The sequence below is a fragment of the Sorangium sp. So ce204 genome, assembly GCF_051526795.1.
Lineage (GTDB): Bacteria > Myxococcota_A > Polyangia > Polyangiales > Polyangiaceae > Sorangium > Sorangium cellulosum_B.
This window is the reverse complement of sequence record NZ_CP150317.1, coordinates 9,291,017-9,406,359: the sequence shown is the minus strand read 5'-3', so window position 1 is coordinate 9,406,359 and position 115,343 is coordinate 9,291,017. Positions and strand designations below refer to the sequence as shown.

Annotated in this window: 88 protein-coding genes (2 of these 88 running past the window's edge); 41 read left to right on the top strand and 47 right to left on the bottom strand. The window is 72.4% G+C overall.

Annotated features, from left to right (window positions below; translation table 11 throughout):
* Nucleotides 1–127 carry the 3' portion of a DUF3160 domain-containing protein gene (locus WMF22_RS35220; protein WP_438032610.1) on the top strand. Its footprint begins 2,168 nt before the window's first position, so the window shows 127 of its 2,295 coding nt (coding positions 2,169–2,295); its start codon lies off the left edge, out of view; it ends in the stop codon at nucleotides 125–127.
* Nucleotides 128–713: 586 nt separating this feature from the next.
* On the opposite strand, the gene WMF22_RS35215 is transcribed toward WMF22_RS35220, so the two are convergent.
* The 4 genes from WMF22_RS35215 to WMF22_RS35200 all read right to left on the bottom strand — a co-directional run bounded on the left by WMF22_RS35215 (nucleotide 714) and on the right by WMF22_RS35200 (nucleotide 6,644).
* The gene (locus WMF22_RS35215; RefSeq protein WP_438032609.1) at nucleotides 714–2,987 is read right to left on the bottom strand and encodes an ATP-binding protein; all 2,274 of its coding nucleotides are present in this window, start codon (nucleotides 2,985–2,987) and stop codon (nucleotides 714–716) included.
* Nucleotides 2,984–4,861, bottom strand: a complete 1,878-nt coding sequence (locus WMF22_RS35210) for an ATP-binding protein (RefSeq protein ID WP_438032608.1) — start codon at nucleotides 4,859–4,861, stop codon at nucleotides 2,984–2,986. The genes WMF22_RS35215 and WMF22_RS35210 overlap by 4 nt, the downstream gene beginning before the upstream one ends.
* Before the next feature lie 205 nt (nucleotides 4,862–5,066).
* Nucleotides 5,067–6,173 carry a YihY/virulence factor BrkB family protein gene (locus WMF22_RS35205; RefSeq protein ID WP_438032607.1) on the bottom strand — a complete coding sequence of 369 codons (1,107 nt, stop codon included), beginning with the start codon at nucleotides 6,171–6,173 and terminating at the stop codon, nucleotides 5,067–5,069.
* 129 nt (nucleotides 6,174–6,302) lie between these two features.
* On the bottom strand, nucleotides 6,303–6,644 hold the full coding sequence (locus WMF22_RS35200; RefSeq protein ID WP_437294339.1) for a hypothetical protein: 342 nt from the start codon (nucleotides 6,642–6,644) through the stop codon (nucleotides 6,303–6,305).
* 125 nt (nucleotides 6,645–6,769) lie between these two features.
* On the opposite strand from WMF22_RS35200, the gene WMF22_RS35195 reads away from it, so the two are divergent.
* The 3 genes from WMF22_RS35195 (at nucleotide 6,770) to WMF22_RS35185 (ending at nucleotide 11,384) form a co-directional block, all read left to right on the top strand.
* A complete protein-coding gene (locus tag WMF22_RS35195) occupies nucleotides 6,770–9,652 on the top strand; it encodes a TIGR03960 family B12-binding radical SAM protein (protein ID WP_437294338.1) in 2,883 nt (960 codons plus the stop codon).
* 120 nt (nucleotides 9,653–9,772) lie between these two features.
* Entirely contained in the window at nucleotides 9,773–10,462 is a 690-nt protein-coding gene (locus WMF22_RS35190; RefSeq protein ID WP_437294337.1) for a sensor histidine kinase, read from the top strand.
* Nucleotides 10,463–10,520: 58 nt separating this feature from the next.
* The gene (locus tag WMF22_RS35185) at nucleotides 10,521–11,384 is read left to right on the top strand and encodes a Uma2 family endonuclease (RefSeq protein WP_438032606.1); all 864 of its coding nucleotides are present in this window, start codon (nucleotides 10,521–10,523) and stop codon (nucleotides 11,382–11,384) included.
* Between the two features lie 23 nt (nucleotides 11,385–11,407).
* On the opposite strand, the gene WMF22_RS35180 is transcribed toward WMF22_RS35185, so the two are convergent.
* The 4 genes from WMF22_RS35180 to WMF22_RS35165 all read right to left on the bottom strand — a co-directional run bounded on the left by WMF22_RS35180 (nucleotide 11,408) and on the right by WMF22_RS35165 (nucleotide 15,612).
* Entirely contained in the window at nucleotides 11,408–12,610 is a 1,203-nt protein-coding gene (locus WMF22_RS35180) for a vWA domain-containing protein (RefSeq protein ID WP_438032605.1), read from the bottom strand.
* A 2-nt stretch (nucleotides 12,611–12,612) separates the two neighbouring features.
* Complete coding sequence (locus WMF22_RS35175) at nucleotides 12,613–13,452, bottom strand: AAA family ATPase (protein WP_437294334.1); 840 nt, start codon at nucleotides 13,450–13,452, stop codon at nucleotides 12,613–12,615.
* A 46-nt stretch (nucleotides 13,453–13,498) separates the two neighbouring features.
* A complete protein-coding gene (gene clsB / locus WMF22_RS35170; protein WP_438032604.1) occupies nucleotides 13,499–14,638 on the bottom strand; it encodes a cardiolipin synthase ClsB in 1,140 nt (379 codons plus the stop codon).
* 110 nt (nucleotides 14,639–14,748) lie between these two features.
* Nucleotides 14,749–15,612, bottom strand: a complete 864-nt coding sequence (locus tag WMF22_RS35165) for a helix-turn-helix domain-containing protein (protein ID WP_438032603.1) — start codon at nucleotides 15,610–15,612, stop codon at nucleotides 14,749–14,751.
* A gap of 686 nt (nucleotides 15,613–16,298) precedes the next feature.
* On the opposite strand from WMF22_RS35165, the gene WMF22_RS35160 reads away from it, so the two are divergent.
* Nucleotides 16,299–16,862, top strand: a complete 564-nt coding sequence (locus WMF22_RS35160; RefSeq protein WP_437294330.1) for an ExbD/TolR family protein — start codon at nucleotides 16,299–16,301, stop codon at nucleotides 16,860–16,862.
* 30 nt (nucleotides 16,863–16,892) lie between these two features.
* On the opposite strand, the gene WMF22_RS35155 is transcribed toward WMF22_RS35160, so the two are convergent.
* From WMF22_RS35155 to WMF22_RS35110, 10 genes are all read right to left on the bottom strand, one after another.
* Nucleotides 16,893–17,474: a hypothetical protein gene (locus WMF22_RS35155; RefSeq protein WP_012239127.1), complete on the bottom strand. Its 582-nt coding sequence runs from the start codon at nucleotides 17,472–17,474 to the stop codon at nucleotides 16,893–16,895.
* Between the two features lie 29 nt (nucleotides 17,475–17,503).
* Nucleotides 17,504–18,340, bottom strand: a complete 837-nt coding sequence (locus tag WMF22_RS35150; RefSeq protein WP_438032602.1) for a hypothetical protein — start codon at nucleotides 18,338–18,340, stop codon at nucleotides 17,504–17,506.
* Complete coding sequence (locus WMF22_RS35145; protein WP_438032601.1) at nucleotides 18,337–20,280, bottom strand: BatD family protein; 1,944 nt, start codon at nucleotides 20,278–20,280, stop codon at nucleotides 18,337–18,339. The genes WMF22_RS35150 and WMF22_RS35145 overlap by 4 nt, the downstream gene beginning before the upstream one ends.
* A complete protein-coding gene (locus WMF22_RS35140) occupies nucleotides 20,277–21,377 on the bottom strand; it encodes a tetratricopeptide repeat protein (protein WP_437294327.1) in 1,101 nt (366 codons plus the stop codon). The genes WMF22_RS35145 and WMF22_RS35140 overlap by 4 nt, the downstream gene beginning before the upstream one ends.
* Nucleotides 21,364–22,518, bottom strand: a complete 1,155-nt coding sequence (locus WMF22_RS35135) for a vWA domain-containing protein (RefSeq protein ID WP_437294326.1) — start codon at nucleotides 22,516–22,518, stop codon at nucleotides 21,364–21,366. Before WMF22_RS35135 ends, WMF22_RS35140 begins: the two co-directional genes overlap by 14 nt.
* Nucleotides 22,515–23,660: a VWA domain-containing protein gene (locus tag WMF22_RS35130; protein ID WP_438032600.1), complete on the bottom strand. Its 1,146-nt coding sequence runs from the start codon at nucleotides 23,658–23,660 to the stop codon at nucleotides 22,515–22,517. The genes WMF22_RS35135 and WMF22_RS35130 overlap by 4 nt, the downstream gene beginning before the upstream one ends.
* Nucleotides 23,657–24,910 carry a hypothetical protein gene (locus WMF22_RS35125; protein ID WP_437294324.1) on the bottom strand — a complete coding sequence of 418 codons (1,254 nt, stop codon included), beginning with the start codon at nucleotides 24,908–24,910 and terminating at the stop codon, nucleotides 23,657–23,659. The genes WMF22_RS35130 and WMF22_RS35125 overlap by 4 nt, the downstream gene beginning before the upstream one ends.
* Nucleotides 24,907–25,815, bottom strand: a complete 909-nt coding sequence (locus tag WMF22_RS35120; RefSeq protein ID WP_012239120.1) for a DUF58 domain-containing protein — start codon at nucleotides 25,813–25,815, stop codon at nucleotides 24,907–24,909. The genes WMF22_RS35125 and WMF22_RS35120 overlap by 4 nt, the downstream gene beginning before the upstream one ends.
* Nucleotides 25,812–26,798 (bottom strand): AAA family ATPase, encoded by a 987-nt coding sequence (locus tag WMF22_RS35115; RefSeq protein ID WP_437294323.1) that lies wholly within the window; start codon nucleotides 26,796–26,798, stop codon nucleotides 25,812–25,814. Before WMF22_RS35115 ends, WMF22_RS35120 begins: the two co-directional genes overlap by 4 nt.
* Before the next feature lie 110 nt (nucleotides 26,799–26,908).
* A complete protein-coding gene (locus tag WMF22_RS35110; RefSeq protein ID WP_437294322.1) occupies nucleotides 26,909–28,255 on the bottom strand; it encodes a serine/threonine-protein kinase in 1,347 nt (448 codons plus the stop codon).
* 223 nt (nucleotides 28,256–28,478) lie between these two features.
* Here WMF22_RS35110 and WMF22_RS35105 point away from each other — a divergent pair, with 223 nt between their 5' ends.
* Both WMF22_RS35105 and WMF22_RS35100 read left to right on the top strand, forming a co-directional pair.
* Nucleotides 28,479–29,588 carry a hypothetical protein gene (locus WMF22_RS35105; RefSeq protein ID WP_438032599.1) on the top strand — a complete coding sequence of 370 codons (1,110 nt, stop codon included), beginning with the start codon at nucleotides 28,479–28,481 and terminating at the stop codon, nucleotides 29,586–29,588.
* Nucleotides 29,585–31,279, top strand: a complete 1,695-nt coding sequence (locus WMF22_RS35100) for a hypothetical protein (protein ID WP_438032598.1) — start codon at nucleotides 29,585–29,587, stop codon at nucleotides 31,277–31,279. Before WMF22_RS35105 ends, WMF22_RS35100 begins: the two co-directional genes overlap by 4 nt.
* Nucleotides 31,280–31,326: 47 nt before the next feature.
* Here WMF22_RS35100 and WMF22_RS35095 read toward each other — a convergent pair whose 3' ends face one another.
* From WMF22_RS35095 to WMF22_RS35085, 3 genes are read right to left on the bottom strand one after another with little or no spacing between them, the layout of a single operon-like run.
* Complete coding sequence (locus WMF22_RS35095) at nucleotides 31,327–32,892, bottom strand: dipeptidyl-peptidase 3 family protein (RefSeq protein WP_438032597.1); 1,566 nt, start codon at nucleotides 32,890–32,892, stop codon at nucleotides 31,327–31,329.
* A gap of 36 nt (nucleotides 32,893–32,928) precedes the next feature.
* Nucleotides 32,929–33,864: an SDR family oxidoreductase gene (locus tag WMF22_RS35090; RefSeq protein ID WP_437294318.1), complete on the bottom strand. Its 936-nt coding sequence runs from the start codon at nucleotides 33,862–33,864 to the stop codon at nucleotides 32,929–32,931.
* On the bottom strand, nucleotides 33,861–34,724 hold the full coding sequence (locus WMF22_RS35085) for a lysophospholipid acyltransferase family protein (protein ID WP_437294317.1): 864 nt from the start codon (nucleotides 34,722–34,724) through the stop codon (nucleotides 33,861–33,863). Before WMF22_RS35085 ends, WMF22_RS35090 begins: the two co-directional genes overlap by 4 nt.
* A 407-nt stretch (nucleotides 34,725–35,131) precedes the next feature.
* On the opposite strand from WMF22_RS35085, the gene WMF22_RS35080 reads away from it, so the two are divergent.
* Nucleotides 35,132–35,602, top strand: coding sequence for a GNAT family N-acetyltransferase (locus WMF22_RS35080; RefSeq protein WP_012239112.1), 471 nt, complete (start codon nucleotides 35,132–35,134; stop codon nucleotides 35,600–35,602).
* Here WMF22_RS35080 and WMF22_RS35075 read toward each other — a convergent pair.
* From WMF22_RS35075 to WMF22_RS35065, 3 genes are all read right to left on the bottom strand, one after another.
* Nucleotides 35,569–35,889, bottom strand: coding sequence for a hypothetical protein (locus tag WMF22_RS35075; RefSeq protein ID WP_437294315.1), 321 nt, complete (start codon nucleotides 35,887–35,889; stop codon nucleotides 35,569–35,571). The two genes, WMF22_RS35080 and WMF22_RS35075, sit on opposite strands and share 34 nt — an antisense overlap.
* Nucleotides 35,890–36,269: 380 nt before the next feature.
* The gene (locus WMF22_RS35070) at nucleotides 36,270–37,982 is read right to left on the bottom strand and encodes a protein kinase domain-containing protein (protein WP_438032596.1); all 1,713 of its coding nucleotides are present in this window, start codon (nucleotides 37,980–37,982) and stop codon (nucleotides 36,270–36,272) included.
* A gap of 206 nt (nucleotides 37,983–38,188) precedes the next feature.
* Entirely contained in the window at nucleotides 38,189–40,087 is a 1,899-nt protein-coding gene (locus tag WMF22_RS35065; protein WP_437294313.1) for a radical SAM protein, read from the bottom strand.
* Between the two features lie 153 nt (nucleotides 40,088–40,240).
* On the opposite strand from WMF22_RS35065, the gene WMF22_RS35060 reads away from it, so the two are divergent.
* The 12 genes from WMF22_RS35060 to radC all read left to right on the top strand — a co-directional run bounded on the left by WMF22_RS35060 (nucleotide 40,241) and on the right by radC (nucleotide 57,200).
* Entirely contained in the window at nucleotides 40,241–42,466 is a 2,226-nt protein-coding gene (locus tag WMF22_RS35060; RefSeq protein WP_438032595.1) for a HEAT repeat domain-containing protein, read from the top strand.
* Nucleotides 42,463–42,861 carry an exodeoxyribonuclease VII small subunit gene (xseB, locus tag WMF22_RS35055; protein WP_438032594.1) on the top strand — a complete coding sequence of 133 codons (399 nt, stop codon included), beginning with the start codon at nucleotides 42,463–42,465 and terminating at the stop codon, nucleotides 42,859–42,861. The genes WMF22_RS35060 and xseB overlap by 4 nt, the downstream gene beginning before the upstream one ends.
* A 16-nt stretch (nucleotides 42,862–42,877) precedes the next feature.
* Nucleotides 42,878–43,606, top strand: coding sequence for a competence/damage-inducible protein A (locus tag WMF22_RS35050; RefSeq protein WP_437294310.1), 729 nt, complete (start codon nucleotides 42,878–42,880; stop codon nucleotides 43,604–43,606).
* Between the two features lie 247 nt (nucleotides 43,607–43,853).
* Nucleotides 43,854–45,467: a hypothetical protein gene (locus WMF22_RS35045; RefSeq protein WP_438032593.1), complete on the top strand. Its 1,614-nt coding sequence runs from the start codon at nucleotides 43,854–43,856 to the stop codon at nucleotides 45,465–45,467.
* A gap of 45 nt (nucleotides 45,468–45,512) precedes the next feature.
* Nucleotides 45,513–47,060, top strand: coding sequence for a hypothetical protein (locus WMF22_RS35040; protein WP_438032592.1), 1,548 nt, complete (start codon nucleotides 45,513–45,515; stop codon nucleotides 47,058–47,060).
* Nucleotides 47,061–47,595: 535 nt separating this feature from the next.
* Nucleotides 47,596–48,573: a hypothetical protein gene (locus tag WMF22_RS35035; RefSeq protein ID WP_438032591.1), complete on the top strand. Its 978-nt coding sequence runs from the start codon at nucleotides 47,596–47,598 to the stop codon at nucleotides 48,571–48,573.
* A 289-nt stretch (nucleotides 48,574–48,862) separates the two neighbouring features.
* On the top strand, nucleotides 48,863–50,308 hold the full coding sequence (locus WMF22_RS35030) for a hypothetical protein (RefSeq protein WP_438037309.1): 1,446 nt from the start codon (nucleotides 48,863–48,865) through the stop codon (nucleotides 50,306–50,308).
* A 14-nt stretch (nucleotides 50,309–50,322) separates the two neighbouring features.
* On the top strand, nucleotides 50,323–52,536 hold the full coding sequence (locus tag WMF22_RS35025; protein ID WP_438032590.1) for a hypothetical protein: 2,214 nt from the start codon (nucleotides 50,323–50,325) through the stop codon (nucleotides 52,534–52,536).
* Entirely contained in the window at nucleotides 52,533–53,678 is a 1,146-nt protein-coding gene (locus WMF22_RS35020; RefSeq protein WP_438032589.1) for a hypothetical protein, read from the top strand. Before WMF22_RS35025 ends, WMF22_RS35020 begins: the two co-directional genes overlap by 4 nt.
* Before the next feature lie 262 nt (nucleotides 53,679–53,940).
* Nucleotides 53,941–55,224: a hypothetical protein gene (locus tag WMF22_RS35015; RefSeq protein WP_438032588.1), complete on the top strand. Its 1,284-nt coding sequence runs from the start codon at nucleotides 53,941–53,943 to the stop codon at nucleotides 55,222–55,224.
* A gap of 305 nt (nucleotides 55,225–55,529) precedes the next feature.
* On the top strand, nucleotides 55,530–56,282 hold the full coding sequence (locus WMF22_RS35010; RefSeq protein WP_438032587.1) for a hypothetical protein: 753 nt from the start codon (nucleotides 55,530–55,532) through the stop codon (nucleotides 56,280–56,282).
* A 138-nt stretch (nucleotides 56,283–56,420) separates the two neighbouring features.
* Nucleotides 56,421–57,200 carry a RadC family protein gene (gene radC / locus WMF22_RS35005; protein WP_437709929.1) on the top strand — a complete coding sequence of 260 codons (780 nt, stop codon included), beginning with the start codon at nucleotides 56,421–56,423 and terminating at the stop codon, nucleotides 57,198–57,200.
* Between the two features lie 142 nt (nucleotides 57,201–57,342).
* On the opposite strand, the gene WMF22_RS35000 is transcribed toward radC, so the two are convergent.
* Nucleotides 57,343–58,551 carry a tetratricopeptide repeat protein gene (locus tag WMF22_RS35000; RefSeq protein ID WP_438032586.1) on the bottom strand — a complete coding sequence of 403 codons (1,209 nt, stop codon included), beginning with the start codon at nucleotides 58,549–58,551 and terminating at the stop codon, nucleotides 57,343–57,345.
* Nucleotides 58,552–58,642: 91 nt separating this feature from the next.
* Nucleotides 58,643–59,389 (bottom strand): hypothetical protein, encoded by a 747-nt coding sequence (locus tag WMF22_RS34995; RefSeq protein ID WP_437294307.1) that lies wholly within the window; start codon nucleotides 59,387–59,389, stop codon nucleotides 58,643–58,645.
* A gap of 294 nt (nucleotides 59,390–59,683) precedes the next feature.
* Here WMF22_RS34995 and WMF22_RS34990 point away from each other — a divergent pair, with 294 nt between their 5' ends.
* The 4 genes from WMF22_RS34990 to WMF22_RS34975 all read left to right on the top strand — a co-directional run bounded on the left by WMF22_RS34990 (nucleotide 59,684) and on the right by WMF22_RS34975 (nucleotide 65,254).
* Complete coding sequence (locus WMF22_RS34990; protein ID WP_012239102.1) at nucleotides 59,684–61,021, top strand: Stp1/IreP family PP2C-type Ser/Thr phosphatase; 1,338 nt, start codon at nucleotides 59,684–59,686, stop codon at nucleotides 61,019–61,021.
* Between the two features lie 173 nt (nucleotides 61,022–61,194).
* Nucleotides 61,195–62,775, top strand: coding sequence for a hypothetical protein (locus WMF22_RS34985; RefSeq protein ID WP_438032585.1), 1,581 nt, complete (start codon nucleotides 61,195–61,197; stop codon nucleotides 62,773–62,775).
* A gap of 62 nt (nucleotides 62,776–62,837) precedes the next feature.
* Nucleotides 62,838–64,304: a hypothetical protein gene (locus tag WMF22_RS34980; protein WP_437294305.1), complete on the top strand. Its 1,467-nt coding sequence runs from the start codon at nucleotides 62,838–62,840 to the stop codon at nucleotides 64,302–64,304.
* A 5-nt stretch (nucleotides 64,305–64,309) separates the two neighbouring features.
* Entirely contained in the window at nucleotides 64,310–65,254 is a 945-nt protein-coding gene (locus WMF22_RS34975; protein WP_437294304.1) for an RluA family pseudouridine synthase, read from the top strand.
* A 16-nt stretch (nucleotides 65,255–65,270) separates the two neighbouring features.
* On the opposite strand, the gene WMF22_RS34970 is transcribed toward WMF22_RS34975, so the two are convergent.
* The 5 genes from WMF22_RS34970 to WMF22_RS34950 form a co-directional block, all read right to left on the bottom strand.
* Nucleotides 65,271–66,179 (bottom strand): M23 family metallopeptidase, encoded by a 909-nt coding sequence (locus WMF22_RS34970; protein WP_438032584.1) that lies wholly within the window; start codon nucleotides 66,177–66,179, stop codon nucleotides 65,271–65,273.
* A gap of 129 nt (nucleotides 66,180–66,308) precedes the next feature.
* Nucleotides 66,309–68,609 carry a CapA family protein gene (locus WMF22_RS34965; protein WP_438032583.1) on the bottom strand — a complete coding sequence of 767 codons (2,301 nt, stop codon included), beginning with the start codon at nucleotides 68,607–68,609 and terminating at the stop codon, nucleotides 66,309–66,311.
* Between the two features lie 474 nt (nucleotides 68,610–69,083).
* Nucleotides 69,084–70,193 (bottom strand): HPP family protein, encoded by a 1,110-nt coding sequence (locus WMF22_RS34960; RefSeq protein ID WP_438032582.1) that lies wholly within the window; start codon nucleotides 70,191–70,193, stop codon nucleotides 69,084–69,086.
* 117 nt (nucleotides 70,194–70,310) lie between these two features.
* Nucleotides 70,311–72,221, bottom strand: a complete 1,911-nt coding sequence (locus WMF22_RS34955; RefSeq protein ID WP_437294300.1) for a hypothetical protein — start codon at nucleotides 72,219–72,221, stop codon at nucleotides 70,311–70,313.
* A gap of 131 nt (nucleotides 72,222–72,352) precedes the next feature.
* Nucleotides 72,353–72,895, bottom strand: a complete 543-nt coding sequence (locus WMF22_RS34950) for a hypothetical protein (RefSeq protein WP_437294299.1) — start codon at nucleotides 72,893–72,895, stop codon at nucleotides 72,353–72,355.
* A gap of 30 nt (nucleotides 72,896–72,925) precedes the next feature.
* Here WMF22_RS34950 and WMF22_RS34945 point away from each other — a divergent pair, with 30 nt between their 5' ends.
* Nucleotides 72,926–73,543, top strand: a complete 618-nt coding sequence (locus tag WMF22_RS34945) for a hypothetical protein (RefSeq protein ID WP_438032581.1) — start codon at nucleotides 72,926–72,928, stop codon at nucleotides 73,541–73,543.
* An 86-nt stretch (nucleotides 73,544–73,629) separates the two neighbouring features.
* Nucleotides 73,630–75,414, top strand: coding sequence for a hypothetical protein (locus WMF22_RS34940; protein WP_438032580.1), 1,785 nt, complete (start codon nucleotides 73,630–73,632; stop codon nucleotides 75,412–75,414).
* 79 nt (nucleotides 75,415–75,493) lie between these two features.
* Here WMF22_RS34940 and WMF22_RS34935 read toward each other — a convergent pair whose 3' ends face one another.
* The 6 genes from WMF22_RS34935 to WMF22_RS34910 form a co-directional block, all read right to left on the bottom strand.
* Complete coding sequence (locus WMF22_RS34935; RefSeq protein WP_012239092.1) at nucleotides 75,494–75,742, bottom strand: hypothetical protein; 249 nt, start codon at nucleotides 75,740–75,742, stop codon at nucleotides 75,494–75,496.
* A gap of 226 nt (nucleotides 75,743–75,968) precedes the next feature.
* Entirely contained in the window at nucleotides 75,969–76,451 is a 483-nt protein-coding gene (rraA, locus tag WMF22_RS34930) for a ribonuclease E activity regulator RraA (RefSeq protein ID WP_012239091.1), read from the bottom strand.
* A gap of 64 nt (nucleotides 76,452–76,515) precedes the next feature.
* The gene (locus tag WMF22_RS34925; protein WP_438032579.1) at nucleotides 76,516–77,904 is read right to left on the bottom strand and encodes a sigma 54-interacting transcriptional regulator; all 1,389 of its coding nucleotides are present in this window, start codon (nucleotides 77,902–77,904) and stop codon (nucleotides 76,516–76,518) included.
* A gap of 128 nt (nucleotides 77,905–78,032) precedes the next feature.
* A complete protein-coding gene (grxD, locus tag WMF22_RS34920) occupies nucleotides 78,033–78,959 on the bottom strand; it encodes a Grx4 family monothiol glutaredoxin (RefSeq protein ID WP_437294295.1) in 927 nt (308 codons plus the stop codon).
* A 153-nt stretch (nucleotides 78,960–79,112) separates the two neighbouring features.
* On the bottom strand, nucleotides 79,113–79,631 hold the full coding sequence (locus WMF22_RS34915; RefSeq protein WP_437294294.1) for a hypothetical protein: 519 nt from the start codon (nucleotides 79,629–79,631) through the stop codon (nucleotides 79,113–79,115).
* Nucleotides 79,632–79,774: 143 nt separating this feature from the next.
* Nucleotides 79,775–80,176 carry a hypothetical protein gene (locus WMF22_RS34910; RefSeq protein ID WP_272095406.1) on the bottom strand — a complete coding sequence of 134 codons (402 nt, stop codon included), beginning with the start codon at nucleotides 80,174–80,176 and terminating at the stop codon, nucleotides 79,775–79,777.
* A gap of 152 nt (nucleotides 80,177–80,328) precedes the next feature.
* On the opposite strand from WMF22_RS34910, the gene WMF22_RS34905 reads away from it, so the two are divergent.
* On the top strand, nucleotides 80,329–80,970 hold the full coding sequence (locus tag WMF22_RS34905; protein ID WP_437294293.1) for an RNA polymerase sigma factor: 642 nt from the start codon (nucleotides 80,329–80,331) through the stop codon (nucleotides 80,968–80,970).
* Complete coding sequence (locus WMF22_RS34900) at nucleotides 80,967–81,227, top strand: hypothetical protein (protein ID WP_437294292.1); 261 nt, start codon at nucleotides 80,967–80,969, stop codon at nucleotides 81,225–81,227. Before WMF22_RS34905 ends, WMF22_RS34900 begins: the two co-directional genes overlap by 4 nt.
* A 67-nt stretch (nucleotides 81,228–81,294) precedes the next feature.
* Here WMF22_RS34900 and WMF22_RS34895 read toward each other — a convergent pair whose 3' ends face one another.
* The gene (locus WMF22_RS34895; RefSeq protein ID WP_438032578.1) at nucleotides 81,295–84,312 is read right to left on the bottom strand and encodes a beta-propeller domain-containing protein; all 3,018 of its coding nucleotides are present in this window, start codon (nucleotides 84,310–84,312) and stop codon (nucleotides 81,295–81,297) included.
* Nucleotides 84,313–84,801: 489 nt separating this feature from the next.
* Between WMF22_RS34895 and WMF22_RS34890 the strand changes: the two genes are divergently transcribed.
* Nucleotides 84,802–85,671, top strand: a complete 870-nt coding sequence (locus tag WMF22_RS34890) for a hypothetical protein (RefSeq protein ID WP_438032577.1) — start codon at nucleotides 84,802–84,804, stop codon at nucleotides 85,669–85,671.
* A gap of 196 nt (nucleotides 85,672–85,867) precedes the next feature.
* On the opposite strand, the gene WMF22_RS34885 is transcribed toward WMF22_RS34890, so the two are convergent.
* A complete protein-coding gene (locus tag WMF22_RS34885) occupies nucleotides 85,868–88,729 on the bottom strand; it encodes an Hsp70 family protein (protein WP_438032576.1) in 2,862 nt (953 codons plus the stop codon).
* Nucleotides 88,730–88,930: 201 nt separating this feature from the next.
* Between WMF22_RS34885 and WMF22_RS34880 the strand changes: the two genes are divergently transcribed.
* The 4 genes from WMF22_RS34880 to WMF22_RS34865 all read left to right on the top strand — a co-directional run bounded on the left by WMF22_RS34880 (nucleotide 88,931) and on the right by WMF22_RS34865 (nucleotide 94,551).
* Nucleotides 88,931–89,440: an OmpA family protein gene (locus WMF22_RS34880; protein ID WP_080599074.1), complete on the top strand. Its 510-nt coding sequence runs from the start codon at nucleotides 88,931–88,933 to the stop codon at nucleotides 89,438–89,440.
* 459 nt (nucleotides 89,441–89,899) lie between these two features.
* Nucleotides 89,900–90,553 (top strand): hypothetical protein, encoded by a 654-nt coding sequence (locus tag WMF22_RS34875; RefSeq protein WP_438032575.1) that lies wholly within the window; start codon nucleotides 89,900–89,902, stop codon nucleotides 90,551–90,553.
* A gap of 218 nt (nucleotides 90,554–90,771) precedes the next feature.
* Nucleotides 90,772–91,743: an aldo/keto reductase gene (locus tag WMF22_RS34870; RefSeq protein ID WP_438032574.1), complete on the top strand. Its 972-nt coding sequence runs from the start codon at nucleotides 90,772–90,774 to the stop codon at nucleotides 91,741–91,743.
* 366 nt (nucleotides 91,744–92,109) lie between these two features.
* The gene (locus tag WMF22_RS34865; RefSeq protein WP_437294286.1) at nucleotides 92,110–94,551 is read left to right on the top strand and encodes a GH36-type glycosyl hydrolase domain-containing protein; all 2,442 of its coding nucleotides are present in this window, start codon (nucleotides 92,110–92,112) and stop codon (nucleotides 94,549–94,551) included.
* Nucleotides 94,552–94,670: 119 nt separating this feature from the next.
* On the opposite strand, the gene WMF22_RS34860 is transcribed toward WMF22_RS34865, so the two are convergent.
* Nucleotides 94,671–96,056 (bottom strand): amidohydrolase family protein, encoded by a 1,386-nt coding sequence (locus tag WMF22_RS34860; protein ID WP_438032573.1) that lies wholly within the window; start codon nucleotides 96,054–96,056, stop codon nucleotides 94,671–94,673.
* A 772-nt stretch (nucleotides 96,057–96,828) separates the two neighbouring features.
* Here WMF22_RS34860 and WMF22_RS34855 point away from each other — a divergent pair.
* The gene (locus WMF22_RS34855; RefSeq protein ID WP_437294284.1) at nucleotides 96,829–97,281 is read left to right on the top strand and encodes a hypothetical protein; all 453 of its coding nucleotides are present in this window, start codon (nucleotides 96,829–96,831) and stop codon (nucleotides 97,279–97,281) included.
* Between the two features lie 178 nt (nucleotides 97,282–97,459).
* Here WMF22_RS34855 and WMF22_RS34850 read toward each other — a convergent pair whose 3' ends face one another.
* The 4 genes from WMF22_RS34850 to WMF22_RS34835 form a co-directional block, all read right to left on the bottom strand.
* Nucleotides 97,460–98,338, bottom strand: a complete 879-nt coding sequence (locus WMF22_RS34850; protein WP_437294283.1) for a transglutaminase family protein — start codon at nucleotides 98,336–98,338, stop codon at nucleotides 97,460–97,462.
* A gap of 17 nt (nucleotides 98,339–98,355) precedes the next feature.
* Nucleotides 98,356–100,233 (bottom strand): Hsp70 family protein, encoded by a 1,878-nt coding sequence (locus WMF22_RS34845; RefSeq protein WP_437294282.1) that lies wholly within the window; start codon nucleotides 100,231–100,233, stop codon nucleotides 98,356–98,358.
* Complete coding sequence (locus WMF22_RS34840) at nucleotides 100,230–100,874, bottom strand: DUF2760 domain-containing protein (RefSeq protein WP_437294281.1); 645 nt, start codon at nucleotides 100,872–100,874, stop codon at nucleotides 100,230–100,232. The genes WMF22_RS34845 and WMF22_RS34840 overlap by 4 nt, the downstream gene beginning before the upstream one ends.
* 101 nt (nucleotides 100,875–100,975) lie before the next feature.
* On the bottom strand, nucleotides 100,976–101,587 hold the full coding sequence (locus WMF22_RS34835) for a hypothetical protein (protein ID WP_437294280.1): 612 nt from the start codon (nucleotides 101,585–101,587) through the stop codon (nucleotides 100,976–100,978).
* A 390-nt stretch (nucleotides 101,588–101,977) separates the two neighbouring features.
* Here WMF22_RS34835 and WMF22_RS34830 point away from each other — a divergent pair, with 390 nt between their 5' ends.
* The 3 genes from WMF22_RS34830 to WMF22_RS34820 all read left to right on the top strand — a co-directional run bounded on the left by WMF22_RS34830 (nucleotide 101,978) and on the right by WMF22_RS34820 (nucleotide 106,110).
* Entirely contained in the window at nucleotides 101,978–102,190 is a 213-nt protein-coding gene (locus WMF22_RS34830) for a twin-arginine translocase TatA/TatE family subunit (RefSeq protein WP_044966375.1), read from the top strand.
* Between the two features lie 96 nt (nucleotides 102,191–102,286).
* Nucleotides 102,287–105,433: an MXAN_5808 family serine peptidase gene (locus WMF22_RS34825; protein ID WP_437294279.1), complete on the top strand. Its 3,147-nt coding sequence runs from the start codon at nucleotides 102,287–102,289 to the stop codon at nucleotides 105,431–105,433.
* Between the two features lie 122 nt (nucleotides 105,434–105,555).
* Nucleotides 105,556–106,110, top strand: coding sequence for a TerB family tellurite resistance protein (locus WMF22_RS34820; protein ID WP_437294278.1), 555 nt, complete (start codon nucleotides 105,556–105,558; stop codon nucleotides 106,108–106,110).
* A 75-nt stretch (nucleotides 106,111–106,185) separates the two neighbouring features.
* Here the strand turns inward: WMF22_RS34820 and WMF22_RS34815 are convergent, their stop codons facing one another.
* Nucleotides 106,186–106,491 carry a hypothetical protein gene (locus WMF22_RS34815; RefSeq protein WP_437294277.1) on the bottom strand — a complete coding sequence of 102 codons (306 nt, stop codon included), beginning with the start codon at nucleotides 106,489–106,491 and terminating at the stop codon, nucleotides 106,186–106,188.
* Nucleotides 106,492–106,573: 82 nt separating this feature from the next.
* Between WMF22_RS34815 and WMF22_RS34810 the strand changes: the two genes are divergently transcribed.
* On the top strand, nucleotides 106,574–107,545 hold the full coding sequence (locus WMF22_RS34810) for a uroporphyrinogen-III synthase (RefSeq protein WP_438032572.1): 972 nt from the start codon (nucleotides 106,574–106,576) through the stop codon (nucleotides 107,543–107,545).
* On the opposite strand, the gene WMF22_RS34805 is transcribed toward WMF22_RS34810, so the two are convergent.
* A complete protein-coding gene (locus WMF22_RS34805) occupies nucleotides 107,533–108,348 on the bottom strand; it encodes a hypothetical protein (protein WP_438032571.1) in 816 nt (271 codons plus the stop codon). The genes WMF22_RS34810 and WMF22_RS34805 overlap by 13 nt on opposite strands.
* A gap of 85 nt (nucleotides 108,349–108,433) precedes the next feature.
* Nucleotides 108,434–111,199, bottom strand: coding sequence for a tetratricopeptide repeat protein (locus WMF22_RS34800; protein ID WP_438032570.1), 2,766 nt, complete (start codon nucleotides 111,197–111,199; stop codon nucleotides 108,434–108,436).
* A 634-nt stretch (nucleotides 111,200–111,833) separates the two neighbouring features.
* Between WMF22_RS34800 and WMF22_RS34795 the strand changes: the two genes are divergently transcribed.
* The 3 genes from WMF22_RS34795 to pdxA all read left to right on the top strand — a co-directional run.
* A complete protein-coding gene (locus tag WMF22_RS34795; protein ID WP_437294273.1) occupies nucleotides 111,834–113,279 on the top strand; it encodes a TldD/PmbA family protein in 1,446 nt (481 codons plus the stop codon).
* Nucleotides 113,280–113,482: 203 nt separating this feature from the next.
* Nucleotides 113,483–114,337, top strand: coding sequence for a winged helix-turn-helix domain-containing protein (locus WMF22_RS34790; RefSeq protein WP_437294272.1), 855 nt, complete (start codon nucleotides 113,483–113,485; stop codon nucleotides 114,335–114,337).
* A protein-coding gene (pdxA, locus tag WMF22_RS34785; protein ID WP_437294271.1) for a 4-hydroxythreonine-4-phosphate dehydrogenase PdxA crosses the window boundary here: on the top strand, nucleotides 114,334–115,343 show its 5' portion. The gene runs 94 nt beyond the window's last position; the window shows 1,010 of its 1,104 coding nt (coding positions 1–1,010); its start codon is at nucleotides 114,334–114,336; its stop codon lies beyond the right edge, outside the window. Before WMF22_RS34790 ends, pdxA begins: the two co-directional genes overlap by 4 nt.

Sequence of the window (115,343 nt, the reverse complement as noted above, 5' to 3'; positions counted from 1 at the left end):
CGCCTCCTCGTACTTCGAGAAGATCACCGGGGACTTCCAGCGCATGACCGACGAGGCGTGGGCCGGCGAGCTCCACCAGGCGACGCCTGACGACGTCGCCTGGATGAAGGACCTCGTCTCCCGCTGACCTCGCGTTCAGGGCTCGCGGCCGCAGGATCGAGCCCTGAGGTCTGTGCCGTGCTGTGCCGGCCAACGCGCCCATGTGTCTGTGGGATCACGCCCGGCCCGTTCCACGACAGCCTCCGGTTTGAGCTCAACTTTGCCGGCGGCTCCGGCCAGGGTGGTAGGGTTCTTTGGCCGAAAGTGGGGTCTTTTGAACCGCCAAGACGCCAGAAGACGCCAAGAAAAACACAAAAGTCTTGGCGTCTTCTGGCGTCTTGGCGGTTCCAGCATTCTGGCCGGGTGGGGTAACTACCCCGGCCACCCCGGACAGCCTCTGGTTTGAGTTTCAACTCTCCCGGCGGCTCCGGACAGCCTCCGGTTTGAGTTTCAACTCTGCCCGGCGGCTCCGGACAGCCTCCGGTTTGAGTTTCAACTCTGCCCGGAGGCTCCGGACAGCCTCCGGTTTGAGGTTCACCTCTCCCCGGCGGCTCCGAACAGCCTCCGGTTTGAGGTTCACCTCTCCCCGGCGGCTCCGGAGAGCCTCCGGGAAGAGGTGAACGCAGCCGCCACGGTGGCCTCGCGCGCCGCTCCCCGGCGGCGCCGGGCGCGCCTCACGCGGCAGCGGCCGCCGCCAGGAACGCCTGCGAGAGCTCCGACGGCGCCGGCAGCGCCGCGCTCGCGAGCCCCCGCCGGGCCACCGCGAGCCAGCGCATCGGGTCGGCGACCGCGCCGCTCGCGATCGCCGCGAGCAGGCGGCGGCGCATCCAGTCCTTGCGGCGGTAGAAGCTCGTGCCGTGCTCGGCCGTCGGGCGCGGGACGTAGCTCGCCAGCGAGACGTGCGTCTTCTCGTGGAGCAGGAGATCCGCGAGCGCCGTGAAGGCGACCGCGTCGTCGCGCAGGAGCACCGCGGTGAGCAGCGCCCGCACCCGCGCCGACGCGAGGTTCACGCTGATCCCGCTCCCGTCGGTGTGCGCCATCTCGTCGGGGCCGTAGAGGTCCTGGTGCACCCAGATCGGCGACGCCGGCAGGTCCGCGGACTCGGAGATCGCCGCGTCGAGCCGCTCGATGATCGTCATGGCCGCGGCCACGGCGCGGACGCCGGGCACGTCGATCGCGATCTTGAGGAGCGCCTCGCGCGAGGTGCGGGGCATCGGGCACGGCGCGGCGCCCGGCGCTCGCGGAGGCGCCCCGGCGGCGGCCTGGAGGGGCTGCGACGCCGCGCCCTCGCTCGCGAGGCGCCGCCAGAACGCCTGCGCGAGCGGCTCGTCGAGCGCGAGGTACACGAGATCCCCGGGCCGCACGCCGGCGGCCTCCCGCCCCATGGCGGCCTCCGGCCCCGGACCGGAGGCGCCGAGCGGCCAGCGGGCGGTGCTGCGGACCTGGCTCGACGACAGCGACGGCGCGGCCTCGAGGGGGCGGAGCGCGCCGGTCCGGTGCGCCTGGAGCAGCTCGCGCAGCGTCAGCGGCGCGCTCCGGTAGTGGACCTGGCCGAGCGGGGAGAGCGCCGCGCCCGAGGGCCGCTGGCCGGTGTCGGCGACGATCGACCGGAAGAGGGGCGCGTCGAGCAGCCCGCTCGCGAAGCGGATGACCTGCTCGGGCGCCGCCACCGTGGGGGTGCGCGCGACCGGATCGAGCTCGTCGACCGCCTGCGCGGACGCGATCGTGATGCTCTCGCCGAGCAGCGCCGCGTGGAGGAGCCGGTCGAGGACCGACGAGAGGCGGTGATCGACCGCGCGCAGGAGCTCGCGGTCGTACAGGGCGTCGCGCAGGACGAACCGCTCGAAGGCCGCGACGAGCGCCGCCTCGACCGCCGTGGACGCGGTCGCCGCGACCGCCGAGCGGCCCTTGTTGAGCGGCACGCCGAGCGGCAGCTCCGCGACCAGGCCGAAGCCCGCCGCCATGATCGCCCGCGCGAGCTCGCGGTGAAGCCCGAGCTCGGGGCCAGGGAACGGATCGATCCGCGCCGTCACCGTGAGCCCCTTCTGGGTGATCGTGAGCTGCGGCTCGATGCCGTCGCCCCGGCCCACGAACAGCTCGACCGCGCCGCAGAGCTCGCCCGACGGCGGGAGCCGGAGCGGCACCTCCGCGGCGCGGCGGAGGCGCCCGCGCGCCGAGTTGACGAGCGCGCCGTCCACGTAGATCCGCGCGACGGTCGCGTCGACAAGCCCCACCGCCGCGGTGACCTCCGCGGCGAGCGCGGGCCGCGAGATCGGCTGCGCGAGCGACAGCCTCACCGAGGTGCCCGTCGCCGGGCGGCGGGGCGGCTCGGAGGCGCGCTCGTCGACTCGGCGCGCCGGGGCGCCCGCGCGGCCGCCGTCCGCGTACGGCGCGGGCGGGGGGCGGGGCAGGGACAGGAGCGTCCACGAGAAGTCCTCGTAGGGCGGCCCCCCGCCGAGCGGCGCGACGAGCAGCCGGTGCCCGCCCGAGGGCGTCGCCGTGACCACCTCGATCCACGGCGCGATCTCGAGCACGGAGAAGAAGCCGATCCCGTGCTCGCCGATCGCGTCGGGCTCGCCCGCCTTGCCGCTCCGGAAGGGCACGAGCAGGTCGGCGAGGAGCTCGGTCCGGCTCATGCCGCGGCCTTGATCGGTGACCGAGATCTCGCGCCCGTCCTCGGACGAGCGGACGTCGATGCGGGCGCCGGGCGGCGACGCGTCGAGCGCGTTCTGGAGCAGCTCGCGGAGCGGGCCGATCCGCGACGACGCCTGCGCGTAGATGGTGCGGGAGAGGATGCGCTGCGCGAGGTCGGGCACCGTGGCCTCGCCGCGGCAGGCGGCGACGAGCGCGAGGCGCTCCGCGCTGCTCGCCTGCAGGTAGGCCTCGGCGCGCCCGTGGATCCGCACGAGCAGGAGCTCCGAGAAAAGCCCGTACGAGATCTGGGTCATGGCTCGCCTCCAGACGTCCTTTCGCCGGGCCGGGGCGCCGCGAAGGCCGCCCCGTCCACGGGTTCGCCGACGATGAGATCGCGCTCGAGATCGGCCTCGCGCACCCCGGAGGCCCGGTCGAAGGCGGCCCGCAGCGCGTACCAGTCGCTCCAGCCCGAGGGGCGCCGCACGGCCGCGCTGTCGTCGCGGATGAGCAGGAGCCGGCGCGTGCCGAGGCACGGCAGCGGCCCCGCCGGCCGCCGCCCCGGCGCGTCGGGGAGCGGCGGCGCGCCCGGCGCCCGGCGCGCCGCCGCGCCCGCGCCGCGGTCCGGCTGGAGCCGGCTCCGGCAGAGGGCGACCATCGTCGTGTGCGGGCTCGTCGCCCGCGCGACGAGCAGCGGCAGCCCGGAGAGGTCGCCGCGGCGCCGCGCCAGCGCCGAGAGCGTCTCCGGCGCGTCGATCTCGAGCTCGTCCTCGAGCAGCTCGCGCTCGCCGGGCAGGTGCGGCTGCCACTCGCGCTCCGCCCAGAAGCTCTCCGGCACGAACAGCCGCTCGGCCACGCTCGGCCCGAGGAACCCGAGCAGCGCCTCGCGCCGCTCGGGGGTCACCATGCAGCGCCCAGGGCCGAGCAGGGCGCGCGCGAGATCGAGGGCGACCTCGTCCCAGCCCGCGGATTGCAGCATGAGCGCGCTGATCTGGGCGGCCATCTCGGCGAGCCTGTCGCGCGTGCGCCGGCCCTCGCCGCTCGCCGCCGCGAGCTCGATGAGGCGCCGGTAGAAGGCCGTCGCGACCGCGGTGAACTCCGGCCCGACCTTGAGCGCGTCCCGCCCCTCGGTCAGCTCCACGGCGGCCGGGAAATCGATGAGCGCGAGCTCGGCGAGGGCGAGGCAGGCGTCGACCTTGACCCCGGCATGGAAGGTGGCCGCCGAGATGCTCGGGAGCAGCCCTCGCCCGCCGACGTGGAAGCGCGCGAGGAGCGCGTCGCCGAGGTGGGTCCGCGCCTCCAGCGCGGCCGCGCCGGGGGCCTCTGGCGCGACCGCGATCCGCTCCTGGATGAGCTGCCCGCCGGAGATCAGCCGGCCGTCGTTCACGGCCGCGCCGTCGAGCAGCACGAGGGCGCGGCTCGCGGGGAAGAAGTGGAGCGCGTCGCGCAGGTACGCGCGGACCGTGGCCGTCTCGAGCAGCGCCGAGGTGACGCGCACGCGCGTCCCGAGCAGCGGCGCGATCCGGCGCACCGAGCACATCAGGGCCGCGGTGAGCTCGGGCGACGCGCGGCCGCGGGCTTGCCCGGGCTCCTCCGAGGCGCTCGCAGGCGCGCTGCCCGCGTCGCCCGCGCTGGGCCAGGCCACGACGCGGATCGCCCATCCCTCGACGCCGTCGCCGGTGGTGACGTGCAGGCTGAAGCTCTCCGGATCCGAGAGCCCCAGCCCGAGCACGGAAAAGAACCCGACCCCGAACCGGCCGAGATCGATCCCTGGCCGCTTGTCCGTCGCGAACGGGATGAGCAGCCGTGAGAGGATTGCCCGGAGCCCCATGCCGGCGCCGGCGTCGCTGACCTCGACGCGCCCGTCGGTGACGGCGACGTCGACGACGGGCTGCGGCGCGCGGGCCGCGTCGGCGGCGTTGAGCACGAGCTCGATGAGCGGCCGGAGCGGATGCCCGAACTGCCGGCAGATCTCCTCGTCGAGGATCTTGAGCAGGTAGGCGCGGTCGATGGGCGGCTCCGCGAGGTCGCGCTGCCCCGCGCACAGCGCCTCGAGCGCGGGGCGGTGCAGGCCGACGGCGACGAGCTCGTGCAGCGCCCCCAGAAAGTACAGCCCGGCGTCGCCCGGCAAAGGCGCGGCGCGTCGGTCGCCGCCGCCCCCGTCACCCCCCGCTCCGTAGTGCGCGTGCACGCTCGACTGCTCCCCCTCACGCCCGCCCTCGACATGCCCCTGCGCGAAGTGCGCGCACCCACCGTGCGAATGCGCGCCGAGTGAGCGCCGAGTGGCGGACGAGCGACGGCGCTTTCACCGCCCGTGCCGAGCCGAACCGTCGGGCGTCGACCGTCCGTCCTTCAGCGCGCGGCCGCCGGGGGCGTCGGCCTCTCGCCGCCTCGACTTACCCGGCGGCTTGGTGCTCGCGCGGCGAGCTCGGTGCGCCGCGCGCTTCGTCCTCGTCCGCGCTGCCCGCGCCCTGGGCGTCGCCGAGCCGCGCCGCGGCCCCGCGGGGGAGCGCTGCGCCCTGGGGGAGGGTGGTGCTCAGGGGCAGCGGCGTGACGCTCTGGGGCAGCGGCGTGACGCTCTGGGGCAGCGGCGTGACGCTCTGGGGCAGCGGCGTGACGCTCTGGGGCAGGTCGGAGAGCTCGGGCAGGTTGGAGAGCTCGAGCGCGCTCCACTTGCCGGGGGGCGGGATCGACGTCACGCCGGCGCGCTCCCGCTCCAGGCGCGCGTTCAGCTCGCCCCCGATGAGCAGCGCGAGCGCCAGGAGCCACAGCCAGAACAGGAAGATCGCGACGGTCGCGAGGCTCCCGTAGAACGTGGCGTAGCGGCCGAGCGTGGCGACGTAGAGCGAGAAGAGGGTCGACACGGCGGACCAGAGCACCACCGTGAGCACCGCGCCCGGGAAGATCCGGCGTCGCTCGATGTTCGGGCGCTGGATCGAGATCCTGAAGAAGGCGGCCACCATGCAGATGACGAGGCCCCCGGGGAGGGCGAAGGCGACGATGCGGGCGCCTGTCGATCCGGAGAGCGAGCCGATCAGCACGCCCACGCCGGCGACCACGGGCACCACGGCCAGGCTGGCCATCACGCACGCCGCCGCGATCGCCCTGCGCACGTACCAGGGGCGCTCGCGCGTGTTGTAGATCGTGTCGAACACGCCCATGGCGGTCGAGATCCCGGAGGACGTGATCCAGAGGAAGCCGGTGATGCTGATCGGCGCGACCGCCGACGACTGCGAGAGCCGGATGAGCTCCTCCGAGACGAGCTTCGCGACGTCCGGGGGCGCCGCCTGCAGGATGGGCCGCACCACCACATCCGACCACTGGTGGATCCGGCTGAGCACATAGCCGGCGAAGGCGGCGAGCGGGATGAGGCTGAGGAACGCGTCGAAGGCCATCGCGCTCGCGGCCCGCGGCCCGTTGTGGCGATCCAGGCTGACGATGACGCTCCACACCGCCTTCGCTGCGCGGTGGTGCGCGATCTGTTGCCGGATCCGAGCAGGCACGGAGGGCAGCGTCGCTCTCCCTCGTGCGGGGCGCAATACCATCCACCCCGCCGCCGCGCGCGGCTCATCTCGGGACGGCGGCGATGTCCGCGCAGCGGCGCTGCGGCGCAGCGGCGCTCCGGCGCGCGCCTAGGCGTCGGTGTTCCTGTCGGCGGCGAGGAGGCTCTGTACGGCGTAGGGCACCGACTCGACGCCGGCGAGCTCGGCGAGGGCGTAGGCGATGTGCTCGCGGCTCGCGTGCGGCGGGATGCCGACGATCGCCCAGGAGCCGCCCTCACCGCGCTGCAGGTTGCTCCCGCGCTCGACGCGCATCGCGGCGAGCGCGGGGTAGACGGCCACCGTCATCCGCTTCGGCCGGAGGCGGTCCAGCGTGCGCATGGCGAAGGCGATCCGGTCGAACTCGCTGGGGTCCCGGTACTCGACGTGCCGCGCCCTGTCGATCTCCACATGATGGGCATCACGCTCGCGCACGTCGGGAGCATAGCCCAAGCAGGCCGCCGCGCCGCTCCGGCCTGCGGCCCCGGACGGCGGCTCGAGCTGGCTCGAGCGAGCCGCGGGTGCCGGCGCCGGCCGGCCATGCTACGCGCCGAAGCGCCATGGACAGCCTCCCCCTGCTCGCCGATCACCCGTACGCCTCCTTCCTGGATCAGGTCGAGAAGCCCGCGCGCTACGCGGGCGGCGAGGTCGGCTCGGTCGTGAAGGACTGGGCGTCGGTCGAGGCGCGCGTCTGCCTGGCATTCCCGGATGTCTACGACATCGGGATGAGCCACCTCGGCTTCAAGATCCTCTACAAGCTGCTGAACGACGACCCGCGCACGCTGGCCGAGCGCTGTTACACGCCCTGGGTCGACATGGAGGCCCAGCTCGTGAAGCGCGGGCTGCCGCTCGTGTCCCTCGAGTCCGCGCGCCCGCTCAGGGACTTCGACGTCGTGGGCTTCTCCCTGCAGTTCGAGCTCACGTACTCCAACATCCTCACGATGCTGCACCTCGGCGGCGTCCCGCTGCGCGCGGCGGACCGCGGCGAGGACGACCCGATCGTGATCGCGGGCGGCCCGACGGCGACCCACCCCGAGCCGATCGCCCCCTTCCTCGACGCCATCGTCATCGGCGACGGCGAGGAGAAGGCGACCGAGGTCGCCCTCGCGTGGGCGCGGCTCAAGCGCGAGGGCGTGCCGCGGCGCGAGCGGCTCGTCGCGATCGCGCGCCTCGGCGCCGTCTACGTGCCCTCGCTCTACGCGACCCGGCGCGACCCCGACACCGGCTTCGAGGTCGTGGACCGCCCGCTCGCCTCCGGGATCCCGTTCCCGATCGAGCGCGCCCTCGTCGACCTGAACAGGTACCCGTTCCCCGACGAGAGCCCCACGGGCGGGCCCGAGGCCATCTTCGACCGCATGTCGATCGAGATCGCCCGCGGCTGCACCGAGGGCTGCCGCTTCTGCCAGGCCGGCATGATCTACCGGCCCGTCCGCGAGCGCGATCCCGAGCAGATCGTCGACACCGTGATGCGCGCGGTGCAGAGGTCCGGCCAGGACGAGGTCTCGCTCACGGCGCTGTCGACCGCCGACGTCTCGTGCATCTCGCCGCTCATCAAGAAGGTCACCGAGCGCCTCACCGCCGAGCGCATCTCGCTCGGCGTCTCGTCGCTGCGCGCCTACGGGCTCGAGCCCGACCTGCTCGACGAGCTCAAGCGCGTGCGCGCGACCGGCCTCACCTTCGCGCCGGAGGCGGGCTCCCAGCGGATGCGCGACGTCGTGAACAAGAACGTCACGGAGGAGCAGCTCCTCGAGACGGCCGAGCGCGTGTTCAGCCGGGGCTGGGGCAAGATGAAGCTCTACTTCATGATCGGCCTGCCGACCGAGACCGACGAGGACGTGCGCGGCATCGTCGAGACGGGCGCCCGCGCGGCCGGCGCCGGGAGGAGGGCTGCGGGCAAGGGCAAGCCGGTCGACGTGACGGTCAGCGTCTCGACCCACGTGCCGAAGCCTCACACGCCCTTCCAGTGGGCGGCGATGGACACGCTCGGCGAGGTCGGGCGCAAGCAGCAGCTGCTCAAGGACACCGTGCGGCCGTACCGCGCCGTCACGCTGAAGACCCACGAGGCCCACGCCAGCGTCCTCGAGGGCATCTTCGCCCGCGGCGACCGCCCCCTCGCCGACGTGCTCGAGCGCGCCTGGCGGCGCGGCGCCCGCTTCGATTCGTGGGAGGACAAGCTCGATCTCGCGGTGTGGGAGGAGGCGTTCACGCACGTCGGCGTCGACCGCGAGAAGTACCTCGGCACCCTCCCGGTGACGGCGCGGCTGCCCTGGGATCACATCGACGTCGGCCTCGAGGAGGGCTTCCTCGCGAAGGAGTACAGGAAGGCGCTCCAGAGCCGCCTCAGCCCGCCGTGCGGCAAGGTCGCCGGCATGTTCGTCCACCACACGAACCTCGACGACGCCAGGGCCGACGCGCGGCGGCTCGTCTGTTACGACTGCGGCGTCGCCTGCGACATGACGCAGATGCGCGAGGAGCGGCTCACCTTCCTCGATCGGCTCGGCGCCCACCGGCGCTCGCTGCCGGTGCTCACCGACGCAGGCGCCGCGCCGCCCGTGGCCGCCGCGGGTCCCTCCGGCGCGCCTGCGCCGAAGGGCCGCGGCGGCTTCCGCTACCGCTTCCGCTTCGAGAAGGCCGGGCCGATGGCGCTGCTCGGCCACCTCGACGTCGTGCGCGAGCTGCCCCGCGTGCTCCGGCGCGTCGGCGCGCCGATGACCTACACCGCGGGCTTCCACCCGAAGCCCGACATGACCTTCTCGCCGGCGCTCTCGCTCGGCGTGATCAGCCTCGACGAGTACGTCGACCTTCGCCTCGAGCGCGATCTCGATCCCGCCGCGCTCGACGCGCTCGTCGCCGCGATGTCGGCCGCGAGCCCGCGCGGGCTCGTGTTCAGCGGCGCCGTCAAGCTCGGCCCGGAGGACCCTTCCCTGAGCAAGCTCATCGCCGGCGCGCGCTACGCGCTCGCCTTCGCGCGCTCCGCGATCGGCGGCGACGCGGAGGCGCTCCTCGCCGCCCGCTGCAGCGCCGCCCTCTCGGCCGCGTCGCTCCCGATCCGCCGGGAGATCGACCGGCTCGCCAAGATGGTCGACGTGCGCCAGTACCTCGTGCGGGCCGAGGTCGGCGGGCCCGAGGTCCACGCGGCGCTCGCGCGCGCCGGGCTCGTCGGCGATCTCGTCGCCCTCGAGGTCGAGGTCGACATCCGCGGCTCGGGTGCGGTGAAGTCGTCCGAGGTCGCGGCGGTGATCACGGGAGAGCCGGGGGAGGCGCCGGGCGCGATCACGCCGCCGCCGCACCGCGCCGTGCGGCTTCAGCTGTTCGGCCGTACCTCGCCGGCGGGCTCCGCAGCGGGCGAGCGCTTCTCGCTCTTCGATCTCGAGCGGGCGCGCCGCGTCAAGCCGACTCCGGAGCGAACACCGGCCCTCCCGCTCGCCGCGGACGCCGAGTGAGCCAGCCCGGGACGGTCGTGTCGTAAAGATCCTCCCGGCGGCGGTGACGGGGCGCGGTGCACGAGGCGCGGAGCGCGCGCGGGCGATCGCTCGGGGATCGGCTACGCTGCGCTTTGCTTTATGGAAAAGGAGGCTCACGAGGCGGCGTGCTGCGCGGCGCGCCTGGCCGCGGCGGGGGCGGTCGGCGCGAGCGTCGCCCACGAGCTGCGCAACGCCCTCGCGGTCGCGGAGTCGTCGCTCTACCTGGCGCAGCGCGACCTCGACGATCGGCCTCGCCTGCTGCGCCACCTCGACCGGGTGACGTGCGAGATCCGCAAGGCGCACGAGGTCATCGGCAGCGTCCTCGGGCTGGCGCGCGGCGAGCCGCTGCGGCGCGAGCCGGCGCACCTCGGCCGGCTCATCGAGGGCGCGCGGCACGCGCTGGTGCTGCCCACGGCCGTCCGGTTCGAGGTCGCCGTCGCGCCGGCCGACCTCACGCTCCTGTGCGACCCGATCCTGCTCGAGCGCGTCTTCTCGAACCTCTACCTCAACGCGATCGAGGCGTTCGACGAGGGGCCCGGCGGCGTGATCGTCACGCGGGCGTGGAGGGGCGACGAGCGCACGCACCTCGAGATCGAGGACAACGGCCCTGGCGTTCCTCCGTGCGTGGCCGACCACCTCTTCGAGCCGCTCGTGACCGCCAAGGTGAAGGGGACCGGCCTCGGCCTCGCGCTGAGCCGGGTCATCGTCGAGGCGCACGGCGGTGAGATCACCGCGACGGCGGGCCGGTGCGGGGGCGCGGCGTTCCGCATGTGGTTGCCGAACGCGTGACGGGCGCGCAGCGCGGCGCGCTCCCCGGGGCGCATCCCCGGCGTGCTATCGTCCTCTCATGCAGGTGAAGCACCGGACGGCGGAGCGCGGCCCTTTCCGCGCGGAGCACCTCCGCGCGGGGGATCCGTACGAGCTGTCGAACGGCCACCCCGTCTACTGCGCCCCCACGGGGGGGCGTGCCTCGGGGCCGAACCACCTGGGCAGCTCGGTCGTGGGGTGGGACCCGGCGGTCAAGGAGGTGGGCGTGGACACGGGATACTCCCCGGAACCGGGCACCCTCCGCGCGCCGGACGTCGCGGTGGGGAACGTCCCCGACAGGCCGGGCTGGGTGAAGGGCGTGCCGGAGCTCGCGATCGAGTACGCCGACGTGGGGCAGGACGAGGAGGCGCTGAAGGAGAAGATCGCCGACCTGCTCGCGGCCGGTACGAAGCTCCTGTGGGTGGTGCGCCTCACCGGTCCACGGCGGGTCGAGGTGCACGAGCCGCGCCGGAAGGTGCGCGTCGCGCTCCCCGGGGAGCTGCTGAGCGCGCCGGGCATCCTGAAGAACGCGGTCCGGGTCGAGGCGCTTTATGACCGCAGCGCGGCGGAGAAGAGCACGCTGACCAACCTCCTCCAGCGGCGCGGATACGAGGATCTCGACGCCGTGCTCGATGCAGGGCGCGAGGAAGGCCGCGAGAAGGGGCGCGAGGAAGGCCGCGAAGAGGGGCGCGAGGAAGGCCGCGAAGCGGGGCGCGAGGAGGGGATCCTCGAGGGCAAGCGCGACGCGCTGAGGCGTGTCCTCGCGCGGCGAGGATTGCGGCTCACGAAGGCGGCCGCGGCGAAGATCTCGTCGTGCAGGAGCGAGCGCGAGCTCGACCGCTGGCTCGATCGCGCCCTCGTCGCGTCGGCCACGGCGGAGGTGTTCGGCCGCGCGGGCCGTTGACCCGGGCCCGCGCGCCGCACGGCTCAGGCGCGGCCGCGGCCGCGGACGAGCTCGGCGATCGCCTCTCCCAGGCCCTCCAGCGTGAGCGCGAACATCGGGAAGATGCTCTTGATCGCGTCGACGGTCGGGTGGGGGTAGGGGCCGATCCCGTCCGGGTTCAGCCACACGGCGCGGTCGAAATGGTCGCGCAGCATCATCAGCCAGGCGACGCCGGGCAGCCGCGCGTCGGGATCGAACGAGGAGCCCGCGCCGCCGCCGGAGCCCGACGAGCCGAGCAGCTCGTAGGGCGCCATCGAGGCGTCTCCGACCATCACGAGCTTGTGGTGCTTGCCGCACTCGCGGAGGAGCTCGCGCACCGGGACGGGGTCGAGGAGCCCCTCGGTCCTGAAGACCCTCTCGTAGACGCAGTTGTGGAAGTAGTAGCTCCTCAGCTCCTTCCAGTGCGTCGCGCGCTTCGCCGCGCTGAAGAGCTGCGACACGAGCGCGGCGCTGGGATCCATCGAGCCGCCCACGTCCATCATCAGGATCACGCGCGTGTTCGGCCGGCGCGGGGGCCTCGTGACGATCTCGATCTCGCCCGCGTTCCTGGCCGTCGCGTCGATCGTCGCCTCGATGTCGAGCTCGCGATCGCCGCCCTCGCGCGCGAAGGCGCGCAGCTTGCGCAGCGCCACCTCGATCTGGCGCACGTCGAGGGTCACATCGCTGCGGTAGGGGCGGTAGCGGCGGGCGTCGGCGTTCTGCACGGCGCCGCTGCGCCCGCCCGCGGGGCCGCCGACCTGGATGCCGCTCGGATGGAAGCCGCCGCGGCCGAACGGCGAGGTGCCGCCGGTCCCGATCCACCGGCTGCCCCCGTCGTGGCGCTCGCGCTGCTCGCGGAGGCGCTCCTCGAACCGCCGGAGCACCTCCTCCAGATCGAGCTCCTCGATCATCGCCCTCTCCTCGTCGGAGAGGGCGCGCATCTTGATGGGATCCCGGAGCCACGAGAGGAGCTCCTCCGTCACCGCCTTGGCCTCCACGTGCACGCCGCGGAAGTGCTGGGCGAACGCCAGATCGAAGTCGTCGAGGTGCGCCTCCGAGTGGACGAGCATCGCCCGCGCGACGTGGTAGAAGCCCTCGAGAGAGCTCTCGTGGAGGCCCGCGGCGAGCGCGCGCGCGAGGCCGACGGCCTCCTGGGCGCCGACCGGGACCTTGCGGGCCCGGAGCTCGTAGAGGAACGCGACGAACATCGCTACGACCGGAACCGCCTGCCGCCCGCCAGCTGATCGGCCAGCGCGACAAGGTCCTGCTCCTTCTTGAGCAGCGCGCCGAGGAACGGCAGCGCCTTGTCGAGCTTCACCTCGCCCACGCCCGCCCTCCGCAGGACGGCGATCCAGTCGATGAGCTCGCTCGTCGAGGGGCGCTTCCGGATCCGGGTGTTCTTCCGGATCTCGTAGAAGACCTGCATCGCCTGGTCGGCGAGCGCCCGATCGAGATCGGGGTGGTGGACGTGGAGGATCTCCCGCATGAGCTCGGGCTCCGGGAAATCGATGAAGTGGAAGACGCAGCGGCGCAGGAACGCGTCCGGCAGCTCCTTCTCGTTGTTGCTGGTGATGATGACGACGGGCCGCTCCCGCGCGGCGATCTCGTCGCCGGTCTCGGTGATGCGGAAGCGCATCCGATCGAGCTCGTGGAGGAGATCGTTCGGGAACTCGAGGTCCGCCTTGTCGACCTCGTCGATGAGGAGCACGACGCGCGCCGGGGCGTTGAACGCCTTGCCGAGCGGGCCGAGCTTGATGTACCGGCGGATGTCGCGGACATCGCCGTCGCCGAAGCGCGCGTCGTAGAGCCGCTGCACGGTGTCGTAGACGTAGAGCCCGTCCTGGGCCCGCGTGGTGCTCTTGACGTGCCAGGGGATGAGCTCGGCCGACAGGCTCCGCGCGATGGCCTCGGCGAGCAGCGTCTTGCCCGTGCCGGGCTCTCCCTTGACGAGGAGCGGCCGCTCCAGGACCAGCGCGCAGTTGACGGCGGCCTCGAGCGCCTCGCTCGTGAGGTAGCGTTCGGTGCCGCGGAAGCGGCGGAAGTCGGACATGCCGGAACGGTAGCACCCCCGGTCGAGCGCGGCGGACCGCGCGGGATCAGAGCCAGTCGCGCGCGAGGTAGGCCGTCCACGAGGCGGCCCGCTCCCAGAGGGGGCGCTCGGCCCAGCGCGCGGCGGTGATCTCGTGGCAGTGGGCGAGGTCGTCGGCGAACATCCGCTCCATCGCGCCCGCGAACCCGCGGTGCGAGACGACGGCGTTCACCTCGAGGTTCATGCGGAGCGACTGGCTGTCGAGGTTGGTGGAGCCGACGGTGGACCAGAGGCCGTCGATGACCGCGGTCTTGGCGTGAAGGACGCGGCCGCGCCACTCGAACATGCGGGCGCCGGCGTCGAGGAGGTGGCCGTAGATCGCGCGCGACGCGAGCAGGACCGCGGGCACGTCGGTGGTGCCGGCGACCATGATCCTGACGTCGACGCCGCGGCGGGCCGCGGCGGAGAGCGCGTGGATGATCCGGAGCGGCGGCAGGAAGTACGCGTTGGTGATGAAGATCCTGCGCCGGGCGCGCTCGATGGCGTGCCGGTAGGCGTCGCGGATGCCGTGGCGGTGCCTGCGGCGGGGGAGGTCGTTGCTGATGATCTGGACGGCGGGATCGGGCCTGCGCTCGGCGTAGCCGTAGCGCTCGTCGTCGATGGGGGCGCCGCCCGTGCGCTGCCACGTGCGCAAGAAGAAGTACTGGAGCTCGGCGGCGGCGGGGCCCTCGATGCGGAGATGGGTATCGCGCCAGTCGGCGCCGCCGTCCTTCAGAGCCGCGTAGTCGTCGGAGAGGTTGAGGCCGCCCGTGAAGGCGATCGCACCGTCGACGATGAGCGCCTTGCGGTGGTCGCGGCGGGCGACCTTGCCGAGCGGGGCGGAGAGGTCGAGGGGGCGGAAGGCGTGGGGCCGGACGCCGGCGCGGCGGAGCCCGTCGAGGAAGGACGACGAGACGGAGGAGCCCCAGGCGTCGAAGAGGACGTTCACCTCGACGCCGGCAGCCGCCCGCTCCATGAGCGCCTCGGCGAAGCGCTGGCCGGTCCGATCGACCCGGAGGATGTACGTCTCGAGGCAGATCGTGCGCCGCGCGCGGGCGATGGCCTCGAGCATGGCCGGGTAGGTCTGCGCGCCGTCCTTGAGGAGCGCGAGGCGGTGCGCGCCGACGGTCATCTCGGCGAACGCGGGCGCGGGAGGGGGCTGGGACATGCGGCGGGGGCCAGGCTGCCCGGGACGAGGCGGCGCGATGATAGCGCGGACGGGCGCGTGACGTCCCGGCGTGATGCCTGGCCGGCGTCGGTCAGCGGTGGGCGCCCCGATCAGCCCGTCTTCTCGATGTACGTCATCACCAGGTACAGGATGACCTGCTGATCGGTCGGGTTCCTGTACTGATGGGGCACGTCGGCGTCGAACATGATCGCGTCGCCGGTCGCGAGCACATGGCGCTCGGCGCCGACGACCATCTCCAGCGTCCCGGCGGTCACCACGAGGTTCTCCACGGTGCCCGGCGGGTGAGGATCCGCGTGTTCGGTGGCGAGGGGCGCGAGCGTGATCTCGTAGAACTCGACGGTCCTCGGCACGTCGAACGGGAACAGCGCGCGGGACGTGAACGAGCCGTCATGCGACGTCAACACCTTGGCGCGCGCGGCCAGGATGAGCGATGTGCCGCCGAGCGACTGGTCGCTGATCAGCGCCGAGAAGGGCACGCCGAGCGCCCGCGCGATCTTCCAGAGCACGTTGATCGTCGGCGTGCTCTGGCCGAGCTCGATCTGGCTGAGCATCGCCCGGCTCACGCCAGACGCCTTCGCCAGCCGCTCGAGGGAGAGCCCACGCTTGGTCCGGAGGCGACGCAGGTTGGCCCCGACGATGCCAGTGAGCGCCGAGGAGGCGTCCTGCGGCGCCATCTCGTAGGCCCAGGCGTCTCCAGACGCCTCGTCCACGTCCCGCTGCGGCGCTTCTCCGTTGGTTCCGTTGGTGCGGCTGGAGTACGATCTCGCGGGGCCAGCGAAGCTCTCCGGCCTGCGGTGCGAGCGCGGTCCAGCAGGCGAAGCGGGGTTCCTCGTCGATGCGGCGGACGCTTGCACGCCGTTCTGATAGCCCTCCACGGGCAACGACGCGCCGAGCCCATCACCGGAGATCAGCCCGGGTGAGCTCCGTGGCGTGTTCTGACGGACGGATTTCATCGCACCTGCCAGATGGGCATCCACGTGAAGATCGGGAACCACCAGAGGACGACCGGCATGGTCAAAGAGCTTCCCGATGGCATCGGCCTGTCGCTCTCGGGAACATGCTTGTTCCGAGCCGCCCTCCGCTGCTGCCGGTATTCCTCGAGGTCGATCACTTGAGCACTCTGGGGGCGCATCCGCTTCACCTCCAACCCGTAGGCACATCATCCGTTATAACGGATTGTCTGTCAAGAGACAGCTCGGCCATGACGCACGAGGGGCGGTACGCTGCGTTGACCCGAGGACGGCACGACGCCCTCTCGTCCGCGGCGCAAGGCTGCCGCATCTTCGCTTCCGCCGAAGAAATCGAGCTTTTCGTCCGCCCTTTCCATGTTCAGGGCGTCCGATGATGAGGCTGCTTGGTAACGACGCGTTGCGTCGTTCTTGACTGGGCGGCTCGAAGCGCCTCCGAAATAGTGGACGATGCGGAGCGTGGGCCGCCCGAGGGATCGCGCGTCGCGCTCTGCCCTCATCGGGATCGCCGGCGCGGCCCACGCGCGCGAGCGGTTCACCGGTGGCGGGGGGAGAGGACGTTGGTGCTTTCCAGGAACATCCGGCGCGCGCCGCGCTCTGTCGTCCTATCGCAGCGCGGCCGCGGAGCTGGCGAGTGCGCGACGACAACACGAGCACACAAGGAGGCAGCCATGGCGGGCGTCGACGTGGGAGGTGGCGAGAGGCGGGCGCGAAACAGCGAGATCAACATGATTCCGTTCATCGATCTGCTGATGGTGACCATCGCCTTCCTGCTGATCACGGCGGTGTGGGTCACGAACTCGCGGCTCAAGACCAGCGCGGAGGTGCCTGCCGCCGCGGGGTGTGGGGAGGAGTGCCAGAAGGAGCCTCTCAGGACGATGCACGTCCATGTCGGCGAGGACCGGTTCAACCTCGTGTGGAAGCAGGGCGCGACCGTCCTGAGCGAGGTGAGCGTCCCCAAACGTCCTGTCGAGATCGGCGGGGCGGGAGCCACCGCGATCCGTTACAGAGAGCTCGGCGATGCCATCCAGCGCGAGTGGGAGCGGAGCGGCGAGCACCGCGCCCCGAGCGACCGCCGCGCCGACCAGGCCGTGCTCCACAGCGACAACAAGACGCCGTTCCGTGAGCTCGTCGCCGTGCTCGACGCGATCAACGCCCCGCGCCGAACCGTCCTCCTCGAGGACGGCCGCAGCGCCGAGATGCCAGCCTTCCTGGCCACCTTCTCCGCACGTTAAGGGCGGTGGTCGCGGGACGGGGGGAACGCGTTATGCGGTGAACTCGGTCGTCAGCGCTACCCAGTTCGAGGGCGGGCGGACGGCGTAGCTCAGCGCAAGGACCTCGATCAGCACCACCCGGTAGATCGCGTGGACGTCGTCGACGTCGACCTCGTGCGCGTTCGCCTCGAGCGCCGCGTCGAGGTGCTCCTGCACGAAGGCGAGGACGTCGGGCTGCTCCATCGCGATGACGTCGTCCGAGTCGACCGCCTCGGCAGGATCGTGAAGGCGGATCTGCTCGTCCAGGTTCAGCGACTCCTCGACGCCCGTGAGCGCCGTCTCGGTGACCTCGTCGAGGTCCTGACCGAACAGCTCGTCGAAGGCGAGCCAGATCGCCAGCGTCAGGAAATAGCCGAGGGCGAGCGCCGTCTCGTCGAGCGGGCCGGACAGCACCGAGGAGATCCGGTCCGCGAGCGCAGGCTGCGTCTGCTCGAAGCGCGTGAACGCGTCGTCGAGCTGCTTGCGCGAGTCGTCGTCATCCTCGGCGAGCTGATCCTCGATCTCGGACAGGACGCGCGCCGGCACCTGAGCGTACGAGGGGACGGGGCGAATGGCTGCGCGGCGTACCCACACGCGGACAACCTAGCACACGATGGCGCGGCTCATGGAGCGAGCAACCGGATGCTCGACGCCGGAGCCCAGCCCTCCGTGGCGCCCCAGCGGACCTCAGCGAGCCCGCCCGATCTCCTGCCGACCTCGACCGACGCACCCTCGGGGATCGCGCTCTGCTCCGCGCGGGGCAGCGCGCGCCCGTCCTCGTCGAGGAGCCGGACCTCGGGGACCACCACGACGCCAGCCCGGGTCGTGAGGCGGAGGTGCCGCGCCGCATAGGTGAGCGGCACCAGCGCGAGCAGCGCGACGAGCGCCGTCGGCGCAAGGACGCTGCCCGCGACGTGCGCGGGACCGGCAGGGCGGCGCCGCAGGACCACGCCCAGGGCGAGGAGCAGCGACGCGAGGAGCGCGGCCGCCGCCCAGGTGCGCTCCGAGGCGAGGCCGACGATGACCCGGCCGAGCGTCGGGCGCACGTCGACCGCATCCGTGGCGCGGCGCGAGCGCCGGCGGGTGATCTCGGCGCGCACGAGATCCAGCGCGCGATCGGCGTCGGGGTCGCCCGGGCGGAGCCGCAGCGCCTCCTCGAACGCGGCCGCCGCCCGGCCGAGGTCTCCCGGGCGATCCGCGCCCTCGCGCACGCGCGTGACGTAGGCGAGCCCGCGGTTATAGCTCGCGTCCGGGTGCACGAAGCCGCGGTCGGCGAGCAGCTCGAACGTGTCGATCGCCGCGCCGTACTCGCCGCGGCCGAGCGCGGCCGTGCCCTCCTGGAACAGCGCCTCCGGGGGCTCCGCCGGCTGCGCGCGCGCCTCGCTCGACGGCAGCGCCGACGCGAGGCTTCCGGCGAGGAGGAGCGCGCCGGCGAGGAGGCGCCTGCGGCGGCCGTTCATGCGGGCTTCCATCGCGAGAGCTCGGTCACGACGGCGCGGCTCTGCTCGACGAGCGCCGCGGCGGCGGCGCCGCCGCCGTCCTGCGCGGTCGGTTCGAACCGGATCGCCTCGCACGCGGCCAGCGCCTCGCAAGCGCGCGACGAGAGCGGCCCGGGGACGCCGCGCCGGCCGAGCTCGCCCGGGAGCTCCGCGAGCAGGACGCCGCGCGAGCGGAGGCCCGTCGCGGACTCGATCGCCCGGTGCACCGCGCGCTCGATCGCCGCGGCCGTCGCCCCGAGATCCCCCTGCGCGGCCGCCTCCTCCGCCTCGCGCTGGGCGATCGCCGCGAGCCGGGCGGGCGAGGTCGCGCCCGCCGCGCGGCGATCGCGGGCCCGGCGCAGGAGCCGATCGCCCGCGCCGAACAGCGTCACGACGAGCGGCGGCGCGGCCAGGAGCAGCCAGAACGGCGCGCCGTCGAGGGGCAGCGTCGCGGGCGGGGCGTGCGGGCCGAGCGACGCGCGGAGCCCCGGCATGCCGGCGAACGGCTCGCCCCGGCCAGCGCCGTCGCCCTCGGCGCGAGGCGCCCTGGACGGAGGCCCGGACGGCGCCGGAGGAGCCACCGGGGTCACCTGGACGACGCCGAGCTCGGCGCGCTCGACCACATAGCGCTTCTGCGCCGGATCCCAGTAGGGGAGCTCGATCTTCCCGAGATCGACCGCGCCGCTCTCCTGGATCCGGACGACGTAGCCGAACGATCGGGTGCCGCCGATCGCGCCGCCGCGCGGCTCGATCGCGTCGCGCTTCTCCGGGTCGAGCCACTCGAGCCCGGTCCGCTCCGGCACCCGGAGCGACTGGGGGAAGTTGCCGGTGCCCGCGACCTGCACGGTCACGGCCACCGAGCCGCCCTGCTCGATCTGGCGCGGCTGCACCGTCGCCTTGAGCGTGAACTGACCGACGTCGCCGACGACATAGCCGGACGGGCGGCCGGCGAGCGGCGGCTCCGTGACCTTGACGACGACGTCGTTCGATTCGCGCAGCACGCGCGCGCCGATCCGGCGCCCGCTGATGCGCGTCTGCATGCTGCCCGTGTGCAGCTCGCCCGTCTTCAGCGGGAACAGCGCCAGCTTGTCGACGAGGCGGGCCGCGTAACGGTGCCCGCCGACCCGCGTGTACACGGGGCGCTCGTTGCGGGGGTCCTCGAGGAGCGGGTGGCGGAGGAAGTCCGCGGCGGGCGCCGCGCGCGGCTCGGTCATCTCGGCGTTCTCGCGGAAGTACAGGTAGAACGAGACCGTGACCTGCTCGCCGACCACCGCGGCCGTCTTGTCGGGGATGGCGCGCAGGAACACCACCGGGTCCGGCTCGCGCGGCATCGCCAGCTCTGTCGCCTCGGGCTCGGGCTCGTCCTGGGGCGGCTCGTCGTCGAAGAGGCCGCCCGAGCCGCCGAACGGCCACGGAAAGCCCTGCAGCGGGCCGCCGGGCAACAGGAACGGGTTGTTCGGCCGGCGAGGCCGCCCGCTCGCCGGCGTGACCTTGATCATGATCGGAGCCGCCGGCAGCCGCCTGCCGTTCCACGAGATCGTCGGCCCCGGGATGGTGTAGCGGCCGGGCTTGTTCGCGACGATCTGCCACGTCGCGCTGATGCCCAGCTGCGTGATCATGACGCCGCCCCCGAGCTGGGTCTTCATCTGCGTCCCGATGCTCGGGCCGGAGACGATGGAGAGGTCGGGCGGGACACGCAGCTCCGGATCGGAGGGCATGCCGGCGCCGCGCTCGACGAGCGCCTTCACCTCGACCGTGAACGGCTCGCCGACCTCGACGTCGGTGGAGCTCGCGCGCGCCGAGAGCTCCGGCTGCTGCTGCGCGCGCGCGCGGAGCGGGGCGATCAACGCGAGCAACGCCACGAGCAGCGCGGTCGCGAGCGGCGCGAGGCGCGGGGGGGCGAGCGCGAGCGGGCGCGTCACTTGTCCTCCATGCCGCGGCCGCGCCGCATACCGGCCTTGTTCTTCGCTTCCTGCTCCTGGTACGTCGGCGCCTCCTCGAGCTGGTCGAGGATGCGATCGTCCTGCCGACCGGTCTGCGGCGGCTCCTGGGGCTGCTCGCGCGGCGGCTCGGGCTGCTCGGGTGAGCCGGCGTCGGGCGTCTGGTCCTGCGGGCCAGCGTCAGGGCTCTGATCCTGATCGCCGCCGTCGTTGCCCGCGTCCTGGTCACCGCCGTCGCCGTCGTCGCCCGCGTCAGGCTCTCCGCCGTCGTCGCCCGCGTCCTGGTCGCCGCCGTCGTCGCCCGCATCGGGCTCGGCGTCGGGCTCGGCGTCCGGCGGCGCATCGGGCTCGGCGTCCGGCGGCGCATCGGGCTCGGCGTCCGGCGGCGCGGCGTCCTTCTGGTCCTCGATGCGCCGCAGGGCGATCGCCCGGTTCCAGGCCGCGTCTCGGCCGACGCCGTCGCCGCCGGCCTCCTCGAGGACGCCGGGGATGATGGCCAGCGCCTGGTCGTAATACGTCACGGCGTCCTCGTACTTGCGCCGCAAGAACTCAAGATTGCCCGAGAGGTAGCGGGCCCGCGCGCGCAGATCGGCCGGCACGCTCGGATCGGCCCCGATCGCCTTCAGGAGGATCAGCGCGCAGTCGATCTCGATCCCGCGCAGCGCGTCGCGCTGCTCCTGCTCCGGCCCGCCGTCCGCGAGCTCCTCGTCGCCGAACCGATGACCGTAGCGCTCGGCCAGGTGGAACAGCGTCAGCCCGAGATCGAACGAGCCGTTCGGCTTCTGGCGCACGGAGTCCGGCAGCCCGATGCCGGCGTCGCTGCACGGGCCCGTCCCCAGGTAGCTCGCGAGGGCCTGCTCGGCGGACTCGAGGTTGCCCGCGTCGAGATCGCGGATCGCCTGGTCGACCGCCGGCGCGTTCCGCTCGAACGGGGACGTCGGATCCCACCCGCTGCACCCGGTCGCCGCAGAGAACGCGGCCCCGGTGAGGCACGCGGCGGCGAGCCCGATCGCGATCCACCGCCCGCGGCGCGCGAAGAACCCGGCGAGATCCACGCGCTTGCGATCACGACGCGGCATGCGGCCCTCCCGCGTTCCCCCGAGGCGCCTGCCCCGCTCCCGCCGCGAGGTCCGCGCCGAGCGGGCGCCCCTTCAGCAACGCGGCGCGCTTCGGCGCGGCCTCGGGGCGCGTCGCCACGAAGCGACGGCGCGGAGCGTCCTTGAGGAACACCTCGGCGATGAGGAGCAGGATCGCGAGGCCGAGCGGGTAGAAGTAGACGTCCGCGTAGACCGTCTCGACCCGCTCCGAGAGCTCGCTCTTCATCTGCCGCCGGAGCTCCGCGGCGATCGTCTCGATGCCCGTGGTCCCCTTCTCCGCGCGGATGATCTGCCCGCCCGGCGTCGCCTGCGCGATCGACGCGAGCTGCTGCTCGCCCGACAGCGACAGCTCCGTCGTGAGCGGCTTGCCCTGGCGATCCGTCCGCCACCCGACGATGCGGCCGTCCTGGCCGATCTCCGGGATCGGCTCCGGCGTGCGCCCGCCGATCTGAACGACGTGGATCGTCGTGCCCTGGGCGCCGATCGCCTGGGCGACGCTCAGCGGGTAGCCCTCGAGGTCCTCGCCGTCCGTGACGAGCAGGATGATCCGCTTGTGCTCGGCGGACTTCGGGTCGCGCTTCAGGAGCTCGTTCGCCTGGTCGAGCGCGCGCGCGATCGCCGTGCCGCCGATCGGCATGTCGTTCGGGTCGAGCTGGCGGAAGAACTGCGCGATCGCCGCGCCGTCGGCGGTCAGCGGGAAGCCCATCGGCTCGCCGGCGAACGCGACCGCGCCGAAGCGCGCGCCCTCGAGATCCTTGATGAGGCGGGCGACCTCGACCTTCGCCCGGAAGATGCGGGACGGCTCGACGTCGCGCGCGTACATGCTCTTCGAGTAGTCGAGCACGACCACCACGTCGACGTTGGTCGCCGGCACGAGCCGCGTGCCTTTGCCGTACTGGGGGCGCGCCGCGGCCACGAACGCGAGCGCCGTCGCGAGCACGAGCAGCACGCCCTTCCAGGCGCGGCGCTTCGCTGGATCGGCGGTCGTGAGCGCCTTCACGCGATCCTCGTCGCCGAAGCGCTTGATGGCGCGCGCCACGCCGAAGCCGCCCAGGATGAGCAGGAGGCCGATCAGCGCGGCGAACGCCGTCCCGAGCAGGAACCAGGGGGCCGCAAAGTTCACGGGAACCTCCGGAGCAGCCAGGCGCGCAGGAGCGCGTCGAGCCCGATCAGGAACACCCCGGGCAGGAGCAGGAACGGGAAGAGATCCTCGTACGCGGCGCTCGACGCCTCGAAGCGGGTCTTCTCCAGCCGGTCGAGCACGTCGTGCATGCTGTCCGCGAGCGCCTTCGCGTCGGTCGCCACGTACGACGCGCCGCCGGTCTTCTGCGCGATCTCCTGGAGCAGCGCGGGGTTCACCGGGAAGCGGTGGCGCACGTAGCGCGGCTGCCCGAAGAGATCGATGCCGTCCTCGACCTCGACCTCGTCGTCGGTGCCGATCTGGATCGTGTAGACCTTCGCGCCGAGCGAGGTCGCGAGGTGGGTCGCGTACTCGGGGGAGATGGCCCCGGCGTTGGAGTCGCCGTCGGTCAGGAGGATGACGACCTTCGACTGCGCGTCGCTCCTGCGCAGGCGGGCGACCGCGGTGCCGAGCGCGTCGCCGATCGCCGTCGCGCTGCCGTCGATCACGTTGAGCGTCATCTGCGAGACCATCTGCGTCAGCAGGTGGTAGTCGAGCGTCGGCGGCGACAGCACGTAGGCGGCCTTGCCGAAGACGACGACGCCGAGGCGATCGGTCCTCCTGCGGCTGATGAAGTCCTGGAGGACGAGCTTGGCCGTGTCGAGCCGGGTCAGCCGCTTGCCGCGCGGCAGCTTCGGCTGGCCGGGCAGGTCGCTCGCCCGCGCGTCGAGGATCGCGCGCATCGAGCCCGACAGGTCGAGCGCCACGACGATGTCGATGCCCTTGTCGTCCGAGCGCTGCTCGCGGAGCACGCTGACCGGCCGCCCCATCGCGAGGACGAGCAGCGCGAGCGCCACGGCGCGCAGCACGCCCGGCACGTCGCGCAGGTGGCTGCGCAGGCCGCGCGGCCCGCGCGCGAGCGGCGCGACCGTGCCGAGCCGGAGCCGCGGCCTGCGCGCGTCCTCCGCGAAGATGCCCCAGTACCAGACGACGGGCACCGCGATGAGCGCGAGCAAGAACCACGGGTTCTGCCAGCTCGCCGAGGACCAGGCGTCGCGGCGGGCGAAGTAGGGGTACACGCAGGCGAGCGCGGCGACGACGAGCGTCGCGATGAGGGCGAGCGCTGCGCGCTTCGTGCGGCTCAAGGCGCCTCCTCCGGCGCCCGGGACGGGCGAGCGGGCGGCTGCTGCCCGCCGGCGGGTGAGCTCCGGGGGCCGGCGCCGTCGCCGGGCCGCGCCGCCGGCGGGGTCGTGCGGTGCACGATGTTCTCTCCGTCGTCGAGCGCCGTGAGGCAGTCGGCCTCGCTCGGCTGGAGGCGCGCGAACTTCACGAGGTCGCAGTCGGCGAGGAACCGCGCGATCTGCGGCAGCACCGGCACGGGCGGGCGCACCCGCGCGAGCAGGTCCCGCATCTCGTCGCTCGTCGTCTCGAGGCCGTCGAAGCCGTACCGCGCGCCGAGGTACTTGCGCACGCAGTCGCTCACGCGGTCGAAGTACTCGCCGGTCCGCCCCTCGCCGAGCAGGTCGGAGCGCCGGAGCGCCTCGAGCTCCTCGAGCGCGGCGATCCACGGCAGCTTGGGCGGCGGCGCGGCCACCACGCGGGGCCGGCGCAGCCAGCGCCGCACCAGCCACGCCACGAGTAGCCCGAGCGCCGCGCCGATGAGGATGCCGGCCGTGAGCTGCTTCGCGAGCACCCACTCCTCGCGCTGCGGCCGAGGCGGCGGGTTCGGCTTGACCTTGGGGTCCCGCTCGTTGGCGATCGGGTCCTCGATCACGATCTCGTGCGGCCGGGTGCAGACGGTGACGAGCTCCCCGCTCGCGCGGGACACGGCGATCGGCACCGGCGGCAGCAGGAGGGCGCTCCTCCCCGGCTCCTTGGGCAGCGGGACGAACGGGATGACGAGCCTGGTCGTGGCGCCCGTGTCGGTCGCCGTCGTCGTGCTGGTCGGCCCCGCGCCCGCGTCGGCCTCCGGCAGGACGAACCCCGCCTTCTGGATCGCGCGCGCGGCGTCGCTGTCGCCCTGGACCTTGAAGCCCTCCGGCAGCACCGTCTCGCCCTTGCCGTGCGTGACCGTGATCTCGAGGTGGGCCGCGTACCCGCTGAACCCGTTCCTCGGGAACGTCTCCTCGATCCGGGGGCGCGTCGCGCCGGGCGGCACGTGCTCCGCGCACGAGGCCCACACGCTCTCGCCGCGCCCCGTGGCTGCCGGCGCCGCGGCTGCCGGCGCCGGGGCCGGCGGCGGAGGCGGGGCGTCGTCCGCCGCCGGCCCTCCGGCGCCGCCGGCGTCCGGCTGCGATCGTGCCGGCGACGCGCACGCGAGCGCCGCCGCCAGCGCGGCCCACGCGAGCGGGCTCGCGCCGCGCGCGGCGTGGACCGCCGAGCGACGCGCCCTCATCGCCTGAGCCTCCGCGCCCGCTTGGCGAACAGGTCGCGCAGCGGGCTCACGAAGCTCTCGCCGGTCTTCACCACCACGGCGTCGAGCGCGAGCTTCTTGAACAGCTTGTCGCGGTCGCTCCGGAGCTTGCGCATGGCGGCGCGGTAGTGGTCGCGCACCGCCCGGTCGCCGGTGTCCACCACGACCTCTTCGCCGGTCTCCAGGTCCTCGAACGTCGCGAGCCCCACGTCGGGCAGCTCCTCGTCGCGCGGGTCGACGAGCATCACCGGGATCACGTCGTGCTTGGCGCTCGCGAGCGAGAGCGAGCGCTCGAAGCCGGAGGCGAAGAAGTCGCTGATCACGAAGGCCACGCTCCTCCGCTTGGCGACCTTCACCAGCGTCTCGAGCGCGAGCTTCAGGTTCGTCCCCGTGTACTTCGGCTCGTGCCCGAGGATCTCCCGGATGACGCGCATCACGTGTTTGTCCCCCTTCTTCGGCGGGACGAGCTTCTCGATGGCCTCGGTCGCGAGCACGAGGCCCACGCGATCGTTGTTCTTGATGGCGCTGAAGGAGCAGAGCGCGGCGATCTCGGCGGCGACGCGCGCCTTCGACGCGCGCCGCGTGCCGAACTGCTCGCTCTGCGAGGCGTCGACGACCAGCATGACGGTCATCTCCCGCTCCTCGACGAACACCTTCACGAACGGCTCGCTCATGCGGGCCGAGACGTTCCAGTCGATCCAGCGCACGTCGTCGCCGGGCAGGTAGGCGCGCACCTCGCGGAACGACAGCCCTTGCCCCTTGAAGACGGACGAGTACGTCCCGGAGAGCTGCTCGTTGGCGAGCCGTTGCGTCCGGATCTCGATGCGCCGGAGCTGCTTCAGGAGCTCCGGCGGCAGCGGGTTCTTCGAGCCGGAGGCCTTGATCACGGCACCTCGACCACCTCGAACACGCGCCGGACGATCTGCTCGGACGTGACCTCCTCGGCCTCCGCCTCGTAGGTCAGGACGACCCGGTGCCGGAGCACGTCGGGGCCGATCGCCTTCACGTCCTCCGGCGTGACGTAGCCCCGGTGGCGCAGGAAGGCGTGCGCGCGCGCCGCCAGCGCCAGCGCGATCGAGGCGCGCGGGCTCGCCCCGTACTCGATGAGGCTGCTCAGCTCTTTCATGCCCTTCTGCCCGGGCTCGCGCGTCGCGAAGACCACGTCCACGATGTAGTCCTTCACGCGATCGTCCATGTACACGTCGCGCACGACCTTGCGCGCGGACACGAGCTCCTCGGGGGTCGTCACCTTCGCGGCCTTGCCCTCGACCACTCCCGTCGTGCGGTCGATGATCTGCCGCTCCTCGGCCCGGGCGGGGTACCCGACCTTGACCATGAGCATGAACCTGTCGACCTGCGCCTCCGGGAGGCGGTAGGTCCCCTCCTGCTCGATCGGGTTCTGGGTCGCCATGACAACGAACGGGCTCGGCAGCGGGTACGTCGTGTCGCCGATCGTGACCTGCCGCTCCTGCATCGCCTCGAGGAGCGCGCTCTGCACCTTCGCCGGGGCGCGGTTGATCTCGTCGGCGAGCACAAGGTTCGCGAAGATCGGGCCCAGCTTGGACGTGAAGTCGCCCTTCTGGTGGTTGAAGATGACGGTGCCGATGAGGTCGGCCGGCAGCAGATCCGGCGTGAACTGGATCCGCGAGAACTTCGCGTGGATGGCGTCGCAGAGCGTCCGCACCGTGAGCGTCTTGGCGAGGCCCGGGACGCCCTCGAGGAGGACGTGCCCCCCGGTGAGCAGCCCGATGAGGATGCGCTCGATCATGTACGTCTGGCCGACGATCACCTTGCCGACCTCGGTCAGCAGGGTGTCGATGAAGGCGCTCTCTTTGGCGACCAGCTCGTTCAGGGCGCGTACGTCGTGCATAACGGGTGGGAGCTCATAGCAAGCCCGGCCGCCCGAGGACAACCGGCGCCGATCGAATATTCCTCGGCGCGAGGCGGGGCCGCGGCGCGCGCCCCGCGGAACGGGGCGCGCTAGAAGCCGGGCTCGCGGAACTTGGCGCGCCCAGTCTCGGCAGGCGATCGGGAGCGAGGCGGGCTCGCGCTCGCGGCGGGGGTGGAGGACGGCGGCGCCGCGGGCGCGGTGGACGGGGCCGGCTCTGACACGCGCGCGGGCTCCGGGGCGCGCGGCTCGGCGGTGGCGACCCCCGGGCGCGGCTCCACCGTGACGGCCGGCGCCGCGGGCACCGCCACGGGCGGCGCGCCGGGGCCCTCCCCGAGGCCGATCCACAGGAGCGTCGCCGCCCCGAGCAGCGCGCCCGAGGCGACCAGCGCCGCCGCGGTGGCGATCGTCCGGGCGCGGCGGCGCGGGTCCAGGCGCGCGGGGGCGCGCCCCCTCGCCCTGCCGTCCGCGGCGCGCAGGGCGTCCTTGATCAGCGCCGTGCGACGTGAGGCGCGCGCGGCGAGCGCGTTGCGGATGTACCCCGTGACCTCGCCAGGGCGGCTGCCGAGGGTGGCGTCCACTTCCTCGAGCGCGTCCGCGAGCTCGGCCATCGTCGCGAAGCGCTCGGCCGGATCCTTGGCCAGCGCGCGCATCACCGCCGCCTCGAGCGCGGGGGGGTACCCGGGGACGAGGGGGCCCGGCGGATCCACCGGCTCGGGCCGCGCGATGCGCGCCATCGTCGCGAGGTCGTGGCTGGCGGCGAACGGGTGCGTGCCCGTCGTCAGCTGATAGAGCACGATCCCGAGCGCGAAGACGTCGGACCGCCGGTCCAGCTGCTCGCTATAGACCTGCTCGGGCGCCATGAAGAGGATCTTGCCCTTCATGTGCCCGGTGTTGGTCGTCGGGTTGTCCACCTGCGCCATGGCCTTGGCCACGCCGAAATCGGCGATTTTGACCGAGCCGTCCCGCGTGATCAGGATGTTGTGCGGCGAGACGTCCCGGTGAACGAGCCCGACCAGCGCGCCGTCGTCGTCCCGTAGCTCGTGGGCCGCATGCAGCCCCCGCGCCGCCTCGATCGCGATCCTCACCGCGACGGGCAGGGGGAGCGGGCTGCCCTGCTTGCGGGTGCTGCCGCCGAGCAGCGCCACGAGCGCGTCGCCGTCGATCCACTCCATCACGAAGTAGAGCACCCCGCTCTGCTCACCTTGATCCAGGATCGCGCACACATTGGGGTGCTTGATCCGGGAGGCGATGCGCGACTCCGTGAGGAACATGCGCTTGCAGCGCGGATCGCTGGAGAGCGCCGGCAGCATCGTCTTGACTGCCACGATCTTGTCGCCCGCCGCCCCGCCGCGCTCTCGGGCCGCCCACACCGTCCCCATTCCGCCCTGCGCGATGGCGATCAGCAGCTCATAGCGGCCGAGAAGCTGGCCTGGCACAAGATCGACGGGCGCTATCACGGCTCGTACCTGCGACTCCTGTGTCGTCGTGAGTCCGACCATGCTGAAGCTCTCACCGACAGTGGGAGAGCGTTCCAGGCGGGTCGTGCAAGAGCGTTCCAGGATCGGACGCCAATCTCAAACAATTTTCCAGTTGTCGAGGATCGGTCGGCGTGAGTACGGTTAGACTGCCTCTATCGCTTGGTGATGGAAGGAGGCGTGGGTGAAGCATCGGATCACCATCGGCGGAGTGGTATTCTTCGCCCTGGTCGGCGTCGGTCCGGCTGCGTTCGCCGAGCCTTCCCCGGAGGACGCCGGCCGCGCGCCGCCGGCCGCGGCCGCGAGCGACACCGCGGCTGTGGCTGCGCCCCACAAGCCGAGCGCCGCGGAGCTCGCGTCCGCGCGGCGCCTCTTCGCGCTCGGCCTCGCCGCGGAGGACAGCGGCCAGTGGGCAGAGGCGCTGGAGACGTACGAGCGCATCAGCAAGATCGTCGTGTCCCCGCCGCTCTGGTACCACCTCGGCGTCTGTCACGAGGCGCTCGGTCACGTCGTCGAGGCGCTCAACGCATTTGAGCTCGCTGCGTCCGGCGCGACAGCGCGGAACGAGCTCGCGCTCGCCAGGGAGTCGCGGGCACGGCTGGAGAAGCTTCGCGTGAAGACGTCGCAGATCGTCCTGCGGCTGCCCGAGGACGCGACCGGCGTGCGCGTCGAGATCGACGGTGAGCCGATCCACGCCGCGCTCGTCGGCGCGGCCATCCTCGTGAGCCCGGGGGCGCGGCGGGTCGTTGTGGCGGCCGAGAACTATGCGGCGCGGTTCGACGCGACGGTGCAGGCCGAGACGGGCGCGGTCGTCGAGCTGCGGGCCGAGCTCGGCCGCAAGCGCTCGCTTGCGGTCCCGCTGCCCCGCGCGCCCGCGCGCCGGGCGCTGCCCAGCGCGCCCGCGCCCGGCCCGCGCATCTCGCCGGTGGTCGTCGTGGGGACGGCGGCCGCGCTCGCCGCCGGCGCCGTGGTCACGGGCGCCATGGCGTACGACGTGCGGCACAGCTTCCTGAAGAAGAACGAGGACCCTGCCCCGGGCTCGCTGGGCGAGCGGCAGGCGCTGCGCGACCGCGGGCAAGCGCTCGCCGTCACGAGCACGGTGCTCACCGGGGCCGCCGTCATCGCGGGCGGCTTCGCCACCTACCTCTTCTGGCCCTCGTCCCCCTCGCCCGCGGCTCCTCCGGACGCCGCCGGGCGGCGGCCCGCGCCCGCGCCGCGCATCCCCCGCCCGACGGCGCTCTCGCCATGGGTCGGCGCGGACGGCGCCGGGGTCGCCGTGCGGGGAGCGCTGTGAGCGGCGCACCTCGCCCTGGAGCCGGCGTCGTCGCCGCGCTCGCCCTCGCCTGCGCGGGCCTCGGCGCGTGCGCCTTCATCGCGCCGTTCCCCGACGTCGCGGCGGATCCCGTGCCGGTGGGCGAGGGGGGAGGCGGCGGCGCCGGCGGCGGGGCGGCCGGCGGCGTCGAGGTTCAGGAGATCTGCGTTCCCCTCACCGAGGCGGACTGCTACGCGGGGCCGCAGGGCACGCAGGGCGTCGGCCTCTGCGTCGCCGGCGTCGCCGCGTGCAACGACGACGGGACGGACGTCGGCGCCTGCGTCGGCCAGGTGCTGCCCGCGTTCGAGAGCTGCGCCACGCCCGAGGACGAGAACTGCGACGGGCGAGCGTGCACGGGCGACCCCGTGCACAGCGTCGCGCTCGGCGGGGCCGGCGCTCAGCAGGGCCTGGGCGTCGCCGTTTCGGCCGACGCCGTCGTGGTGGTCGGCTCGGCGTCGGGCAGCACCGATCTCGGCGCGGGCCCGTCGGACGAGCTGGGCGCGCTCGGCGAGCCGGACGCTTTCCTCGTCTCGTTCTCCCGCGACGCCTCCAGGCGCGAGGGTCGCTTCCGGTTCGGCCGCCGCTTCGCGGACAGCGTCGCCCGGGCGGTCGCGCTCGCGCCGGGGGGCGACGTGGTGCTCGCGGGCAGCGCGGCCGGCGACGTCGATTTCGGCGGCGGCGTGCTCGAGGGCGCCGGCCGCCGCGCCGACGTCGTCGTGGCGCGGTTCGACGCGACCGGGGCGCACCAGTTCAGCCGGCGGTTCGGCGACGACGCTACGCAACACGCGGCGGCGGTCGCCGTGGACCAGGCGGGGAACGCCTTCATCACCGGCGAGTTCTCGGGCACGCTCGACTTCGGCGAGGGCCGCCGGGGCGAGCGGTTCACCCTGGAGAGCCACGGCAGGAGCGACGCCTTCCTGGTCAAGCTCGACGCCGCCGGCCACGTCGAGTGGGCCAAGCGGTTCGGCGGCCAGGGAGATCAGGCCGGTACCGGCGTCGCCGTCGACGGCGACGGCGACATCGTCGTCGTCGGCTGGTTCAGCGGGGAGGTCGATCTCGGGGGCGAGAGGCCGCTCACCACCGACGCAAAGACCAACCTGTTCGTCGCGAAGCTCGACCCCTCGGGCGATCACGTCTGGAGCAAGGCGGCCGACGCGACCAACGCGGCCGAGGCGCTCGGCGTGGCCGTCGATGGAGCGGGCAACATCCTCGTGACCGGCTCGTTCCGGAGGGCGATCTCCCTCGGCGAGTCGCTGCTCACGAGCAATGGAGACAAGGACGTCTTCCTCATCCGTCTGGACGACAACGGCGTCCTTCAGTGGTGCGAGGACTTCGGCGACGACGCCGACCAGGAGGGCGCCTCCGTCGCGGTCGATCTCGCGGGCAACATCCTCCTCACCGGCTCCTTCCTGGGGAGCCTCGACATCGGCGAGGAGGCGCACTCGGCGGTGGGCGCCGCCGACGTGTTCGTGGCGAAGCTCGACCCTGCCAGCAACCCGATCTGGCTGCGCTCGTTCGGCGACTCGGGCGAGCAGCGCGGCGCCGCCGTCGCCGTCGATCTCCTCGGTGATGGCTGGGTGACCGGCCGCTTCGACGGCGTCCTCGATCGCGGGGCAGCCACGGCCGTGAGCCAGGGCGCCGGCGACGCGTTCCTCGTGCAGATCGGGCCGTGAGCGCCGCTCGCTCGCCGTGAGCGCGGCTCACTCGCCGTGAGCGCGGCTCACTCGCCGGCGAGCGGGTAGATCGGCCGGATGTCGATCGGGATCCCCTCGAGGCCGCCGAGCGCCTGCTGCATCGGCGCCGAGACCTCGCCGTATCTGGCGAGGAGCTCGCCGGCGGCCTGCCTGTCGCCGCGGTGCTGCACCATGCAGAGATCGCGGACGAGGCGGGTGATGGCGGCCTCGAGCTCCTCGGCGTCGACGGTGAAGCGCCGTGTCGCCGGGTCGAAGCGGGCGGCGCGCTCCTCGAGGAACCGGTTGATCTGGAGCGCGGCCCCCTTGCCGTGCGCCTCGGCCACGCCGAATCGGGTGCTCCTGAAGAGCCCCGCGAAATAGGAGATGAGGAGCTTCTCCCTGAAATCGGCCGCGAAGTGGCCTCGCTGGATCATGAAGAGGACGTTGTAAGCGCCCATCACGTCGGCCTTGGCCTCCTCCAGCGCGGAGTACGTCGGGCCGAGCGCGATCCGCACCTCGACCCGCTCCCCGCTCGCGGTCGTGAACGCAGGGCCGAGGCTGTGAGAGAGCTCGTGGAAGAGCGTCTCGTTGAAGAACGCGTCGGAGGACAGGTGATCGAGCTGCGCCGGGTCGAGGATGCGCTCGGCGATAGGGCGCATGATCAGCTCGAACTTCGTCTCGATGACGTTGCGGAGCAGGACCTTCTTGGCCCCCTTCTCGGCGCGGACGCGCTCGTCGTTCGGCAGGTTGAACGCGATCGTCTGGACCGACTTGCGGGCGTCGCCGGCGCTGAACACGAGGTCGACGACCTGGATGGGGCTCTCGCCGCCCCGCGCGGTCTTCACGTCCTCGGGGACAGGCAGGTTGCGCTCCATCTCCGGGAGGAGCTCCTTGTACTTCGAGAGCTTCCGGGAAGCGTCGGGGTCGCTCACCGTGACGAACGACTCGAACGAGGCCTTGAGGCCGAGGAGCTCGTCCTCGTAGGTCTCGTAAGGGCCGATGGTCACCTCGACGCGGCTGTCGAGGTCCATCCAGTCCTTGTCGGATGCATAGTAGTCGTCGGAGCGGAACGCGGCGGCCCGGGACCTCAGGAACCGCCGAAGGCTCTCGCTCGCGGTGAGCGCCGCGGCCTCCTCGAGGAGCGCGCCGGCGGGGCCGAGCCACGCGGCGTAGGCCTGGCTGTACGGCACCGCGACGAGCCGGCCCTTGTCCCGGCGGATGAGCGTGAACAGGCTGTTGAAGGCCTCCTTGTCGCCGGGGTGCTGCTCGACCCACGCGTTGAGCTCGTCGGCCGAGAGATCTTCCGGGTAGAAGCCAGCGCCAGGCGGATGGGGCCTGTCGATGGCGAAGGGGCGGTGGTGATCCTGCCTGTCCCACGGGCCGCGCATGATGTCGAAGTAGGCGAGCCTGTCCCGCCCCTCCGGTGTGCCGTCCGCGACGAGCTCCTCGCGGAGCTCCGGGTTCCCGGCGTAGGCCTGCCGATCGAACACGGGATCGAGCTGCCGCGAAGCCTCGATGAGCTTGCCGAGCGCTCTCCTCTCCGGCTCGGGCAGATCGTCGATGTCCGCGGTGAGCCTGGCCGGCGCGAACTGCTTGACCTTCTCGGACAACATCGGGACCTCCTTATCTCATGAGATGAACTCCCCGGCTCAGGGGCGGCTCGCTGGGACCGGGTGGGCGTCGCGGTACTCGCGGATGGCCTGGGCTTCGTCGATGGCGTGCTTGAACCCGGTCGCGGCGCGGAACGCGGCGCCGTCCACGACGACGGGGTACTTGATGTGGGTCAGCGCCGCGCGCGGGAGCTTCGGCAGCCCGAAGCGGCCGAACGCGTTGCGCAGCACGAACTCGGGGAGGGGCACCGCCACCCGGCCCGCCGCGCGGATGATGAGCGACAGGGGCACAGGCTGCGGGCCAGAGACGTTGTAGACGCCGCGGATGCGCTTCTCGAGGGCGAGGCAGATGGCGGTCACGACGTCCTGCTCGTGCATGAACTGGAACAGCGGGTCGAACCCGAGCACGTACGGGACGCGGGGGCCGCGGAGGAAGCTCGCCAGCGTGCCGTGGCCTGTCGGGCCGAGCGTGTAGCACATGCGAAGGACGGTCGTGCAGAGCTCGGGAGCGCGCCAGAGCGCCGTGCAGGCGTAGAGATCGGCCGCGACGAGGTCGGCGAGCTCGGGGAAGGTGGACACCGCCATCGGAGGATCCTCCTCCGTGTGGTAGAGCGGCGACTCGGGGCCGGCGCCGTAGTAGGTGTGTCGGCCGACGAAGATCACGTGTTCGACCCCGCAGGCGCGGCTGTTGTCGAAGACGACGCGCGTGCCGCCGAGGTTGATCCGATACCGCTCCTCCGTCTGCTCCACGAGGTGCGTCACGGTCGCCATGTGGATGACGGCCTGGGGCCGGCTCTTGCGGAACACGTCCTCCGCGGCGCGCTTCTGCAGATCCACGTTGTGCATCTCGATGCCGGCCGGCGCGGTCGGCCACGGCCGCCTGTCGATGCCGATCACCTCGTGCCCCTCCTCGAGGAGGCGCGTCGCGACCATGCGGCCCAGCTGGCCGGTGATCCCTGGGATGAGGACCCTCATGCGTGCTCCTTCGATGAGGCGGGCCTGGGCGGCGTGGCGCCGCGCCAGTCCAGCGAGAGCTTCCCGCGGCGCCGCTCTCGCCCGGCCTCGATGAGCTCGGCGATCCTCGCCTTCACCTGCTCGACGTGGCCGAGGATCACCTCGTCTTCCTCGGCGCCGGTCCCGGCGAACGTCATCGGCTCGCCGTACGTGATCTCCAGCTGGACCGGCAGCGGCGCCGGGACGAGGTACGGGGTGATCGGGATGTACGGCACGCCGAACAGCCGGCCGATCGTGTACGAGTTGGCGATGGTCGGCACCGCCTCGCCGCCGCCGACGAAGCCGAAGGGGATGACGGGCGTCCTCGTCTTCATCGCGAGCCGGACGAACCCCGATCCGAAGTGCACGAGCGAGTTGCGCTCGCTGTAGAGCTTGGCGGTGCCGCGCGCGCCCTCGGGGAACACCATGAGCAGCCGCTCGTCCTCGAGGAGGCGGCTCGCGTGCTCGGGGAGGCCGGTGAACTGCCCTGTGCGGCTCGACCAGAGCGAGGTGAAGGGGAGGCGATTGATGAACTTCTCCGCCATCCCCTCGGCCAGGCGCGGAGGATCCATCGCGAAGAACATCGACGCGACCACCATCGCCCCGTCGATGGCGACTCCCCCGCAGTGATTGCCGACGAGCATCGCCCGCCCGCGCGCGGGGACGTTCTCCAGGCCCGTCACGCCCACCGAGAAGTAATGATGATAGAAGAAATCCAGGAGGGAGAAGAAGAGACCCAGGTGCTTCCGGGAGATGCCGTAAGGATCGACCCCGAAGCTGTTGAAAGGGATCTCCAGCCGCTGGACGCGCTGGGCAATCGAGTCGCTGACGAGCAGTGTCAAGGGTCACCCTCCGGGAGGCTTCGGCGCCCGGAGGGTATGCGCGATCGGGCGAGGAGCACAACCTCCGCCAACCGGCGCAAGGGGCAGCCGGCGCGGCGGAGCCATGGACCACGCGCCGAGCGCCGGGCGCGCTCGTCGAGGATCGCTCCTCGAAACATAACGCGCCGCGGCGACGCCTTCGCGACCGGTCGTCACCGCGCGCTCGTCGCTGGATCGAGGCGCCGCGCGTCGTGCGCGTGGTGCGCGTCGTGCGCCTCGTGCGTGTCGTGCGCCTTGTGCGCCTCGTCATTGAGCAGCCGTGCTGCCCGCGGTATGGGGTCGGCCATGTCGATCCGATGCCGCGCTTCCGCGCTTTCCTGCCGTTCGGCCGGAGAACGTCCCTGCGACGCCCGCCGGGAGGTCGCCTCGTGACAGCGCTCGTGATCCGCCGGGCGGCGCCCACCGATGCCGCGCTGATCGCGGCGAACAACCGGGCCATGGCGCTCGAGACGGAGGGCAAGGTGCTGGATGCCGCCACCACCCTCCGCGGCGCTGCCGCGCTGATCGCGGATGCCGCCAAAGGGTTCTATCTGGTCGCCGAGCACGCGTCCGAGATGGCCGGGCAGCTGATGATCACCTACGAATGGAGTGACTGGAGAAACGGTACTTTCTGGTGGATCCAGTCCGTTTATGTGACCCCCGCGCAGCGGCGCAGCGGGGTCTTCCGGGCGCTGTATCGGCGAGTCCACGAGATGGCGGCGGACGCGGGGGACGTATGCGGTATCCGCCTGTACGTGGAGACAGCGAACGCGCGAGCGCAGTCGACGTATGTCGCGCTCGGAATGCGGCGCTCGCACTACGAGCTCTACGAGCTCGATTTGGCCTTCGGCTCGTCCTGAGGGGTCCGGCTCTCCTGGTTCGAACCAGGGGGGACGACCGCGGCCATCGACGGCCAGGAGCCCTTGACGAGGGCTCGCATCGCGGCCGTCTTCAGCGCCACCTCCCCGGGATCGAGGAAGACGCCGAGGGCCTGGCGGATGTGAGGGAGCGTGCGGATGAGATCGGCTGGCGTCATCGCTTCGGGCGGTGACACATCGCTCCGCTCGCAGGCCTCCTGGATGATCTTTCTGGCGAACGCGGGTGCGAGGCCACAGCACTCGACGACCTGCTCAAAAAGCGAGCGCATGAGCTGGTTCCCCCCGGGGTAACGTCCGACGACCGGCGCGTCTTTCACTTGGGCGAGCACATACCGCCCCACGACAAGAATAGCCTACCTCCCCTATCGCGCTCGTGAGGCGACCACTGACGTTCTGCTGTTTTCCGTGAGCATGTAGGCGACGCTGCGGCGCGTTCAATGTGCGATAGCGCGACCCGACGTCGCGCTATGGGCGCCGAGGTCGCGGGTGCCCGCGGTCGTCGGGGTGTTGGACGTGTCTCCATGGTCGGAGTGTTGGACGATGCGGCGAAAAGGATCATGGCTCGGCCCGGGGAGCGCGCTGGATCCATGCGCACGTACCGTCGTGGGCTGTCTCCGCGGTGACGTCGTGCGTCACAGCCCTGTGTGCGTCACAGGCCGGATGGCTTGAAGGTCGTCCGCGGAGAGCTCCGCTTCGGCTCTGGCGCCTTTGGCGCGGTCTTCGGCGCCGCGCTCCGAACGGTCGATGAGCGGGTGGCCGGCTTCGCCGCCGGGGCCGTGGATCCGCTGGTCGTGCGCGTGTCGGGCCGGCTCGTCCTCGGCTTGACGGCTGCGGGCGGGGTCGCTCTGGAGCTCGGGCGCGGGGCGGGACCCTGGGCGGCTCCGCCGGGAATCACGCCCTGAGCGGAGCTGTCGGGAACAGCGCCCTGAGCGGAGGGGACCGCGGACCCGGCCGGTTCGCCGGAGTGCCCGAGCGCAGCCGCCTGGACCGGCCCGCTGGCCGCCGCGGCCGCGGGGACGAAGGACGAGATCCGGGAGACAGAGGCGCCCTCCGCCGTGAAGGGAGCGGCTGGCTCGTGCTGGCCGACGGCGAGAAAGGCGCCCGCTCCGACCGCGAGCGCGACCGCGCAGGCGCCGGCGAGCACGCGGCGGCGCGCGATGTGGTGCCGGCCGCGCGAGACGGCCTCGGAGACGACGGCGCCCAGCCCCGGCGCGCTGCCCTCGGCGCCCGAGCTGTCCTGCGCCACCTCGACGCTCCGCTGGGTCGAAGGAGCGCGCTGGCTCAGGGGCAGGCGATCGCTCAGGCGATCGCTCAACGGAGAGCGCGTGGTCAGGGGCAGAGGATCGCTCAACGGAGAGCGCTGGCTCAGCGGCGATCGCCCCGACCTGGGCGCCGAGGCGGGAGCGCCTCGCGCGCTGACCGGCGCGGTGAGGCTCTCCGGCGGCCCGCGCAAGCCGACCTCCTTGATGAGCGCCTCCACCGCCCGGGGCGACGACACGGCGAGGCCCGGCGTCTGCGCGGCCGCCTCTTCCAGCGCCTCGGCGAACGCCGCGGCGGTCGGGAAGCGATCGTCGGGGTCGGTGCGCAGCGCGCGCAGGCAGATCTCGTCGATCGCGGCCGGCACCGACGGGACCACCCCGCGCGGCCCCGCGGGCGCGCCCTGGAGGATCTGCGCGAGCAGCGCGCCGTCGTTGTCGGCCTTGAACAGGCGCTCCTCCGTGAGCATCTCCCAGAGCACCACGCCGGCCGAGTACACGTCGCTGCGACGGTCGACGTTCGCGGCCCGGATCTGCTCGGGCGCCATGTAGGCGAGCTTGCCCTTGAGCGCGTTGCCCCGCGTCGACATGAGCCTCGTCTCGGCGCGGGCCACGCCGAAGTCGGTGATGCGCGCGATGCCGTCGACGCCGACGAGCACGTTCTGCGGCGAGACGTCGCGGTGCACGAGGTGGAGCGGCTCGCCCTCGCTCCCCGTGAGCTCGTGCGCGGCGTGGAGGCCCGCGAGCACGTCGAGGAAGATGCGGAGCACGATCCCGAGCGGGACGGGCCGCTTCGCCCGCGCGCACGTGCGGAGCAGGCTGTGCAGCGACGGCCCCTCGATGTACTCCATGACGAGGAACAGCGGGTCCTCGACGAGATCGAACGTCGCGACGACATTGGGGTGGCGGACCCGCGCCGCGAGGCGCGCCTCGTCGAGGAACATCGCGACGAACTCGGGCTCCGCCGCGATGTGCGGGTGCATCATCTTCAGGGCGACGAGGCGCTCGAACCCGCCGGCGCCCAGGGCCCGCCCGAGATACACCGTCGCCATGCCGCCTGACGCGATGGCGCGCAAGCTCTCATAGCGGCCCGCGTGCAAGGTCACGTGACCAGACTACACCATGCGTGGTGCGTTCTCCACGACTCCCGCGCCGCTCACGCGAGCCTCCTCCCACACGGCCGCGAGGAGAACCGGATTCTGTGTCGATGTGAGGTGCCCTGCGACTGATCGCCGAGCCCAGGGGCACCGAGCCCAGCGGCTCACGTGGCCTGTCTCTCGGCGATGCGGGGCCGCGCGGCGTGGGAGCGCGATCAGCTCACGATCGGCAGCCGCCTGGCCGCCCGCCGTGGCCGTGCGTGCGCGCCGCCCTGCTCGCGCTCGCGCAACGCAAGGTCGTGCTCGATGATCGTCAGGGGGTTGTCGTAGGCCGGTAAAGGAAGATCCTGATTCTTCGCATAGACAGGGTGCCTACCGTGCTTCTTGTACCACTCGGCCACGGTGGCGTTGGCCTTCATCTTCTCGAGGATATTCCGCCATCCAGCCCCTGTGTTGTACGCGCAGAAGCTGATCTCGCCGAGCTGCGTTCCGTACGGAATGATGCACATCTCGGTGCGGCGGAAGTCGTAATTGAACAGGTCCTGGAACCACATGCCCGCGACGAAAAGGACCCGCCACTCGTACTCGCGGGCGTCGCCCTCGCCGGCGTGCGCGGCGCCCGTCTGGCTCATGAACTGCTTCACGAGCGTCGCGAGGTGGAAGCCGGGCGGCGCCTTGTCCGGCTGGTAATGGCGCAGCAGCGCGGCGACGACCTGCGCCTTCGTGAGGGCGCGGCCGCGCCCCGCGTCGAAGATCGCGCGCAGGTCGGAGAGCAGCCCTTCGACATCGATGAAGTCGAGCAGCGGGACCATCTGCTTCGTCTTCTTGTGGACGAACAGCGCGGTCCCTATCCCGCAGTTCGGGTGGCAGCCGCAGTTGATCTGCCCCCAGTCCTTGTCGGGGCCGTCGAGGAGGTCGGTCACGTTGCCGAAGGGGCTGAGCGCCGACAGGGGGAACCAGTCGCGCAGCGGGTCGGTCACGCCGGTCTGCCGGGCGATGTCGTGCGCGAGGTGGCTCAGCGTATACCGCTGCTTCTCGCGCAGCTCGTCGGAGATGTCCTCGTCGCGGCCGGTGAAGCTGACCGGCTGGAAGCTGACGACGGTGATCTTGTCGGCGTTCTGGACCGCAAAGTCGATGATGGGCCCCACCTGATCGTTGTTGACCCCGTTGACGATCGTCACGACCAGGATGACGTCGATCCCGGCGGCCGAGAGCTCCTCGATCGCGCGCAGCTTCACGTCGTAGAGGTTCCCGATCTTCCGGTGGCCGTTCGCGGCGTTCGTGACCCCGTCGAACTGCAGGTACGCCATCCGGAGGCCCGCTTCCTTGGCCTTCCTGGCGAAGCCTGGCTCGTCCGCGAAGCGGATCCCGTTCGTCGCGCACTGCACCGCGAAGTACCCCTTCTCGCGCGCGTACCGGATCGCGTCGAGGAAGTGCGGGCTCAGCGTCGGCTCGCCGCCGGAGAACTGGATCGACATCTGGCGGCGCGGGCGCACCGCCGCCGCGTCGTCCAGGATCCTCGTGATCTCCTCCCAGGAGAGCTCATGCACGTAGCCGACCTGATTGGCATCCATGAAGCACGGGTCGCACATCATGTTGCAGCGGTTCGTCAGGTCGACCGTGAGCACCGCGCCGCGACCGTAACGGATGGTGCTCGAACCGTGGTCGTGGATCCTGTCCTTCGTCATCTCGACGTCGCGGCCGCCGAAGAGGCGCTCGATCCGGGCCAGGAACGCCGGGTCGATCGAGATCGTGTCCGAGAAGAAGCCGTGCTTCGGGCACGTCTTCTCCATGACCACGCGCCCTTCGCGCGCGACGATGCTGGCGCGGATCTCCCCGGGCTTGTCCGTGATGAGCTTGGTCCAATCCGCCCTGCCACTCAGGATCTCGGCGCGCGCCTCCTTGACGCAGCGCGGGCACAGGCTGTCCGTCTCGCGAGGCCAGCCGAGCGGGGGCTTCGTGCGCTCGCCGCCCCTCGGGATCGGCTTGTCGCTCCACTTCGGGTGAAACGGCCTGGGCTCGCCGCCGAGGCGGCTCAGTCGCTGCAAGACCGGCCACGCCTTGCCGGCGGAGACCGTGATGGCCTTTTCCAGTGTCCGTACCAGGTCGATCAAGCGTCACCTCTCTCACAGCCGCATTTCGCGGCTGCACGGTAGGTCGACCTAGCGCGTGCTTCCATCAAATTCCAGGCTGTCGCGCGGCGCTGACGCGGCTCGGCCTGGGGCGTGACAGCGGGCCGTCGATCGCGGGATAGTGCGGCGCAGCGAATGCGATTCCTCCCTGGAACCCCCCGCGCCCTGGGCCTCGCCGCGGCGCTCGCGGCCACCGCGATGGCGGGCCCGGCGGCGCCTCAGCCGGCTTCGCGGACCGCCCGGGCGCCGCGGGCCGCGGAGGAAGGCGGCAAGGCGCCCGCGAGGGCCGAGGCCGGCGCGACGCCGCTGCGCGGCAGCCTCGGCGTGCCCGTCGGCGAGCGGCTGCTGTCGTCGAGCGACCCGGCGGCGCGGCTCCGCGGCATCGAGCGCCTCGGGGCGATCGGCACCGAGGAGGCGGTGAGCGCGCTGCTCGCCGCGCTCGATCAGCACGGCGCCCCGGGGGCGCGCGATCCAAGGACGCGCCTCGCGGCGGTGCGGGCGCTCGCGCCGCACGCGCAGCGCGACAGCGTGCGCCAGCTGCTCGCGCGCGAGCTGTCGGAGAGCGCGCCCGCGCGCGGCGCCGCCTCACCGCTCGGCGAGGTGCTGCGCGGCACCGCCGCCCTCGCGCTCGCGCGCACGGGCGAGCGGCGCGCGCTCGGCGTGCTCGTGAACGCGATCGTGCAGGGCGGGGCCGCGGGCGAGGCCGCCGCGCGCGCGATCAAGGCGCACCCGCCCGCGTCGCTCCAGCTCCTGCTCGGCAGCCGCAAGCGGATCGAGCCGGCGCTCGCGCGCTTCCTCGGCGATCTCGGCGATCTCCGGGCGATCGCGGCGCTCCGGCCGATGCTCGAGGGCGGCGACAGGGCGGCGCAGGTGGCCGCGGCGCGCGCCCTCGCGCGCCTCGGCGACGAGGCGGCGCTGGCGAAGGCCCGCGCGTGGCTCCGCAAGCCGGAGCCGGGGCTCTTCGAGCCGACGGCGGAGATCCTCGTGTACCTCGGCGCGCCGGAGGCGGCGGACGCCGTGGCCGCGCTGCTCGGGTCCGAGCTCGGGCGGATGGAGGGGCTCAGGCTGGCCGAGCTCGGGCCGGCGGAGCGGCTCGCGCCGGCGCTCGCGCGCGCCCTCCCGCTGCTCCCGGACGACGCGCGGCCCCGCGCGGTCGCGGCGATCGGCCGCGCGGGCGGCGCGGAGGCGGCGCGGCAGCTGCGCCGGGTCCTGAACGAGCGCCCCGAGCTGGCGACGGCGGCCGCGTTCGCGCTGGCGACGATGCCGGGGGCCGAGGCGCGGGCCGCGGTCGCGGAGCTCTTCGACGGCCCGCGCGCCGCGAAGGACGCGGACCTCCGCAGGCTCGGCCTGCGCGCCGGGGTGGTCCGCGGGCTCGTGCTGCGCGACGCGCCCGAGGCGCTCGAGAAGCGGCTGCTCGCCGCGCTCGCCGCGCCGATCGGGTCGAGCGATCGCGCCGTCGGGGTGTTCGGCGCCGTGGCGCTCGGCCTCCGCGACGCGGTCGATGTCGTCGGCGCCTGCTCCCCGTCCTCCTGCGATCGCGCGGCGGTCCACGCGGCGGCGCGCGGCGCGCTCGCTCGGGGCGAGCGCGCCCTCGCCGCCCTCGCGCCGCTCTTCGCGGCGCTCGCGGCGCCGGGCGGCGACCCGGCGCCCGGCGCCGCGAGCGCCGCGAAGAGCGGCGACGCAGCGCTCGACGCGGCGGCGATCTCCGCCGGCGTCGCGCTGCTCGCGGAGCCCGGGGGCGGGGCGATCGCGACCTCGCGGCTCGCCGCGCTCGCGGAGGCGGGCGGACCGCTGTCGCCGCTCGCGGCCCGAGCGCTCGCGTCCCGCGATGACGAGGTGGTCCGCGGCAGGATCGAGCGGCTGCTCGAGGGGAGCGATCCCGTCGTGCGCGCGCACGTCGCGCTCGGCCTCGGGAGCGACCCGATGCCCGACAGCGTCTCCCTTCTCGCCCGCGCGTACCGCTTCGAGGACGACCCCGCGGTGCGCCGCGCGATCGTCCGCGGCCTGTCCCGGCGCGCCGAGGTGCAGCGCAGGCGCGTCCTCGTCGCGGCGCGGGATCTCGATCCTGACGAAGGGGTGCGCGCGCTCGCGCGGGCCGCCCTCTCCGGCGCCGGCGCGCGGGCGCTCGACATGCCGCGCTCCGCGCTGGCGACGGGCGTCGTGTGGGTGGCCATCGTCCCCAACGACCGGAGCGCGTCCGGGAGCGCTTCCTCGCGTCCGGCACGGCTCGTCCGGCCGGATGGGCTGGCGGTCCCCGTCGTGGCCGATCCCGACGGCGTGCTCCTCGTGCCGGCGGTGCCGCCCGGCGCGAGCGCCGTCCTGCTTGCGCCGGCCGCACCCCCGGGGGACGCTGGCTCATGACGACGATGAGCAACGCGACGGACGAGGGCGGCGCGGGCGTGGAATCACGCGTCGAATCACGCGTCGAATCACGCGTCGAATCACGCGTCGAACCGAGCGCGGAGCCCGGCGCCGCCGGGGCGCCGGCGAAGGCCGAGGCCGACCGCGCTCCGCGGAGCGGCGACGCGGGCGCCGGCGCGATGTCGTTCGAGGAATCGACGCGCCGCCTCGCGAAGATCGTCGCGGAGCTCGAGGGCGGCGATCTGCCGCTCGAGCGCGCGCTCTCGCTCTTCGAGGAGGGCATCCGCCTCTCGCGGTCGGCGCAGGAGCGCCTCGATCGCGCGGAGAAGCGCGTCGAGGAGCTGCTCGGGATGGACGCCGACGGGCGCCCGGTGACGCGCGAGTTCGAGAGCTGAGCGGAAGAAGGGTGACATGAGGACCGCAGCGGCGCTGATCATCGGCAACGAGCTGCTCAGCGGGAAGATCGCTGACGAGAACCTGGTCGTGCTCGCGGGCACCCTGCGCGCGCTCGGCGTCAGGCTGGAGCGGGCGGTCATGGTGCTCGACGAGCTCGAGGTGATCGCCGCCGAGGTGCGGGCGCTCGCGGCGTCGCACGACTGGGTCTTCACGAGCGGCGGCGTGGGCCCGACGCACGACGACCTGACGATCGCGGGCGTCGCGCGCGCGTTCGGCGTGCCGGTGGTCAGCGCGCCCAACATCGAGAGCCTCCTGCGCGATTACTACGGCGATCGGCTCACCGAGGGGCACCTGCTCATGGCCCGCATCCCGGAGGGCGCGCGGCTCGTGACCGGCGGCAGCGCCGCGTGGCCCGGCGTGGTGATGCGCAACGTGTGGATGCTGCCCGGCGTGCCGCAGATCTTCCGGGCGAAGCAGGCGCTCATCCAGGCGGAGCTCTCGGGCGGGGCGCCGTTCGTCTCGCTCGCGGTGTTCACGACCCTCGACGAGGGGCAGCTCAAGCCCATGCTCGACCGCGTTGTCGAGGCCCACCGCGACGTCGACATCGGCTCTTACCCGAGGTGGTCCGGCGTCGAGTACCGCACGAAGCTCACGTTCGACGGCCTCGTCGAGGCGAGGGTGCGCGCGGCGCGCGACGCCTTCGCCGAGAGCCTCCCCGCGGAGACGATCGTCCGCGTGGAGTGACGCGCGTCGCGCGCGTTTCGCCCGTCGGCGTCCGCGGCGTGGTGGCCCTCGTGTCGATCGATGGGATCGGCGCGCTCGGTGCCGTCCGTGGCGGTGCCGTTCGTCCAGGCGATGCCGCCTGGTGCCCATTGCCCTATCTCGACGTGTTTTCTCATGCCTTGAGGGCTTCTCCCCTCTCCGCCTCCCTGTCGCCTCCCGCCCCAGCGTTGTTGCTGGCTCGTCCTGCGGCCATGTAATGTCGGGCGCCATGAAACGCGGCTTCGCGGGCGCGTCGGGAGCGTCGATCACCGCTTTCGCGCTGAGCTGGGCGATGATCTCGTGCGGCGCCGCCGTCGGTTATTCCGACGACTGCGCCGAGACCTTGAGCTGCGAGCCGCCGCCGTCCTCCCCGGCGTCGTGTGCCGGCGACCCCGCCACGACGCCGGCGAAAGAGGAGTGCGGCGTCTTCGTCGCGGGCCATGGAGACGACGCCCGCGCGGGGACGAAGCAAGAGCCCGTGAGGACGTTGCAGCACGCGGTTCAGAAGGCGCTGCTGGAGGGCAAGCCGCATGTCTACGCGTGCGCGGAGGACTTCCACGAGGCGGTGCGCCTGCCGTCGGGCGTCGAGATATGGGGAGGCCGCGCCTGTGACCGCGAGGACTGGGCCTACCTCGGCGCGGACCACCCGACCGTCGTCGCGCCGCCCGCCGGCCGCGTGCCGGTCCGGGTACACGCGCACGGCGCCGTCCTCTCGGACCTCTTTTCCAGCGACCCGCGCTCGCTCCTGTTCGCCGTGCGGCTCGTGGCGGCCGACGCGATCGAGCCGGGCGCCTCGTCGATCGCGCTGATCGTGACGGACGACGCCGAGGTGGAGGTGAGGTGGAGCGAGATCATCGCGGGCGACGGCGCGCCCGGCGCGCCCGGCGAGGACGGGCCGCTCGAGGTCGCGGAGGACGGCGCGCGCGGGAACCACGGCGCTGCGGCGTGCTCGGACGAGACCGTGGACGCCGCCTTGCCTGCGGTGACGCACTGCCCCGACGGCAGCACGTCGATCGGCGGTCGCGGCGGCGTCGGCGAGCGCGGTCGCGGCGGCGACGGTGAGAACGGCGCGGTGATCGAGCGTGATCCCGCGCTGGCTCCGCTGGTCGGCGGCCAGGGCGGGAAGGGGGTAGCCGGGACCGATGCGTGTGCCGCGGGCCAGCCCGGACAGGACGGCGCAGCGGGCGCGTCGGGCGAGGGCGGCGAGCAGCAGGCCGCGCGCGCCAGCGCCGAAGGGTGGCACGGCGCCTGGGGCGAAGCGGGGACGCCTGGCACGATCGGCCGGGGCGGCGGCGGCGGCGCCGGAACGCGAGGGCGCGGTGTCTGCGCGAGCACGGAGCCCCAGGGCGGTGCGTCCGGCGGCTCGGGCGGGGGCGGCGGCTGCGGCGGTCGCGGGGGCGGCGCCGGGCAGGCGGGCGGATCGAGCATCGGCATCCTCACCGTGGGGGCGGAGGTGATCGTCGAGCACTCGACCATCGCCGTGGGGCTGGGGGGCGACGGCGGGCGCGGCGGACGCGGGCAGGCCGGGGGCTACGGGCGGGCGGGCGGCATCGGCGGAGCGGCCGGGATGAATGATCGGGGACAGGAGGAATATGCCTGCGAGGGCGGCCACGGAGGGCGGGGCGGCCCCGGCGGCGGCGGCGGCGGCGGGCTCGGGGGGTACTCCCTCGCCGTCGCCCGAGTGCACGGCGGCATCGATCTCAAGAAGAGCACGGTCGTTGCGCTGGGCACGCGGGGCAAGGGAGGGGCGACCGGCGGCTCCGACCCACGGCTCGGCCAAGGAGAGGACGGCCTCGCCCAGGAGATCTGGTCGTTGGAGGAGCTGATCGAGCCACCGCGGTGAACCGCGGCGTGCCCATGCCGAATCGCCGATTCGCGAGGGAGAACGATGCAACAAAGGGTAGTGGCGGGGGCGGCGGTGCTGTTGGCGCTCGCCTCCGCGGCGTGTGGAACGGCCGACCGCTGCGACGGTGGGGTGTGGTGTGGTGGGGCGGCGCCGACGGAGGCCGACTGCCTCGAGGCGCTCGCCTCGCACAAGGCGGTCGATGGGTGCGGCGTCTTCGTTGACTCCGACAGCCCATTCGGCCCGAGCGACGACCTGGCTGGCACGATGGCGAGGCCGGTGAGTTCGCTTGTGTACGGGATCGAGCTCGCGCGCGCGGGCCGGCGCCGCGTGTTCGCATGCAATCAGTCGAGCCACCAAGAGATCCTGACCGTTCCTTCTGGGGTCGATATCCATGGTAGGTTCAATTGCGAGCGCGGCTGGCAGTACGAGGCGGAGGGGTATCTCACGCGCATAGGCTACCCCGACGAGCAGCATCCCCACGTCATCGTGCCGGGCGGGCGCGATGGGCTCGACGACGGCATCTCGACGTTCACCGACCTGGATTTCCGTCACAGCGGCATCAAGTACTTCAGCCAGTCGGCGATCGGGATCCTCGTCGAGCCGAACGCGGCGCTGGAGCTGGTCCGAAGCGAGCTCGTTGTCGGGCCGGGCGCGCCGGGGCTCTCCGGAGACGATTTCCGCGCGGACCGGCCGGAGTATGCACGCGCGGGCGCAGCCGGGAATCCAGGGGGCGACGCTTGCTCGGCCGACACCGTGCCTGGAGGCGTCTCAGTCACCACTGTCTGCGAGGATGGCGCCGGGTCCACGGGCGGCAAAGGGGGCGATGGCCGCGCGGATCACGGCGAGGCCGGGAGCGATGGGGCGCCGCTTCCAGCCCCGAACCCTCGCGGCGCCGGCCTCGGGGGCGCCGGGGCGGAGGAGGGCGGCCGGTGCGATCGCGGGGAACGCGGGGAGAAGGGGGAGGTCGGCGTGGATGGCCAGAACGGACGCGGCCCCGGGCGGTTTACGCGAGAGGGCTGGGTGGGTGAGAACGGAGCCGACGGGAAGCGGGGCGGGGTCGGGACCGGCGGGGGCGGGGGCGGGGGCGCTTACGGCGGCTCGGCCGCCTGCGGGGTGTCGCCGAACGGCGGCGCGTCCGGCGGCTCTGGCGGCGCCGGCGGTTGCGGCGGCCAAGGGGGCCGCGGGGGTGCCCCTGGGGGCGCGAGCATCGGCATCCTCGCCCTCGACGGCGCCAGGGTGATGTTGCGCCAGGTCGCGATCGAAACGCTCGGCGGCGGTGACGGCGGCGATGGAGAGCTCGGACAGGACGGCGGGCCTGGCGGGCTGCCTGGAGGGATAGGGCAATATCCGGGAGCCGAACATCAGCCTTGCTACGGTGGCGCAGGCGGCGATGGCGGCCGCGGCGGCAACGGCGGCAGTGGGACGGGTGGGCCGTCGATCGGCATCGCCTACGTGGACGAGGATCAACTCACCCTGGAGGGCGTCACTTTCACGATCGGTGCTCCGGGCGAGGGCGGCCGGATCTTTACCGAGGACGGAGTGAAGGCCGACGACGGCTTCGCCGCCGAGACGTACCGCTTCACGCTGTGAGCGCGGCCGGCGTCGCGCCCGCCGGGCTCGTTCGGGATGCGGCGGCCGACGGGTGGGAGCGGTGGCCGAGCCTATCCAGCGAGCGGATGCCGGCGGGTCTCCGCCGGATGACGACAGGTTCCACCGCGGATGACGATGAACCCCCCGCCGGATGACGGCGGGTACCCGCCCCGATGACGACGTCTCCGAGCCGGATGACGATGGCGCGCCGCCCCATGCCGATGGGTTCCGGCCGCATGCTGATGGGCTCCGGCCGCATGCCGGCGGGCCCCAGCCCCGATGCCGATGTCTCCGAGTCGGATGCAGATGGCTCCCGGGCGGATGACGACGACGTCCACCTCAGATGACGATGGCCCCCTCCCGGAATGACGACGCCCTCCGCCGCGATGCCGACGGTCCCCGCGCCGCGCGCTGGCGGGTCGCACATGGCGCGCTGTCGCCATTCACGGGCACGCTCCTGCCGGCGCTCGCAGGCGCCATGGGCTGTGAGACGACCCCCTCGACATCCCGCTTCCTGTGCACATAGCCTGCGCTTATGGCCAAACCTATCTCTCCTTCCGAAGAGACCGATACCGACGATCCCACGCTCGAATCCCTGGCCGCGCGGCTCGGCAAGCCGGAGCCCGGCATCATCGAGGCCTTGCTCGACGGCACGACCGAAGCCCAGCTCGTCGAGCGAGGGCGGCAGATCGCCTCCTCGCGCGTCTTGACCGATCTGCGCCGCCTCTACGCGACGGCACACGCATGCTGGTCGGGCGCGTCGAAGGACAAGCGGGAGAAGCTGCGCGGCTTCTCGCCGGAGCTGCTCGCGCTTGCGGTCGACCAGGCGCTCGCGCTGGAGCGGCTGCTCGAGGCGCACGAGAGCGCCGGGCAGAAGAAGGACGCGGCGCGCGCCACGACGGACGCGGCGCTGCGGGAGCGGCACTCGCGCGCGCTGCTCCTGCGCGACCAGGCCTACGAGGTCCTGCGCGGCGTCGCCGGTTCGGGCAAGGAGGCGCGCGAAGAGCTCGCGCAGGCCGTCGGCACCGCGGAAGATCCGGGCGCGCTCGCGCGCGGGCTCACCCAGCTCGCCGCGCTCGGCAAGCGCTACCTCACGCAGAAGAAGGGTCCTGTTGCCGTGCGCGCCAAGCTGATGCGGCTCGACCAGGACTACGTCGCGCGCCTCGAAGAGGCCGCCGAGGAGCTCACCCAGGCGGCGAGGACCGCGGCAGCGCGCCCCGCGGGCCAGAAGGTCACGAGCGGCGATCTCGACCGGGCCGACGGCATCAACCTGATCCTCCTCGAGCAGATCGTGCGGGTGTTCGAGCGCGCCAACGAGCAGGATCCGACCATCCCGCGCCTCGTGCCGATCGCGACGCGGCGGCTCTTCAGCCGGAGCACAAGGAAGAAGGCGACCGAGACGTCCGGCGGAGGAGGCGGCGCGGCCGGCAGCGGCAGCGCTGCAAGCGGCAGCGCTGGCGGCGCGCCGCCGGACGAGGAGGATCCGGTCGAAGGCGACGACGCGCCGGTCTGAGCCGAGAGCGCTCTGATCGGAGCTGAGCGTCGACCGAGGGCTCAGGCTGCAACCTGAGCCCTCTTCCTTTTTGTCGAGCCCGCGCCGGCGACGTTACGGGCGGATCCTCGCCGATGGCCAGCTCGCATTCATTTCCCATGGATTTCCGTGGATCTGCGTGGCCGGCCAACATGCTCCTCGGCCGAACAATGTCCTACTCCTTTCGCGAGGACGCTTGCGCCTGAAAAAGGGGCGGGCGAGCGTGCCCGGGCGAGAAAAATCGCGGGGTGGAGGCAATGAGATGAGAACGGTGCGATTGGCGACGATCGTTGCGGCGGCTCTTGCCGCCCTGGTGCTTGGTGCGACCGTGCCCGGCTGCCTGTGGGATCGCGAGGACGAGCCCCTGAGCGGGAGGATCTGCGCGCTACCGAATACCGGCGTCGTCGAGCATTGCGTTGACGCGAGCGAGGGCCCGGCCAGCGCGTGGAGCAAGGCCGAGGCGGACGGCGAGCTGCCGATCTTCATGTGGGCGTGGTGGTCGGGTCGCGTGAGGCCCGACGAGCTCATTGCGAGCGAGGCGGAGCTCGGGGCCTGGTTCGACACCGTCGATCGGGTCGTGTCCTATGTGCGCGACGAGAAGAAGCACGCCGAGTCGCTCCGGGCGACGCTCCACGGCGAGCTCGGCAAGCTGCTCCGGCTGATCAGGGATCGCCAGGAGGAGGCCCTCCAGGCAGAGCCGATCCATGCGGCCGACAACTTCAACGAGGCGATGACCGGCAAGGCGAGCGCCGAGCGGGAGCCGCTCATCGCCGCGATCGCGGCGGACAAGCAGGCGATGGCCGCCGTGCGGGGCATCCTCGATCGAGCCAGGGACGAGGGCGCGCCGCTGCAATCCAGGTACGCGGGCGCGGCGGCGCGCTTCGCCGCCTACCGCGCGACCGAGGCGGCGGAGACGGCGGCGTATGTGGCGCTCTCGGCGCAGGCGTCGCGATCGATGATCGACGAGCTCGACGGCGTGGAGCAGGCGGTGCTCGCGGCGGCGCGCGAGGCGAGCCGCGCGCCGAGCGAGCTCGCCGCGGAGGTGATGACGCTGTCGGCGGAGCTCCAGGCGTTCGCTGTCTCGTCCGAGGAGGCGCTCGCGCCGCACAGGGAGTTCCTTGCGACGCACGGCGCGGTGGTGCCGGACATGACGTCGGGGGCGCTGCGGTCGCTGAATGCGATGCTCGGGTATGTGCAGCGGCGGGTCGCCCGGAGCGACGCGACGGCGACGGCGCTGCTCGGCGGGATCGCGCTGCGCCGGCAGGCGCTCGTCGTGCTCCAGGCGGACGAGGGGGCGCGCGAGGCGAGCGCGCGGTCGCGGAGCCGCAAGGCGTCCGAGGTGTTCGGCGAGGGAGCGCGCGCGCGGGCGGCGGCGCTATCGGCGGCGCCGCCGATGAGCGAGAAGCTCGGGCTGCCGCTGCTGGCCGAGCGGTGCGGGGAGCTCGTGGCGCTGGTGCAGATGCGGCCGCTCTGCGAGGCGGCGTCGTCCTCGTGGCGAGAGGCGGGGTGCGCGGCGCTCCGAGGGCGGTTCGACGCCGCGGAGGCCGAGCTCAGGACGGGCTTGCCGCAGAAGATCGCGGCGGGCCTTGAGGCGCTGCGGGAGAAGGGGATGGGCGCGGCGGAGCTCGACGCGGCGCAGGCGAGGCTCGACGCGGGCGACGTGAAGGGCGCCGCGATCGCGTATGACGCCGCCGTGCGCGGCGCGGAGGGGACATGAGGCGCTTGATCACCATGGCAATCCTTGCGCTGCGCGGCCGGAGCGCCGCGGCGCTCCACAAGCTGGTCGCGCTGGTCACGGTGCTGGCGGTCCTTTCGCCGTCGTTCGCGCGGGCCGGTACGCCGTACAGCCTGAGCTGGGAGCGCACACAGCTCAGCGCAAGCTGTGAAGCCGCCGGGCTCGGGAAGAACAACGGGGTCGCGTTCTTCGATGTGAACGACGTGCCGCTACCGACCTACGACGTCCCTGGTACGCTGGTGACCCACGCCGACGGTTCGACGAGCAGCAGGGCGGAAGCGGGGTTCGACTCGGTGCTGCTCCGCATGGGAGCCAATGATTTCCAGCTCGGTGTCTCCGTCGAGACCGGGGACAACTCGTGCGTTCAAGCGCACGAGGTCGTGCACCTCGTGTCGGCGCCACTCGGGCTGAGCAAGCCGCTCTTCGACGTGTGGCGCGATGGGGTCGCCTTCACGGGCAGCACCGTGGCCGACCTCGGCCTCGCGGAGGTCAACCCGGCGCTCGCGCGCGACATCGCGGAGCTGGAGGTCGCGATCGGGAAGCTGATGGAGATGCTCATCCGCGACGCCGCCAAGGTCGCCGACCTCCGGGCGAGGATGGACCTGTTGCGGCAGCTCGATCTGGAGCTGCACGACCTTGTGAACCGGCCGCTGGACGAGATCTCGCGGACCGACCTCGACGCGATCCTCGACCGGTACAAGGACGTGGTCGACGCGGAAACGCGGGCTGCGATGGAGCAGCTCGTCGACGACCTGAAGAAGAGCGTCAGCGATCTGGAGGACGAGCTCGCGCGGCTGATCGACGAGTTCGGCGCGCAGGCCGACGAGGTGGCGGATCTCGCGACGCAGGACGCGCGCGCCGAGGGGTGGAACCCGGACGACCCGTGGGCGTACGCGCTCGGCGAGAGCGAGGTGCCGTGGGTCGAGGTGCCGGACATCGCCGAGGTGGACGGTGCGTTCGACGAGGGGAGGGACCCGTATGCGGCGTATGCGGACGGCGTGATCGCGGCGCTGGAGAAGGACGTGAGCGGGGGCGCGGTGATCGCGCGGGCGGACTTCGTGGCGAACGTGCGGGCGTGGCGGGACAACAGCGCGGCGCTGGAGATCGCGCTGCGCGACCGGATGGGGGTGTCGCTGGCGGAGACGAACGCGTTCCTGAAGGCGCAGAACCGGATCACGGCGGTCGTGCGGCGGTACATGGATGCGTCGGACTGGTTCGAGGACACGCCGGTGCCGGCGGACTTGCGGGCGCAGGTCGACATGGTGCTCAAGCCACGGTTCGACGCGCTCGCGGACCAGATGAAGGACAGCCTGAACCAGTGGTCGGGGGACGGGCTCGACCTGGAGCAGACGCAGCTCTACCAGACGATCAGCGCGTTCGCGGGGGCGATGTCGACCGTCGCCGAGGGGTTCGGGGCGTACGCGGAGGTGTTGCAGACGCTCGTCCACGCCACGACGCGCATCGGGGTGGGGTTCGTGCCGGTGGTGGGACCGGCGCTCGACCTGTGCGAGGCCGTGACGGGCAAGGCGTGGTGCTTGCCGTCGGGGGAGGAGCTCAGCGACGAAGAGCGGATCTTCTCGGGGGTGGGCTTCGGGCTCGGGGCGGTCGTGCCGATGTGGCGCGCGATCAAGGGGGTCGGCGGGCTGACGCCGGATGCGATCCGCGTTGCCGAGGAGATCGCGCAGATGGGCGAGGAGCTCGCCACGGCCCTGCGCGCACCGCGGCGCACCTGGTACAAGACGCTGCGTGGGGCTGTCACGACCGGAGTGATGAATGACTTCGAGAAAAAGGCAGCGCTCTACCTGCTAAAGGGGGAAGGGCGGGCACTGATCGGGGTCGGCGACGATGGGGTGCGTACGGTCCTGGGCATCCTCAAGGATGCCCCGGGTGACCTGGCGAAGGCTCCCGACTTCGTCTCGGTGACCAAGGGCAACAGGCTGGCCGTGAGCGAGGCGAAGGGCATTGAATCGGACACCGGGAAAGTCGATGTAGGCAAGGCGATAAAGCAGCTCATGAACGCAATGAACAAGCTGAAGAGTCTCAAGCTCGCAGGAGACGTCGACAGGGTGGAGATCATGATGCCGAGGGGGGCGCCGTTCAATAATCCCAATTTGGGCACCAAGGACGGCTACTTGTTCAACAAGCTTGAAGGCAAGACCGTCGAGATCGAGGGCTTCCCGCACCTCTTCATCAAGGTCATCCAGCTATGAACGAATCGGGCCCTGATTTTTACGCGTGGTGCGACGAAGCGGACAGGCTCGACGCTTTCGCGGAGGCCCTGTCCGCGCTGGTCTACCCGGGGGGAGTGTGCAGCCTCAGCCTCTCCACGCTTGGAACATCTGAACGCTTGTGGCGCGACGGGGTTCTCGTTGAGGAGGTCATCGAGATGACACGTGCAGCCTTCAAGTCGAGCTCACAGGTGGACGTGGATTTCGGCGCCCGGTGGCGGTGGTTGTCCAGGACGGGCTTGAACCTGGAGTGCTATGGGGAAGTACGGGCCCATTGGTATCCGTACAGCCCTTTGCGCGTAGGGACGGGCGAGCGGAAGGATGTGTTCCCCTACTGCCTCGAAGTCGCCGTCGGCCTGCGCTCGGTGGAGGTCGAGGCGGCGATCGCTTCCATGGAGCTCCAGCAGGAGATGAAGGAGATTTTGCTCGGCCTGTGCGCGCCGAGCGCGCACGCCCGCGTGACGACCGGCATGTGCACAGCGGCCTGGGCCCAACCTGCCCCGATCGAGGCGTGCGCGACCTACCATGCAGACGCCAGGGTCGCCCGCGATCTCGCCCTATCGTGGGTGCACCTCCATGACGGCGACATCGTGGGGCGCGCCTCGGGCCTATCATTGGACGCGCTCGCTGCCCGCGTCGAGGCCGCTCCACGAGGGGCTTGTGTTGGCGTCTCCTGCGACGTCGAGCGCGTCGACCAACACCTTAGCCTGGACCGCGCCGCGTCCCGATCGAGGGACGAACGGCCTACGCATGTCGGCGCTGTACGACGCGGCTCGCGCGCCCGCCTCCCAGACGACGCCACGCTCACACGGGAACAAGTTCTCGCGGCGCTCGCCACACCGCCGGCTACGCTCATCGAAGCGCTCGAAGCCTCCGCCGTACCAGACGACGGGTGGCGCGCTGTCGCGCCTCGCGTGCTCGAGTTCATCGATGCGGTGAAACAGGGCGCGCCCACTTCCGCAGTCAACGTGCGCACGGGCAGGCACGTCCGGTTCATCGAGCGCCATTCACCGTACCACGTGCAGGTCCTTCCGAACGGGGGCGTAATGCTGGCCATCCATCCCTACCGCACGCTCTGGCCGCTTTGGGCCGATGCCCTCCTCCTGCTCGGCATCCGATCCTGACGCAACTCGCGGTCTCCCCCCTGTTCCCAGCGTCGCACCAGGGTGGCACATGTCAGACGGCGCACCCCTCCCTGAGCGCGCGGAGCGCGCGATTTGGGAGGGGCGGACCGCGCGCAGGCGCGGAGCGCCGAGCACGGGCCGGGGGTGGGCATCCGCTCTCTCGGAGTCGTCCTCCGCGCTTGCCGATCCGTGCTCATGGACGACCCACACCGAGGGGTGGAACCCGGACGACCCGCAGGCGTACGCGCTCGGGGAGAGCGAGGTGCCGTGGGTCGAGGTGCCGGACATCGCGGAGGTGGAGGGAGCGTTCGAGGAGGGGAGAGACCCGTACGCGGCGTATGCGGACGGCGTGATCGCGGCGCTGGAGAAGGACGTGAGCGGCGACGTGGTGGTCGCGCGGGCGGACTTCGTGGCGAACGTGCGGGCGTGGCGGGACAACAGCGCAGCGCTGGAGATCGCGCTGCGCGACCGGATGGGGGTGTCGCTGGCGGAGACGAACGCGTTCCTGAAGGCGCAGAACCGGATCACGGCGGTCGTGCGGCGGTTCATGGATGCGTCGGACTGGTTCATCGACACACCCGTCCCGCCGGACCTGCGGGCGCAGGTCGACACGGTGCTCAAGCCGCGGTTCGACGCGCTCGCGGACCAGATGAAGGACAACCTCAACCTGTGGACGGGGGACGGGCTCGACCTGGAGCAGACGCAGCTCTACCAGACGATCAGCGCATTCGCGGGGGCGATGTCGACCGTCGCCGAGGGGTTCGGGGCGTACGCGGAGGTGATGCAGACGCTCGTCCACGCGACGACGCGCATCGGCGTGGGGTTCGTGCCGGTGGTGGGGCCGGCGCTCGACCTGTGCGAGGCCGTGACGGGCAAGGCGTGGTGCTTGCCGTCGGGGGAGGAGCTCAGCGACGAGGAGCGGATCTTCTCGGGGGTGGGCTTCGGGCTCGCGGCGATCGGGCCGATGTGGCGGGTGATCAAGACCGCCAGCGGGCTGCGGCCGGCCGCGATCCGGGTGGCCGGGGAGATCGCCGAGATCGAGGAGTTTTTCGCCAAGATCGTGAAGACGAACCGCGTCCGGGGGTACAAGAACCTCACCGGGGCGATGACGACCAAGCCGGTAAACATCTTCGAGAAGAAGGCGGCCAAATTCCTGGTGGACGACGGCCGGTCGCTCGTTGGGGTCGGCGATGACGGCGTGCGCACGGTGCTCGGCATTCCGAAGGAGTCACCGACCGGCACCATCGAGGGGAAGGCTCCCGACTTCCTCTCGGTGTCCAGCGGGCACAAGCTCATCCTGAGCGAGGCAAAAGGCGGAACGATCGACGTCTTCGAGGTGCGCAATCAGCTCACGAACGCGATGGAGGCGGTGAAAAAGAAGGGGCTCGCTGGAGACGTGCAGCGGGTCGAGCTCATCATGGAGCAGGGGGCGGAGTTCAAGCCGGATAAGTTCATCGTGAAGGACGGCTACCTGTTCGACACGGACAAGGGGAAAACCGTAACCCTGAAAGGCTTCGACACATTCATCATGGTGATCCGGCTATGAGCGAATCAAGACCTCACTTCTTCGCCTGGTGTGACGAGCCAGAACGTATCGATGCATTCGCGGCGGCGCTATATGCGCTGGTGATTCCAGGGGATCTCATGAGCGTGGACCTGAGCACCGATATTTGGTGCAAGACGTCCTCCATGGACGAAGCGCTCGCGATGGTCCGCGCTCACTTCGGAGGAAGGAACAGCGCTCACGTATCGTCCGGCGTGATGCTGAGCGATTCTGAGCGCGTCATGGTGTTCAGCGCCGCGTGCTACCCTGAAGAAAGCGAACGTCGTCGTCCCTTCGGCCCGCTCAGCATGGCGGCGGGTGAACGCAAGTGGGATTTCTACCCGTACGAGATCGCCGTGGGCAGCTACAGCCCGCGCTTCGTGGAGGCCGAGGCGGCGGTCGCCTACCACATGGTTCAGGACGACGTCGAGGACCTCCTGCTCCGCCTCTGCGCGCCGGACGCGAGCGGGCGCGTGCCGACCGGCGCCTGCACGGGCGAGGAGGACTGGATCGCCCCGGTCGAGATGTGCGCGACCTACAACGCGAACGCCACGGAGCTCGCGCGCGATCTCGCCCTCTCGTGGGTGAGCCTCCATGACAAGGAGAGCGTCTCGCGCATCGCACGCACATCGCTGGAGGCGCTGCACGCGCGCGTCGACGCCGCGCCGCGCGGCGCGCGCGTGCCGATGAAAGGCGGCAGCGAGCTCACGCGTTCGATCTCGCGCGAGACCGTGCTCAAGGCGCTCGCAACGCCGCCGGCAACGCTGCTCGAGGCGCTCGAGGCCGCGGCAGTGCCCGACGACGCGTGGCGCGCGGCCGAGCCAAAGGCGCACGAGATCATGGATCTGCTCCGTCAGCTCGGGGAAGCTCCCGAGGGCGAGGGCCCGCCTGCATTTCGGGCAGACATCACGACGCGCGGGCACACGCGCTTCCTCGAAGAGCACGCGCCCTTCCACGTCCGCCGCCTTCCGAGCGGCGGCGTGATGCTGGCCACCCACCCCTACCGCACGCTCTGGCCGCTCTGGTCCGACGCGCTCTTCGTGCTCGGCCTGATGTCCTGACGCGCATCGGGACTGGCCAGACTCGCAACCGCCTGGCGGCCGCCACCCTCCGCCGCCGCTCCGCCGCCTCGCCGGCGCGCGCCCCCCGGCGGCGCCCCGGGCGGGCGGGCGGGCCCGCCGCGTGCTTGTCGCTCGCGCATGAGCCCGTGGAAGCGCGCCCCCCTGCTGTCCGATCACCTCCCCGAGACGTGCACCGACGACCCCTCGGCGCTGGCCGCCTTCGTCGGCCCGCGAGAGCGAGCGCTCGAGGAGGGGATCTGGTCGCTGGGCGACGCCGACCTGCTCGCGATCGTGCTCGGCACAGGGCTGGTCGGCACCCCCGTGACGCTCGTCTCCGCCGCGCTCCTCTCGCGCTTCGCCGGGCTGGAGGGGCTCGCGCGGCTCGGCCCGCACGCGCTCGCCGAGCACCCCGGCCTCGGGCTCGCGAAGGCGCTCCGGATCGCCGCGTCGCTCGAGCTCGGGCGGCGCGCCTTCGAGCGCGCGGTGCGCCCGCGGCCTCCGGTGCGCACCTCGGCCTCGATCGCGGCGTGGTGCGCGGCGCAGCTCGGCCCGCTCGATCACGAGCAGATGTGGGTGATCTCGCTCGACGGCCGCAACGGGATGCGGGGAGCGCGCAGGGTCGCGCAGGGCGGGCTCCACGGGTGCTCCGTCACGGCCAGGGACATCCTGCGCGCCGCGCTCTCGGACGCGGCCTCGGCGCTCGTGCTCGTGCACAACCACCCGAGCGGCGACTCGGCGCCGTCGCCCGAGGACGTGGCCATGACCAACGCGGTCGCCGCCGCCGGCGAGGTGATCGGCGTGCCGCTCGTCGACCACGTCATCCTCGCGCCGGACGGGCACTACTCCTCGCTGCTCGATCTCGGGATGATCGCGCCGGGCGACGCGCCGCGCGGCGCCGCCCCGCCGAGCCGAGGCTAGAACGACAAGCGGGTTGAAACCGCCAGAAGAGAGCAGAATTCGAACCGCCAAGGCGCCAAGGACGCCAAGAAAATCACAAAAATCTTGGCGTCTTATGGCGCCTTGGCGGTTCACTTCCCGCTCGATCAACGTGATCGGTTTTCTAGGCGCGCCGGCCGACCAGGAGGCCGTGCCGCTCTCCGCCGGGCGCCCCTCCGGTGCCCGGCACGCTCGCGAACCGCAGCGTCGCGCCGCCCCAGTCGACCGACGGGCTCCCCTGCAGCAGCGAGGTATAGAGCGCGCTCGCCTGCGTCATCGGGCAGCCGATCGTCTCGCGCACGAGCGTGAGCGACGCGCCCGTCGCGTAGCTGACCGGCGCCTGCCGGCCGTCCTCGCCGATCACCGTGACCTTGAAGACGTCGTCCTCGGCGCGCGCGGCGCGGTCCGGATCGGTCAGCGCGAGGTGCAGCGCCTCGATCGCGCCGCTCCCGGGGCCATTGTTCGGGGAGTCGAGGGTCACGTGGAGCTCGAGGAGCGGCGCCGTGTAACGGACGATCTGCCGCGCCACGCCCTCCGCGGTCGCGGGCGCCGCGCGCGCCTCGCGGCGCCTGAGCTGCGCCTCCATGACGAGCGCCGACCGCGCGAGCTCCCGCTCCGTCTTGCCGAGCAGCCGGCGCGCGCGCATCTCGGCGAGCGCGCGCTGCAGCACCTCGCGGTTCCTCGCCGCCTGCTCGTGGCTCCGCTCGCGCGCGAGCAGCGCCTCGAGCTCGCCCAGCGCTCGCTCGTGCTCCCCGATCGACGCGAGCGCGTCCGCGAGCGTGAGCCGGGCGTCGGCGAACGAGGGCGCGCGCCTCACCGCCTCGCGGTAGGCCGCGATGGCCGGCGCGATCTCCCGCCGCGCCTCGTGCGCGAGCCCGAGCGCGAAGGCCGCCCGCGCGTCCTCCGGCGCCGCCTCGCACGCGCGCGCGAGCCAGCGCGTCGCCTCGTCGTAGAGGCGCAGATCATAGAGCACGACCCCGAGCTCGCGCAGCGCCCGCGGATCGGGCGGCTCGATCGCCGCGCACCGCCGGAGCTCCGCGGCCGCCTCGTCGAGCCGGCCGAGGCGGACCAGGGCGCGGGCGTAGGCGAGGCGCGCCTCGATCTGCTCCTTTCCTCCGTCCTCCCTTCCGCCGAGCTCCACCCCGCGCGCGAGCGCCCTCGCCGCGTCCGCCCAGCGCTCTTCCGCCGCGTACGCGGCCCCGAGCGCGAGCCACGCCCCCGCGTCGTCCGGCGCGCCCGCGACGTGCCCCTCGAGCCCGGCGATCCCGCCCGCCATGTCTCCGCGGCCCAGCAGATCGAGCGCGCGCGCTCGCTGCGCTCCGGACGACGTCATCGCGGCAGCGTACGCCGGCGCGGCGGCGCGGGTCGAGCGCCCGAGCGGGCGGGGCCTCACCCGCGATGGGGCCTCACCCGCGCCTCCGGCGTCAGTAGCCCCGCGGGAGATCGCCCGCCAGGCACGAGACGGTGTTCGGCGCCCCGCGCGAAGACCACTTGGCGCCGGTCGGCACCCCGCCGTCGAAGCGCACGCCCTCGTGTGGATCCCACGACGGCGTCTCGCCCGGGCGAAGGGAGTGCGTCCCGCTCTGGTAGAACGCGATGATGTACGTGTGCCCCGCGACGCGGCAGCCGAGCCGCCTCGCGAGCGCCTGCGCGAAGGATCGGCCGGTGTGGCCGAAGGCGCTGCAGCAGCGGAGCCACACGAGGGCGTCCGGCCCCGCGAGCTCGGCCTTCAGGGCGTCGAGCGCCTCGTCGAGCGGCGAGCCGGGCCGGAGCGCGGCCTCGTCGAGCCGCGTCGCGCCCATGCGCATGTACCCCCAGCCGCCGTGCCCCCAGGCCTGCAGCGACGCGATCTTCCGGCCGCGCTCCCGCGCCGCGCGCGCCGCCCAGCCGAGCGCCTCGGCCCAGCTCGCGGCGGACTGCCACGCGTCGGCCGCGCCCGTCATGCGGTGCAGCAGCGCGCCGGCGCGCCAGATCGGCGTGAGCCCGATCGTCGCGCCCACGGCCTCACCCAGGACCTCGAGGTCCCCGGTCTCGGCGGAACCGGCGGAACCGGCGGCGTCGGCCGCCGCTGGGTGCGCGCGCGCCGCCGCGCCATCGCGCCGCCTCGCGCCGTTTGCCCGCCGCGCGCTACCCCACCCGACGTCGGTGTTATCGAAGAGGACGAGCCGCATACAACCCCCCATTCTACGCGCTCCGAATGTACCGCCGCTCGTAACCGCGGCCACGCGGTCGATTCCCCACCCGCCCCCCGAGCGCCTCCCGACGCCGCTCCTCCTCGCGCCGCGCCGCGCCGCACGCGCCGCACGCGCCGTACGCGCCGTACGCCAGCGGGCGCACGCCCCGGGCGCGGCGAGGGCGCGATGGACGGGAGGAGGTCGTCCGTCGACGTCCTCCACCGTCTAGTTCGCGGTGGGCGCAATCGGTAGTGATTTCCTCCCGCGCCCTCGGTTAGCCTGCCCGAACCGATGGGCCTGTCCGAAAACATCAGGTTTTATGCGGCCACCGACGTCGGCCGCATGCGGGACCACAACGAGGACAACTACCTCGTCGACAAGAAGCTCGCGCTCTTCGTGGTCGCCGACGGGATGGGCGGGCACGCCGCTGGCGAGGTCGCGAGCGCGCTCGCCGTCCGCATCATCCACGAGGAGCTGAAGAAGGAGCGGGACCTCATCGAGAACCAGGCGCGCAGCAACGTGCGGCGCGCCGCGATGAAGGAGGTCCTCAGCCTGCTCGAGCACGCCGTCCAGCGCGCGTGCGCCCGGATCCACGAGGAGGCGAAGGCCGACACGACGAAGCGCGGCATGGGCACGACGCTCTCCGCGCTCCTCATCGCCGGCTCACACGGCTACATCGCGCACGTCGGCGACAGCCGCATCTACCTCCTCCGCGAGGGGCGCATCCAGCAGGTCACCGAGGACCACACCGTCTACAACGAGCTCATCAAGCGCGGCAAGCTCACGCGCGATCAGATCGAGAAGGTCGCGCAGAAGAACGCGATCACGCGCGCCGTCGGCGTGTACGAGCGCGTCGAGGTCGACACGCTCACGATCGAGGTGCTCCCGGGCGACCAGTTCCTCCTCGCGTCGGACGGCCTCCACGGGTACATCGCGCACACCGCGGAGCTCGAGCCGTTCTTCGAGGAGGAGAACGGCGAGATCGCCGCGAACGGCCTCATCGATCTCGCGAACAGGAAGGGCGGCAAGGACAACATCACCGCGATCCTCGTCCGGCTCGGCCAGGGCGACCACCGCGACAGCGTCCGCGCCCGGCTGCTCGCGCTGAAGCGCGACGTGCTCGCGAAGATGCCGCTCTTCGCGCGCCTGCAGGAGCGCGAGATGCTCCGGGTCATGCAGGTCGCCGAGGTGCTCTCGTTCGAGCCCGGCCAGATCGTGGTGCGCGAGGGCGATCGCGGCGACGAGCTCTTCATCGTGCTCTCGGGCCTCGTCCGGATCATCCGCGGCGAGTCGGTGCTGAGCGAGGTCGGCCCGGGCGAGCACTTCGGCGAGATGGCCCTCATCCGCAGCATGCCGCGCTCGGCCACCGTCTCGGCCGTGGAGCAGAGCGAGCTCATCGCCGTCCGGCGCGCCGATTTCTTCGAGATCCTCCGCAAGGAGCACGAGCTCGCCGTGAAGCTGCTCTGGCAGTTCCTGGGGGTGCTCGCCGACCGGCTCGACCAGACCTCGCGCGACCTGAGCACCGCCCGCGAGGAGCTCGCCGCGGAGGACATCACGAGCGAGATCTTCCCCGACAGCGAGGAGGGGAAGAGCCCGTTCGCCCCCGAGGAGCGCTCCTCGGCGCGCTGAACGGCCCCCCGCGGCCGCGCGGAACGGAGCGGAACGGCGCGGAACGGCGCGGAACGGAGCGGATTGCCGCGGCGGGAGCGGCGGGGCGGGGCCGCGCGAGCCGGGCGAGCGATTCGCGGATTGACACCCTCCTGCCCCGGCCGGTAGCGTCCGTCCGACGGATAACCATGAGCATGCACGGCAGAACGTACTGCGAAGGCCATCTCGCTCGCGTCGCCATCAACGTGGCTGGGGGCTCGGCGTTCGCGTCGCTCGCGGCCCTAGCGGCGGCTCTCCTCGCGGCGTCCCCCGCGGCCGCCGACGAGCCGCGGAGCGCCACCGAGCCGCGGCTCATGATGGAGACCGGCGAGATCACGAGCGTCGTCGACGCCTTCGACGACGGCGACACCTTTGATCTGAACTTCAGCTTCGGCTTCGAGTACGCGTCGAAGAGCGCGAAGATCCGGCGCGAGACGAGCATCGCCGGGCCGGGGCTGTCGTCGGGCGGCTACACGTCGAACCTGCTCAACGTGGCGACCTACAACGAGGCGACCTCGAAGCTCAACCTGCGCCTCGACGTCGGCCTCTACCGGGACCTGGCGCTCTACCTCAGGATGCCGCTCATCCTGAACCACGCGCGCGAGCTCACCGATCTCAACGGCAGCGCCGGGGCGGAGGCGCAGGCCGTCGCGCTCGCGGGGGCCCCCGGGGAGCAGCTGTTCCAGATGCCCTTCACGTCGCCGAACCGGAGCGGCATCGAGTACCTCGCCGTCGGCCTCGACGTGAACATCATGAACCAGGCGCGCGACCGGACGAAGCCGACCTGGCTGTTCGGGATCGAGGGGCGCTTCCCCGTGAGCGAGCCGATGCACGCCTGCACCGAGTCGCCGAAGAGCGGCCAGGTGAAGTGCGCCGATCCGTCGGACGTCAACCGGAACAACAGCAGCGACAGCGAGTTCGATGGGCAGAGGATCGCCCAGCGCGACCCCGGCGTGTCGCGCGGCACCATCGGCCTCGAGGTCCACACGTACCTGTCGAAGCGGATCAAGTACGTCGAGCCGTACGGCGGGTTCAAGGCGCTGTTCGAGTTCCAGCAGGAGTCGAGCGACTACGGCCTCACCGACCTGAAGACGTCGCTGGTGAACCACCCGCCGCTCGTCGGCAGCGTGATGCTCGGCGTGATGATCGTCCCCTGGGAGAACCGCGAGAAGTACACCGGGCTCACGCTCGATCTGCGCTTCACCGGCGAGTACCACTCCGAGGGGCGCGACTACTCGGAGCTGTTCGACGCGCTGGGCTCGAGCGACGCGGGCTCGCTGCGCCAGCCGCAGTGGGCGGCGTTCCGCGACAACGACGCGTACGACCCGGACCTGTGCAGGACGGGCGACGCGAGGGCCTGCTCGCCGTCGATCGTCGACGAGGGCTCGCAGCGGACGTACTTCACGGGGCTCAGCGACGTCCAGCCGTACGGCTCGTACCGCGCCTCGGCGAGCGTGACGTGGCGGGCGGCCGAGCTCGTGAAGTTCCAGATCGGCGCGGGCTTCCGCCACGACGGGGGGCACGGCATCGGCGGCGACCAGCCGTGCAACTCCCAGTTCAAGGACAGCCTCGGGGCGGCAGGGCCTTGCCGCCGCCAGGACGCGGACGGGCGCCTCACCGTCACCGGCAGCCCGAACCCCAACTACCGCCCGACCATCAACGCCGTCGGCCGCCGCTTCTACGTCAACGACAGCAACACGTTCGACCTCTTCGCGAGCGGCACGTTCATGTTCTGATCGACGCCCCGAGCGGCGTGGCCACCGCGGCGAGCGCCGCCGCTGGCCGAAGCAGCAACCCCATGATCGACCCCAGGCACCTCCGCGGTGGCGCGGGCGCCCTGGCGCTCGCCGCGGCGCTCGCCGCGGCGCTGCCAGCGTCGGCTCAGCCCGAAGGCGCGGCGTCGCCCGCGCGCTCCGGAGGAGACGAGCGACCGTCGCCGTCGCCGGGACCCGATCGGCCGTCGCGATCGGCCGTGGTGCTCGCGACCGCGGTCACGCCCGAGGCCGAGGAGCGCGCCGCGCCGCTCGCCAGCGCGCTCGACGCGCTCCTGTCGGACACGGCGCAGGACCTCGGCCTGTCGGTGGATCTGGCGGGCCGCGTCGCCTCGCGATCGCGCCCCGACGAGGCCGAGCTCATCGAGCGCGCGCGCTCCGGCGACGAGCTCTTCATCGCGCCGAGCCTCGAGCTGCGCGGCGACGAGGTGGAGCTCAGGCTCGCCGTCGCGTCCGGCGGATCGAGGTCGCTGAGGGTGCGGGTCGAGCGCGTCGCGCGGGACGACCTCGCGGTGCGCGCCGCGGTGATGCTCCGCGATCTCCTGGCCGAGCTCGACGCCGGCGCCGCCGCGGCCCCTGCGTCGGCCCGCGAGGCGCCGTGCCCCGAGCGGTGCCGCGGGCGCCTCGCCACGCCGGCGCGCAGCATGGGGAAGGCGACGCTCGCGGCCAACGCGACGCTCTACGGAGGCCTCGTGGGCTTCTCGATCCAGCGATCGAGCGGCTCGGACGATCCGCGCCTGCTCTATCCGCTCCTCGCGGTCGGCGCCGGCATCGGGCTCGGCGGCGCGATCATCATCGCGGAGGAGTGGGACGTCGGCGTGGCCGACGCGTGGTACCTCGGGTCCGGCACGTGGTGGCCGACGCTCGCGGGGCACCTGATCTACGAGGGCCGCTTCGCGCAGCACGCGGCGGATCCGGCCCAGGAGCGCTGGGCGTCCGGGCTGATCGGCGGGACCGCCGGGATCACGCTGGCGGCGCTCGGGCTCTCGCTGGGCCGGATGTCCGAGGGCGGCGCGCTGATGGCGCAGTCGGGCGGCGGGCTGGGGCTCATGCTGGGCGGGCTCGTCGAGTGGGCGGGGCGGGGCGACGTGCAGCGGACGCCGATCGCCGGGATGGGCTACGGCGCGGCGCTCGGCTGGCTGGCGGCGGCCGCGGCGGCCACGCAGCTCGACGTCACGCCGTCGGAGATCCTGGCGATCGACGTGGGCGCGATGCTCGGCGGGCTGGGCGCCGCCGCGCTCGCCAGCCCGCTCGTGTTCGACTCCCCGACCCAGGCGCAGCAGCGGGCCTGGGTCGGCGCCACGGCCGCGGGCTTTCTGCTCGGGGCGGGCGTCGCGTGGCGCGTGACCCGCCCTGCCGGCGCCGGAGCTCGCAGCGCGGGCCCCTCGTGGAACCGGTTCGGCCTGCCCATGCTGGGAGTGATAGGAGAGAGCGTGGTCGGGAGCCGGCGAGCGCCCGCGCTCGGCCTCGGGTGGCAGGGGGCGATTCCGTAGGAGCTATGAAGATCACGATCACCGAGCTGGATGCAGGGACGCGCCTCGACAAGCTGCTCGTGCAGCTTCTCCCCGGGCTGGGGCGTGCGGGCGCGAAGCGGCTGTTCTCCGAGGGGCGCGTGCGCGTCCTCGGCGTGGGGAAGAGCGGCGCTGGCCGGCGCGCGTCGAAGGGCGACGTGGCGGCGGCCGGCGAGGTGCTGGAGGTCGACGTCGAGCCGACGGAGGCCTCCGGCGCCGCGACGCCGGATCCTTCCGCGCCGCTCGACGTGGTGCTCGAGCGCGACGACCTCGTGGTGGTGAACAAGCCCGCCGGGGTGCCGACGGCGCCGCTCCACCCGGGCGAGCGCGGGACGGTCGCGAACGCGCTCGTGGCGCGGTACCCCGAGATGGCGGGCATCGGCTTCTCTCCGCGGGAGCCCGGGCTGTGCCACCGGCTGGACACGGACACGAGCGGCCTCGTGCTCGCGGCGCGCACGGCCGCGGCGTTCGCGGCGCTCGGCGCCGGGCTGAAGGAGGGGCGGCTCGACAAGCGCTACCTGCTGATCTGCCAGATCGGCGATCTTCCCGAGATGGGCTCGATCGAGGTGCCGCTCGCGCCGCACCCGAAGGACAAGAAGCGGGTCTACCCGTGCATCCACCCGCGCGACGTGGCGCGATACGCCCCGAGGCCGGCCGCGACGATGTACAAGCGCGTGCGGCAGGTGGGGCTCTGGGAGCTCGTCGAGGCGCGGGCCCCGCGGGCGCTGCGGCACCAGATCCGGGCGCACTTCGCGTCGGTGGGGCACCCGCTGGCCGGCGACGTGCTCTACGGCGGGCCCGCGGTGGAGGGGCTGAGCCGCCACGCGCTGCACGCGCACTACATCGGGTGGGGCGGCAGCGACGTGGTGCCTGCGTTCGTTGTGACGTCGTCGCTGCCCGCGGACATGGCGGCGCTGGTCGGCGAGGCCTGAGCCGCGCCGCGTCGCCTCAGCGGGCGCGCGCCTCGACGACATGGCCGTCGACGTCGCGCGCCCGCGCCGTGATCTGGAGGTCGTCGGCCGACGCCGTCCCGCCGAGGTCGCTGAAGCGGAACGCGATCACGTACGCCGCGGACTGCGCGTTGAACTTCGCCGGCTCGATCCGGATGCCTCCGAGGCTCTGTTCGTCGATGGTCGCGGCGTCTCCCTCCCCTGTGTACTTGCGGTTCCACTCCTCGTAGTCGAACACGCGCTCCTCGATGACCTCCCCGGTCGATCGGCTGGACGTCGCGACCGCGAGCTCGACGAGGCCCGGGGAGATGCCTGGCAGGGTGGCCTCGACCTCGACCGAGACGCTCGACGTGGAGTCCTCGTCGGTGCGGCGCACGGAGAGCGCCGGGGGCAGCCCGCCCGGCATGGGGAGGAAGCGGAGCGGGTGCACGCAGTACACCTTCTCGTGCCCTCCCTCGCGGATCTCGAAGTGCAGGTGGGGGAACAGGCTGCTGGCGGCGAGCCCGGTATAGCCGATGTGCTGACCGCGCCCGACCTGATCGCCGGTCTCGACGAGCGGCATCGCCAGGTGGATATAGGTGCTGTAGAGGCACGCGCCCGGCGGATCGCAGTGCTCGATCTGCACGACGACGTCCTCGAAATCCTTGTAGCGGCCCGCGCGCAACACCTTTCCGTCGGCGACCGCGTACACCGGGGTGCCCATGACGGTGGGGATATCGATGCCGCGGTGAAAGTCGTAGACGCCATCGCGCGAGGCCTGCAGGCGGGGACCGAAGCTCGACGACATCGGCTGGATCTCGTCCGTCCCCCCGATCGGCCACACGAGGTCCGGGCCTTCAGGCTCCGAGCCGCAGCCGGCAGCGAGCGCGGAGAGGGCCAGCACGGGCGCGAGAGACGATGGCTTCATGGTGGCGAGTCCGTGGCGCGCGGGCTCCGCGCAGGTGGCGAGTCCACGGCGCGGCGCCCACACGCAGGCTATCGAAGCAGCGCGCGGAAGTCGAGCTCAGGGGTGCTGTGGTGGATCCATCCGGCGCGCTCAGGGCGTCGCCGGGGCCAGCGCGTACGACCGGTGCGTCATCGTCACACCGAGGCTCGTGAGCGAAGGATCCGTGGCGGTGCAGCGCACGAAGCTCCAGTCGTTCGGCGTGGCGAACGCGAACCCGAGGGAGCTGTCGGCGACGGTGCCCTCCCACTCGATGAGCGACACGTCGTCGAGGAACGAGGTGGCCTCGCCGCTCGCCGGCACACCCGCCCTGAAATAGAACCGGACGGAGCCCGCGTTCGCCGGCGGGGTCAGGTCGACGGTGAACGGCTGCCAGCCGTAGGTGCCGGCCGCGCGCGTGAACACGACGCTGTTCGACAGGCTGGTCCCGCCGCTCGTGTACCAGTAGACCTGCACGCGCATCTGGCCGGCGTTGTTTCCCTTCATGTAGCCGGTCAGGGTCAATTTACGGCCAGGCTCGAACTTGACGCGGTTGTTCATGGATGTCGCGGCCTCGGTCGTGTTGCTCGACTTGCGCAGGAACACCATCGCGCCGGTCCCGCCGTGGACGACGCTGTTCTCGATGTAGCGGTACTCGCTCATCGACCACATCGAGCCTTCGTGGGAGGTGTCGTCGACGTCGCCGTCCTCGAAGTCGCCGTAGAGCATGATCTCCCGGCCGTAATCGCAGCTCGCGGCGGCCGTCGTCCGGACGGCGGCGAGCGAGTCCGCCGGGTTCGAGCGCAGGTGGGCGAGGGGGCCTGTGCGGCGGCTCGTGAGCGGCACGGTCCGCGTCTCGACCGCATCGCTCGTCGTGTACTGCGAGGGGCCGCTCGCCGCGGCGGCCCGCGGGCCGCTCGGGAACACGACCGCACCGGTCAGGCCGTCCGCCGCCTCGCCGGGCGCGGGCGCCGCCGGCAGCGTCGTGGAGAGGTGGCCGATGTGGCGGATCGCGCGGCCGAGCCAGGCGCCGCCCACGAGCTTCGGGACGTAGTCCTCGTTCTGGAACGGGATGAGCTGCACGCGGTGCACCGCGCGGTTGCCGCTCGCGTCCTCGTCGATGTCGATGGCGGCGAGGTACGACTGGAACGTCTCGAAGACGTCCTGATCGAAGACCATGTTGCCGAGCGACATGAAGACATAGCGGGGGCCGGCGCCGGCGTTGTACAGCCCGATCCCGTGGATCGTGTGCGGGTGGTGCGCCACGACCATGCCGGCGCCCTTCTGGACGAGCTGCGTGAACCGCCGCCGCATGCCGGACGACGGATAGTCGCTGTACTCGATGCCTCCGTGCAGCACCGGGATGGCGAAGCGCCCGACCGCGTCCTCTGCCATGAAGTCGCTGATCTCGGCGAGGCTGAGCTCGAGCGCGCCGGCCTTGGGAGGGGGCCCGTCGGAGGCGGTGAGCGTGTACTCCGGGAGCGTCGTCCCGTCGTTGACGAGCTGGTTGAACCCCTGGAAGGCCACGTCGACGCCGCCGAGCGTCCGGTAGAGCACGGTGCCCTTCGCCATCGTCTCGTCGAGCCCTGCGCCGAACCAGTCGAGGCCGGCGTTCGGGACGGCGGTGAGCGTGTCGGCGACGCCTGCCCCCAGGTAATCGAACATGTGGTTGTTGCCGAGGCTCACGGCGTCGACGCCGGAGAGCGCGAGCGCCCTGGCCGTCTCGGGGTAGGAGAAGAACGTGAACGACTTGTAAGGGTGGGGCGTCTGCGGGTTGGCGGTGACGGGGCACTCCAGGTTGACCTGGGTGTAGTCGGCCGACGAGAGGACGTCGCGCAGGAAGGCGAGGACGGCGCTCGCGTCGGCTTGCCGTGTCGCGGGGCGGATCAGATCGCCCTCCTCTCCCTCGATGCCGTCCCCGTCGCTGTCGATGAAGCGCCGACCGAACATCGTGTCGCCTCCCACGAGGATCCGGGCGCGGCCCGCGCGCTGCTCGGTCAGCACGACGCGGCCGACCCCGGCGGCCGCCTCGGCGAGCGGCAGGTGCAGGTCGGCAGGGACGATCTCGCTGTAGTACCCGTCGACCTCGACGCGCAGCAGGACCGAGCGCCGCGCGAGCGCCGCCAGCGTGAACGCGCCCGCGCCGTCGGTGAACGCGATCTCGCCGTGGTTGACCGCGCCGCTCCCCCAGCCGATGGTCGTCACCTCGGCCCCCGCGATCGGCGACCCCGCCTCGTCGACGACGACGCCGGTCACGTCGATGGGGGCCGCCGCGTAGGTCGCGTCGTACGCGGCCTCCGTGGCGTCGAACTGGAACGCCGCCGACGCATCGCTTGCGGCGAGCCAGGCGCAGGCCGCAGCGCACACGGACAGCGGCGTGGAGGTGATGACGCGGACAAGGGGTCTTTCTGCCATGTTCGCTCCCGATCGGTTGGGGCCTGTTCGAGGACGGATGACCTCAACAAGCGTGATGGGCGCCAGAGCGCCTTCAGAGCCGGCTCGACAGGTGCGACACGTGCAAACGTGTAAACGTGCAGATGTGCAAATGTGCCGTGTGACCAAACTCCGAGGTGACCAAGGCCGACGATGGGGTCGCGAGCGTCGATTGGCCGCTCAGTCCTCGCTGAAAAGGCCGCGAGAGCGCCGACCCATGCACGATTCGATCCGTTTCAGCGATGGCGCTGGAGACAAAGACGATTGTCTCGAGACTATCATGCTTCGATCATGACTCGCTATACGCTCGAGTGGAGCAGCCGGCGATTTGTGGTTTTGTGGTTTTGTCGTCTTGCCGGCGTAGCAGGGTGTTCCTGCGCGTGAAGGCGTGTGCATGGATGGTGTGCTGTGGCGATGCGCGCCTGTGTCGCATAGGGGCGTACTGCCCTGGGCGCACTACCCGACCAGCGCCGAGCCCTTGGCGAGCTGCGCGCGGCCGATCACGGCCAGGAGATCGGTTTGGGTCACGATTCCGCGCAGGCGCATCCTGGCGTCGACGATCAGCGCTTCGTGCACGCGCCCGCGGGAGAGGAGCTGGAAGAGCTCGTTGATCGGCGTGTCCTCGCCGGCGGTCTCGAAGTAGATGGACGGCAGGTCGCGCACGGTGGCCTCGGGCATCGCGGACGCGATCGAGACGTCGATCGCGCCGTGCACGACGCCTCGCTCGTCGACCACCGGCAAGACGCGCAGGGCGCGCTCGCGGAGGCGGCGGAGCGCGAGCGTGCTCGGCTCGTCGGGGTGAATCGTCACCAGGTCGCGCGACATGATCTCGCCGCAGGTGACGCCCCCGCGCAGGCGCCGGTGCGCCTCCTCTTCGACGTGCCGGACGAGGGCGATCAGATCGTCGCGCTCGACGTCGAGCGGCGTTCCGAGGCGCTCGAGGGCGGCGTCGATGTCGCTCGGCGAAAAGCCGACACGGAGCTCGGGCGGGGCGTCGGCGGTGCCGTGGGGCGAGACAGGCAAGGTCACGACGTGCGGGTAGCTGCGGCGCACCAGGTTGTTGAACACGAGCCCCGCTGCCACGAGCAGCAGGGAGTTGATGGCGACCGGCATGAGCGCGAAGTGATAGCCCAGGCCCGTCACGGCGGGGCCGCCGATGACCGCCGTGAGCGCCACCGCGCCCGCGGGCGGGTGCAAGCACCGGAGCAGGCTCGTGACGGCGATGGTGACCGCGACCGCGACGGCGCCGGCGCACAGCGGATCGGGGATGACGCGAGCCGCCGTGACGCCGATGACGGCCGCCAGCACGTTGCCGCCGAGCACGGACCAGGGCTGGGCGAGCGGGCTCGCGGGGACCCCGAACACGAGCACGGTCGAAGCGCCGATCGGCGCTATCAGGAGCGGCGCGTGCGCGGTGGGGCCAAGGCAAGCGTGCATCACGAACCCGGTGGCCAGCAGCCCGAGCAAGCCCCCGGCAGCAGCGTAGATCCGCTCGCTGACGAGCAGCGGCGTGCGCATGGGCTGGAACCGCGTAAGAAAGCTCGAGCTCGCAACTCCGAAGCTCATCGCGCGGCCATATATCGAGATGTTCGCGCGCTGTCTACGAATGCTTACGAAGGCTCACGAACGCTGACGAGGGGCTCGCGGGTCGCCAACGCGTGTCGGGACGGGGCTGACCCGGCGCTACGCCGCGGCGGAGACCGCCTTCTTGCGGGGGCGCGGCGCGCGGGTCGCGCCGGACGGCTTCGTCGGCGTGGCGCCCGCGGGCGGGGTGGACACGGCGCGGACCAGCGCGGCGGCGATGGCCGCGGTCATCCTTGCGGTGGGCAGGCGCGGCGTGAACGCGAGCACGCGCTCGCCGGGGCGCCGGCCGCGCGAGGAACGGCCGCTCTTCGCGAGCCCCTCGACGGCGCGCTCGCACGGCGAGCCGGGGGCGACGCGCAAAAGGACCTCGGGCAGCCCGATGGCGCCGCCGGCGCCGGGCGCGTAGACGACGCCGACCTCGATCCCGACGAAGCCGGGGAGCGCCGCGCGCGGCGAGAGGCCGAGCCGGAGCTCGTCGGCGTCGGGGCTGCCGTCCGGGATGCGGAGGCGGCCGACGACGCGGAGCTCCTGCGCCCCAGGCGCGGCGCCGGCGGGCGCCTTCCGCAGGCGCCGCACGCGCCGCGCGACGTCGCGCAGGAACGCGACCGGCCGCGCCGCCGGATCGGCGGGGAGCTCGGCGAGCCGGCCGGTGCAGAAGATGGCGAGCAGCGCCGTCGCGTCGAGCGCCAGCAGGTGGGCGTGGTACGGCGAGGCGGCCGCCACGGCGTGGACGCCCGCGCCGAGCCCGGCGAGCAGCGCGACGAGCAGCGCCTTGCCGGCGCGCGTCGAGACGTCGAGGTAGACGCCGCGCGCCCGCGGCGGCTCGCGGAACGCCTCGGCCTCCGCGATGGGGAGCCACTTGCCAGGGCGCCGCAAGGTCGCGGCGGCGCGCTCCGGGCGGGGCGTGCGGTGCGCCGCGAGCGCGGTCGCCGCGGCCACGAGCGCGGCGCCCGGCGTGCCGTCCCTGAGCAGGAGCTCCAGGGCGACGCCGGCGACGAGCGCGAGCCCCGCGAGCGCGGCGCGCGGCGCGAGCGGGATCGGGACGAGGGGCCGCGGCAGGGCGCCCGCGGCGCGCGCGAGGCGCTCGTGCTCGCGCGCCTTGAGCGCGACGAGGGCGCTGTAGAACGCGAAGAGGACCACGCCCGCGGCCACGTAGAGGGTGCGGCTGCGATCGGGGCTGCCGGCCGCGGCGTCCGAGATGCGGCCGAGCGTGTCGGCCCCGGGCTTCGCCGCAGCGGGCTCGGGCTGGAAGGCGCGCGCGTCGGCGCGGATCGCCCACCGGATCGGCTCGGCCTTGGGGGCGTAGGGGCGGAGCAGCTCCAGCTCGTCCTTGTCGAGCGCGCGGCGGAGCGTGGAGAGCGTCGTGGGCGCCGGGAGCGCGTCGGCGGACGGCGCCTCGCCCGCCTCGCCGGCGCGCGCCTCGTCGACGCGCGGCTCGTCGGGCGCGGCCGGGAGCGCGACGGTGAGCCGCGCCGAGTCGTAGCCGTCGTCCCAGATGGGGCCGCTCCAGGAGACGCGGGAGCTCGGGCCGTCCTGCTGGATGAGCCCGCGCTTCATGAGGTCCGTGCGGTAGCGGAAGAAGAGCACGAACACCCCGCGGCTCAGCCCCTTGCCGTCGAAGCGGGCCCGCATCGCCGCCGGGCGGCGCGTGCCGTCCTCGCGCGGCCGGAGGTCGGGGGGCAGGAGCTCGATCGCGACCGGCGTCGCGGACGCGAGCGAGCCCGCCTCCGCGGCCTTGAAGGGCACGGCGTAGCTGCCCGGATCGAGCTGGGCGTCCGGGTCGACGCCCTGGATGTCGAGCCCGCGGAGCGGCCCGCCCGAGATCTTCAGCGTGACCTTGTGCTCGACCGTGGCGGCGCCGGCCCGGTCGATCGACAGGCGCACGTCGTCTCCGGCGATGTGCACCTCGACCCACGCGCGCGCGGGGAGGGCGAACGCGATCGACAGGAGCGCCGCCAGGAACGGGAGCAGCAGCGCCGGCCCGGGGCGGCGGGCGATGCGAGAGGGCATGGTGCAGGAGTCCCACGTCGCCGCGCGCGGGGCCAAGTTCCAGGGACGCCGGCCGTCCCGCGCGGGCGCCGCGCTCACCCGCCGGGCCGGCGTCGCGCGCGGATTTGGCGACTACGAGGCGAGGGCGTCGATCAGAAGACGACGCCGAGCGAGAGCGACCCCATGAGCTTGATCTTCCCCGCCTTCTCGTAGAAGGAATACTGGTAGGGGCCCGCGGTGATCGTCACGGGATCGGCGAGCGCCACGCCGATCCCGAAGCCTCCCGACATGGCGAATCCGCCGTCTCGGCTGAGCACGTTGGTGCTCCCCACCATGCCGCCGAGGACGACGCTGCTCACGTCGCCGCGGCCCTCGAGCCGCCCTGGAGGGGTGATGACCGCCTCGAACGACTCGTAGCCGAGGCGTCCTTTCACCCAGAAGCCCCGCAGCGCCTTGCCTTCGACGTAGACACCGATGTCGGCCGCGAGCGCGTAGCCGGTCGTGTCGAGCGACGCGTCCTCGAGCGAGCCCCAGATCCACGACGGCGCGATCCCGAGGGTGAGCGGCCCGATGACGGCGACCTCGCCCTCGAAGGTCATCTTTCCGAACAGGAGATCCAGGGCGTTGTAGCGGACCGACCAGCGGCAGCAGGTGGACTCGGGGGGCTTCGGGGGCGGCGGGGGCCCGGCCGGCAAGGTGTAGCCCGGACCATAGCCGGGCGGCTGTTGGGGATAGCCTTGCTGAGGGTATCCCTGCTGAGGGTAACCTTGCTGAGGATATCCTTGTTGCTGAGGGTAGCCTTGCTGCTGAGGATATCCCTGCTGCTGCGGGTAACCTTGCTGAGGATACCCCTGCTGCTGCGGGTAACCTTGCTGAGGGTACCCCTGCTGCTGATGGTAGCCTTGCTGAGGATATCCCTGTTGCTGAGGATATCCCTGTTGCTGAGGATACCCCTGCTGCTGAGGATACCCCTGCTGCTGCGGGTAACCTTGCTGCTGAGGATATCCCTGCTGCTGCGGGTAACCTTGCTGAGGATACCCCTGCTGCTGGGGATACCCGGACGGCGCCTGGGCAGCTCCGCCGGGCTGCGCCTGGCCCTGCGGGAGCGGCTGAGCGCTCTGTTGCGCTGTCGCCGCTGGCGCGAGGAGGAGCGCGCCGAGGCCGAGAAGGAGGCCGCAAGCCGCCGGGCGGAGAGCTGCCCTGGAGGAGGGCGCGCGCGCGGGGCCCAGACCCGTGGTGAAAGCGCAATCCATGGCGGTGGACTGTACCGAATCCCGAGCACGCCGGCTACACGCGCGCCGCGAACCGTCGCCGCGCTCGCGCGCGCGATCTCCAGCCTGTAATCTCCGTCCCGATGCCGCCAGTCCCCGAAGTCGTCGCCGTCACAGAACTCGCGCCCGGAAGCGCCGCCACGAGCGGCGCCGCGGCCGTGCCGGCGATCTCTACGCCGCGCGCTCCGCGCGGCGCCGAGACACCCCCGGCCGAGCTCGATCGTGCGCTGTCCGAGCTGGGCGACGCCGCGCTCGGGTTCGCTCGCATGCCGGCCCTCGAGAAGGCCTCCCTGCTCCGCTCGTCGCTCCCGGGCCTGCTCGCCGCCGCGCGCGCCGAGGTCGAGGCGTCGTGCGCCGACCGGGGGCTCGATCCCGGCTCGGCGGCGAGCGGCGAGGCGTGGCTCGCGGGGCCTTGCGTCACGCTCTCGCAGGTGCGCCGCCTGGCCGAGGCGCTCGAGGACATCGCCGCGCGCGGGCGGCCCCGGCTCGGCCGCGGGGCGGTGCGCGCCCGCGCAGACGGCCGGATCGAGGTGGAGGTGTTCCCGACGCGCCTGAAGGACACCGCCCTGCACGGGCCCCTCCGCGCGCGCGTGCTGATGCAGCCCGGGGCGACGCGCGAGAGCGTCCGGGAAGAGCAGGCGCGCTTCTACCAGCAGCGCGACCCCGAAGGGGGCGTCGCGCTGGTGCTCGGCGCGGGCGACGTCGCCGGCGTCCCCCTCCGGGAAGCGCTGCACAAGCTCTTCGTCGAGGGGCGCGTCGTCGCGCTCGCGATGAGCCCGCGGAGCGCGCCCCTCGGCGCGCTGGTCGAGCGCGCCCTCGCGCCGCTCGTCGCGCGCGGGCTCCTCCGCTTCGTCTACGGCGGCGCCGCGTCGGGCGCCTACCTCGCGGCCCATCCCGCCGTCTCGGAGGTCCACGTCACCGGCCCGGCGGGCGCGCACGACGCGCTCGTCTGGGGGCCTCCGGGCCTGACGCAGGCGCGCCGGCGGGCCTCGGGAGAGCGGCTGCTGGACAAGCCCATCTCCTCCACGCTCGGCGGCGCCAGCCCGGTCCTCGTGATGCCGTGGCTCTACGGCGGCGACGAGCTCTGGTTCCAGGCGAGGTGCCTCGCGAGCCAGGTCGTGAGCGGCGCGTCGCACGGCAGCCACGCCGCGAGCGTCCTCGTGCTGCCCAGGGGCTTCACGCAGCGGCCGCTGCTCTTCCGGATGCTGCGCCGCGCGCTCGCCGCCGTGCCGCCGCGGCGCGCCGCCCACCCGGAGGCCGAGGCGCGGTACGCCGCGCTCACGGCCGGGCGCGCGCCGATCGAGCCCGAGCGCCTCGAGGCCTCCGCCGACGTGCCGCTGCCGTGCGGGGTCGCGCGCATCGGCGCGCCAGGGCCGGGCGAGCTCCCCTGGACGCTGATCGCCGGGCTCGCCGCGTCGGACGCCGCCGAGCCGCTGTTCTCGACCGAGCCGCTCGGCGGCGTGCTCTCCGTCGTCGAGGTCGGTTCAAGCGATCCGGCGGAATTCCTGGAGGAGGCGACCCGCTTCTGCAACGATCGGCTCCGGGGCAGCCTCGGCGCGACGATCGTCGTGCACCCGATGAGCGAGGAGGACCCCGCCGTCGGGGCCGCGCTCGACCGCGCGCTGCTCGATCTCCGGTACGGCGTGATCGCGGTGAACCAGGCGCCCGCCGCCGCGCACGCGGCCGTCGTCCCGCCCTGGGGGGGCCACCCGGGCTCGACGCTCGCCGACATCCGGAGCGGGCTCGGCTTCGTACACAACACGGCGATGCTCGCGCAGGTCGAGAAGACCCTCCTGCGCGCGCCGCTCACCGCCTTCCCGCGGCCGCCCGGCTTCTGCGATCACCGGCGCTCCCACGTCGTCGGGGAGAGGCTCGCGGCCTGCGCGGCGGATCCAGGGTGGGGGAGCGTCGCGCGCGTCGTGGCGGCCGCGCTGCGGGGCTGACCCGGCGTCGCGCCCCCACCTCGATCTCGTCGCGATTCCGTCGCGATTCCGTCGCGATTCCGCCGCGGTGACCCGGCGATCAGGAGGGGAGCGACGAGCGGAACTCCTTCACCTTCTCCACGATCTCGCGCAGCGCGTGCCGCGAGGCCTCGGAGACGTCGTCGGCCAGCTTCTCGGCGTCGAGGAGCTTGGGCTCCAGCTTGTCCCACGCGTCCTTCGCGTCCATGCCGGCAAGGTGGAGCCTGACGCGGATCTCGTCGCGCAGGGTCTGGAGCGACTCCAGGCTCTTGTTCAGATCGCTCTTCAGGTCCGATGTGATGTTGCCCATTCTTGTCCTCCCGATTCTACGAGTGTTGATCGCTCCTTCCCTGCTCATGATGCATTGGCCGCGCCAGTTGGCGCGCTTCGACGCGGCGCGCGACGTTCACGCGTCCTGACCGGATACGAGCCCATCCATTACCGGGCGCAGCCGCCGCGCGCCCTCCTCTCGAGGTGTGGCAAAAGCGCCCAGGGACGTGCGTTTTGCCGCACCCCGGACGCGCGCGCGCGGGCCCTCAGGCGAGTTGCGCCTGCGCGCAAACGATGCCGTCATGATCGGCATAGACGAGCTCGCCAGGAACCCACGTGACCCCGGCGAACGTCACGGCGATGTCGCGGTCCCCCGCGCCCTTCTTGGCGCTCTTCCTCGGGTGGGTCGCGAGGGCCTTCACGCCGATCGGGATCTGGCCGATCGCCTCCGCGTCGCGGATGCACCCATGAACGATCACACCGGCCCAGCCGTTCTTGTGGGCCATGGCGGCGATGTTGTCTCCGAGGAGCGCGCAGCGGAGGGAGCCGCCTCCGTCCACGACAAGCACCCGCCCCTGGCCGGGCTCTTCGAGCGCCTTGCGGACGAGCACGTTGTCCTCATGGACCTTCACCGTCGTGATGCGCCCGTGGAACAGCCGCGCTCCGCCGTAATCCCGGAAGATCGGATCGGCGACGAGGACGTCCGGGTGCTCGTCGCATAGATCCGTGGTCCTGATCTCTGAGCTCATGAAGACCCCCTGTCCGCCTTCCTGGGGTGTCGACCGCCGGATTCAACCGCTCATCCGCCGCCGGTCACGAGGGCTCGTGGCGCTCGCCGTCCTTGGCGGAGGGGAGGGAGGCGCCGCCCTTGCGCTTGCCCGCGCCGGCGAACGCCGCCGAGTCGACGCCATGCCGGGCGAGCCACCGGCGCAGCTGGTTCCTGTGCATCCCGAGCGAGCGCGCCGCCCGCGTGACGTTCCCCTGCTCGCGCCGCAGCGCCGTCTCGATGGCGAGCCGCCGCATCTCCGGCGGCGCCGGCGTGCGCCTCGCGACCTCCGTGATGTCGAGGCCCGCGGACGGCGCGAGATCCGCCACCTCCACGGCGGTGCGCCCGGCCGCGAGCGCCGCGAGGCCCGCCTGCCTCACCTCGCAGAGCAGCTCCCGCACGTTGCCCGGCCACGCGCGCAGCGCGCAGCACTCCAGGAAGCTGGCCCCCGGCGCGAGCCGCGCGCCGGTGCGCCTGAGCTCCGCCGCCACCAGCCAGGGGAGCTCCTCGAGCCGCTCCGTCAGCGACGGGATCCGCACCTCGGGCCGGCCGATCCGGTAGTAGAGGTCGTCCCGGAACCGGCGCGCCGCGACCTCGGCCTGGAGATCCTTCAACGTGGCCGCGCACAGGCGGAACTCCACCTTGCGCGGGCGCGTGTCGCCGAGCGCGACCACCTCCCGGGTCTCGAGGACGCGGAGCAGCTTCGGCTGAACCGCCGGATCGAGCTCCGCGATCTCGTCGAGGAACAGCGTGCCGCCGTGAGCCGCCTGGACATAGCCGTCGGCGTCGGCGGTCGCGTCCGAGTAGGCGCCGCGCCGCGCCCCGAAGAACAGCCGCTCCGCGAGGCCCTCCGGGATCGCGGCGCAGTTCACGGCGACGAAGGGGCCGCCCCGCCCCGTCGCCGCGTGGTAGGCGCGCGCCGCGAGCTCCTTGCCCGAGCCGCTCGGCCCGGTGAGCAGCAAGGTATCCCCGCGCATCCCCGCGCGGTGGATCGCCTCGCGGACCTGCCTGAGCGTGGGGCCGACCAGCCCGTCCTCGTGCTCCAGGACCCCGCCGCGCTGGAACGGCTCGATGTCCGCGGTGAAGCGCAGCAGCGTGCTCCCGAGCCGGATCACGCGCGGGGGCGACGAGAAGACCTGATCCTCGACCTGCGCTCCATCGACGAAGGTGCCGTTCCTGCTGCCGAGATCGGTGATCCGGAGACCCGCGCCCGACAGCGCGACGCGGGCGTGCCGGCGCGACACCTGCTCGTCCTCGACCACCACCGTGTCGTCCGCCGCTGCGCGGCCCAGCACGACCGCGCCGCCCTCGAGCGGGATCGGCGCGCAGGCAGGCTGGCCGCGGGCGAAGATGACCACCAGGCCAGGCGTCGCCCCCTCCGGCGACGCCGGCGCGGTGTCGGACGCCCTGATCGTCGACTGATCGTCGGCACCCACACCTTACGCATACATGATCCCACGCCGGCCCTGAAGGCTCTCGGATGTCGGCCGCGGTGATTGAAAAATTCTATCGAGACGCGATGCCCGCGCCTCTCTCGTCGTGGGTGTGCCTCTGGCCGAGGCGCTCAGTACCGCGGCACCGAGGGGTCGACATCTTGCGACCACGCATCGATTCCGCCCTGGAGGTTGTACAGGTTCCTGTAGCCCTTCGTGAGGTAGTGCTCGGCGGCCGCCTGGCTGCGGCCGCCGTGGTGGCAGTGGAAGACGATCCGCGCGTCCTTCGCGAGCGTCTCCAGGTACCGCTGCCCTGCCTGATCGAGGTGACGGGCCCCCTCGATCGTGGCGATCTTGCGCTCCTGCTCGGTCCGGACGTCGAACAGCTCGATCGCCTCGCCGCTGCTCAGGAGGGCCTTGAGCGCGGTCGACGAGATCTGCTTGACCTTCGGCGGCTCGTTCGGGCTCTCCAGCTTGAAGCCGCCGCCGGAGGGGCCCTCGACGAAGTCGATCGACAGCCCCTCGGCGCGCCGCGCGCTCGCGCGGTCGAGCAGGAACACCGCCCCGCCCGCCTGGGCCTCGACGTCGCCTGCCTGCCGCGGGCCGAAGTAAAGGCCGTAGTTGTAGGACGGGTCGATCTCGATGTGGACGAAGTCGGCCTCGGACTCCCTCGCGGCCGCGAACGCCGCGAGCGCCGCCGCGGTCACGCGGAGCGTGGGCGGCGCCTGCGCCTCGCCCTGCGCGAGCCCGAGCGCCTTCACGAGCTCCCCGGTCGCGTGCAGCTCCTTCACGATGTCGCAGCCGCCGATGAACTCGCCGCGGACGTAGAGCTGCGGGATCGTGGGCCAGCTCGAGAACTCCTTGATGCCGTCGCGCAGCGCGGGATCCGAGAGTACGTCCACCGTCTGGTACTCGGGGAGGTGCTCGTCGAGGATGGTCACCACCGTGGCGGAGAACCCGCACTGCGGCATGGTGCGCGTGCCCTTCATGAACAGGACGACATCGCTCTCGCGGATGATGGTGGCGATCCTGGCCCGCATGGGCTCGCTGAGGCTCATGTGCTTGCTCTCCCTGCGCGGCGGTGGCGGTGCGGTTGGCTCCCGCGCGCGTCCGCGGGCCTCTCGCTAGCATGAGCAAAGCACGGCAGCGAGGCCCCCGAGCCCGCCTCGCCCGCGTCGACCGAGGGCGGAGCGCGCCGCCTCCCTGCGCCCTCAGCGGCCGAGCAGGAGCCCCAGGACCGCCGCGATCGCGGCGAGGGTCGCGATGACGGCCGGCGCGCCGAGCTCGGCGCCGAGCCTACGGAAGCGCCCGCCGCTCGCCGTCGGAGAGCGCGCGAGCGCGTCCGACGGGGGCGGCGTGACGCGGAGCACGCCCGGCGACGCCGCGCTGTCTTCGCGGAGCTCGACGAGGAGCTGATCGAGCGGGGCGTGCTCGCCGAACGGGCGCACGAGGCGGAGCGTCACGCCGCCGCCGAGATCGGGGGGGAGCCGGAGCCGCAGCGTCCTCGCGGCGAGCTCCGCTGGGGCGCGGTGGGCGCCGCTCCGGGCGCAGCTGTCGCAGCCGCCGCCGTCGCAGCGGGCGCAGGTGACGCGGGCGGGCACGGCGATCTCGATGTCGGCGCCGTCGCGCGCCCACGCCGCCGGGACGGCGATCGCGAGGCGGCCTCGCGAGCCCTCCGAGGCGTCGAGGCCATCGCGGTCGATCAGCTGCGCGAGCTCGGCTCTGCCCATGGACCTTGTGTGCCGCACCCGGGCCCCGGCGCCAAGCGCCGGCGCTGGGCGAGGCCCGCCGCCGCGCTCCCGGCCGCCCCCTCCGCCGGGGAGCGTGCGTCCTCGCGGCCGCGCGGCCGTGCGGCCGCGCAGCCCGCCGGCGCTCACGAATGCGCGTCGCGCGGCTCGCCGCGGCGCGCGCCGCCGTCCGCCGGCGCCCGACCGGCGCGCAGGACGCCCACCGCCGAGAGCAGGCACGCGATGGCGAGCAATAACCCCCCGAGCGACCCGGGCCGCGTGCTCTCCTTCAGCCCCACGACGAGCACACGCGCGAGCTCGCCGTCAGGCACCTTCGCCGGGTCGGACAGGTAGCTGAACACAGCGCCGAGGTCGATCCACGTCGCGTGGATCGTCGCGACAAGCGTCGTCAGCCCCATGGCTGCGATGAACCCGAGCTTCCCGGGCTCCGGCCGCCGGGCGAACTGCAGCCCCGCGCCGACCGTGACCATCCCGAAGACCAGGATCGGCCACATCCCCCAGCCGCCCTCGACGAAGAAATCGAACATCGGTGCCTCCCTCTCGTCTGCTCTTCTCTGCCTGCCGCGTGTCGTCGCCGCCGCCGTGTGCGCCGGCCTTCACGAGCCCCAACGCGGCGCCGCGGATCCCGTGACCGGAAAACTTCCTTGTCACGCCCGCGGCCCTCGCGCGTTATGCCGGCGTGGAGAGGGAGGGCGCAGCAGCTCCGTCCGACGCCGAGCTCGCGGCGCGCCTGAGGCGCCGCGATCCGCGCGCCTTCGACGCGCTCTACGCGCGCTATAACGTCCGGATCTTCAGCTTCCTCGTGCGCCTCTCCGGCCGGCGCGACGTCGCCGAGGATCTGTTCCAGGACACCTGGCTCGCCGTCGCGCGCCACGCCGGCCGGCTCGCCGAGGACACCGATCTCGCCGCGTGGCTGTTCACGATCGCCAGGAACCGCTACCGGAGCCACCGCCGCTCCGCGTTGATCGACCTCGCCCGCGCCGCGCTGTTCTCCCGCGAGCCCGCGCCGGCCGCGCCTGAGCCCGAGGGCGCGGCGGACGCCCGAGCCGACGTGGCGGCGCTGGAGGCGGCGCTCGGCGATCTCGCGGCGGTGCACCGCGAGGTGTTGCTCCTCGGGGCCGTCGAGGGGCTCGACACGGCGCAGGTCGCCCAGGTGCTCGGCATCCGCGAGGACGCCGCCCGCAAGCGCCTGTCGCGCGCCCGCGCCGAGCTTGCGGCTCGCCTCGAAAGGCGAAATGCTGAGCGGCCCCGGCGGGGATCGACGACCTCGATCTCCGCCGCGGACGCGACGGATGGACAGACGCGAGGAGGTTCTCGATGAAGCCGTTCTCAGGAGAGGATCCTCTGGCGAGGGGCCTCGCCGATCTGCCGCCGGTCGCCCCGCTCGACCCGGCCCGTGCCGACGCGGTCCGGCGCCTCGCCCGCGACGCGCTGGTGGAGGCGGAGCGCCCCGCGCCGAGCGCGCGGCTCTCGCTCGCCTGGTCGGCGGTGATCCTGCCGGGGCTCCTGCTGAGCTCGGGCTGCGCGTACGTGTGGGATTCGGTGCAGAAGATCGGGCAGATCTACGGGGGAGGGTAGCGGCCGGGCGGCGCCTTCGCCGCGCCGCCCGTGACGAGCCGCGCGGGGTGAAGCGGCGGCGCGCGGATCAGTCGCCGAGGTCGACGACCTCGAGCCCGTGGTACCAGAGCGCGCAGAGCGCGGTGTCGCCGGAGATCGTCACCTGCGAGACGTACGACGAGAGCTCGCCCTTCATTTCGAGCGTCAGCTCGTCGAGGTCGGCCGCGTCGAGCACCGAGAGCCCGGGCGGGTTGTAGCCGGCGAGGAGGAGGCGCGTCCCGTCCACGGCGCGCGGCCAGCCGGCGTCGGGGGTCGAGAGCTCCTTCGTCGCGACGTCGATGCTGCCTTCCGTGAGCCCGCTGGCCACGAGGATCCCGGACGTGTACGCGCCCACGCCCACCGCGTCGCCCACGGCGTAGTACCCGGAGGTGTACATGAACACGCGGTCATCGCCCACGAACACCTGGTCCAGGCGGGTGCCGTCGTCGAGCGTGTGCTCGTCCCGGAGGCGCGCGCTCGCGCTGCCGACGTCGAGCAGCTTGAGGGTGTGGCGCGTCCCGCGGCAGACGCCGGGCCCATCGTAGTTCTGCTGGTTCGCCGGCACGAACTCGGCGTAGTAGCTGAACGCGCTGTAGCACTCCCGGTAGCCCGCGACCTCGAGCTCGACCGTCTCGTAATCGACCGTGAGCGCGCGGTCCGACGCGCCATCGAAGGCCAGCAGCGAGCCGGGCACGTTGACCGGCGTCCGCACGACCGCCGATGAGGGATCGGCCACGTCGATGCGGTCGACGTAGAAGCGCGCCCTGGAGGCGTCGTTCGACAGCGGCACCCAGTGCGACGTCAGCACGGTGGTGCCGTCGAGCTGCAGGCCCGTGTAACCGGCGGCGTCGGGCAGGGGCAGCGAGCGGTGCGTCGGGCTCGACGGGTTCGAGAGGTCGATGATCTCGAGCGACGGATCGCGGGGCTGCGGCGGCGGGGCGCCGCTGCCGTCCTCGTAGTAGTAGTACTGGTCCTCGACGTTGCGGAGCACGAGCGCGCTCCCTGCCTGGACCACGGCGGCGCCCGCGGAGACGATCCTGCCGTAGTACCCGTTATAGTAGAGCGCGTTGCTGGTGAACGGCAGATCGCGCTGGCTCGCGATCCGGGGGGCTTCGGGGTTCGTGAGATCGATGACGGCGAGGCTCGTCTTCGTCGTGTCCGTGTACGAGGGCCAGAGCAGGTAGGCGTATTGCCCGTGCGCGAAGAGCTGCGCGCTGGAGAGGCCGGATCCATAGCAGTCGCTCTTCGATCCGGAGGCCAGCGTCGAGAGGTCGAGCTTGCCGATCGGCTCGGCGCGCCCCGGGTCCGCGGCGTACACGACCTCGAGCTCCGCGGCCTGGGTCCACCAGTCCGCGCCCATGCGGACCACGAGATCGCCGGTGGCGACCGTGTTGCTGACGACCGTCGCCAGGGCCAGGTCGGCGGCCTCGACCGGGGCGTCGCGATCATCGATGTTGAACGTCCCGACCTCCTGGTCGGAGACGGCGAAGAGCCGCGTGTCGTGGACGAAGGCGCGGCGCGCCTGGCCGCGCGCCGGCGCCGAGCCGCGCTTCGTGAGCGTGTCGGCCGTGAAGTCGATCAGCTGGACGCCGCTCTCGTACGAGCCGCAGCCCTCGGCCTCGTCGATGTCCCAGCCGCTGTACGGCACGAGGACGAGATCGTCGAGGATGGTGAAGGCCTTGTGGATCTGGTCCTGGCCCTCGGCGAAGCTCGCCCAGTCGCCGCCGAAATGGACGCGCTCCAGCATCGTGGGCTTCGTGAGGTCGGAGACGTCGAAGAGCGAGACGTGGAGCGAGCCGCCCGTGGCGGCGTTGTCGAAGCCGAGGGCGAGCAGCCGGTCGCCGCGCGGCTCCATGTGGTAGACCCAGCCGGGCATCTCGAGCTCGCCGAGCTGGGCGGGGTGCTCTGGATCGCTGAGATCGATGGTGAAGAGCGGGTCGGTCTGCTCCGCCGTGATCGCGTAGGCGCGGTCGCCGTCGAAGCGCACGGAGCGCAGCGTCTCGGGCCTGGGCAGGGTGAGCTCGGTGAAGCCGAGGGGCGTGAGCTCTTGCGAGGACGCGACGGCGAAGGTCTGGACGCCGGGCAGCGCGTCGGTCCGCCAGAGGCCGGGCTGGCTGACGACGCGGAGGACGCCCTCGTGTTCGTCCATCTGCCAGCGGCTCTGGATCTGGCCGACGGCCTCGACGCTCGCGCCCTCGACGAGCGCGCCGCCGGGATCGGAGATGTCGACGACCTGGATGGTGGAGTGCCCCTCGTCGGTGCCGTCCCACTCGATGCCCGCGATGTACATGCGGTCCTGGGTGACGCTCACGCTGCGCTGCCACCCGTAGTCGTTGGGGTCGTCGTCGTAGCTCAGCTGATCGACCACGGCGATCTCGGCGGGGGCGCCGACGGCCAGGGAGGTGATCGTGGTGTTCCGCGACTCCTTGCACCCCCAGCAGCCGCCGTCCTCGAACGTGACGGTATAGAGCACGTCGCCGACGATGCGCGAGTCGGAGATGGCGCCCGGCAGGTCGAACGAGCCGATCTGCTGGATGTCCGCCGGCTCGGAGACGTCGAGCGCCTCGATGTGGCTCGATTGCTCATAGGAGTACTCGCCGGTGGCCGCGTCGTAGATGTATTGGGTCCACGACGAGAACATCGCGTAGACGATGCCGTCGCGCAGGTACATCTCAAAGGGGATCCCGCTCGCCCGGTAGCGCCCGAGGAGGCTCAGCCGGTCGCGCTTGGAGATGTCGATGATGCTGAGCCCCGAGTACTGCGAGAGCGCGTAGAGCTTGCCGTCCTTGACCTGGATGATGTCGGCCTCGGTGATCGCGCGCTCGGCGTCGCCGTCGGCCGGGGGCGCGGTCGGGTCGCCGTCGCCTCCGGTGCCCGCCGAGCCCTCGCCTCCATCGTTGGCCGTATCTCTTCCACCGCCGGCCCTCGGATTGTCAGAGATGAAATCGGTCGAGCCGGTTTCGGAGGAAGGCCCCGTCGAGCCTCTCCCGCAGCCGGTGAGTCCGGCCGAGACCGCCGCCGTCGCGAGGACGAGCCAGCCGGCGTAAGTTCGAGACAGGAAGGTCATTGTTCACCTCGTTGAGGACGAGACACAGGGCGTCATGTCGGCGCCGGTGCGCGTGCGCTGTTCAGGTCCCGTGTTCGGCGCTTTAAGCAAAAAGTTAAGCAAAAAATGGGCCATGATGAATCCCACGAAAAATCCAAGGAATTTGCGGGTATTACCGCGGCCTGTGCCAGAGTGTGCGGCCGGCGGGCTGTCGGCGGTCAGGGGGCCTGCCCGCAAGGCGTGCGCCGTGGTGATGGTCGATGCCCTGATCCCGGGGCGAGCTCTCATGACCTGGAGGCGGCTCACGCGGCTTGTGGGCAGCTGCTCGTCGCCGCGGGGGCATCGCGTCTGCGCGCGAGGATGCGTGGGGGGGGCGCCGGCGCCGTGCTTGGCACGAGGTGTGAATCCTCGCGCCCGCGGCTGCCGGATGGCAGGTTCGTCTATCTCTTGATAGGAGGCTTGACGATGGATCTTTTCAGCAAACGTCACCGACTTGTCGTTGCGATGCTCATGCTCTTCGTACCTTTGCTCACCGGTGCCAAGGGCAAAGGCTGTCAGGGCCCGATCGAGGGCGGGGGGGCTGGCCCTGGGGGAGGTGGGGTGGCGGGCGGCGAGCCGGCCTCGTGCCAGGTGACCGGCTGCAGCGGGCAGGTCTGCGCGGACGAGGACGTGGTCACGGACTGCGAGTACCGGGAGGAATATGCGTGTTACAAGGAGCACGGCGTGTGCGAGCGGGGCGCGTCGGGCGAGTGCGGCTGGCGGGAGACGCCGGAGCTCGATGCGTGCCTTGGCGGCGGCGAGCCTGCGTCGTGCGTGGTGACCGGCTGCAGCGGCCAGGTCTGCGCCGACGCCGACGAGGACGTGGTCACGACCTGCGAGTGGCGCGATGAATACGCGTGTTACAAGGAGCACGGCGTGTGCGAGCGGGGCGCGTCGGGCGAGTGCGGCTGGCGGGCGACGCCGGAGCTCGAGGCGTGCATTGGCGGCGGCAAGCCTGCCCCGTGCGTTGTGACCGGCTGCAGCGGTCAGGTCTGCGCGGACGAGGATGTGGCCACGACCTGCGAGTACCGTGAGGAATACGCGTGTTACAAGGAGCACGGCGTGTGCGAGCGGGGCGCGTCGGGCGAGTGCGGCTGGCGGGCGACGCCGGAGCTCGAGGCGTGCCTTGGCGGCGGCGAGGCTGCGCCGTGCGTGGCGACGGGCTGCAGCGGGCAGATCTGCGCGGACAAGGGTGTGGATGTCGTCACCACGTGCGAGTGGCTCGAGGAGTACGGGTGTTACAAGGAGCACAGCGTGTGCGAGCGGGGCGCGTCGGGCAAATGCGGCTGGCGGGCGACGCCGGAGCTCGAGGCATGCATCGGGGCGGCTGCCGGCGAGTAGAGCGGGGTGCAGTTCAGGGGCCGACTTCGCCGCTGACCGCTGCGGCGGCGATCTCTGCCATGATCACCCGCCGAGCGACGGAATCTCGACCTGTGATCGCCTGAGCCCGAAGGTGGCTTGCGGGCGTATGGACAGCGCCTGCTCTTTCTGGAAGTGAGGCCGCCAGTAGGCCTCGAAGCGCGCAGAAGGGCTTTCCCTACTCGCTCACAAGCCGCAGCCCCACGGGCAGCCCCTCGCCAAAGAACGCCGCGCGCTCGGACTCCTCGACGGCCACCACCTCGCGCACCGCCTTGAGCCAGGCCTCGGGGGCGTCCACCTTGACGAGCCGCCGCTCCACCTCACCGCGGACCCGGTCCGAGACGTCGCGCGCCCGGTCCCCGGTCCTGCGCGCGAGCTGCACCGCGGCCGGCGCCGCGGACGGCAGCTCCTGCCACTTCTCGCGCAGCAGGTGGTCTATCCACCGCTCGGCCGCCGCCGGCGACACCACATGGTGGACGCTCGCGTACGCCGGAACGCGCGCGCCCAGGCGGCCGATCGCCGCCCAGAGCCGCGCGTCGCGGTCGGTCCATGTGCGCTCCAGGATCCACGCGCCGAGCTCGCTCCGCCGGCCGGCGGGCACGCGCTCGAGCGACGCGCAGAGCTCGAGCAGATCGTCGAGCGCCTCTGGCTTCACCCCCTTCGGCTTCTTCAGCCGCTGCTCGGCCGGGGCCAGGAACGGATCGGCCAGATCCCGGATCGCGACCTGCTGTGGCTCGTCGAGGCCGGCGGCGATGCGGCGCCAGGCGATCCAGAACTGCTGCCAGGAGCGCGCCTCCTGCGGGAACGCCAGCCGCTCGGCGAAGAGCGGCGCGAGCGCGGCGACGCGCGCCGGGTCGCCCGCGTCGCCGAACCCGGGGCGGAGGCAGTAGCCGGCGAGCGACCAGAACACGCGCTCGTGATCGGCCGAGCGCCGCCGCGAGCGCGCGCTCGGGACGAGGGTGTCGAGCAGCGCCCGCGCGGTCTCCGTCGTCCAGGTGGCGCGCTCCCCGAGGACGCGCTCGAGCTCGCGCACCAGGTTCTTCGCCTCCCGCGGCGCCACGTCGGGCCGCCCTTTGCCGAACACCCGCTCGATCGCCTCCCGGGCCTCGTCGAGGCGCTTGCCGCCCGGCGCCGCCGCGGCGTGAGGCCTCGCCAGCGCCCGCTCCGCCGGGGCGCCGCCCTCGGCCTCGGCGGCGCGCGCGTCGCGGCCGTCCTCGCGCAGCTGGAACGCCAGCCGGAAGCGGCGCGGCGCCGCGGCGCCCACCTCGACGCAGGCGAGATCCAGGGTGCCGATCGCGGTGAGCTCTCCCTCGATCTGCACCCGCACCTCCGCCTGCTTTCCGGTCGCGGCGCGCGCCGCATCCCCCGCGTCGAACGCCACCGCGATCGGCGGCAGCGCCTCGAACCGGTCGTCCTCGAGGGGGACGAGGTCGCCCGCGCGATCGACGCGCGCGTCGTCCGACGCGAACAGGTCGAACCGCACCGGGCGCCCCACGACGAGCGCGAACGTCCGCCCGGCCGCCGCGTGGACGCTGCCCTCCTTCGCGCCGCGCGGCACGACGCAGACCGCTGGCCGCGGCCCCCCGCCGGCGGGCGGCTCGAGGCCGACGTAGTAGCCGCGCGCCGCGCCCCCCTCGATGCGCACGCCGCGGCCCGCGAGGGCGAGGCCATACGCGACCGCGCCCCGCGCCACCGCGAGGTCGGGATCGGCGTGCGGGAGCAGATCGAGCGGCGGGCCGCCCCAGCGCTCGACGACCCGCGCGAGGCGCTCCGCGACGCGGCGGGCGCGGAAGACGCCGCCGTTCAGGAGCAGCGCGGTCGGCCCTCGCGCCTCCGGGGCGTGGCGCGCGAAGAACCAGGCCACGTGCCGGGTGATCGCGACGTCGCGCTCGTAGGGCAGGCCGAACGCGACGAGCCCGCTCCGCCCGCGCTGCGGCCGGGCGTCCCGCGGCGCGTCCGGGAAGAAGCCGTCCAGCACGACGCCCTCGACCTCGTCGCGGCCGAGGCGCGTCGTCAGCGCGCCGCCCACGAGCCGCGCGCCGTGCGAGAGCACCGTGACCGGCGCGTCGTCCGGCGGCGAAGGCGCGGCGCCGCCGGCGCCGCCGGACGAGACCTCGCCGCCGAGCAGGCGCTCCTTGGCGGCGCGGCAGGCCAGCACGAGCTGGCCGAAGCGCGCCGGGTCGAGCTTCTCCCCTGCGCCCACGAGGCGCGGCTCGCAGAGGTGGGCGAGCGCGAGGTCCATGTTGTCGCCGCCGAGCAAGAGGTGGTGGCCGACCGCGACGCGGGAGACCTCGGGGTGGCCCTTGGCCGCGCCAGCGCCCCGGGCGACCCGGATGAGCGACAGATCCGTCGTGCCGCCGCCGACGTCGCAGACGAGGACCATCGCCTCGCCGCCCGAGCGGTCGAGCAGGGCGTCGAGGCCCTCGGCGCCGGCGAGCCGCATGAAGTCGTAGAACGCGGCCTGCGGCTCCTCGAGGAGGCGCGCCGAGAGGCCGGCGCGGCGGGCGGCCTCGACGGTGAGCTCGCGCGCGACTTCGTCGAACGAGGCCGGGACGGTGAGCACGACCTCCTGCGCCGCGAGCGGGCGCTCCGGGAAGGCGTCGTCCCAGGTGCGCCGCACGTGGGCGAGGATCCGCGCGCTCGCGTCGAGCGGCGAGACGCGCGGCAGGGCGGCCGCCTCCTCGGCCGCGCCCCAGGGCAGGATGGGCGCCGTGCGGTCGACGGCGGGATGGCAGAGCCAGCTCTTCGCCGAGGCGACGAGCCGCCCGGGGATCTCGCCGCCGCGCCGGCGCGCGTGCTCGCCGATCGCGAAGGGCGCGTCGCTGAACGGATCGGCGGGCGCCTCGCCGGGGAGGGGCGCGTAGAGCAGGGACGGCAGCAGCGGGCGCGCCTCGATCTCGGTGGCGGTCACGAGCTGCGGGATCGAGAAGACGCGGATCGCGCCGGGGCCGGCGTCGCGCTCGGCCCACGCCACGACGGTGTGCGTGGTGCCGAGGTCGATTCCGACGATCAGGCTCGGGCTCTTCGCGGGGGCGGACATGCGTGCGCGCAGCAACGATACCGGATCGCCGCGGCGCATTCCGCAGGTCCGGCGTGGCCGCGCGCGCCCGCGCGGGGGGGCGTCGCCGGGCGCACCGTGGCCTCACCGGTCGTCCGGCCGCGCGCGCCCGGGCGGGAGTCGGCGGCCGTCGGCGCGCTTCTTCCGGTTCTTCCGGGCGATTCCCCGTGCTAGAGCCGCGAAATGCGAGCGAACCGAGCGATCTGGCTTGTGGTCCTGGGCGCCCTTGCGGCGGGGTGCGGGTCGGCGAAGACCGAGATGTCGGTGGCGGCGAGCGCGGCGCCCCCGCCTCCTCCTCCGCCCGTGGCCGTCCAGCCGGCGGCGCCTGCCGAGGCGGTCATCGAGGGGGATCGCATCAAGATCGCCCGGCCCATCTTCTACGACCTCGACAAGGACGAGATCCGGCCGGAGTCGTTCTCGGTCCTCGACGCGGTGGCGAACATCCTGCGGACGCACCCGGAGATCACCGCGCTCACGGTCGAGGGGCACACGGACAACCAGGGCAGCGTGGAGCACAACATCAAGCTGTCCGAGCGCCGCGCGAACGCCGTGGTCCGCTACCTCGTCCAGCGCGGCGTCGCGACGCCGATGACGGCGCCGGGGTATGGCGCCGGCGCGCCGCTCTGCTTCACGAACGACGAGGGCTGCCGCGCCATGAACCGGCGCGTGGAGTTCCGCATCAAGTCGAAGTGACCGGCTGGCGACCGATCGAGGCCGCCCGCTCGTCGCTCTGGCTCCGACACGCCCCGCCCCGCGCCTGCTCCCCGGGCATCGGAACAACAGGCCAGGTTAACAAGCCCCTCATTCGAAATCGACCGACTATCGTCTCATCGTTGTGTCCCGCGAGGCGCACGACGCGAGAGGATGCCTGTCCTTCTGTGCGCCTGTGGGACAAGGGACTCCCAAAGATGATCGTGCTGCAAATTTGTATTGAACGGCGCCTCTCGATCGGACTTAATCTATCACGGGAATCCGCGCGCTGAATGCGACGCGCCAGTCCGAGCAACTCACTGCATTGCAAGGTGGATCATGGCGAGCGTTCATCGTCGTATGCTGGAGATCGCTTGTCTCGTCCTTCCGGGGCTCGTGTGGCTTTCCCCGCGCACCGCGGCTGCGCATCACGCCGACCATCTCAGGTGGGCGGAGAGCCTCGTGGACAACATCAGGCCTGAGAACAACGAATACAACTCGAGCCCCAGCTTCATCAGCTGGACCGGTGTGGCCGGCGCGCGGCGCTACGCGAACCGGACGCAGTGCGCCACCTTCCTGACGGAGCTGCTCAAGCGGGGCTACGGCTTCACCGAAGCGTCGCTCAAGGGTTGGCTGGGCAGCCGGAGCCCGAGCGCGGCCGCGTACTACGACGCCATCGTCGAGGAGAACGGATTCGAGAGGATCCACGATCCCAAGGACGCGCGCGCCGCCGACATCATCGCCATCCGCTACCCCGCTGGCGAGTCCTCGACCGGGCACGTCGCGATCCTCCGCCGGGCGCCGAGGGCGAAGCTCCCCGCCAGCCCCCTCGTCGCGGGCACACTCCAGTTCGAGGTGAGCATCGTCGACTCGACGAGCACGCACCACGGCTCGTCCGACTCCAGGTACGCCGCGAGCGGCCGGGGGGCCTCCGGCGCTGGCTACGGGACGATGCGGCTCTACACGAACACCTCGGAGGCCATCGTCGGGCACACCTGGAGCACGGCCGCTGTCACGGCCTATTACCCCACGACGGTGCGCCAAGTGGTGATTGGCAGGCTGGTGTTCGAGGACGACGATCGGCCGGACGACGACGACTCCGACGACCGGCGGTAGCGAGGGACCGACGGCCACTTCCGAGCGCCCAAGGCTCGTCCCTGACGGTTGCCCCTCGCTCGGCTGCACGCTGAAGACGGCGTCCGTCCCCCGGGCCGCGGCCTCGATGAGGAGAGCGGCGCACCGCCGTCGCTCGCCCGAGCCGCGTGACTGCATGGATCCAGGCCTCGGTTTACGTTCGACCTGTCGGTTGGTAGAGTCCTCTCCAGGAGGGCCGTATGCGCGAGCCGAGCGAGACGGGAAGTGCCGACGGTGGCCGTCGTGGCGTGCTGGGAGCGGTCGCCACGACCGCAGCGGCCGTGGCGGTCGGGGCAGCCGGCTGCCCGTCACCGGCGGCGCCTGCGGCCGGCGAAGCGCCGGCGCGCACGCTCGGGCGGACCGGCGCGCAGGTCGAGCCGGTGTCGCTCGGGGGCGAGGGGATCCTCCGGACGACCGGCCGTCACCGCGAGGCGGTGCCCGTGATCCTGGAGGCCCTGCGCCTCGGGGTCAGGTACTGCGACACCGCGCCTGCATACCAGCAGAGCCAGGACTACTACGGTGAGGCCTTCCGCGCCGCCGGCCCGAAGGCGCGCGAGCAGGTCTTCCTCGCCTCCAAGACCCACGCGCGGGATCGCGACGGCGCGCTGCGGCTGCTCGACGACAGCCTGCGTCGGCTCGGGACAGACCACCTCGATTCATGGCAGCTGCACGATCTGCGGGAGATCGAGGAGCTCGACGCCATCTTCGGCAAGCGGGGCGCCATCGAGGCCGTGGAGCAGGCCAGGGCGGACGGCCGGGTGCGCCACGTCGGGATCACCGGCCACCACGACCCGCAAATCCTCCTGGAGGCGATGCGGCGTTATCCTGTGGATACCGTGCTCTGCGCGGTCAACCCCGCAGATCCGGCGCGGCTCCCGTTCCTGACGACCGTGGTCGAGGAGGCGCGGCGGCGCGGCGTCGGCGTCATCGGCATGAAGATCATGGCCGCGGGCCGCCTGCTCCAGGATCGCGCCGCGGGCGCGACCGAGCTCATCCGCTACGCGGCGAGCCACGCCGACACGGTGATCATCGGCTGCTCGTCGATCGCCGAGGTGCGCGAGAACCTGGGCGCGCGGTCCCTCTCCTTCCCGATGCCGCCCGCCGAGCGCGCCGCGCTGGAGGCGCGCGTCGCGCCGCGCGCCGGCCGCTACGACACGTTCAAGGCCGGTTGAAGCGGCGGATACGCGGCTCCGCGAGCAAGGCGCGGCCCGCGGAGCTGCGATGTGCAAAATTTTTCCTTCACTGGAATCATGGGTTGTCTGCCGCACACGAACCATGCGCCAACACGCGCCAACACGCGGCGGAGCGCGGCGGACGCGGCGGACCCGACAAAGCGCGACGGAGCGCGGCGTTCTTGCTGGCAAAACGCGGCGAGCGCGCTCCCAGGCCCCGTTGACAAGCGGAGGCGCCGGGGTCTAGAGTGGCGGCCCTCTGAGCTCGCTCGGAGGCCCCAGGCCTGACAATCATCGGCTTATCCGACCCGGGGCAGCGCTGCCTCCGGGTTTTTTTCTGTCGCTATCCACGGAGACCGCGCGTCCATGAGCAATCAGTACGGCCACTTCGACGACGAGAGCCGCGAGTACGTCATCACCCGGCCCGACACGCCGCTGCCCTGGCTCAACTACCTGGGCTCGGACGAGATGTTCGGCCTCTGCACCAACACGGCGGGCGGCTACACGTTCTGGAAGGACGCCAAGCTGCGCCGGCTCACGCGCTACCGGTACAACAACGTGCCGATGGATCTCGGCGGGCGCTACCTGTACGTGAACGACGGCGGGGTCGTGTGGAACCCCATGTGGAAGCCCCTCAAGACGGCCCTCGATCGCTACGAGTGCCGCCACGGCCTGGGCTACACGAAGATCACGGGCGAGAAGAACGGCGTCGAGGTGGAGGTGCTCTACTTCATCGTCCCCGGCGAGAACGTGGAGATCTGGCGCACCCGGGTCACCAACAAGAGCGGCTCGAAGAAGGACATCCAGCTCTTCTCCTATCAGGAGTTCTGCTTCTTCGAGGCGCTCAACGACATGACGAACTACCAGCGCACCTACTCCATCGGCGAGGTGGAGATCGAGGGGAGCGCCATCTACCACAAGACCGAGTTCCGCGAGCGCCGCTCCCATTACACGCTCTTCGCCTGCACGCGCGCCATCGACGGGTTCGACACGAGCCGTGACGCCTTCTGCGGCAGCGTCCACCACGGCCTCCACGAGGCCCAGGTGCCGGCCAAGGGGAAGGCCACGAACTCCAAGGCGTTCGGCTGGAACCCGATCGGCAGCCACCAGGTGAACCTCTCGCTCGAGCCCGGCGCGAGCGAGACGATGAGCTTCGTGCTCTCGTATGTGGACCATGGGGACCTGCCCAAGTTCAAGGCGCCCTTCGTCCTGAACAAGCAGAAGGGCAAGGAGATCCTCGCCAAGTACTCCGCGCCCGGCGTCGTCGACGGCGCGTTCGCCCAGCTGAAGGCGGACTGGGCCGGGATCCTCTCGAACTTCCAGGCCGACTGCCCGGACGAGCACGCGACACGCATGCTCAACACCTGGAATCAGTACCAGTGCATGGCGACCTTCAACCTCTCTCGGTCGGCCAGCATGTACGAGACCGGCATCGGCCGGGGCATGGGCTTCCGCGACTCGAACCAGGATCTCCTGGGCTTCGTGCACCTCGTCCCCGAGCGCGCCCGCCAGCGCATCCTCGACATCGCCGCCACCCAGCTCAGCGACGGCACCTGCTACCACCAGTACCAGCCGCTGACGAAGAAGGGGAACGCCGACATCGGCGGCGACTTCTATGACGATCATCTGTGGCTGATCCTCTCCACGTGCGCGTACATCAAGGAGACCGGCGACAAGGGCATCCTCAAGGAGGCGGTGGGCTACGCCGACAAGCCGGGCTCCAAGGAGGACCTCCTTCACCACCTGGAGACGTCCATCGCCTACACGATGAAGAAGCGGGGCCCGCACGGCCTGCCGCTGATCGGCCACGCGGACTGGAACGACTGCCTCAACCTGAACTGTTTCAGCACCGAGCCCAACGAGAGCTTCCAGACCGCGGGCGACGTGAAGGACTCGAAGGCCGAGTCCGTGATGATCGCCGGCCTCTTCCTCTATGCCAGCCGCGAGATGGCCGGCCTGTACGACTGGATGGGCCAGAAGTCCGAGGCGGCGCGCATGCGTGAGCAGTACGCCGAGATGCTGGCCGTGGTCGAGAAGGAGGCCTGGGACGGCGAGTGGTACCGCCGCGCCTACGACGCCGAGAGCCGGCCGGTCGGGAGCAAGGAGAACGAGGAGGGGAAGATCTTCATCGAGAGCCAGGGCTGGTGCGTCCTGGGCGGCGCCGGCGCGGACAACGGCCGCGCCAAGCAGGCGATGGAGAGCGTGCACAAGCACCTCTACACGAAGAACGGCATCGTTCTGCAGCAGCCCGCGTACTCGACCTATCACCTCGAGCTCGGCGAGGTCACCTCGTATCCGCCGGGCGTGAAGGAGAACGCAGGCATCTTCTGCCACAACAACACCTGGATCCACCTCGGCTGGTGTCTCCTGGGCGAAGGGGAGCGCGCGCTGGAGTACTATCTCTCCATCTGCCCCTCGGCCAAGGAGAGCCAGATCGAGACCTATCGCGCCGAGCCCTACGTCTATGCGCAGATGATCGCCGGCAAGGACGCCCCGGTCTTCGGTGAGGCCAAGAATGCCTGGCTCACCGGCACCGCGGCCTGGACGTTCGTGTCCGTCAGCCAGGGGATCCTCGGCGTGCAGCCCCAGTACGACGGCCTGAAGCTGGATCCCTGCGTGCCCAAGGCGTGGAAGAGCTTCTCCATCTCCCGCCGCTTCCGCGGCGCCACCTACGAGATCAGCGTCAAGAACTCGGGCGTGTGCAAGGGCGTGAAGAAGCTGACCGTGGACGGCAAGACCGTCGCGGGGAACGTGATTCCCCTGTCGCCGGCCGGCTCGACGGTGCGCGTCGAGATCGAGATGGGCTGAAGGCCCGCTGTCGGAGCGCGCCGCGCGATGGCGGCGGCGCGCTCCGCGTGCGCTCGTCCTTTTCGCGCGACTCCACGCGACGCGCGCGCCGAGCCCGCGGCGGCGAGCGCGCGTGCGGCTCACTCGGCCTGAGCCGGGCCGACCCACCTCCCGTTCAGCATCACCCGCTTCACGCGGCGCATCGCCCGGATGTCCGCGAGCGGGTCGCCTTCGATCAGGACGAGGTCGGCGAGCTTGCCCGGCTCGACGCTGCCGAGCCGGTCGTCGGCGCGGAAGTACCTGGCGTTCTCCAGCGTGCCAGCGACGAGGACCTCCGTGGGCGAGAGGCCGCTCTCGACGAGCAGCTCCATCTCGTGCTGGTAGGCCCAGCCTCGCTCGGCGCCCGGCGCCTTGCCGTGGGAGCCGACGACCACCCGCACGCCGGCGCGGCGCGCCGCGAGGGTGAGCTTCATCATGTTCTCGAAGCCGCGCACCTGGGTCTCCGTCGCGCCCGCGTCGCCGGCGCGGCGCTCGAAGATGGCGAGCGTCGGGGTGAGGAAGGTGCCCCGCGCCGCGAGCAGCCCGAGCAGCGCTCGGGTCCGCGGCGCGCCGAGGGAGATGCCGCGAAAGACCTCGAAGCGCCCCGGGAAGCGCGCGTCGTTGTCGGCGATCACCGACTGGCGGTAGCGCTCCGCCTCGCGCGGCGGCACGAGGGCCGTGCCGAGCGACGTGATGTGCTCGATGCCGTCGAGCCCGGCGCGGACCGCGGCCGCGGCGTCCACGGTCTCGAGGTGCGCGACGGCGATCACCCCGCGCGCGTGCGCGGCCTTGGCGACCTCCTCGACGAGCCCGAGGGGCAGGCGGAAATAGACCTTGATCGCCGACGCCCCGCGCTCGACCAGCTGATCGACGGCCCAGCGCGCCTCGGCCGCGTCGCGCACCAGCATCGCGCTCTCCGGATAGGCCGGATACGGCGCGTCGAGCAGCGGCCCCGCCAGGAAGAGCCGCGGCGTCGGGCCGAGCTTGCGCGCGCCGTCGTACGCCTCGATCCAGCTCCCCGGCTCGCGCAGCGAGGTGACGCCGCGCTGCAGGACGACCCCGGGCAGCCCGTCGTCGCCGTCGAGGTGGAAGTGCGCGTCGATGAGGCCGGGCAGCACCGAGAGCCCCGCGCCGGGGACGACCTCCGCGCCGGCAGGGACGTCGGTGGCGGCGCGCGCGCCCGCGGCGACGATGCGGTCGCCGCGGACCACGACGACGGCGTCGCGCACGGGCGGCCCTCCCCGGCCGTCGATGAGCGTGGCCCCGACGATCGCCGCGCAGCGCGCGGCGTCCGGCCGCGCGACGGCGTTGATCTCCCGTGGGGGCGAGAGCTTCGGCCGCCCTTCCGGCGAGGGCCATTGCACGGACGTGCTCGCGCAGGCGCACAGGCCCGCGAGCGTCGCCGCCAGACACACGCGCAGCACGCGCAACACGCGCAACACGCGCAACACGCGCAACACGCGCAACACGCGCAGACGAATGCTCATCGTGCCCTCCCCCCGTGACTCGCGACGAGCCACGCGCGTCGCTGCGCGGCGCGCGTGGGGCCGTATCGCTGGCGCCCGTCGCGCGCGACCGCAGCGCGAGGCCGGGCTCTGCGATCGCGCGCGACGCAGGCGCCGCGCCTCTGATCATAGCAGATCCGTGCTCCAGGGCCGCTGTCACGAGCGCTTTCCAACTTCCACCTTCAAGTCGTCGAAGGCGCGCGCTCCCGGCGGCGTCCGCCGTCATCTCCAGATTCGCGCGAGGCATCGAGATGGCGCAGGGCTGCGGTCAGCGCGCGGCGCGGGCGGCGGCGATCCCGGCGACGGCGCGGCGTTCCGTGGAGCACAAGGAGGCTCGGAACTCGCGACTTGCGGGATTCGGTGCCACGCTTGCGACGGGCGTGCGCCGCGAGCCCTCCGCCACGGCGATGCGCGCGGTTCGCGACGCGCGATCTCGGTGCTATTTCATCGGGGCGTCGGAGTCAGGCGATCCCCGAGCCGCGGGGGCTCGGTGGGCTCGTCCTCAACGCGCATGCCATGGTGTTTGGGGTCGCTCGACCGGGCGAGGCGCGGACAGCTGTTTTCGCGCGTCGCATGGAAGATAGTTGAGCGTCACAGCCTGGGTGGAGTAGTGTGCCGCCGCCGGCACGCGGGGGTTGTCGCGACCGGCGAGTCCCGGTGGGACTGACAGACGAAGCGACGATCGACGACGGGCGCTCGTTCGAGCGCGCCGGAGGACAACATGCGTAACATGAATCTTGTCAGCATTGGCTCGATGGCTCTCATCCTTGGCGCGACCGCCTTCTCCGCGGGGTGCGGGGACGACACCGAGACGACGGGCTCGGGCGGCGGGACCACCGCGAGCAGCTCGGCCGGCGAGGGCGGCGGCGGCGGCACGGGCGGCAGCGGCGAGGGCGGCAGCGGCGAGGGCGGTGGCGGCGGCACGGGCGGCACGGGCGGCAGCGAGGAGTGTGTGACTTGCTCAGCGCCTCTCGTGGCCGGCGCCGACCCGGCGGACCTCTGCGAGTCCTCGATCCCGAAATACCAGGCGGTTACGCAGTGTATCTGCGAGACGTGTGGCGTGGCGGAGGGCAACCCCTGCTATGTCGCGTGCACAACGGACGAGCCAGCGGACGCCGAGTGCGAGGCGTGCGGCACCGCGGCGGCTACCACCGCTGAGGGCGCGTGCATCGAGCAGGGCACCGCCTGTCTCCAGGACGGCCAGTGATCGCGACGCGCCGAGGTCTCGCGGATCCGTCCGAGCGACCTTCGGCGCTTCGCGCTGCGGCCGCAGGGAGGGGCGGGAAGCCTGCCTCGCCCGCGGCCGCCGTTTCGCGCTCTCCGCTGTCGCCGTGGGCTCGGCGCGACAGGCGCCTGTCGGCGGGCGGGCGATCCCGCGGAGAGACCTAGTCGACCTCGCTCACCGTCACATCGACGTTCATTGTCTCGGCGGCGGCGGTGTAGAGCGTCCCCGCTGTCGGCGTTGCGTCCATGTAGTTGCGGCCGTAACCGACCCGCACGTGGTCGAGGCTGGCCAGCACGCCGTTCGTGGGGTCGAACCCCTTCCAGCCGATGTTCGGGATGTAGAGCTGCACCCACGCGTGGGTCGCGTCGGAGCCGCCGCGGCTCGCGCCGACGTTGCCGGTATAGAGATATCCGCACACGTAGCGCGCCGGAATGCCGAGGAGCCGCGCCATGCAGATGAACAGGTTCGCGAAATCCTGGCAGACCCCGCGCCGGTTCACGAAGACGTCATACGGGGTGGTCGCGAGGTTCGTCGAGCCCGGCACGTACTGGTACTCGCGGAAGAGCGTCAGGTTGATCGCGAAGAGCGTCTCCATCAGGTCCGCGTCGTTCTTCTCGACGAACGACATGGCGTAATCGAAGAGCGCCTGGAGCTGGGTGTCGGGGAGCTCCGCCGGGCGCACGTACGGCGCGATGATCGCCTGCTCCCACGGCATCCAGACGAGGGGAAACGCGGGGCGCATCTTCTTCTTCGCGAACGCGAACGGATCGGCGTCGCAGAGCTCCACGATCGAGTCGGCCGAGATCGTGAGCACGGTATAAGGGGCGGTGATCTCGAAGCGCGTGACCCGGTTACCGAATACGTCCTCGAACTCCATGGTGGTCACGCAGGGATCGATCGTGAGCGTGTGCGAGAGCACCCGTTGATCCCGGTCGTGCACCGGGCAGAGATGCAGCTTGTGCACGCTGCGCTCCACCGGGCGATCGTAGGTATATCTCGTCGAATGGACGACGCGGAGCCTGCGAATCGTCGGTGCCATGTCGGGCACCCCCGCGCTCACGCCTCGGCGCGCACCGACAGCTCGATCCGCCAGCGCTCGTTCGGCTTCTGCGCCTCCCGGGGGATCGCCTCCAGGAGCAGCGTCCCCACCTCGGTGACCGACGCGCGCAGCTGCACCGGCACCATGTCGCCCTCGCGGCGACCCTCGGCGGGCAAGGTGACCTCGATCGGCGAGAGCTCCTCGAGCTCTCCGGGCTTCCAGCTCTCGAGCTCGGTCCCGGCCTGGTCATCCCGGCGCACCGACGAGCTGAAGAAGCGGAAGCGCACCGGCTCGCCGACCACCACGCCGAACTCCTGCGGCGGCAGGGTCGCCTCGGTGCCTTCCTCCATGCCGAACGGCGCGAGGCAGAGCGCCGTGATCGGCGGCTCCAGGCCGGGCACCGCGGGGACGGCCCCCTCGATGCCCACGTAGTAGGCCCGCGCCGTCCCGCCGCGGATCCGGAGCCCGCGGCCGCGCCGGGCGAGGCCGTAGGCGGCGGCGCCGCGCGCGACCGCGAGATCCAGGTCGTCGCTCGGGAGCACCCGCGGCCGGGGCGCGCCGTCCTGCTCGAGCCAGGCGCCGAGCGTCGCGACGAGCCGCTCGCGCAGCGCCGCGCTCTTCATGACGCCCCCGTTGAAGAGCACCGCCGTCGGGTGCAGGAGGAGCGGCGCGCGGCCGGGCTCGGCGTTCGCCTCTCCCTGCGGGGCGAAGCCCGGAAGCTTCGACGTCGCGCCGGCCTGCCGCCCCAGGAACGCGGCCAGGTGGCGGGTGATCGCCGGGTCCTGCGCGTACGGGAGGCCGAGCTGCGTCAGGCCGGCGCGCGCGCGGGTCGCGGGGCGCGCGGACGAGGGGACCTCGGGGAAGAACCCGTCCACGAGCGTCCGGGTGATCTCGTCGCGCGTGAGCTCGGTCCGGATCGCCGCCCCGAGCAGCTTCGAGCCGCGGCCGGCGATCGCGATCGGCGCCTCGTTGATCGACGGATCGCCGAGCAGCCGCTCCTTCGCGACGCGCGCGGCGTGGGTGAGCGACGTCATCTGCCAGCGATCGAGCTCCTTGCCCTCGGCGGCGAGCTTCGCCTTCACGACGTGCGCGAGCGCGAGGTCCATGTTGTCGCCGCCGAGCAGGATGTGGTCGCCGACCGCCACGCGGACGAGCTCGAGCGAGCCGTCGCGCGGGACCGCGGCGATCGCGGAGAAGTCGGTGGTCCCGCCGCCGACGTCGATCACGAGCAGCACGTCGCCCGGCTGGAGGTGCTTGCGCCACGCCTCGCCGGCCGCGTCGATCCAGGCGTACACGGCGGCCTGCGGCTCCTCGAGCAGGGTGAGGTCCTCGAACCCCGCGGCGCTCGCGGCCTCGACGGTGAGATCGCGCGCGGCGGCGTCGAACGACGCGGGCACCGTGATCACGATCTCCTGCTTCGCGAGGGCGAGCGCCGGATCGTCCTTCGCGAACAGGTGATCCCACGCCTCGGTGAGGTGCTCGAGGTACCGCCACGACGCCTCGACGGGCGAGATCTTCTCGATGTCCTCGGGCGCGCCGAGCGGGAGCGTCGATCCGCGCCGGTCGATGCCAGCGTGGCTGAGCCAGCTCTTCGCGCTCGAGATGAGGCGCGCCGGCGCGTCGACGCCGCGCGCGCGGGCGTGCTCGCCGACGGCGAAGCGCCGCTCGGCGTCCCAGGGCAGCGCCTGGGGGCCCTCGCTCTCGTGAGGGATGTACATGAAGGAGGGCAGGAGCGGCCGCGCCTCGAGCGTCCCCTGCGCCACGAGCTGCGGGGCCGCCATCACCTCGGGCGACGGCGTGAGCCGCGCGTCGGCTCCGTCCTCGGGCAGGCGCGCGTAGGCGAGCGCGCAGTGGGTGGTGCCGAGATCGATGCCGATGATGTAGCGCGCGCTCATAGCTCGACCTCCGCGGGGGCGATGATGCTGGCGTCGTGGCCGGCGACCGGCGTCGGCAGCGAGACGTCGTCGGCGCGCCAGCCCCGGTGGCGCAGCACCCCTCTGTAGGGCGCGGTCCCGGACACGTTGCCGATCAGCTTGATCTCGGAGGGGTTGTAGCCGGCCTCGAGCGTCACCTTCTCCCCCTCGTCCTCGCGCCGCACGGGCGCGAGCTTCGCGTGGCTGCGCAGCGCCTTGCGGCAGCCCTCGTGGACCATCCTCGCCGCCACGCCGACGTCCGCGTCGCCGAACGAGGCGATGTCCTGCTCGAGGAAGTCGACGAGCCGCCCCTCGCGCTGGAGCAGCGAGAGCAGCTGGAGCGCCGAGCTCACCGCGGGCGCGGCGTGCGGCGCGGGGGCGGCGACCGGCGCCGGCGCGGGCTCGCTCGCCGCCGCCGCCGCCGCGGCCTCGGGCGCGCCGCCTGTGCGGTCTCGCTCGATCCGTCGCGGCTCAGCGCGCTCGGCCGGCGGCAGGGCGACGGCAGAGCGCGCCTGCCACGCCCGCGCGGCGAACTGGGAATCGAACAGCACGCGGAAGAAGCACGCGAAGGCGAACCAGAGCCGCGTGGACCAGGGGAGCGGAGGATCGTGGAGGTCGGCCACGGCGAGAGCCTAACGCCGAGCGTAGGGATCGGCACAGAGACCGGCGCGCGGGGCAGGGGGGCGCCTGCCCCGCGCCGCCGCCCGGGGCGACCCCGGGCCCCTCAGAAGGTCGCCCGGAGGACGGGGACGCGGACCTCGTGCCCCTGCGCCACGCCGAACTTGAACATCTCGTCCTGCGAGTAGAGCGGCTTGAACGAGAGCGCGGGCACGCCGAGCGCGACCCGGCGCGGCGTGATGTCGACGAGGCCGAGCCGGGGCTCTTCCCGGCGGGACCGCCGGAGGATCTGCGCGGCGTCCGTCGTGAGCTGGACGTTGATCCCCGGCTGAGGGGGCTCCGCGGCCGGCTCGTTGCGGATCGGCTCGCTCTGGTCGGAGTCGGGGGGCTTGTACGCGGTGGCGTTCAGGGTGACGACGAGGGTCGGGATGACCAGCGCCATGCCGCCGGCGAGCATGTAGAGCGGCACCTCCGCGGGCGGATCCGCCGCCTCGACGAAGTAGCCGGCGACGCCGCCGCCCACCGCGCCGAGCCCGCCGAACACGAGGTACGGCCAGGCGCGCTCGACCCCGATCGCCCCCATGGTCAGCATCACGACCTCGCCGCCGAGCAGCGCGCCGCCGACGATCCCCTTGCCGTCGACGCTCACCGTGTCGCCCTCGCTCGCCTCCTGAGCGCTCGCGCGCCCGGCGGCGCCGGCGAGCACCGCCGCGGCCACCGACGCTCCTGCCAGACAATGCGCTGCCTTTCGATTCAAGCGGTTCATCGGCATCGTGTTTTCCCCGTGTCGACTGTCGCGAAGCCTGCGAGGGCTCGAGCCATGGATCACCGCCGGCCTCATCCGAGGTTGGCGTCCGGGCCGGCCGGCTGGCGATCCCGTGTGGGTCGTCGAGCCGTTCTTGATTTGTGAACCGCTGGCGGAGTGAACGGGTGCACACGCGCCTCGTCTCTCCTCCAGCGAAGCCGGTGCGCGAGCCTAGCACGGGTCTCAGCGCTTCGAACCGCTGCATTGCCGGTGCGGAGGATGGGTGGTATGGGTCGACGCAAACCGGGCCGTGGCCCGCCGACCTGCCGCCGAGCGCGCGGCAGCCTTCAAGGGATCAACGCTATGGGCCGCATCGGACCGCTCGAAATCGCTCTCCTTATCGGCCTCGCCTTGCTCCTCTTCGGCGCGGGGAGGATCGCTGACATCGGGAAGGGGATCGGCGAGGGCATCCGGAATTTCAAGAAGGGGATCCGCGACGACGAGGAAGAGGATCCCGCCAAGCAGCTGCCGGCGAAGCCCGAAGAGAAGCAAGAAGACACGCAGAAGCCCGTGTAGCGCCCGCGCTGGAACGCGGCGCTCGGGGGCGATCGGGGCGATCGCGCACCGACGTCGGTCGACGCTCGCTGGAGCGCGTCTATACTCGATCGCCGTATGCCTCACCGACCTCTGGAGCGCATCGCCAAGGCGCTCGTCGTCTCCGCCGCGTTCCCGCTGGCAGCGTACTTCGTCCTTCAGTTCGGCCCTGGCGGGCTCTGGCGCGGGTTCGAGCCGGCGCTGGCCGTCACCGGGCAGGTGGCCAAGGCGCCGTACGACCTCACGCGTCTCGAGGCTGTCAACGAGACGCTGAAGATGATCCGGGACAAGTACGTCGAGCCGGATCGCGTCAAGCCGAAGGAGATGCTGCTGTCGGCGCTCAACGCCGTCCAGCGCGACGTCGCGCAGGTGATCGTCCTCAACGAGGACCCGAACGAGGTCACCGTTCGCGTCGAGACCAGCGAGAAGAAGTTCCGGATCGACAACATCCAGGGCCCCTGGGACGTCTCCGCGCGCCTCCGCGAGGTCTTCACCTTCCTCCAGAAGAACCTCCGCGGCACGGAGGTCGATCTGCGGGACGTCGAGTACGCCGCGTGCAACGGCATGCTGCACACGCTCGACCCGCACTCGTCGTTCCTGAGCCCCGAGGCGTACAAGGAGATGAACCTCTCCACGTCGGGCGCGTTCGGCGGGCTCGGCGTCGTGATCTCGATCCGCGACCAGATGCTCACGGTCCTGAACCCGATGCCCGACACGCCCGCGGGCAGGGCGGGCCTCAAGCGGCTCGATCGGATCGTGAAGATCAACAACGAGTCGACGCTCAACATGCCGCTCGACGACGCTGTGCGGAGGCTCCGCGGCGATCCCGGCACCCCGGTCACCGTGTGGGTGACCCGCGAGGGCGACGGAGGGTGGCAGGGGCCGAAGGCCTTCGAGCTGACCCGCGAGGTGATCAAGGTGAGGTCCGTCGAGTCGCGCGCCCTCGATGGCGGCGTCGGCTACGTCCGGCTCAAGACGTTCCAGGCGACCTCGACCGCGGAGCTCGACGCGGCGCTCGACGGGCTGCGCAGCAAGGGGCAGCTGAAGGGGCTCGTGCTCGATCTGCGCGGCAACCCGGGCGGCCTGCTCGATCAGGCCGCGCGCATCGCCGACAAGTTCCTCGCCGACGGCGTCATCGTGTCCACGGTCGGCGCCTCCGAGGGGCGCGAGGAGAAGCGCGCCAAGGGGCCGGGCACCGAGCCGCTGTACCCGATCGTGGTGCTCGTGAGCGGCAACAGCGCGAGCGCGAGCGAGATCGTGGCCGGCGCGCTGAAGAACAACGATCGCGCCGTCATCGTGGGCTCGCAGACGTTCGGCAAGGGCAGCGTGCAGCTCGTCTTCCCCGACGTCACGGCCGAGAAGGCGGCCCTCAAGCTCACGATCGCGCAGTACCTGACGCCGGGCGACATCTCCATCCAGGGCGTCGGCGTCACGCCGGACATCGAGCTCGATCCCATGACGGTCGACGAGCTCGAGATGGATCTCACGGTCCAGAAGGACGGGCTCCGGGAGCGCGATCTCTCGGCGCACCTCTCGAACGCGCGCGCGGCGGCCGCGGGCAAGCCGTCCGAGGTCGTCCGCTACCAGCTCACGAGCGCCGACCGCGAGAAGATGCGGGAGCGCGGGGGCGACATCGACGAGGACTTCTCCGTCGACTTCCCCATCCGCTTCGCGCGGGAGCTCGCCGCGCGGATGCCGCCCTCCACGCCGAGGCTCCAGCAGCTCCGGGCGATGCACGACTACATCGAGCAGGTCGGCAAGGAGGAGCTCGGCAAGGTCGCGGCCGAGCTGACGAAGCTCGGCGTCGATTGGTCCGACGCGCCCGAGGGGGTCACGCCGGCGGCGAAGTCCGAGCTCGACGTGAAGGTCGAGACCGATCGCCCGAACGCCGAGGTGACCGCGGGGCAGCCGATGGAGCTCCGGGTCACGGTCAAGAACAACGGAAAGCAGCCGGTCTACCGGCTCCGCGGGACGACGGAGAGCGACAACCCGTACTTCGACAGCAAGGAGCTCATCTTCGGCAAGATCGGCCCCGGCCAGACGAAGAGCGCGAAGGCGCCGCTCGGCTGGTGTGAGGTCGAAGGGCGGAAGGTCGGCTCGACGAAGCCGAGGAAGGCGAACGAGAAGCGCGTCTGTTCGATCCCGATGGACGCCCTCTCGCGGAGCGACGGCCTCAAGGTGAAGTTCGAGGTCGCTGCCGCGCCGGAGCCGCCGGCGGTCGAGATCCGGCCCACGGTGCGCGCGCTCGACCGGCCGCTCTTCCAGTACGCCTACCAGATCGCGGACGACCGCGAGGGCAACGGCGACGGGCTCATCCAGAAGGGAGAGCGGGTCAGCATGTACCTGACCGTCAAGAACGTCGGCAAGGGGCCGTCGTACGAGACGCAGGCGAACATCGCGAACCTCTCGGGCGACGGGCTCATGCTGCACGCGGGGCGCTTCGACATCTCGAACATCAAGCCGGGCGACGTGCGCAAGGTCGTCTTCAGCTTCGACGTGGAGCAGCAGCTGTCGGAGCCCGAGGCGACCCTCACGCTCTCGGTCGGCGATCGCGATCTCCGCGAGTTCGCCAGCGAGAAGGTGAAGATCCCGATCTCGCCGCGCGTCCAGCTGACCGGCGGCGGCTCCACCAGGAAGGCTGGGGCGGAGGGGGCGACCCTGCTCCCGTCGCCCGAGGCGAGCGCGCGCGGGTTCGGCCGGCTCCCGGCGGGCGCCGTGGTCAAGGTGCTCGGCGAGGCGCCGGGCGGGTTCCACAAGATCGACCTCGGCGCGGGGCGCTTCGCGTTCGTCGCGGCGCGCGAGGTGGCCCCTGGCGGCGGGCCGGCCCCGGCGGCGGTCGCGTTCGAGGACCTCTACTCGCACGCGCCGCCGACGCTGGACATCGCCGCGGCGGCGCTGGCGACGACGGCCGGCACCGTGAAGATCACGGGGACGGCGTCGGACAGCGAGCGGCTGCTCGACACCTTCATCTTCGTCGGGTCGCGGAAGCTCTACTACAGGTCGAACCGCGACGGCGCCGACCCGAAGAAGGCCGAGTTCGCGTTCGAGGCGCCGCTCCGGCCGGGGGTCAACGTGATCACCGTTGTCGCGCGCGAGACGCCCGACACCACGACGCGGCGCACGCTCGTGGTGCGCAAGGACGGGCCTGACGGCTCGATCCTGAAGACCCCGAAGTCCGACAACCCCGTGGACGATTGGATTGCGGACCGCGGCGGCGAGGAGTAGGCCGCTGGAAAATGGACGAAGGCGAAGACAGCCACGGCGACATGGACGACCGCGGTGACGGGCGTGACGGGCGGGGCTCCGCCGGGCTGCCCTGCCCGGCGAGGATCTGGTAGCCTCATCACGTGGGACTCCTCGCCTGGCTCGGCCTGAAGCAGGGGGGCTCGTTCCCGAACCTCGACGCCCTCCTGACGGAGCTCCGCGCGGCGCTCCCGGACGACGAGGCCGTCGTCCTCCGCTACATCGCCACCGTCATCGTCCTGCTCGGCAAGGTCGCCTGCGTCGACGGTCGCTTCTCCGACAAGGAAGACGAGCTGCTCCGCGAGCTGCTCACGCACGTCGACGGGCTCGCGCCGAGCGGCGTCGAGGCGGTGTTCAACGCCCTCCAGGGCAAGCTGCCCGCGCTCCAGGAGGGCGAGGTCGACCGCTGTTACCGCGAGCTCAAGGCGCTCTGCAACGCGAGCGAGCGGGTGGAGGTCGTGCGCCTCTTGATCCGGCTCGCGGCGGCGGACGGCGCGCCCACGCCGGCCGAGCGGGCCGAGATCGAGCGCATCGCCGAGGAGCTCGGCGTCTCGCTCGCCGACATCGAGCCCGACCTCTCCGTCGAGGCCGGCCATCCGGCTGGCTCCCCTGCGCCGCCGGACGACCGGAGCGATCCCGGCGGCGAGCCCCCGGCGTGAGCCGGGCGCAGGCGCCGCTCGGCTGATCCGTCGCGCGCGTCGCGCTGCTGCCGGGCGTCCGTGGCGCTCGGCCGATCAGTCGCGCGCGTCGCGCTGCTCGGCGCTGCCCTCGGGGCTCGGAGCGCGGCTCGCGAGGCCGAGCGCCCGCCGCTGCTTCAGCGCCGTGAGCGCCACGAACAGGACGAACAGGACAGCCCCGAGCACCGCCACGAGCACGCCGAAGTTGAAGAGGTAGTGCGCGCCCTGCGCGCCCCCCACCCCCATCAAGAAGATGCCGAGCAGCGCGATGCCCGCGCCGATGACGGGATCAGGGCCGACGTCGTTCTCCGACGCCGCACGCGAGAGCCCGCTCCCCTGGACCCCGGAAGCCTCGTTGCTCATCGGATGGCTCACACGGAGGAGCTTAGCAAACTGGTCCACCGCCCGAAACCCGCCAGCGCCGGACCCGGGCTATGCTGCGCGGGTGAGCACGCCCACCCACCCACGAAACGACCGTCCGTCTCCGCCCGCGCCGTCCGACTTCGCCGGGCGCCGCGTCATCTGCTTCGAAAGCCGCCGCGCCTCCGAGATGGCCTCGCTGATCCAGCGGCATGGCGGCGTGCCCGTCACGGCGCCCACGCTCCGCGAGGTGCCCATCGAGAAGAACGAGCGCGCCCTCGACTTCGCGCGGCGCCTCGCGGGAGCCGAGTTCGACCTCGTGATCCTGATGACCGGCGTCGGGACCCGGGCGCTCGTGGCCGAGGCGGCGCCTGCGCTCGAGCCGAACCAGGGCGGCGGCGAGGCGTCCGGTAGCGACGGTGACGCGGACGCCCAGGGCGTATCTCTCCTGGCGGCGGCGCTCTCGTCCGTGCAGGTCGTTGTGCGCGGCCCCAAGCCGGCCGCGGCGCTGCGCGAGCTGGGCCTGACCCGCTTCACCACCGTCCGCGAGCCGAACACCTGGCGAGAGATCGTCGAGGCCGTCAGCGCGCTCGGCGACCTGCGCGGAAAGCGCGTCGCCGTCCAGGAGCACGGCGCGCCGAGCCACGAGCTCTACGCGAGCCTCTCGGCGGCCGGCGCGCAGGTCACGCCGGTGCCGGTGTACCGCTGGGCGCTCCCGGAGGACACGGCGCCGCTCCGGCAGGCGCTCCGCCTCATGGCGGACGGCGGCGCGGCGATCACGCTCTTCACGAGCCGCGCGCAGGTCGAGCACGCGCTCCTCGTGGCGGCCGAGGAGGGGCTCGTCGAGCGGCTGCGCGCCGCGCTCGCGCGGGGCGTGGTGGCGTCCATCGGGCCGGTCTGCACGGAGGCGCTGCGCGCCGAGGGGATCGAGCCGGATTTCGAGCCCGAGCACCCGAAGATGGGCCACCTGGTCAAAGCGGCGGCCGCGCGCTCGAGCGAGATCCTCGTCGCGAAGGGAAATCGGGGCGACGCGCCCCCGCCGGCTCAGTCTTCGTAGTCGTCGTACGCCTCGTCCTCGTCGGCGGAGCGCGCCACGGTCGCCGGCCGGGGCGCGGGGCCGAGCGCCGCGCCGGCGGCCGCGCGCTCCTCCGTGTCCGCGTGGCCCCTGTCGATCAGCTCGGCGCGGTAGAGCACGCGCCCGTCCTCCGCCGTGATCTCACCGCCCACGTCGCCCCAGACGAAGTCGTCGCTCTGGAGCGTGCGCATCGTCGCCTTCGTCTTGCCGATGCGCACGCGGAAGCTCGTGCGCTGGCACGGGATGGAGGAGCCGCCGACCTCGACGTTCACCGCCTCGCTGCCGAGCACGTCCTCGTTCTCGTCGGCGGCGAGCGCGGTCTTGGCCATCATCGCGTCGTAGGCCGAGAGGGTCGCCGGCCGCTCCGCGCCGTCGTCGATCCACGCCGCGCCGAGGATCTCACCGCGCCTGCTGGGCTCGTCGCTCATGCGGACCCGCAGCGCCTCGGTCTGCTTGCCGTCCGCGAGGGTCACGTCGACAACGAGGACGTCCCCCTCGCGCGCGACGACCCGCTGCGTGAGGAGCAGCGGCGTCTTCCTGAAGCTGCCCGAGAACCGGTAGGCAACATAATCGCCGGGCTTGCGCGCGCCGGGCGCCTCCTCGGCGATCGCGCCGCGCTCGTCGAGCGAGCCCTTCGCGCGCTGCGGGACCTCACGCCGCGCTTGCGCCGCCACCTTGGCGGAGGCGTCCTGCGGGCGACCGGAGCGAGCGTTCGTCTCGATCCCGGCGCCGCAGCCGGCAGCCAGGACCGAGGTGAGGGCGGCGAGGAGGAGCGGTCGGTTCATGCTCGTCCGGTACCGGAGAGCGCCCGCCATGGCCCAATTTCTGGCGGTTCCAGGGCGCGCCCGCGCGACCGCACGCGCGCGGTGGTCAGGGCAGCTTGCCGCTCGGGAGCATATCGTCGAAGGCGGCGTCGAATTCGTCCGCGATCATCTCGGCGCCGACGGCGCGCGCGGCCGGCTTCGGGACGTCGATGCGGCGCAGCCGCTCCGCCACGCTGCCGCGCGGGTCGCTGTAGCTCGGGCTCATCCGGGCGACGCGCTGGAAGTAGTAGAGCGCCTGCTCGGGGACGCCGCGCATCTCGTAGGCGTTCGCGATCTCGTAGGTCAGCGCGAGCTCCTGCTCGACCGTCTTGTGCGAGGCGTGCAGCCCGCGGATGAGCGCGTCGATGCCCGCCTCGATGTTGCCCATCTGGAGGTGGGTGACGCCGATCATCGACTGGCAGACGCACTCTCGGCCGGGGTCGCGGGCGGCGAGCTCGAACTCGCCGATGGCGTCGGCGTAGAGGCCCATCTCCTTGTAGGCGACGCCGAGATCGTAGTGCGTCGACGCGTCGGACTCGGAGATCTGCGCCGCGACGCCCGCCTTGAACTGCTCGAAGACGCTCTCGACGCTGATCTGCCGAGGATCGTCCTGGACGCCCGTCACCGAGCCCGGCACGACCTCGAGCTCGTCGATCATCTTGAGCGACTCGGCGATGTCGAACGCGCGATCCTCGTCCGGCCGCTCGCTGCCGCGCGGGACGGCCCGCGTGCCGCTCTCGTTGTCGGTCGCCGCCCGCACCACCCCCCGCGCGTCCGAGGCCAGCTCCGTGACCTCGCGCAGCCGTTCCATCAGGAGCGGGTGGTTCGGCAGCCGCGCCAGCTGCTCCTCGAGGATGTTCCGCGCCTCGTCGAACATCCCGTGCTGCGCGAAGAACTCGACCTCCTCGAGCGCGTCCTCGTCGAGCGCGTCCGCGCGCCGCAAGGAGCCCGGCGGCACGGAGCGGCCCGACACTGGCCGGACCGACGCAGGTCGGCCCGGCACCGGGCTGTACAGGGCCGGCGGCGGCGCGGCGAGCACGGGAGGGGGAGGTATCGAGGACGCCGGGGGCGGAGCCTGGGACGCAGCGACGGCGAGGGGGTGCTCAGGCACGCGGCTCGGGTTGACCGACGCCGTCTCCTCCTCCTCGTCGTCGATGGCCTCGAGCTCCTCGACGTCCTCGAGCTCCTCGACGTCCTCGATCGGGAAGCTCGGCAGCGGGGGCTCGTTCGCGAACGGATCGTCGAGGTGCGTGACGAGCTCGGGCCGCCGGGGGAGCGCCTCGACGACGCCGTCTTCGTCGAGGGTGTACGCGGGCAGCGGCGCGTCGGGGTCGTAGAGGTCCTGGCTCGGCACCTCGGACGCATACGCGTCGTTCTCGCCGGCCGTCGGCGAGGCTCCCGGCCCGGCGGCGTCTTCCTCCGCGAGCTCCTCCTCCTGCGGCACGGCGTAGCCGAGCAGGTTGAGCAGCTCCGTGGCCTGGGCGTTGCCGGGATCGAGGAGCAGCACCTCGTCGAGGAGCCTCGCCGCGTCGTCGACGGCGTCCTCGCTGGCCAGCTGCTGCGCGAACGCGAGCATCTGCTCGACGGCGGCGTCCTGGTCGCCCGCCTCGATGAGGACATCGCAGAGCTTCTCGCGCAGCTCTCGCGCGGCCGGCAGCCGGGCGACGCCGCCCTTGAGGAGGGCGACCGCCTTGTCGTACTGCCGGTCGCGCCGGAGGCTCTCGGCGTGCGCGACGAGCTGCCTCGGGCTCGCGATCGGCGACGTCGAGGGCTGCGACGCGCGGAGCGGGATGGGCATCGCGGAAGCGGGCTCGTCGTCCTCGACGTCGAGCTCCTCCGCCTCCTCGTCGTCGTCCTCCTCCTCGAGCTCGACGTCGATCGACGCGCGCGTGTTCCTCGACGAGGGCGCGATCTGGGCGGCGAGCTGGCGCACGCCCTCGTCGTTCGGGGCGCGCATGATCAGGGCCGAGACGAGCGCGGTGAACTGGTCGACCCGCCCGGCCTCCTTGGCGATGCGCGCCGACTCCTTCTGCACCTCGATCGCCTTGGCCGGCTGCCCGAGCAGGTCGAAGGCGCGGGCGAGGAGCGCGAGCGTCTCCAGGTCCTTCGGGTTCTCCTTGAACGCGATCTGGAGCTTGGTCAGGGCCGACATCCCGTCGCTCGGGTCGCCGCGATCGAGGTAGATCTCGGCGGCCATGCGGGCGAATCGGGCGTCGGGGCGGTGCTGCAGCAGGCGCTCGACCACCTTCAGCGCGTCGTCGCGCCGCCCGAGCTTGAGCAGGAGCTCGGCCGCCGTCCCGAAGCGCTGGATCGCGGCGTCGTAGTCGCGGACCCGGATCAGCGCCTCCGCGAGGCGGAGATAGGCGAGGGGGTTGTTCGGGTCGAGGTCGACGACCCGCTTGAAGATGTCGATCGCGTCGCGGTCGCGCCCCGCGCGGAGCAGGCGCGTCGCGACCTCGTCGTAGGCGGCGAGCGCGTCGCTCGTGAGCCCGAGCTGCGTGTAGATCTCCGCGAGGCGCGGGACGATGTGGCCGAAGCGATCCTCGTACTGCGGGACGTGCTTGTGGATGATCTCGCGGATCTGCTTGTAAACGGCGATCGCCTTGAGCGCGAAGCCCTGAAGCGAGTAGAACTGGCCGACGCGCTCGTAGGTGGTGATCGCCTCGACGTACTCCTCCGTCTTCAGGTAGAGGTCGCCGATCTTGAGCAGCGTGCGGACGTCCTTCGGATCGTCTGCGACCAGCTTCTGGTACTCGGCGATCGCCTTGTCGAAGCGCTTCCGCTCGACAAACTTCTGCGCGGTCTGGAGTACCTTGTCGCGATCGACCGCCACGGCGATGGGAATCTCCTGCTGAGGGCAGCAAGGCGTTGCTCGGGCGCCTCGTCGGCATCCCTCACCTCGCCTAAAAAACACCTAGCCAATCCCGCCACCACGTACAAGCGCGCGGCACCGGAAGTTCCGGAAGCTACCGCGAAGGTGCTTGTTTGCAGTGCGCGGCCCCCCGGGGGCCCTTGTCTGGCGACGCGGCGACCGCCTGGCGCGGTGGCCGCGAGCCCCCGCCCCGGTCGGACGCTGGGCGGGTCCGGTCGAGGCGCGTCGAAGAGCGCGCCCTACGCTGTAGGAACGCGCTGAACGGCCGGGGATTCACGAAGATCGCGGGGAAGGTGGCGAGCGCCGCCATTCCCGCGAAGACAGCGTTAAGCCTAGCAGTCGAGCGGCCTTGTTGCACATTTCGTGCGATCTTCCCCGACCCGCCGCTGCTCCGCGGGTGACCCCGCGATCGCGGCGTGCGCGCCGGGCATGGGCGCGCGGGCGATGTATGCGCGCCGCGCCCGATGAAAGGGCAGGGGGCAGGTCGCGAGCTCTGCCGTCGCCGGGGGCGAGCGCGGGCGGCGGCGGGAGGGCGCTCCGGAGCGCCGCCGCCGTTTCTCGACCGTCCCGGCGAATGGACCTAGAGTTGGGCACCATGTCGCGCAGCCAGGCCTACCGTGCCCCGTTCGCTCCTGGAGAGGAAAATGCCGTCGACGCCGCGCTTTGCGAGCGGCTCCTCTCGGTCGCCCTGTCCAAGGGTGGTGATTACGCTGACCTCTTCTTCGAGTACCGCGCCGGAGGCGGGTTCACCTTCGACGAAGGGATCCTCAAGGCGGCCTCGCGTGGGGTGTCGATGGGGGTCGGCGTCCGCGTCCAGCGAGGAGACGCGACCGGGTACGCGTACACGGAGGACCTCACCTGGGAGGCGATGCGGCGCGCCGCCGAGACGGCGGCGCAGATCGCGACGGGCTCGGGCGGCAAGGAGAAGATCGAGCTCAGGCGCCGCGAGCTGCCGACCCGCTACGAGCTGCCCAGCATCTCGCTCGACGCCCCCGGGCTCGCGAAGCGCGCGCTGCTCGAGCGCGCGAGCGCCGCGGCGCTCGCCTACGATCCCAGCATCGTCAAGGCGGAGGCGAGCTTCGTCGAGGAGGTGCGCGAGGTCCTCGTGGCGACGAGCGACGGGCGGATGGCGCACGACGTCCAGCCGCTCATCCGCTTCGGCGTGCGCGCGCTCGCCGAGCGCAGCGGAAAGCGCCAGGAAGGCTCGAGCGGCGGCGGCGGGCGCATGACGACGGCCTACTTCGAGGGCAAGTCGCCGGAGTGGCACGCCGAGGAGGCCGCGCGGCAGGCGGTCGCGATGCTCGACGCCCGCGACGCGCCCGCCGGCGAGATGAACGTCGTGCTCGCCCCGGGCGACAGCGGCATCCTGCTCCACGAGGCGGTGGGGCACGGGCTCGAGGCGGACTTCAACCGCAAGGGGACCAGCAACTACGCGGGGCAGATCGGCAAGGACGTCGCGAGCCCGCTGTGCACCGTGGTGGACGACGCGACGCTCCTCCAGTCGCGCGGCACGATCAACGTGGACGACGAGGGCCACGAGCCCGAGCGCAGCACGCTCATCGAGAACGGCAAGCTCGTCGGGTACATGCACGACCGGCTCTCGGCCCGGCACTTCGGGCTCACGCCGACCGGCAACGGGCGGCGCGAGAGCTTCGCCGCCGCGCCGATGCCCAGGATGACGAACACCATCCTGCTCGCGGGCCCGCATGATCCCGAGGAGATCGTGAGGTCCGTGAAGCGAGGCGTCTTCGCGAAGAAGTTCGGCGGCGGCCAGGTCGACATCTCGAACGGCGATTTCGTGTTCTCTCTGACCGAGAGCTACCTCATCGAGGACGGCAAGCTGACCGCGCCCCTCAAGGGCGTGAACCTCATCGGCAACGGCCCCGAGGTGCTCCGGCGCGTCACCATGCTCGGCCACGACGTCGCCGTCTCCGACGGCATCTGGACGTGCGGCAAGGACGGACAGAGCGTCCCCGTGGGTGTTGGCTGCCCCACAATCAAGATCGATCTCATCACGGTCGGCGGAACGCGGATCGGCTGATTTTCAAGGCTGGAACGCCAGGCGGAAGGTAAGCCCCGCAGCGGTATTGGTGGGTTTAGCGCGGTGCGTCTTGCCGGCCCGTCGTGACACCCGTATACGGGGCGTTCATGGCGCGTCGCTCGTTCATAGCCATCGTTGGACACGGACCGGATCTGGAGCGCGACGAGGGTGCCGCATCGGTCTTGCGCTCGCTGGGCGCTGACGTGCGAACCCTGGATCTCTGGGATGATCCACCGCGGCTCTTCCACGACGACGAGAGCAAGGCGCGGGCGATCGTCGTCGAGGCGCTCGACAGGCCGGACCTGGCCGCCGCGGCGCTGCGCGCGCTGCGCCGCGAGCCGCGCCTCGAGGAGGTCGGCGCGCTGGTCGCCGTGAGCGTCGCGCAGATCGCGCGGATCGAGCCGTCCAGCGGCTTCGACGACTTCCTGCTCGTGCCGTACGTGCCCGCCGAGCTCTACGCGCGCGTGCGCCTCGTCGAGTGGCGCCGCAGCGAGTTCGCGACCGAGGAGCGGGTGAAGGTGGGCGCGATCGTCATCGATCGCGCGGCCCACGACGTCTCGGTCGGCGGCATGCACGTGCCGCTCACCGCGAAGGAGTTCGCGCTGCTCTCGTACGTGTGCGAGCGCCGCGGAAAAGTTGTGTCGCGGACAGAGCTTCTTCGCCGTGTCTGGGGCAGCCAGTACGAGGGCGGCGCGCGGACCGTCGACATCCACGTGAGGCGTCTCCGGGCGAAGCTCGGCGCGGCGCTGCCGCTCGTCACGCTGCGCGGGGCCGGGTACCGCCTCGAGTCGCCGATCCCCGGCGCCGGTGGTCCCGAGGGCGGCGACGCGAGCAGGGCGCTCCAGCGGGGCGGGGCCGGCGAGGAGGCCCAGGGCGACGAGCGCGGGGAGCTGCGCGACGAGGACGAGGACGAGGACGAGGACAGCGACGACGAGGGCGACGAGGACGAGGGCGAGGGCGAGGGCGACGAGGAGGAGGCCGCGCAAGCCAAGCGGCGAGCGGCGCCCTCGGGGAACGACGCCACGCCGTCCGGGCGCGAGCGGCGCATCACCCGATGACGTCGCCGGTTCGCCGCGGCGGCGCGCGAACGACCGCCGCCGGTGCGGCGCGCGGCGGCGGTCGCTCACGCCCCGCCGGGCCGCCGATCGTCGCGATCAGCGTCGGGTGCCCCAGCGGGGTGGGCCCCGAGGTGGCCGTGGCCGGCGCGGCGTCCGTCGAGGGCGCGCGCTGCGTGCTCGTCGGCGACGAGGCGATCATCCGGCGGGCGGCGAGGCTCGTCCGGGTCGCGGCCCGCCGGCTCGTCGTCGTCGATGGGCGCGCCGCCATCGAGGAGCTCGCGCCCGGCTCGATCGGGCTCTGGGCGGGCAGCGCGCGGCTCTCGCGGGCGAGCGCGTTCGGTCGGCCCGAGGCCGAGGACGGCGCGGCGCAGCTCGCGTGGATCGACGCGGCGACGGACCTGGTCCGCGAGGGCGTCGCTGCGGCGCTGGTCACGGGGCCCGCGTCGAAGCACGCGATCGCCACGAGCGGCGCGCCGGGGTCCGCGGACTTCCTCGGGCACACCGAGCACCTGGGCCGGCGGCTCCGCGCGCGCGAGGTCACGATGGCCTTCGCCTCGGGCAAGCTCGTGACCGCCCTCGTGACGACCCACGTGCCGCTGCGCGAGGTGCCGGACGCGGTGAGCCCGCGCGAGGTGGCGCGCGCCGCGGTGTGGCTCGCGCGGCTGCTCGGCGATCTCGGCCGCGAGAGGCCGCGCGTGGCCGTCGCCGCGCTCAACCCGCACGCAGGCGAAGGCGGGCTCCTCGGCGACGAGGAGCAGGTGCGGATCACGCCGGGGATCCGCCTCGCGGCGCGGCGGCTCTCGCGCTCGGGCCCGGCGGCGGAGCTGACCGGGCCCGTCGGCGCGGAGACGGCGTTCCGGCTCGCGGCGCGCGGCGCGCTCGACGGGGTCGTCGCCATGTACCACGACCAGGCGACGATCCCGAGCAAGCTCCTGGGCTTCGGCGAGGCCGTGAACGTCACGCTCGGCCTGCCGATCGTGCGCACCAGCGTCGACCACGGCACCGC

Bases quoted from the DNA above. Each gene is read 5' to 3' on its own strand.
- WMF22_RS34815 (WP_437294277.1), bottom strand. From the start codon at position 106,491: ATGAGCAACGAGGCTTCCGGGGTCCAGGGGAGCGGGCTCTCGCGTGCG.
- WMF22_RS34885 (WP_438032576.1), bottom strand. From the start codon at position 88,729: ATGTCCGCCCCCGCGAAGAGCCCGAGCCTGATCGTCGGAATCGACCTC.
- grxD (WP_437294295.1), bottom strand. From the start codon at position 78,959: ATGAGCCTCAGCGAGCCCATGCGGGCCAGGATCGCCACCATCATCCGC.
- WMF22_RS35045 (WP_438032593.1), top strand. From the start codon at position 43,854: ATGAAACGCGGCTTCGCGGGCGCGTCGGGAGCGTCGATCACCGCTTTC.
- WMF22_RS34850 (WP_437294283.1), bottom strand. From the start codon at position 98,338: ATGGCACCGACGATTCGCAGGCTCCGCGTCGTCCATTCGACGAGATAT.
- WMF22_RS35195 (WP_437294338.1), top strand. From the start codon at position 6,770: ATGGACAGCCTCCCCCTGCTCGCCGATCACCCGTACGCCTCCTTCCTG.
- WMF22_RS34910 (WP_272095406.1), bottom strand. From the start codon at position 80,176: ATGTTCGATTTCTTCGTCGAGGGCGGCTGGGGGATGTGGCCGATCCTG.
- WMF22_RS34955 (WP_437294300.1), bottom strand. From the start codon at position 72,221: ATGCCCTCTCGCATCGCCCGCCGCCCCGGGCCGGCGCTGCTGCTCCCG.
- WMF22_RS34805 (WP_438032571.1), bottom strand. From the start codon at position 108,348: ATGAACCGACCGCTCCTCCTCGCCGCCCTCACCTCGGTCCTGGCTGCC.
- WMF22_RS35215 (WP_438032609.1), bottom strand. From the start codon at position 2,987: ATGACCCAGATCTCGTACGGGCTTTTCTCGGAGCTCCTGCTCGTGCGG.
- clsB (WP_438032604.1), bottom strand. From the start codon at position 14,638: ATGTCCCAGCCCCCTCCCGCGCCCGCGTTCGCCGAGATGACCGTCGGC.
- WMF22_RS34965 (WP_438032583.1), bottom strand. From the start codon at position 68,609: ATGGCAGAAAGACCCCTTGTCCGCGTCATCACCTCCACGCCGCTGTCC.
- WMF22_RS35025 (WP_438032590.1), top strand. From the start codon at position 50,323: ATGGCAATCCTTGCGCTGCGCGGCCGGAGCGCCGCGGCGCTCCACAAG.
- WMF22_RS35050 (WP_437294310.1), top strand. From the start codon at position 42,878: ATGAGGACCGCAGCGGCGCTGATCATCGGCAACGAGCTGCTCAGCGGG.
- xseB (WP_438032594.1), top strand. From the start codon at position 42,463: ATGACGACGATGAGCAACGCGACGGACGAGGGCGGCGCGGGCGTGGAA.
- WMF22_RS34975 (WP_437294304.1), top strand. From the start codon at position 64,310: ATGAAGATCACGATCACCGAGCTGGATGCAGGGACGCGCCTCGACAAG.
- WMF22_RS35165 (WP_438032603.1), bottom strand. From the start codon at position 15,612: ATGAAATCCGTCCGTCAGAACACGCCACGGAGCTCACCCGGGCTGATC.
- WMF22_RS34985 (WP_438032585.1), top strand. From the start codon at position 61,195: ATGCACGGCAGAACGTACTGCGAAGGCCATCTCGCTCGCGTCGCCATC.
- WMF22_RS34890 (WP_438032577.1), top strand. From the start codon at position 84,802: ATGCTCTTCGTACCTTTGCTCACCGGTGCCAAGGGCAAAGGCTGTCAG.
- WMF22_RS35160 (WP_437294330.1), top strand. From the start codon at position 16,299: ATGGCGGGCGTCGACGTGGGAGGTGGCGAGAGGCGGGCGCGAAACAGC.
- WMF22_RS35175 (WP_437294334.1), bottom strand. From the start codon at position 13,452: ATGTCCGACTTCCGCCGCTTCCGCGGCACCGAACGCTACCTCACGAGC.
- WMF22_RS35095 (WP_438032597.1), bottom strand. From the start codon at position 32,892: ATGTTGTCCGAGAAGGTCAAGCAGTTCGCGCCGGCCAGGCTCACCGCG.
- WMF22_RS34995 (WP_437294307.1), bottom strand. From the start codon at position 59,389: ATGCGGCTCGTCCTCTTCGATAACACCGACGTCGGGTGGGGTAGCGCG.
- WMF22_RS34900 (WP_437294292.1), top strand. From the start codon at position 80,967: ATGAAGCCGTTCTCAGGAGAGGATCCTCTGGCGAGGGGCCTCGCCGAT.
- WMF22_RS35090 (WP_437294318.1), bottom strand. From the start codon at position 33,864: ATGAGGGTCCTCATCCCAGGGATCACCGGCCAGCTGGGCCGCATGGTC.
- WMF22_RS35140 (WP_437294327.1), bottom strand. From the start codon at position 21,377: ATGCCGCGTCGTGATCGCAAGCGCGTGGATCTCGCCGGGTTCTTCGCG.
- WMF22_RS34935 (WP_012239092.1), bottom strand. From the start codon at position 75,742: ATGGGCAACATCACATCGGACCTGAAGAGCGATCTGAACAAGAGCCTG.
- WMF22_RS34865 (WP_437294286.1), top strand. From the start codon at position 92,110: ATGAGCAATCAGTACGGCCACTTCGACGACGAGAGCCGCGAGTACGTC.
- WMF22_RS35190 (WP_437294337.1), top strand. From the start codon at position 9,773: ATGGAAAAGGAGGCTCACGAGGCGGCGTGCTGCGCGGCGCGCCTGGCC.
- WMF22_RS34980 (WP_437294305.1), top strand. From the start codon at position 62,838: ATGATCGACCCCAGGCACCTCCGCGGTGGCGCGGGCGCCCTGGCGCTC.
- WMF22_RS35040 (WP_438032592.1), top strand. From the start codon at position 45,513: ATGCAACAAAGGGTAGTGGCGGGGGCGGCGGTGCTGTTGGCGCTCGCC.
- WMF22_RS35000 (WP_438032586.1), bottom strand. From the start codon at position 58,551: ATGACGTCGTCCGGAGCGCAGCGAGCGCGCGCGCTCGATCTGCTGGGC.
- WMF22_RS34990 (WP_012239102.1), top strand. From the start codon at position 59,684: ATGGGCCTGTCCGAAAACATCAGGTTTTATGCGGCCACCGACGTCGGC.
- WMF22_RS34960 (WP_438032582.1), bottom strand. From the start codon at position 70,193: ATGAGCTTCGGAGTTGCGAGCTCGAGCTTTCTTACGCGGTTCCAGCCC.
- WMF22_RS34895 (WP_438032578.1), bottom strand. From the start codon at position 84,312: ATGACCTTCCTGTCTCGAACTTACGCCGGCTGGCTCGTCCTCGCGACG.
- WMF22_RS35075 (WP_437294315.1), bottom strand. From the start codon at position 35,889: ATGCGCTCGCTTTTTGAGCAGGTCGTCGAGTGCTGTGGCCTCGCACCC.
- WMF22_RS34830 (WP_044966375.1), top strand. From the start codon at position 101,978: ATGGGCCGCATCGGACCGCTCGAAATCGCTCTCCTTATCGGCCTCGCC.
- WMF22_RS35185 (WP_438032606.1), top strand. From the start codon at position 10,521: ATGCAGGTGAAGCACCGGACGGCGGAGCGCGGCCCTTTCCGCGCGGAG.
- WMF22_RS35060 (WP_438032595.1), top strand. From the start codon at position 40,241: ATGCGATTCCTCCCTGGAACCCCCCGCGCCCTGGGCCTCGCCGCGGCG.
- WMF22_RS35035 (WP_438032591.1), top strand. From the start codon at position 47,596: ATGGCCAAACCTATCTCTCCTTCCGAAGAGACCGATACCGACGATCCC.
- WMF22_RS35180 (WP_438032605.1), bottom strand. From the start codon at position 12,610: ATGTTCGTCGCGTTCCTCTACGAGCTCCGGGCCCGCAAGGTCCCGGTC.
- WMF22_RS34860 (WP_438032573.1), bottom strand. From the start codon at position 96,056: ATGAGCATTCGTCTGCGCGTGTTGCGCGTGTTGCGCGTGTTGCGCGTG.
- WMF22_RS34915 (WP_437294294.1), bottom strand. From the start codon at position 79,631: ATGGGCAGAGCCGAGCTCGCGCAGCTGATCGACCGCGATGGCCTCGAC.
- WMF22_RS34880 (WP_080599074.1), top strand. From the start codon at position 88,931: ATGCGAGCGAACCGAGCGATCTGGCTTGTGGTCCTGGGCGCCCTTGCG.
- WMF22_RS35020 (WP_438032589.1), top strand. From the start codon at position 52,533: ATGAACGAATCGGGCCCTGATTTTTACGCGTGGTGCGACGAAGCGGAC.
- WMF22_RS34970 (WP_438032584.1), bottom strand. From the start codon at position 66,179: ATGAAGCCATCGTCTCTCGCGCCCGTGCTGGCCCTCTCCGCGCTCGCT.
- WMF22_RS34855 (WP_437294284.1), top strand. From the start codon at position 96,829: ATGGCTCTCATCCTTGGCGCGACCGCCTTCTCCGCGGGGTGCGGGGAC.
- WMF22_RS35150 (WP_438032602.1), bottom strand. From the start codon at position 18,340: ATGAACGGCCGCCGCAGGCGCCTCCTCGCCGGCGCGCTCCTCCTCGCC.
- WMF22_RS35125 (WP_437294324.1), bottom strand. From the start codon at position 24,910: ATGAGGGCGCGTCGCTCGGCGGTCCACGCCGCGCGCGGCGCGAGCCCG.
- WMF22_RS34845 (WP_437294282.1), bottom strand. From the start codon at position 100,233: ATGAGCGCGCGCTACATCATCGGCATCGATCTCGGCACCACCCACTGC.
- WMF22_RS34795 (WP_437294273.1), top strand. From the start codon at position 111,834: ATGTCGCGCAGCCAGGCCTACCGTGCCCCGTTCGCTCCTGGAGAGGAA.
- WMF22_RS35010 (WP_438032587.1), top strand. From the start codon at position 55,530: ATGGCGGCGGGTGAACGCAAGTGGGATTTCTACCCGTACGAGATCGCC.
- WMF22_RS34825 (WP_437294279.1), top strand. From the start codon at position 102,287: ATGCCTCACCGACCTCTGGAGCGCATCGCCAAGGCGCTCGTCGTCTCC.
- rraA (WP_012239091.1), bottom strand. From the start codon at position 76,451: ATGAGCTCAGAGATCAGGACCACGGATCTATGCGACGAGCACCCGGAC.
- radC (WP_437709929.1), top strand. From the start codon at position 56,421: ATGAGCCCGTGGAAGCGCGCCCCCCTGCTGTCCGATCACCTCCCCGAG.
- WMF22_RS35115 (WP_437294323.1), bottom strand. From the start codon at position 26,798: ATGCACGACGTACGCGCCCTGAACGAGCTGGTCGCCAAAGAGAGCGCC.
- WMF22_RS34870 (WP_438032574.1), top strand. From the start codon at position 90,772: ATGCGCGAGCCGAGCGAGACGGGAAGTGCCGACGGTGGCCGTCGTGGC.